Raw genomic sequence first — 115,343 nt, 5'->3', positions numbered from 1 at the left:
CGCATCCCTGTCCCCTCGTTGACCTGTACACGCGGGGTTATTATCGCGGAATCCGGCGCCGGGACATGCGCGAGTGCCATGTTCGCCTTCGTCGACGCGGCAAACGCGGTGCAGAACAACACCAGTCGTGCGGTGATGTTGCCGAAAACCAGGATGCCGAGTATCGGACCGAACGCAACACCCGCAGGCCCCTGGAGAACACTCTCGAGGTAGATCGAGCCGGCCTGTTTGAGGATTTCGAAGCCGATTCCCGCGATCACACCGCCGAGGATCGCGCTGCGGAAGGTGACCGGTTCGCGGGGCAGGCGGGCAATGACCCACGTGAACACCGCACTCGTGGCAGCGACTGCAATGAGGAGAGCGGCGATACGTAGAAGCACACCCACACCGACGAGGTTCTCGATGTTCAGCAACTCCACGATCCACTGCATCACCGGCCCACTGCTGACCGCGGACAATCCCAACGACACGACCATCGCCAAACCCAGGCCGATCAACGCACCGCCGTCCTTGAGCTTGACGACGAGGAAGTTCCCCTTCTCACGCGGATGGTCCCACATGGCGGTGAGGGCATCTCGCAGGTTCGCCATCCAGCCGAGACCTGCGTACGACGCGGTGATCAGACCGATGACCCCCACGGCGCCGCGGGAATCGATCGCGGAATCGATGATTCCCTGGACCGTGCCGCCGAGCTCACCGGGGATGTTCTCGGTGATCGCATCGCTGATCTGCTCGAGCATCTCCGGGCGACCGGCGAGAATGAAACCGGCGATCGAGAACGCCACCATGATGACCGGGACGATCGCGAGGACCGTGAAGTAGGTCAGGCCCGCGGCGTAGTAGTCGCCTTTGTTCTCCTGATATCGCGTTCCGGAGCGAACCAGATGGTCGAGCCACGGACGGGCCGCACGTTGGCGGTCGAGGAAGCCGGGCTTGTCGTCGACGTCGGGGCCACCGACCATCTGGGTCTCCTTACGCAATCACTTTCGCGGTAGGAATCCCACCTTGTCATAGACCTGGGCCAGTGTCCGGGAAGCCACCTCACGTGCCCGATCCGCGCCGTTCGACAGAATCCGGAGTAGCTCTGCCTCGTCAGCGAGGTACTCGTCCACTTTCGCCCGCAACGGTGTGACGAACTCGGTGAGCACCTCTGCCGTGTCGCTCTTGAGGTCGCCGTAGCCCTTGCCCTCGTACCCGGCGACGAGTTCGTCGATCGAGCGGCCCGACAGGGCTGATTGGATGGTGAGCAGGTTGCTCACGCCCGGCTTGTTCTCCGGGTCGAATCGGATCTCGCGGTCGTTGTCGGTCACCGCCGACTTGATCTTCTTCGCCGAGATCTTCGGGTCGTCGAGCAGATTGATCAGGCCGGCATCGGTGGCCGCCGACTTGCTCATCTTCGACGTCGGGTCCTGCAGGTCGTAGATCTTGGCTGTGCCCTTGACGATCTGAGGCTCCGGAACGACGAAGGTCTTTCCGAACCGCTTGTTGAAACGCTGTGCGAGATCGCGGGTGAGCTCGAGATGCTGGCGCTGATCCTCACCGACGGGAACCTTGTGGGCGCGGTAGAGGAGGATGTCCGCGGCCATGAGCACCGGATAGGTGAACAGACCGACGCTCGCATGCTCGGACCCCTGCTTGGCCGACTTGTCCTTGAACTGCGTCATGCGGCTCGCTTCACCGAAACCGGTCAGGCAGTTGAGCACCCAGGACAACTCGGCGTGCTCGGGAACCTGGCTCTGCACGAACAGCACGGAGCGCTCCGGATCGATACCGATCGCAAGCAGCTGCGCTGCGGCAACGAGGACCCGCTGCCGCAGTTCCTTCGGTTTCTGCGGCACCGTGATGGCGTGCAGGTCGGGGATGAAGTAGAAGGCGTCGTTCTCGTCCTGCGCCGGGACCCACTGCTGCAGCGCCCCCAGAAAGTTCCCGAGGTGGAACGAATCCGAGGTGGGCTGGATGCCCGAGAGCACCCGGGGCCTGGCGGCCGGCCGGGTGTCCTGCGCTGTGGTGTTCTGATCTGGCGTCGACATGGCCTCGATACTTTCACGCATCGGATCCGGCCGCCGCAGGAGGTGGGTGCAGTCCGACGGTCCCCGTCAGTGAAATCGGACGGTCCCCGTCAGTGGAACCGGACGGTCACCGGCGCATGGTCGGACCAGCGCTCCGCATACGTCGCGGCCCGTTCGACCCGCGCATCCACGACCCGCTCCGCCAGTGCGGGCGTCACGAGGTGGTAGTCGATGCGCCAGCCGGCGTCGGTGTCGAACGCCTTGCCGCGGTAGGACCACCAGGAATAGGGGCCGGCGACATCGCCGTGCAGGTCGCGTACGACGTCGAGCCACTGACCGGTCGCGAGCAGATCATCCACCCAGGCCCGCTCGTCGGGCAGGAAGCCCGATTTCTTGACGTTGCCCTTCCAGTTCTTGATGTCGCGCTCGGTGTGGGCGATGTTCCAGTCGCCGCACACCACCATGTCGCGGCCTGCCGCGATCACGTCGGCGGCGCGCTCTCCCAGGTACGCGGCGAAGCCCTTCATGAAGCGTTCTTTGTCGTCCTGCTTCGGGGTTCCGGCTTCCCCAGTGGGCAGGTAGAGGCTGCCGACGGTCACGTCCCCGAAATCCGCCTCGATGTAGCGGCCCGAGTCGACGTACTCGTCGACGTCGAAACCGACACGCACGGCGTCCGCCGGCGTGCGCGACAGGATCGCAACTCCCGCGCGTCCCTTCGCAGACGCCTCTGATCCGGTGACATGCCAACCGGCGTCCAGTGCGGGCGCGATCGCGGCGTGGAACTGCTTCTCGGTCGCGCGTACTTCCTGGAGACAGACGATGTCGGCCGCGGAGGTTTCGAGCCAGGCCAGCAGGCCCTTTCCTGCCGCAGCGCGCACGCCGTTGACGTTCACGGTGGTGATGGTGAGGGACACGCCGCACACCGTATCCGACGCCGCCGACGGGCCTCTAATGCGAGGCGCGGGACTTCTGCAGGTTCTCGTCGAGCGTCCCGAGGAACTCCTCGGTGGTCAGCCACGATTGTTCGGGACCGACGAGCAGCGCAAGGTCCTTGGTCATGCTGCCTGCCTCGACGGTCTTGATGACGACGTCCTCCAGCGCCTGCGCGAACTCGATCACCTCGGGGGTGCCGTCGAGTTTGCCGCGGTGCTCGAGACCTCGTGTCCACGCGAAGATCGACGCAATGGGATTGGTCGATGTCGGCTTGCCCTGCTGGTGTTGCCGGTAGTGCCGGGTGACGGTGCCGTGTGCGGCCTCCGCTTCGACGGTCTTGCCGTCCGGAGTCATCAGCACGGAAGTCATGAGTCCGAGCGAGCCGTAGCCCTGCGCAACAGTGTCGGACTGGACGTCGCCGTCGTAGTTCTTGCAGGCCCAGACGTAGCCGCCCTCCCACTTGAGGGACGACGCCACCATGTCGTCGATCAGGCGGTGCTCGTAGGTGAGTCCGGCGGCGTCGAACTCCGCTTTGAATTCTTCCTCGTAGATCCGCTGGAACTCGTCCTTGAACATGCCGTCGTAGGCCTTGAGGATCGTGTTCTTGGTCGACAGGTAGACCGGGTAGTTGCGCTGCAGACCGTAGGACAGGGAGGCGCGCGCGAAGTCCTGGATGGACTTCTTGTAGTTGTACATCCCCATCACGACACCGCCGTCTTCGGGAATCCTGCATATCTCGTGCTCGACAGGCTCGGAGCCGTCGTCCGGTGTGTAGGTGATGGTGACAGTGCCGGCTCCGGGGACCTTGAAGTCCGTGGCACGGTACTGGTCGCCGAAAGCGTGACGGCCCACGATGACCGGCTTCGTCCAACCCGGAACCAGCCTGGGCACGTTGGAGATGATGATGGGCGCACGGAAGATGGTGCCGCCGAGGATGTTACGGATGGTGCCGTTGGGTGACCGCCACATCTTCTTCAGGCCGAACTCTTCGACGCGCGCCTCGTCCGGGGTGATGGTCGCGCACTTGACACCGACGCCGTACTTCTTGATGGCGTTCGCGGAATCGATGGTGACCTGGTCGTCGGTCGCGTCACGGTTCTCGATGCCGAGATCGTAGTACTCGAGATCCACATCCAGGTAGGGATGAATCAGCTTGTCCTTGATGAACTGCCAGATGATGCGAGTCATCTCGTCGCCGTCGAGTTCGACGACCTTACCCTCAACCTTGATCTTGGACATACGCGGTTCGTGTCCTCCTCGGACGGCAGTCGAGTCCCCGAACGACCGCACTTCCGGAATGCGGCCGCGTTCAACTCAGGCGTGTGAGCACGACTCCGCACGCGTCGGGTGCGGCGCCAAACAGAACAAGCGTACTGCTATTCGATGCGCACACAACCCCGGCTGCCACCCCGCAATCACTACTGATCGGTAACTTTCTTTGTTGCTCGAGCACCGGCGAGGGAAGGTCGAGAGCCGCGTGTCGAGCCCGACGATCCAGCCGTTAGACTGCCGACGAGGTCATGAGTGCCAGCGCGAAGCCCCGGCTTGCTGGTCGGCAACCCTCCGGCCAGGGTGGGGTGCTCCGGGTGAGGACACGGTCGTCGGCGCACCGCGGGCGACAAGCCGGCTCTTGGGAGGTTCGAAATGCTGATGGACTGTCGATACCGGCTCTCGTCCCAGTGCCCCGACATGGCAAGCAGGACACATTGACCATCACCACTGGCCTCGAGGCGGTCGCATCTTGACAACAGGTACCAACCGTCGACGAATCGAACTTCCCGCAGAAGACGGAAAGCTCGACACCGTCGACATCGGCAGCATCACCCTCGAAAGCGGTGACATCCTCCCCGATGTCACCGTCGCTCTGCAGCGGTGGGGCGCGCTGTCACCCACCCGCGACAACGTCGTGCTCGTCGAGCACGCGCTGACCGGAGACTCACACATCACGGGACCGGCCGGGCCGGATCACCCGTCGCCGGGCTGGTGGTCCGGCATGGTCGGCCCCGGCGCGCCGATCGACACCGACCGGTGGTGTGTGGTGGCCACGAACGTCCTCGGCGGATGCCAGGGCACCACCGGCCCCGGCAGCACCGCGCCCGACGGCAAACCGTGGGGTTCACGATTCCCACGGATCACCATCCGCGATCAGATCACCGCGGAAGCCGCCCTTCTCGACGTCCTCGGCATCGAGACATTGGCCGCGGTGACGGGTGGATCGATGGGCGGCATGCGTTCGCTCGAATGGGTCGTCACCCACCCGAGCCGAGTGCGTGCGGCACTGGTCCTGGCGGTCGGCGCCCGCGCAACCGCGGATCAGATCGGTGTCCAGAGCACCCAGATCGCTGCCATCATGGCGGATCCGGACTGGCAGGGCGGCGATTACTACGAGACCGGCCGCCGACCCGAGACCGGGCTGGGTGTCGCGCGGCGCATGGCCCATCTCTCGTATCGCAGCGAGGAGGAACTCGACTCGCGGTTCGCCAACCTCCCTCAAGACGACGAGGATCCGTGGCGTGACGGACGCTACGCCGTGCAGAGCTATCTCGACCACCAGGCAACGAAGCTCGTCAAGCGGTTCGACCCCGGGACCTACGTGGTGCTGAGCGACGCGATGAACCGGCACGACGTAGGCCGCGGTCGCGGTGGCGTCGAGGCTGCATTGGCGAGCACGCACGTACCGACGATCGTTGCGGGCGTCGATTCGGATCGTCTCTACCCGATTCGATTGCAGCAGGAGATCGCAGACGGTCTCCCCCATTGCGCCGGGCTGCGCGTGCTCGAATCACGCGACGGACACGACGGCTTCCTCACCGAGGCCGACGCGGTCGCGAAGTTGCTCGTCGAGCTGATGGAACTGGCGAGCGCGTAGCCGCGCTCGCCGGCCTGTTCCACCGAGTGGGCTAACCCGTACCCAAGGGGTCGATCGAGACAGCCAGTCCGACGATCGCCCCGCCCATGGCGAGCATCGCGGCCACGTCGAAGCGTTTGCCTCGCACCGCGAGCACTCCCACCTGATCGGAGTCGAGAGCCCACCGGAGGATCCCCGCGAGGATCATCGCACCACCGAACACGAATGCGCCTCGGCGCCAGCGATCGGCCAGCACGAGGACCACCGCCGCGACGATCACCAGGGCAACCGCCAGCAACGGCAGGTTCAATCGTGTGAGTCGCACCGAACTGGCCATCTGCCGGTTGCTCAGAGACCGGCGTCGTGCTCGGCGCGTTCGACGACATTCGTCAGCAGGAACGCGCGGGTGAGCGGCCCGACACCACCGGGGTTCGGCGAGAGGAATCCGGCAACGTCGCTGACGTCGGCGGCGACGTCGCCGCGCAGGCCGTCGGCAGTGCGCGAGACACCGACGTCGAGCACCGCTGCACCGGGCTTGACCATGTCGGCGGTGATGAGTGCGGGCACGCCTGCGGCGGCGACGATGATGTCGGCGCGCTTCACCTCGGCGGCGAGGTCCTTGGTGCCGGTGTGGCACAGCGTCACGGTCGCGTTCTCGCTGCGACGGGTCAGCAGCAGCCCGATCGGACGGCCGACGGTCACGCCGCGGCCGATGACCACCACGTGGGCGCCGTTGATCGGCACCTCGTAGCGGCGCAGCAGGTGGACGATGCCCCGCGGGGTACACGGCAACGCCGCATCCTTGCCGAGCACCAGGCGTCCGAGATTGACGGGATGCAGTCCGTCGGCATCCTTGGCGGGATCGATGCGCTCGAGGGCGGCGTTCTCGTCGAGGTGCTTCGGCAGCGGCAACTGCACGATGTAGCCCGTGCATGCGGGGTCGGCGTTGAGTTCGTCGATCACCGCTTCGAGCTGCTCCTGGGTGATATCGGCGGGCAGATCCTTACGGATCGAGGTGATGCCGACCTTGGCGCAGTCGTTGTGCTTGCCGCGCACGTACGCTGCCGATCCGGGGTCGTCGCCCACCAGGATCGTGCCGAGGCCGGGCGTGATGCCCTTGTCCTTCAGCGCAGCGACGCGGACCGACAGGTCCTCGAAGATCTCGTCGCGGGTTGCTTTGCCGTCCAGGATAGTCGCAGTCACGTCGCTCATTCTTCCAGGTATCCACTCGCTCGCGGCGGGCGGTGCCACATCGTTCCGGACGGGGAACAACCGCGCGAGTCCACCTGATCGACGTCGGGGGCTCCGGCCCGGTACAGATCTTCGAACGCCGACGCGAGACGGCGTTCGTAGTCCTCGGGGTCCGGCATCGACGAAACACTCACCAGGAACGTCAGATTCAGAGTATTTCCGAGCGATGTCACCGAATGAACGAGGGCGGAGGTCCGGCTGAGCATCGGTGTCCCCAGCGCTTCCACCACCGGACTGTCGCCGAAACGGAGGCCCTCGACCCGGCCGCGGGGCACATTGGTCACCGCGGTGTTCGCCAGCGCGACGACGTCGCCGCTCGACTCGGGCTTCCGGTTGCGGGCACGCCGAATCGACACCTTCAGGTCCACCGCGGGCGAAGCATCGACGGGCGCGGTGGTGGCCGCCGTCACCGGATGCGCGACACGCTGCTTCTCCAGATTCGACGATTCCCGGACGAGGCGGAGTCGCTCGAGCGGGTCTGCATGGTCGGTGTGCAGGTCGACGTACATGAGCGTGACCTCGTTGGCCGCACGGGTCTTCCCTGCCTCGACGCCGGACTTGCCCCGGGTCGATCGGGGGACGATCGCCGCGAGCGACGCCGGCGGGATTTCTCCGTGATGTTCGAGATACGAGTGCAGACCGCCCGAGACCACGGACAGGATCACATCGTTGACGGATGTTCCGGTGGAGCGAGCGACGGCCCGGACGTCGCGCAGATCCATGCGGACCCGGCCGAACTGCCGAGGCCCGCTGCCACCGGTGTCGAAACGCGTTCGTGGACGGCACGGCGCCGGTGGGGTGATGGTTCCCGCTGCGGTCAGCGTGGTCAGCGCCTTCCGCGCTCGGAGTGCAGCGAGCACAGCAGGTACCATCCGCGCGAACTTGAACGGCAGTGCCGATGCCGCGCGGACCACACCGGGAACGGAGGAGAGCGCCTCGGCGCCGACCGGCTTCGCGCCCGGATCGTCGAACAACGCACGGGCGATCTCGGCGGCTCCCAGTCCGTCGGTGAGCGAATGGTGTATTCGCAACGCGACGATGGTCGACGCCGCAGGAAGATCGTCGACCCCGCTGATATCGGTCAGGACATGCACCTCCCAGGGCGGCCTCGTCAGGTCGAGGGGGTCCTCCTTCATCGAGGCCAGGCGCCTGTGCAGTTCGCTGCGGGAGGTGTGGCCGACCCTCGTGAAACGAATGTGGTGCTCGGGGTCGACATCCGCTTCGACCCAGTACGGGTAGTCGAGGTCGGCGGGAACTCGATGCAGGCGGCGGCGAAGCGCCGGCGTCCGCTCCAGCCGATCGAGGAACCAGGCCACTGCCTCGGCGTTGGTGCGGACCGGATTCGCGTCCTGTTCGGTGTCGAACACATAGAAACTCAGCATTACCGCAGGTGGGTCTTCGGGGTTCGCCTCCGAGGTGAACACGTGGAGGGCGTCGCGCGAAGCCAGACGGACTCCGTGGGTGCGTGTCATCGCGATGGTTCGCCTCCGCGGTCTCGCTGTGCGTCTGCCCGTCCGATTGAAACAGCTCGCGGCCGCGGCCGCATCCCCCGCGTGTGTCTTGCCTCGAACCGGCTGGCAAGCTGGAGCGAGTGTTCCGAGTGATGTTCCATGCACCCTGTATCCCACCGAATACGGGTAATGCGATCAGGATGGTCGCCGCGACCGGCGACGAGCTGCACCTCGTGGAGCCCCTCGGGTTCGATCTGTCCGAGCCGAAGCTGCGGCGAGCCGGGCTCGACTATCACGATCTGGCGTCGGTGACGGTGCACGCCGATCTGCAAGCAGCGTGGGAAGCACTGAAGCCTGAGCGTGTCTTCGCGTTCACGGCACACGCCACGACCAGCTACGCCGACATCGAGTACCGCGCGGGCGACGTCCTGTTGTTCGGTCCCGAACCGACCGGGCTGTCCGACGAGGTACTCGCCGATCCGCATGTCACCACGCAGGTCCGCATTCCGATGTTGCCCGGACGCCGCTCGCTGAACCTGTCGAATGCCGCCGCGGTGGTGGCCTACGAGGCGTGGCGCCAGCACGGGTTCGACGGCGCAGTGTGACCGGTCTGCGTCAGCTGCTGACCACGCCGGCGCTCAGGCACCGCTCTCGACGGGGCGGCCCGACTGCTGCCAGCCGTCGGTGCCACCGGCAACGGAGACGGCGTTGATGCCGCGACCGGACAGATAGTCGGCGGCCTGCAGACTGCGTCCACCCACCGCACAGATGATGTACACGGTCTCGGCCGCGGGGATCTCCTCGACCCGTGCCACGAACTCACTGAGCGGAATGTGCGTCACGCCAGGCACCCGCACCTGGATGTACTCGTCGAGTTCCCGCACGTCGATGACGGGTGCCCCCTCGGCGAGTGCGGTTTCCAGTGCAGCCAGATCGACTTCACGCATCGTTGTCGGTCCTCTCGTCGGGGGCCTCGCCGGGATTTCCGGCGGAAGACCGTCCCGATCGGGCGATCCACCGGACCACCAGGTAGATGATTCCGGCGCACACGATCAGGAACGCCAACCACGGTAGCGCGACACCCGCTGCGACCACCGCGGCCCCCAGGGTCGTCCACAGGCTGTTCCACCCCTCGACGATGCCGTCCCAGAAACTGTCACTGTCCGACGGGCGCTGCTGGGTGCTGATGTCGACGGTGAGCGTCGACAGGTCGACCATGTCGGCCAGCTGCCGACGCTGGGCTTCGAGGCTGTCGAGGTCGGCCTGCCGCTCGGCAAGGGCGTTCTCCGCTTCGATGATGTCGGCGGTGTTGTCGGCCGTCTCGATCAGGGTCCGTAACCGATCCACGGAGGCGCGCAGCGCTCCCACTCGGGCTTCGAGGTCGGTGTACTGCAGGGTGACGTCGTCGCGGCTCGTGGTCAGGCTCGTGACGCGTCCGAGCTGCCGCACGTCGTCGATCACGGCGTCGAGCCCGTCGGCGGGGACACGGACGGTGAGCACACTGCTCGACTCGGGTCGCTCGGTGATCGAGTCGATACGGCCGTCGGCGTCTTCCACGATGGTGACCACCTCGCGACCGGTCGCGACGGGATCGTCTGCGGTGAGCATGATGCGTCCGGTCACGACCTCCTTCCGGTCCGGCTCTGCCTCGCCTGCCGGCGTAGAGGAACGGGCACCGTCGCTGAGCGCCGGCCCGGACTCGGACATCGCAGGTGCCGAATCCGCCATGGATCCCGAGCCGCTGCCGCCACCGCCCTCACCGCACGCAGCGGCGACGAACGCGACCAGCGCGAGGAGCGCAACCATCATCAGGCGTCTCATGGGGCGCGATGCTATCGAAAGTCGCGGGATTTCACCGGTGTCCGTAGATCCATCCGCTGCAGTCGGTCGGCCAGCACCGTCACGACACCGTCCGCGTTCTGGACTCGTCCGCGCACCAGCAGTGCGGGGGCGGTGTGCGCGAGGGTCCGGTATCTCGCCCACAACCCCACCGAGCACACCACATTCACCATGCCGGTCTCGTCCTCGAGGTTGAGAAAGGTGACACCGGCTGCGGTCGCCGGACGCTGACGATGGGTGACCGCACCACCGACGAGCACCCGAGTCCCGTCCGGGATCTGCAGCAAGCGCGACGCGGGGATCACCCCCAGCGCGTCGAGCCGGTCGCGCAGGAACTGCGTCGGATAGCTGTCCGGTGAGACGCCGGTGGCCCACACGTCGGCCGCGGCGAGCTCGACATCGCTCATGCCGGGCAGAGTGGGGGCCGGGGCGGACGCGCCGATGCCCGGTAGCCGGCCCGCACGTTGCGTCGATGCCGGACCGGCCGCCCACAGCGCTTCTCGCCTGGTGACGCCGAAACTCGACAATGCACCGGCCGTCGCGAGGGCTTCGGCCGCGGCCGTGGAGAGTTCGACGCGGGCGGTCAGGTCGAGCAGGGAAAGGTACCGGCCGTGTGCCTGTCGCTCCTCGATGATGCGTGCGGCGAGATCATCGCCGATGTGTCGCACCTCCCCCAGCCCGAGGCGCACTTCCCGGCCTCGATTCTCGACGGTGGCGTGGGCGAGACTCGCGTTGACGTCCGGTCCGTGCACCACGACACCGTGTCGCCGGGCGTCGGCTACCAACGATTGCGGCGAGTAGAAACCCATCGGCTGCGCTCGGAGCAGGCCCGCGCAGAATGCCGCAGGGTGATGCAGTTTGAACCAGGACGAATAGAACACCAGCGAAGCGAAGCTCTGCGAATGACTTTCGGGGAATCCGAAATTCGCGAAGGCGTACAGCTTCTCGTAGATTCGATCGGCGACCTCCCCGGTCAGTCCGTGCAGCTCTCGCATACCCTGATAGAACCGCGCGCGCAGACGTTCCATCTTCTCCGGGGATCTCTTCGACCCCATCGCGCGACGCAGCTGGTCGGCTTCCGCAGCGGTGAAACCGGCGACATCGACGGCCATCTGCATCAATTGTTCTTGGAACAGCGGGATCCCGAGAGTGCGTTCGAGCGTTTTCTCGAGGCACGGATGGTCGTAGACGACGGGTTCGAGGCCGTTGCGCCGCCGGATGTACGGGTGCACGGATCCGCCCTGGATGGGTCCGGGGCGGATCAGCGCCACCTCGATCACGAGATCGTAGAAGTGCCGCGGTTTCAACCTTGGCAGTGTCGCCATCTGCGCACGCGACTCCACCTGGAACACGCCGACGGAATCCGCGCGGCGCAACATCTCGTAGACGGCGTCCTCCGACAGATCGAGTTGCGCGAGATCGACGTGGATGACTTCGTGTTCGGCGACGAGGTCGATCATGTAGTGCAGCGCAGAGAGCATGCCGAGGCCGAGCAGATCGAATTTGACCAGTCCGACGGCGGCGCAGTCGTCCTTGTCCCATTGCAGGACGGTGCGACCGGCCATACGTGCCCATTCGACGGGGACGACGTCGGCGACGGGCCGGTCGCAGATCACCATCCCGCCCGAGTGGATGCCGAGGTGCCGCGGCAGACCCTCGATCTGGGCTGCGAGCCGAAGCACCGGCTCGGGGATATCGGTCGCGCTCTCGGTCTCAGATCCGGAACCCACACCGCCCCAACGGCTGACCTGCTTGCTCCACGCGTCCTGCTGACCCTGCGCATAGCCGAGCGCCCGCGCCATGTCGCGCACCGCGGACTTGCCACGGTAGGTGATGACGTTGGCCACCTGCGCGGCATGGGTGCGCCCGTATTTCTCGTAGACGTGCTGGATGGCCTCTTCACGGCGGTCGGATTCGATGTCGAGATCGATATCCGGTGGGCCGTCACGTTCCGGCGACAGGAACCTCTCGAACAGCAGACCGTTGCGGACGGGATCGACATTGGTGATGCCGATCGCATAGCACACGGCAGAATTCGCCGCGGAACCTCTTCCCTGGCAAAGGATGTCGTTACTCTTACAGAACTGCACAATATCGTGGACGACGAGGAAGTATCCCGGGAAACCCAGCTGCTCGATGATGGCGAGTTCGTGTTCGATCTGCCGGTAGGCGTCCCGGTAGTGTTCCGGGGGCCCGTATCGGCGCAGGGCTCCGCCGTAGGTGAGTTCACGAAGCCATGACTGCTCTGTGTGTCCGTCGGGTACGTCGAACGGCGGCAGTTTCGGTGCGATGAGACTCAGGTCGAAGGCGCATTCGCGGCCGAGGTCTGCGGCGGCCTGTACAACACCGGGAAACGCCGCGGACAGACGTGCCATCTCCGCGCCCGATCGCAGGTGGCCGCCACCGACCGGGGGCAGTCTGCCCGCAGCGGCGTCGAGGCTCTGCCGGTCGGAGATCGCCGCCATGGCCATCGCGAGCCGTCGCCGGCGCGGAACGGAGAAGTGCGCAGCGGTACTCGCCACACACGAAAGTCCGTATCGTCCGGCAAGTTCCGCGAGGACGGTGTTGCGTTCGTGGTCGTCGGGCAGACCATGCCAGGTGAGTTCGACGGTGACGCGCTCGGTTCCGAATCGGTCGACGAGTTCGCGCAGCGCACGGTCCGCGCCGTCGGGGCCGTCCGCGTCGAGAGCCTGCCGCACATGCCCTCTACGGCATCCGGTGAGAATCTGCCAATGTCCGCAGGCGGCGTCGGTGAGTGCGTCGTAGTCGTAGCGGGGCTTGTTCTTCTCCCCGCCCGCCAGGTGCGCGGCGGCGATCTGTCGAGACAGGCGCCTGTACCCTTCGCTGCCCCGCGCGAGGACCAGCAGGTGCGCGTCGTCGAGGCCGAGTTCGGCTCCGAACACGGTGCGCATGTCGAGCTCCCGCGCGGCCTCCGCAAACCGCACGACGCCGTAGAGGCCGTCGTGGTCGGTGAGCGCGAGGGCCTCCAGGCCGAGACGAACAGCCTCTTCGACGAGTTCTTCGGGCGTCGAGGCGCCGTCGAGGAAGCTGTATGCCGAGTGCGAGTGCAGTTCGGCGTACGGCACGACGGGACCGGAGGGCAGCTGCACCTTCCCCTCGTAACCGGGACGGGTACGAGACCAGGCGGGGGCGTCGTTGCCGTCGCCCGGGTGCATCGGAGCGGAGCGGCCGGAGAGGACACGCTCCATCTCCGACCAGGTCGGCGGACCGTTGTTCCATCCCATCTTCGCCTCCCGTGACACCAGCACGGTTATCGTACACGTGTTCGATTCATCCTTCCTCCCGTTCCATGGGTTCCCTCAGGTTCTGAGCCTTCGGAAACCCGTGCGACAGGAGGAAAGCTGAGTCAGTACCCGGCGCTCGGCTCGACCCGAGCGAGCAACTCCTCCCCCGCGATGAACCTGCGCACGTTCTCACGCAGCGTCGGCGCGAACGCCGCGGTCAGACCGCTTCGGGTGTTCGCAATGTGCGGGGTGATCACGACATTGTCGAGATCCCACAGCGGGTGTCCGTCGGGCAAGGGCTCGGGTTCGGTCACGTCGAGCACCGCCCCTGCAATCTTCTCCGCGCGCATCGCATCGACGAGTGCATCCGTATCGACCAGGTTGCCGCGCGCAACATTGACGAGCCATGCCGTGTCAGGCATCGCCTCGAGCACAGCGGCGTCGACGAGCCGATCGGTGTCTTCGGTTGCCGGAGCCGCAATCACGAAATGATCGGCCATCGACCACACTTCCGCGGTGCGGCTCGACGGCAGCGTCACCTTCGCTCCGTCGACCGGGCGACCCGAACGGTTGACCGCCACCACTTCCACACCGAAAGCGTGCAACCGCGGGATCATGGCGCGGCCGATCCCGCCGGCTCCCACGATTGCCACGGTCGATCCGTGGAGTGTCCGAACCCGCGGATCGATCTCGTCTTTCCGCCAGCTCGTCGCTCCGAGTGAGGTGTGGAACTGGCGCAACCCTACGAGCAGTCCCCCGACTGCGTACTCGGCGACGTTGTCGGCGTACACACCCGAGGCATTCGCCCAGATGCGCCGGTCGTCGATCAGCCCGGCCCGGAAGAACGGCTCGATACCGGCGTAGGTGAGCTGCACCCAACGGATATGGTCGGGCAGGTTCTTCGGGAAATCGTCGGGACCACCGTCCCACACCAGTGCGTCGGCGTCGTCGAGCTCTGCGAGCGCGGCACCGCCGTCGACGATCGCGGTCGCGAGATGATCGTCGTGATCGGGTCCCAGATGAATTCGCATGCCTGGAACCCTATCGCCGCGCGGCGCCGTCATCGAGACAAGTGCGCACCGGAGGTGTTCCGGACGTCCTATTTGTCGTTCACTCCCATGCTTCGGCTCAGCGCAAGCACCGCGTCGCGGCGGCCCATAGCTCCGAACGGTGAACCGCCGGTGGGGTTGTCGGTACCGCAGATCCACGTGGGTCCATCGGACAGGTGCTCGAGCGCTTCCTCCGCGACATCGTGGGGATCGGCCAGATCGCGGTGCGTTTCACCCGCAGTGCCGAGCGCTCGATGCATCGACGGGGTGGCGGTCGCGCCGAGCACGAGTCCGAGAACGTCGACCCCGCTACTGCGCCACTCGGCCCACAGACTTTCCGCAAGGATGAGATCGAATGCCTTCGTTGCGCCGTAGGTCGCGAGGGTGGGGCCCCCGACCCATGCGGCACCTGATGTCACAAGGACGACGGCACCGCGTCCCCGCGCCACCATCGGGCCACCGAACCTGTAGGTCGTTTCGAGCACACTCGTGCAATTGCGATGGACCAGCGACAGGTGGGTATCGAGATCCTTGTCGAGAAACGCGGTACTGCGATCGTCACTGCCTGCGTTGTAGACGAACAGCCCGATTTCGAGATCGACTGTTGCGGTTTCGAGCCGCTCCGGGGCATCGGCAGCGCTCATGTCGAGCGCGACCGTGCGCACCTCGACACCGTGCCGCGCTCGGATTTCGGTGGCGCATTCCTCCAGCACGGTTGTTCGTCGTGCCACCAGCACAACATTCATGCCCCGGCGTGCCATTCCGTGAGCGAACGCGGCACCGATCCCGTCGGAACCACCGACGACGATGCCCCAGTGCCCGTATTTGTCTACCAAGTCTGTCGTCATTGTTCAGTCGCTTTCGGTGAATGGTGTGAGCATCTCTCGGTGTTCGGTGGTGCCGTCGAGATTGGCGTTGATCCGTTCCTCGATCCGCCAACCTTTCGGTGTCCGCACCCAACGCCAGGTGTTCGCAGAGACCCGCGCCACCCAGAATCGGTCGGCGTCGGCATCCCAGCGGATGTTGAGCGCGTAGCTACGGCCGGTGGCGTGGTCACCGTCGACCACGATGTGCGGCACGGTCAGGACATGACCGCATCCGTCTCGGAGCAGGCTCTGGTGGCCCTCGCCGTGAACCATGCCGACGATCTCCTCGTGCCCGCGCATCCGCCGCTGCGGAACGGCGTCGAAGATGCCGTCGTCGGTCCAGAGTGCAGCCGCCGCCTCCCCTGACCCGCTGTCGACCGCGGGTCCGTACTGGGCGACCAGCTGCATGATCTCGACCTGGTCACTGAGCACACGAACCTCGGCGGCCAGCGCTGCGACCATCTCGCGCAGTTCCTCGACATCGCTCATCGACAGTCGACCCTCCCACCTCGCAACCCAGCACGCATCATCTTCTCCCTCCGAAGGATTCGGTCCCTGCCATGCACGGTAGCGACTCCGACGCAATTACAGAAGATCTTCTCCTGTAATTGCGGCGGACGCGGACCGGGGGTTCTCCCCCAGTCGAAGATCAGGTCCCGAACCTGATGTGTTCCCGGTCTCGGACGACCACGATCGAGCACGTGAAACTATTGGTGCGGATCGTGGCGACCCTGTTCGCCCTCGGCGTGGTGCTGATTCTCGGCGCGGCGGGTGCCGGGCTCTTCTTCTGGAACACGGCCTCGATCGACACGACAGGACAGGTGGCATTCGACCGGCCACTGAATGTTCCTCCACTCGCCGACAGCACGGTGACCGATGACGGCACCCGCGTGTTCGACCTGACCCTGCAGCGCGGCACCAGCGACCTGGGGCACGGGCCCGACACGCAGACCTGGGGTGTGAATGGCGACTATCTCGGCCCGACCCTGCGTGCCGAGCGCGGTGAGAACGTTCGGGTGAACGTGACCAACGAAGTCGGCGAGACGAGCACGCTGCACTGGCACGGAATGCATCTGCCCGCCGCGATGGACGGCGGCCCCCACCAGACGGTCGAACCCGGGGCCACCTGGTCTCCGCATTGGACGATCGACCAACCTGCCGCGACCCTCTGGTACCACCCGCACCTCCACGGCTCCACGGCGTCGCACGTGTATCGAGGTCTCGCGGGCATGTTCCTCCTCGACGAGCAGGGCGGCCCCGGACTCCCCGATGAGTACGGAGTCGACGACATCCCGGTGATCGTGCAGGACAAGAAATTCGACGGCACGCAGCTCGACGAGGACGGCGCGACGTTCGCCAATGTCGGAGTTCTCGGCGACGAGATCCTCGTCAACGGCACTCCCGGCGCATTCCTGGATGTAACAACCGAACGCGTCCGGCTGCGGCTGCTCAACGCGTCGAACGCACGAATCTACAACTTCTCGTTCGACACCGGTCTACCGTTCGATCTGATCGGTACCGACGGCGGGCTGTTGGAATCACCCGTCGCGCTCCGCAGTCTCCAACTCTCGCCCGGCGAGCGAGCGGAGATCGTGGTCGAGGCGCCGGCGGGAACCCGGAACATGCTCCGCAGCACCCCACCCGATCTGCGCGCCGATTTCTGGCAGACCCGATTCTCGGGAGGCGACGACAGCGTCGACGTTCTCGAACTCCGCACCGCCGACATTCTCGAATCGAACGAAGCGGTCCCGGCACGGCTGGCAACGCTGGAGGATCTCGGCGAACCGACCGTCACCCGCACTTTCGACCTCACGAACTCGACCGAGATCAACGACCGCGAGATGGACATGAACCGGATCGACGAGGTCGTCGTCGCCGGCACCACCGAGCTGTGGGAAGTCACCAACATCAGCGGGGTGGTCCACAACTTCCATGTCCACGACGTGCAGTTCCAGGTCGTCGAGGCGACCGGTATGCCTACCGACCATCCGACGCTGATCGGCCGGAAGGACACCGTCTACGTCCCGCCCGGCGCCACAGTGCGACTGCTCATGCGATTCGACGACCACACCGACCCCAACGTTCCGTACATGTACCACTGCCATCTGCTCCGGCACGAGGACGATGGAATGATGGGTCAGTTCGTGGTCGTCGGCGCCGATGAGGTCGACGAGGTCGGTGTCCTTCCCATCCACTCGACCCACGGCGACCACTCGGGCCACAGTGGAGGGGACGCCACGGGGTAGGCAAGTGTGCGCCTCGTCGCACAACAGTTCACTCGGAATAGATCCTCGTGCGACCGCGTTGACCCATTCGGATCGGCGCGCCGGTACGCCCCGGAGCCAATGTGAATTGCCTTCGTGGAATACCGTCCGGCTGGAACCACGTTGCGCCCCGTGCCGTGAGGCACCCGGCGCGTCGGTCCGCCTCTCTCCGGCCCACCGACGATCACCCGCGTCCTGCTCGCGATTACAGTTGCCGTTCGGCAGCACCGAGCAGACCGGGAGTATGTATGAATCGCTGGGCCGAGATCGTCGTAGCAAGAAGCCGGTGGGTGCTCGCCCTCGTCCTACTCGTCGTTCTCGTCGCAGGTGCATGGGGCATCGGTGTCTTCGGCAAGTTGTCCAGCGCCGGGTACTACGTCGCCGACAGCGAAGCCATGCAGGCGCAGCAGATCATCTACGACACGTTCGGGTCGCAGACTGCCGACATCATCGCGATGTACACCGCGCCCGAGGGCAGGACCATCGACGACATCCGGCCCGACATCGAGCAGACGCTCGCCGCGTTCGACGAGCAGTATCCGTCCGAGGCCATCACGACCTACTGGACGGCACCACCACCGACGAATCAGCTCTTGCTCTCGACAGACCAGCAGAGTGTGGCGGCCACCATCACGCTCGGCACGAACTCGGGTGTGACGGCGGCCGACTTCCAATCGGCCCTCGACGAACTCGAGGTGCCCGGCGTCGAGTCCCAGTTCGCGGGCAACACCGTCGTCTCCATCGAGTTCACCCACACTCTCGAGCGAGATCTCGTCAAGGCCGAGGCCATCGCGATTCCGATCACACTCATCCTGCTCGTCCTCATCTTCGGCGGTGTCGTAGCCGCGGCTGTCCCCGTCTTCGTCGGGGTGTTGGCCATCTTCTCCTCCCTCGCGACGCTACGGCTGCTCTCGACGGTCACCGAAGTGTCGTCGTACGCGCTCAACATCACCTCGCTGATCGGCCTGGGGCTTGCGATCGACTACGGATTGTTCATCGTCAGCCGATACCGCGAGGAACTCGCCGCCGGATCAGACCCTGCTGCCGCGACGAAACGGACGATGCTGACGGCGGGCCGCACCGTGATGTTCTCGGCGGCCCTGCTCATCTGCGCATTCGCGGGCATGCTCGTCTTCCCACAGGCCGTGCTCCGGTCGCTCGGTCTCGGAGCGATGGCCTCGGTGTTCAGTGCCGCCGTCCTGTCCCTGACGGCGGTGCCTGCCGTGTTGGCGCTCCTCGGGCATCGCATCAACGCGTGGACCTGGGATCGCGAGGCGTCGACGCGCAGCGAGGCTCGTGCACGCAAGTTCTGGGGCAGCGTCGTACACAAGGTGATGAAGCGACCCGCTCTCATCGCGATCGTCATCACCGCGGGACTGCTGTTCCTCGCCACACCGGTCCTGAAAGCTCAGTTCGGCGAGGTCGAGTACACCGCGTTGCCCGAGGACAGCGCCGCGCGCGCGGCGACCCAGACGCTCCTCGACGAGTTCCCGAGCACGGGCAACGGTCCGACACTCGTCCTGCGCGACGACGGCGGGCAGGCCGTCGACGCCGATGCCCTCCGCACCGTGTCGCGCGAAGTCGCAGGCATCGAGGGGATTTCGCAGGTCGTCACCGTCGGTCAGCAGGACGACGTCGCCGTGGTGCAGGCCGTCTACGCACAAGGCGTGGACGGTACCGACAGGGCCAGTGAGATCACCGACGAGTTGCGGTCGATCCCCGTCCCGGACGGCTCCGAACTGCTCGTCGGCGGCAGTCGGGCGTTGGTCGACGACGCAAATACCGCAGTCTCCGACGCACTGCCGTGGATGGTCCTGATCATGGTGGTCTCGACCCTGATCCTGCTGTTCCTCGCGTTCGGATCGGTGGTACTGCCGATCAAGGCCGTGCTGATGGCAGGTCTGAGTCTCGCCGCGACCTTCGGCGTGCTCACGTGGGTGTTCCAGCTCGGGCACGGCGCATCGCTGATCGATGTGGTGCCCAACGAGTTGGAGCCGACATTCGTCGTGCTGATCCTTGCTGTGGTGTTCGGACTGTCCACCGACTACGAGGTCTTCCTGATGTCGCGCATGGTCGAAGCGCGTGCGGCAGGGGCAACGACCGTCGAGGCCGTCGAGTACGGCATCTCACGCACCGGACGTGTGGTCACGTCCGCGGCCCTGCTGCTGATCGTGGTGACCGGAGCATTCACCGTCTCGGGATTGTCGATCATGCGATTCCTCGGAGTCGGCATGATCATCGCCCTGATCATCGATGCGACCGTCGTGCGCATGCTGCTGGTGCCGTCGCTGATCAAACTGATGGGCGAAGCAAACTGGTGGGCTCCGCAGTGGATGAAGAAGGTCCACGAGAAATTCGGGCTCGGGCACTGAAAAGGTTCGTCGGCCGAGCTACCTACAGTTGCGTGAGCTTCGTGGCGACCACGGGGCGCACAGGCTTGGGCGCGGCACCGCAACTCGCGGGTCGATCCGAGAGCTCCCGAACCTCGACGTCGACCCGCCATTCCCGTCCGTCACGGTGCCGCACGAGTGGTTCGGTTCCGGTCTCGTCGACGGTGAAGGCGTCGATCGACAGGTCACCGACAGCACCCCGTACCGCGAGTTCGGCAACCTGACCTGCTGCTCCCCACGTGCTGCGGCCACGCGCACCGAGCGCGAGGGCTTCACCGCGGACGGCCGCACGCACCACCTCGACGCTCTGCTCGGCGTCGAGACGACCGTACGAGTAACCGCTGGGCAGCAGAATCATCGACGGAGCGAACCGGTGCCCGCCGGTATGCGAACATTCCCAGACCGCGTCCGAGAATTCTTCCTTCAGCGCCGACGCGACGGGGCGGCCGAGCACCGCACAGCACCGGTCTCGTTTGCCGTGCGCGCAGACGAGCACGATCGGGCCGGACACCGCCTCCCCCAACCCCGGAGGGGGCCCGGCCACCACGCGCGGCACGATATCGAGCAGCTCCGCCGGGTCGGTGACCTCGAGTCGTTCGCACCACGCGTCGCCCGGCTCGGTTCGAGCGATGAGCACAGTTTTCACCGGTCGCGGAACATCGCGGCCGGGACGCCTGATGAACATGATCCGTACGCCCGTCGCCGCAGCGCGGGCCGAGAGTTCACTCGACAACTCTGCGCCGAGCGCGGTGCCGTCGAGTACGTCGTGACCCCACGCCGACGGGAACTCCAGGCATACGTAGCCGGGGGCCGTCGCAGTGGTGCCGGGCAAGGGTTCGTCGACGGCGGACAGTGCAGAACAAGTGGGGGCAGCGGTGGTCACGTCGCCATTGTGTCCCGCCCGCACACCCGATGAAAGTCGGGCTGCAACATGTCAGCGAGTGCGCCGCAGACGCCTGAGCCCCGCCTGTGTCCAGATCCTGAGGAAGCCCTGCGAAAGGTAAGCGAGACAACCGGCGGCGAGCATCCACTTGGTGACACTGATCGTGGATGCGAGGCGCACCGAGTCGTCGGCAATCTTGTCGCGGTGGTCGAGGAGGTACAGGCCTGCCACGTTCTCCGCGTAGTCGCCCGCCGCAGCGATCACGGGTGCAGTGAGCAGGATTCTGCGTACCGCAGGCGACAACGGCCGATGGTCGTCGAGTGCGCGCGCACCGGCGCGCAACGCCACCGCGAAGGTCAGCGGGTGGAACATGTCCCAGTAGTAGTGCTCCCGGTAGCGGGAAAGCTCGGCCGGTCCGAGATTGTCGAGTATCTTCCGGTACTTCGACGCCGAGAACGTCGTCTGCACCGTACCGACGGTGAGCGCGGTGGAACCGAGGACACGAGCGATGTTCGCCTGCGAAACGACGAACAGAGCGGAGGTCGCGATCAGCTTCCGGTCGGGTGAAGACAAGGCCATGCCCCGATCGTAGGCCAAGTCCGGCGAGATCAGTCGGTGAGGAAAGGCATCACCGCTGCCACGAAATCCTCTGATCGATCGCGATGAATGCTGTGCCCGCATGGAATCTCCCGCACCGCACCGTTCGGGATCAGCGCCAGGGCCTCGGTGAGCAGTCGCGGGTCGACCATGCTTCCACGGCGCGCACCGCGCAGCAGCATCGTCGGAGACTTCATCGACGGAAGTTGTTCCCACCACATCGGATTCGACGTGTGGAACTGAGATACCACGGAGTCGATCATCGATCGGTCGAACGAGAACACTGCGCGCGGATTGAGCACCATGCTGGTGGCGGCATGCCACAGTTCGGTGGGCGTCGGGCGGTGCGCAGGAACCTCGGGAACGGGATCGCTCGCGCGCAACGGTAGCGGCGCCTCCTCCAGGACGAGCCGTCGCACCAACCCGGGCTGCTGCTGCGCCACCAGCGAACCGGCGTGCCCACCGAGGGAATGCCCCACCAGATCCACGGTGTCGAAACCCAGGTGCTCGCACAGGCCTGCGATATCGGCGGCGAACTCCGAGAACCGGTACGACGTCGCGCGAGCGCTGCGGCCGTGTCCGCGCAGGTCCACAGCGACCACCCGGCGCCCGGCGGCGGTGAGCCGCCGGGTGAACCTGTCCCAGGTGCGCGCGTCGCCGCCCATGCCGTGCACCAGCACGACCGGCACCCCCTCAGCTGTTCTGCGAGGCGCCGAATCCCGGTAGGCGATCGCGACATCGTTCGGCGTCGCGGTGAGGACGGAGGTAGCCACGGTTGTCAGCCTAATCAGCCTGCCCGCTCAGTCGTAGACACCCTCCACACTCCACCCGTCTGCTCCGTGGACGATCAGCAGGGCCCGGCCTCCATCGAGCTGCACCTGCAGTCGCGCGATGTCGCGGGCGGTCTCGGGATCCCACCAGTATTCGTCCACCGGCCAGGGTCCCGCCCATCCGGTCACCTGCCAGCTGCGACTTCCCCATCGCAACTGCGTCGGCCGACCACTGAGCAGACCCCGTTCGGTGATCGTCACCCCCTCACCCACGTCGTCGACCAACGCGATCGGCGGCGGCACGTGCATCACCATGGCCGGGGCCGGGGGTGGTAACCGTCCGGGCCAGGGCGCGTCCGGATCCGACGAGGGCACTGCCTCTTCCCCCACCGGGACGAGAGTGATTCGCTCAACGGGTCCGCGTCCACCGCTGAGCACCCCCACCCGGACCGCATCACCGCCGAGCAGGCCCTGCACTCGGACCAGTGCCCTCCGTGCCCGTTCGTCCTCCTCGCCGATACCGCCCCACAGACCCAACTGCAAAGTGCCGGAATCCACCACTTCCACGGGCTCGAGACGCAACATGGTGATCCCGGTGGTGGCGCGATCGGCGCTGCGTCCGGTAAGCCAACCGTCGAGTTGCCAGCGCACCCGGTCTGCGGTCCCTTCGGGGGTCAACGGCCCGGCGCAGCGCCACGTCCGCGCCAGTTCTTCACCGCTGCCGGCGTGGGCCGACACGAGGAGCCGCGTGCACGCCACACCGGCCGCAGCAAGTCGGGTGTGCAACAGTTCGGCGAGCGTCCGACCGAGGAACGCCGCGGTGTCCACCCGCTCGATCGGGGGATCGCACACGTGCTCCACCGTGAGATCGGGAGGCACCGCACGCCCCGACGGCGGACGCTCGGGTAGTCCACGTGCACACCGGTGCGCCACCACCGCGTCAGCGCCGAACCTCGACGCCACATCGGATACCGGCAGCGCCGCAAACGCCCCGATCGTGCGCACCCCCAGCCGACGTAGCAGATCGACCAGGTCGGCACGCTCCGGCGCAGCCAGCGCCGGCTCCACTGCCAACTGAGAAATCGGCAGCGGAGCAAGGAACGCAGGGCCGTCGCCGCTCGACACCAATGCAGCCCTACGGGCAGCGAGCACTGCGGTGGACAGTTCGTCGGCAATACCGACCTGGCATTCCACTCCCACGGAAGCGACCTCGTCGACGAGACGTTCTGCGGCGGCCTCCTCCGATCCGAACCATCGCACGACGCCGCGCGCCGCGAGTGCAACGAGGCCCGGGCGCAGCACCTCGACACCGGGAGCGGCCGCATCGATCGCCGCGACCACCGGCTCGAAGAGCCGAGCATCCCGGCCCGGATCATTTTGTGCCACATGAAGTTCAGGGCATCTTCCTTGAGCTTCACGACGCACCGAGCCACGGACGACACCGGCCGCTCGGGCCGACGCCGAACATGCGACCACCCGATTCCCGGACACCACGGCAATCGGCGCGGTGGCAGGAATGCCTGCCGCCGCAGCCGCAGCCACCGCGGGCCAGTCCGGGCACCACACCGCCACGACACGCGACGTCGACCGGCCACCTCCGGTCGCCGGACCATCCCTGATCACTGGGCCACCACGAGGTTCGGAACAGAATCGACGGTCGACGCAGTAACGGTCGACACAGCATCTGCTCGCCGCCGCTCACCGGATACCCATCGCACACCATCGGGCTCGGCACAGACATCGATACGCGCAGTTCGGGGACCGGCGGCACGCCCCGAGGCCCGCACCGACAGCCCGATACCGCACAACCGCGCCCGTCCCGGTCCTGTCAGCCCTTCGTAACCACTCACCTGCGCCTCGAGGCGCACCTGCGCGCCGTCCCAACGCCCGTCGGTGACCACCAGGACCGCACCTTTGCTCCGCACACGAGCCGCGACGACGCGGCTTCGCGACGGCGGAATCGACCTTCCTCCCAAACCGAGCACCACCAGGTCCAGCCCATCGAGCAGCACGGCCGCAACCTCCACCGGGTCGGGGCCCGGGTCGGGGATCATCGCCACCCGGCTCAGCCGGGCCCCCATTTCCGCCGCCGCGAGCAATCCGAGTCGCCGCTGACCGATAACGGCTGCGTGCCCACCCGCCGCGGTCACCGCCGCCACCATGCCCAGCAGCAACGATGCCGACCCCGATACGGACACCACGGTGCCGCGAACCAATCCTCCATGCGGGAGCAGTTCGGTGAGAGGTTCGGGCACCGGTAGTACCCGTTCGACCGGACTGTGCACCGGAGCAGGCGCGGAGGTCTCTCCTTTCGCCGGAACTGCGGAGATCCGGCGCCTCAGCGCTTCGATCCGCTCCGCTCTACTCGGCCCTCCACCGTCGCCGACTGTTTCTTCATCGACCGGAAATTCGGCCACTTCACCCACATGCACCCCTGTCATCCGCCAGCCGTATTCGTTCACGACCTGCCGACCACGGGGAAGACGTGGCCCAGCCCGAATTGAATTCGAACGTATTTTCGAACTTGTCCAGTAGACCCGATGCCGGTACCTGCCGTCAAGTGATCGCCCCCACCGCAATCCGTCGAGCCGCCGAGGTATCCGCCGGGATCGATTACCCTCGTGAGGTGGCAGAACGGGAACGAGAGGGAAGGGTCGTCGGTCCGGATCACCTGGTGGCCGGGCGATATCGACTCGATTCCAAACTCGGTGGCGGAGGCATGGGCGCCGTATGGCTCGCCCGCGACAATCGACTCGGGCGGAACGTGGCCGTCAAGCAGGTGATCTCCACCGCAGATCTCGACCCTGCCGCCGCCGAGGAGATCCGCAGACTCGCCCTCCGCGAGGGCCGGGTCGCCGCCCAGCTCACCCATGAGCACGCGATCTCCATGTACGACGTCGCACTCCACTACGGCGAACCGTGGTTGGTCATGGAGCACCTGCCGTCCCGCAGCCTCGCGCAAGTCATGAACGCGATCGACACCTTGCCGCCGTACGTGGTCGCGCAGATCGGTGCCGATGTCGCCGACGCTCTCGCAGCCGCTCACGAGGCAGGCATCGTGCATCGCGATGTCAAGCCGGGCAATATCCTCATCGCCGAACGCGGCAACGACGCAGGCGTCGTGAAGATCAGCGACTTCGGCATCGCCCGCGCCAAGGGCGACAACGATCCGTCCAGTGTGATCATCGGTACCCCCGCCTATTTCGCACCCGAGGTCGCCCGGGGAAGCGATCCCACCGAGGCGAGCGACGTGTTCTCCCTCGGCGCCACCCTCTACACCGCAATCGAGGGGCAGCCACCGTTCGGCTACGAAGCGGACTCGATCGCGCTCCTGCACCGCGTCGCCCGTGCCGAGATCATCCCTCCGACCAGAACCGGGCTCCTCACCGACACCCTGCTCGCCATGCTCGAACCCGACCCGGCACGCAGGCCGACGATGATCGAGGCACGCAATCGCCTCACCGAAGTGGTGCTCGGCCCAGGCGGAAACCCGGCCGTGCTCCGCGGCAGGCCCATCGTGTCCCAGGACGGCACCGTTCCGTCCTGGGCCCAACGTTCGACTCCGGCCGACGACCAGACACGCCCCCGAAGTTCGTTCATGGATCAGCCTTTGACCATGCCCACGACACCGAGGGCCGGAAGCACCGGCTCGCCGTCCTCGTGGCCGGCCTCCGTACTCGACCGTCTGGTTCCCAAGGGCGATCTCCCGGAATCGACGCAGGAGAAGGTCCTCGCGTATGCGCCCATGGCGATGGCGGTGATGGGTGCGATCATCCTCATCGCGCTCGTCATCGCGCTCGTCATCGCGTTCCTCGTGGCCTGATCCCTGCAGCGTGTCGGTGCCGTGTGCCACTGTTCGTCAGCCCGGCGAAACCAACACGAGGAGACCGATGACCACACCTGATCCGACCATGGCCGCCATCACCGAAGCCGTCACCACAGGCCGCTCCGGCGACACCGTCGCCGCGCGTGCCCGTCTCGAAACTCTGTGGGACGAAATCGGACCCGACGGCGACGCGCTGCACCGCTGCACTCTCGCGCACTTCCTTGCCGATCTCTACGACGATGCAGCAATTTCCCTCACGTGGGATGCCCGGGCACTCGAGGCTGCCGATTCTCTCGACGACACCCGAGTGCAGCAGGAGCACGCATCGCTGCAGATCCGCGGGTTCTACCCGTCGCTGCATCTCAACCTTGCCGACGATCACCGCCGCCTGGGCAATTTCGATGCCGCAACCGAGCACCTCACCGCGGCACGGATCTACCTCGACGCCCTCGCCGACGACGGGTACGGCGCCACCGTCCGATCCGGCATCGACAACGTGACACGAGCCCTCTCGGAGAGGAGCACCGAACGCCTCGTCACACATTGACGGGCTTCACCGACACCCCGTCCCCGTATCAGTCGATACGCCGCCGATGCGCCCACCGGGTAAGCGCATTGCGGTTGGACTGCTGGGTCTTGCGCAGCACATTCGACGCGTGCGTCTCGACGGTCTTCACCGAGATCACGAGTTCCTCGGCAATCTCACGGTAGGTGTATCCGCGGGCGAGCAGTCGCAGCACCTCGAGTTCGCGCGGAGTCAGTGAATCGAGTTCGGGATCGAGCGGGGGCTCCGGCGCAGTCGACCTGCCGGTGAACGAATCCAGCACGAACCCGGCCAAGCGTGGGCTGAAGACCGCATCTCCCCCCGCCACCCGCCGTACCGCGTCGGCGAGATCCGGGCCGGAGATCGTCTTGGTGACGTAGCCGCGTGCTCCCGCCCTGATCACCGCGATGACGTCCTCGGCGGCATCGGACACGCTCAATGCCAGGCACACCGACCCCGGATCGATACGGCTGAGCACTGCGACACCGCCACCGTCGGGCATGTGCACGTCGAGCAGCACCACATCGGGTTTCGCGGCGCCGATCCCTGCGACAGCCTCCGCAACACCGCCGGCCTCACCGACGATCTCCATGTCCTGTTCGCGTCCCAGTTCGGCTCGGACGCCGGACCTGAACACCGCGTGGTCGTCGACGAGAAAAACCCGGAAACGCCGGGTCGATTCGGAGATCTCGGACGGTGTCGCCGAAGTCGAACTCACTGGGGCTGCTCCTCGTGGTGGGGCTGGGTCGCCTCCCACTCTAAGGTCGCCTCCTCCGTACCTGCCGTCTGCGGGGTCGTCTCCGGGGCGTGTCCCCCACCGGATCGAGGCATGTGAATGCGGACCTCCGTGCCCTTCCCGAGCGCGGTCTTGACCACGGTGCGTCCACCGCGTCGTTCGATCCGCGCGGTGATCGACCGCGCGAGGCCATGCCGGTCTTCCGGCACAGTGTCCGGGTCGAAACCGACACCCCGATCGCGGACGAACACACTGATCTCGTGGGGTTCGACCTCTGCGAACAGGTCGATGTTGTCCACTTGCGCGTGCTTCGCTGCGTTGACAAGGGCTTCCCGGGTGGCACCGAGCACCGCCGTGAATGCCTCCGCTGATACGTCCTCGTCATCGGGCGCCACGTCGCCGACGATCACGGGAGCCACGGACACACCGCGCTGGTCCTCCACTTCCCCGGCGATGGTGCGCAGCGCTTCGGCCAGGGACGTGCGAGGAGTTTCGTCGCCGCCGAAGAGCCAGCGCCGCAACTCACGTTCCTGGCTGCGCGCGAGTCGCACGACCTCCTGCGGACTGTCCGCCTGTTTCTGGATCAGCGCCAACGTCTGCAACACGGAATCGTGCAGGTGCGAGGCGATCTCGTCGCGCTCCTCGGTGCGGACCCGTGCCGCGCGCTCGGTCTCGAGGGCTCTCCACATGCGAATCCACAACGGCACGGACAGCAGGGCGGCCCCGACCAACGTGACGATGACAGCGAGCAGCGACGATCGCAGTGCCTCGACGTCCACCTGAGCGAGGACGACGACACCGAGGCCGGTGACCACGAGGGTGAGGCCTCCGAGGACGCGCGCCCACGCGAGCACTGTCGGTTTTGCAGGCAGACCGAACACCGAGCGGGGGCCTTCGGCGTCGAACTCCCGCCAGACGAGGGCCGCGCCCACCGACACGACGACGACCGGCGCGATCGCCGAGGCCGCACCTCCGCTGAACAACCACGACAACCCGATGGCGAGCGCAATGCCCATGACTGCGAGTCCCACAGCGCGACGGCGTTCCGTTCCCGACGGCCGATCCGTGTCGGCTCCGGGCGGGACGAACATCCACAGCAGTCCGTAGGCGACGATGCCCAGTCCTCCGAGCGCGGCGAGCACCGTGAATGCGACACGTACCTTGGTGACGTCGATATCGAGATGATCGGCGAGGCCGCCTGCGACCCCACCGACGACTCGACCGCCGACCCTCCGTTGGAGGCGATCGACAGGCACGGGTAATCCGGATACAAGGTCCACTAGTCGATACTGACACGATGTCGCGCCCCGGGGCATCGGGGAACGACCCTGAGGTCGAAGCCTCCTCCAGCGGTCACGAAATCAGGGTTCGCCCCTGATGTGCGGAACGACCCGGACCGACAGGATGGATGCCATGACCACGCGAACCTTCCCAGAACAACTCACAGATATGTGGCGCACCCGCCCTGTGCGGTTGCCCGAGCAGGGACACGTCGCCGGTGTGTGCGCAGGTATCGGTGTGCGGTACGGCATCGACCCCGTGCTGGTGCGGATTGCGTTCGTCGTGTCAGCGCTCTTCGGCGGTGCAGGCATCGTGCTGTACCTGGCGGCATGGGTACTGTTCACCCGGCACGGCGACCAGGTATCGGCGATCGAATCGCTCGTCGGTCGCGGACACAGCTCCGACTCGAGCAGCAAGGTGGTCGTCCTTCTCGTCGCACTCGCGATCGCCGCAAGCGCGGTCGGCCCGGTCGGTGTCGGCTCCGGCGGTTCCGGCTTCATCAGCATGGTGCTGATGCTCGGCGGCTGGTGGTTGCTCTATCAACGTCGGCCCGCACCTCCTACCCTCCCGCCGCCGGCCAACGGGTTCTCGTCCCACCGCAACATGTTCCCGGCGCCGCCGTTCGGTCAACCGTTCCAGACGCCGTTCGCCCAGACACCGTTCACCGACCCGGCGTTCACCCAGCCGTCCCGGTCACCGTTCGCGCCCGAATCCCCGGCCAAGCAGCGTGACGCCACCGGTGGTGCGACCGACGGCCCGGGCAACAACGACCCGGACAACGGTGCGCCGGGGAGCGACAGCACCGTCTCGTTGTCGAAGGACGCGCCCGACTCGAACCACACCGCACAGGTGCAGGACCGGTCACCCGGTACCGGCAGTGCCACACCACCCGCCTGGGATCCGCTCGGTGTCGCGCCGTTTGCGTGGGATCTCCCCGAACCGGCACCGACGCACTCACCTGTCCCCGTCGAGAAGAAGCCGCGATCGCGTCTGACCACGACAATCCTCGGGTTCGCGGTATTGGCAGCGGCAGCTGCCGGGACGGTCGCAGTCTCCACCGATCTCCAATGGCTGACCCCGGCACGGATCGCGGCGATCGCTCTGGCGGTGATCGGTCTGGGTCTCCTGCTCGGTGCGTTCCTGCACCGCGGATACGGTCTCCTGGTGGTGACCGGGCCTCTGATGGGGTTCGTCATCCTCGGATCATTGGTCGGGCCGCTCGACATCCAGTCGTCGGGTGAGCAACGATTCGAGGCGCGTACGGCCGCAGAGTTGAACTCGGAGTACTCCGTGCAGCTCGGAGACCTACAGCTCGATCTGACGAATCTCGATCTGACGCAGGACCACGCGATCTCGATCGACACCCGGCTCGGCGACTCGCAGATCTTCTTGCCCCCGAACCTCGACGTCGACATCACGTGCAGCTCGACCGCCGCGTCCCCGTGCACTATGCAGGGGTTCGACGGTGGAGACGACGGTCCCGGAGGACCGGTCCTGTCCATCGACATCGACACAGTCATGGGAAACACGGAGGTGCGTCGTGGCTGATTTCGACACCACATTCGACACTGGAACCGACGACGCCGGCGCAACCGGCAAGTCACGACGCGGGCCTTCGATCCTGCTTCTGCTCTCTGCGATCGCAGCACTGGTGGTCAGCGGGTGGGCCCTCATCGGTCCCTTCTCCCTCGACTTCCTCGGCACGTTCGACACCGGATGGATTCTCGTCGGTGCTGCGATCGTCATCGGCGCGATCCTCGTGCTGATTCCGGGTCGCCGGAAGAACCACCACTAGGAACACCACCACTAGGGACGACGATGCCTGTGCCCCGGACCGTGACGGTCCGGGGCACAGGCATATCTCACGACACCGACGGTGTCGTCACTCCCACTCGATGGTTCCCGGCGGCTTGCTCGTCACGTCGAGGACCACGCGGTTGACGTCGGCCACCTCGTTGGTGATCCGCGTGGAAATCCGCTCGAGGGTCTCGTAGGGCAGGCGCGTCCAGTCCGCGGTCATCGCGTCCTCGCTGGAGACCGGACGCAGCACGATCGGGTGACCGTAGGTGCGTCCGTCGCCCTGCACACCGACGCTGCGCACGTCGGCGAGCAGCACCACCGGGCACTGCCAGATCTGACCGTCCAGACCGGCGGACGTCAGTTCCTCGCGGGCGATCGAATCGGCATGGCGCAAGATCTCGAGACGCTCGCGGGTGACCTCACCGATGATGCGGATGCCGAGGCCGGGGCCCGGGAACGGCTGACGGCCCACGATCTCCTCGGGCAGACCGAGTTGACGACCGACCGCGCGCACCTCGTCCTTGAACAGCAGACGAAGCGGTTCGACGAGTTCGAACTGCAGGTCTTCGGGGAGCCCGCCGACATTGTGATGGCTCTTGATGTTCGCGGTTCCGGATCCTCCGCCGGATTCGACGACGTCGGGGTACAAGGTGCCCTGTACGAGGAACTCGACCTTCTCGCCCTTCGATGCGCCTTCGCCGAGGACCTCCGACACTGCGCCTTCGAAGCTGCGGATGAACTCGCGACCGATGATCTTGCGCTTCGTCTCGGGATCGGTGACGCCGGACAGTTCACTCAGGAACGTTTCGGACGCGTCGACGGTGATGAGCCGAGCCCCTGTCGCTGCGACGAAGTCGCGCTCGACCTGCTGCCGTTCCCCCTCGCGCATCAGACCGTGGTCGACGAACACACAGGTCAATCGGTCACCGATAGCGCGCTGCACGAGAGCCGCAGCCACTGCGGAATCGACACCACCGGAGAGCCCGCAGATCGCGCGTCCGTCACCGACCTGCTCCCGGACCTGCTCGACGAGTGCATCGGCGATATTGGCGGCGGTCCACTCGCCGGGAATGCCCGCGATCTCGTGCAGGAACCGGCTCAGAACCTGCTGGCCGTGCGGTGAATGCAGCACTTCGGGGTGGTACTGGACGCCGGCGAGGCGACGCGCACGGTCTTCGAATGCGGCGACGGGTGCGCCTGCACTCGTGGCGGTCACCTCGAATCCCTCGGGTGCGACGGTCACGCCGTCACCGTGGCTCATCCACACGGGTTGCGTCGCGGGCAGACCGTCGTGCAACACACCGCCGGACACGGACAGGTCGGTGCGGCCGTACTCACGGGCTCCGGTGTGCGCGACAGTGCCGCCCAGCGCATTCGCCATGGCCTGGAAGCCGTAGCAGATGCCGAACACCGGAATGTCCAGGCCGAACAGTTTCGGGTCGAGTTGCGGAGCACCATCCTCGTACACGCTGGAAGGACCGCCGGACAGGATCACCGCAAGGGGTTCCTTGGCCGCGATCTCCTCGACGCTCGTGGTGTGCGGGACAACTTCCGAATAGACATTGGCCTCGCGCACACGTCGTGCGATCAGCTGTGCGTACTGGGCTCCGAAGTCGACGACGAGTACGGGTCGGGACTGCTGGGTTTGCGACACCCGAACAGTCTAAGCGGCCGCGCCCGGACATCCGGACGCGGCCGCTCAGGTCATGCGTAGATCACATCTGCCGTGGCACTCGGACCGCTCCCGCCCCACCGGTGATCTCGACGATCGGCAGGGACAGCGCGCCGGGCGCACCTTCCGGGACGACGGGATTCTTCGGCTCGTTCGGCTGCAGCCGAACGTACGACTCGTCCTGCGCGGGACGCAGATCCTGCTCACCCTTGTTCGGCCACAGCGAGGCCGCACGTTCCGCCTGCGCCGCGATGGTCAGTGACGGGTTGACGCCGAGGTTCGCCGAGATGGCCGCCCCGTCGACAACACTCAGCGTCGGGTAGCCGTACACCCGGTGGTACGGGTCGATGACACCGCGCTCCCGGTCGGTTCCGATGACCGCGCCGCCGAGGAAGTGCGCGGTGAGGGGAATGTTGACGATCTCACCCCAGGTGCCGCCGGCGATCCCGTCGATCTTCTCCGCCATCCGGCGGGTGGCCTCGTTGCCCGCCGGGATCCACGTCGGGTTCGGCTCCCCGTGGCCCTGCTTGCTGGTCACCTTGCGCCGTCCGAACACATTCTTCTTGGTGTAGGTCGTGATGGAATTGTCGAGGTTCTGCATAACCAGCGCGATGATGGTCCGCTCACTCCAGTCCTTCACCGAGAGCATCCGCAGCATCCTGGTGGGGTTCTTCGCGACCTGGCCGAGGAACTTCACCCAGCGCGGGACCGGGCCGTCGCCGTCGGTCATCAGTGTCTGCAGCAGACCCATGGCGTTGGAACCCTTGCCGTACCGGACGGGTTCGATGTGGGTGTCCGAGGTGGGATGGAACGAGGAAGTGATCGCGACGCCGTCGGTCAGATCCATCTCGGGATCGACCTTCAGCTTGCCCGCTCCGACGATGGACTCGGAGTTGGTGCGGGTGAGCTCCCCGAGGCGGTCGGACAGTTTCGGCAGGGCGCCGGTGTCCTTGAGATGGTGCAGCAGGTGCTGTGTGCCCCAGGTCCCTGCTGCGAGCACGACGTGCGATGCTGTGAAACTCCGTGCGCCCTTGCGCACCCATGCTCCGGTGCGTTCGGTGCGTACTGTCCACGTGCCGTCCGCCCCTTCGCTCAGATCGGTCACGGTGGTCATGGGGAGGATGTCCGCACCCGCACGCTCGGCAAGACCGAGGTAGTTCTTGACGAGGGTGTTCTTCGCTCCGTGGCGGCACCCCGTCATGCATTCGCCGCATTCGATGCAACCGGCACGATCCGGGCCTGCGCCGCCGAAGTACGGGTCCGGGACAGTCCTCCCTGGTTCACCGAAGTACACACCGACCGGCGTCTGAATGAACGTGTCGCCCACGCCCATGTCGTCGGCCACTTCCTTGATCACCTTGTCCGCCGCGGTCATACGGTGGTACTGTACGACGCCGAGCATGCGCCGCGCCTGGTCGTAGAACGGACTCAATTCGTCGTGCCAGTCCGTGATGTCCGCCCATTGCGGGTCCTGGAAGAACGCGGCAGACGGTTTGTACAGGGTGTTGGCGTAGTTGAGCGATCCACCGCCGACACCCGCACCGGCGAGAATCAAGCAGTCGCGGAGAAGATGGACTCGCTGGATGCCGAAGCATCCGAGCTTCGGCGCCCAGAGGAATCGCTTCAGATCCCAGCTGTTCTTGGCGAAGTCGGCGTCGGCAAAACGACGACCGGCCTCGAGAATGCCGACCTTGTAGCCCTTTTCCACCAGCCGCAGCGCGGTGACACTGCCACCGAAACCCGACCCGACGATCAGAACGTCGTAGTCCGTGACCCGCTGTCTACCCATTGGAGCACCTCCGCCGAACCTGCGTTGTTACTGGCCAGTATGCACGCAGCCGATGTGTTCGCGCACACAAGGGCATCCTCACTGTTACGGGCAGTTTCAGAAACTGCAGGTCACTGCATACAGCAGTGGCCGGATGCGACATCTGTGCACTACAACGCACACATTGTCGCATCCGGCCACCTTGGTGGAACGGATTCGGTCAGGCCCGCACCGACAACCCGACCTTTTGGAATTCCTTGAGATCCGAGTATCCCGACTTCGCCATCGCCCGTCGCAGACCACCGACGAAATTCAGCGAACCGTAGGGGTCGTCGGACGGCCCCGACAGCACACGCGCCAGACTCGGCCGCTCGTCGAAGGCTACCTGGAGTGCGGTACCCCGAGGAAGGGACGGATGTGCGGCTGCGGACGGCCAGTACCATCCACTGCCCGGCGCCTCCGCAGCAATGGCGAGCGGGGCTCCCAGCATCGCAGCATCAGCACCGCAGGCGATCGCCTTCGCGAGATCGCCGGAGGTCTCGATGTCGCCGTCGGCGATGACATGGACGTACCGGCCCCCGGTCTCGTCCAGGTAGTCGCGGCGGGCCGCAGCAGCATCCGCGATCGCGGTGGCCATGGGGACACCGATCCCGAGCGATGCACTCGTGGTGGTGGCTCCGTGCGTCGACCCGAAACCGACGATGACGCCCGCGGCGCCGGTGCGCATCAGGTGAAGAGCCGTACGGTGATCGCTCACGCCTCCCGCGACCACCGGCACATCGAGTTCCGAGATGAACGTCTTCAGGTTGAGCGGTTCGCTCTCGCCGTGCGCCACATGCTCTGCCGAGATGATCGTGCCGTGCACTACCAGAAGGTCGACACCGGCCTTGACCAGCTCCGGCGTCAGCGCCCGGGCATTCTGCGGACTCACACGCACGGCGGTGGTGACACCCGAGTCGCGCACCTGCGCGACCGCCGCGGCAAGCAGATCGGCCTGCAACGGCGCTGCGTGCAACTCCTGCAGGTACGCGATCGCTGCGCTCGGATCCGGATCGCTCTCGGCGATGTCGACGAGCCGGGCGATCACGGCATCGACATCAGCGTGCCGCCCCCACAGCCCCTCACCGTTGATCACACCGAGGCCGCCGGCCTTGCCGAGTTCCACCGCGAACTCCGGGGACACGAGCGCGTCGGTCGGATGTGCAAGCACGGGAATGTCGAACCGATAGGCGTCGAGCTGCCACGCCGTCGACACCTCTTTGGACGAGCGGGTACGACGCGACGGCACGATGTCCACATCGTCCAGCTCGTACGTGCGGCGGGCTGTCCGGCCCATGCCGATTTCAACGAGGTCGCGCACGCGCGCCCCTTTCTCGTGAGAATGCGGTTGCCCCGTCCACCGAGACGAGACCTGGTGCGAACGCACCGAACCTAGCGGGCAGCGTAGTTCGGTGCCTCCGCAGTGATGGTGATGTCGTGCGGATGGCTCTCCTTGAGCCCCGCGGCGGTGATCTGTACGAACTGGGCGCGCTGCAGTTCTTCGATGGTCGAGGCCCCGGTGTAGCCCATCGCGGCGCGCAGACCACCGATGAGCTGATGGGTGACCTGCTGCAGCGGCCCCCGGAACGGAACGCGGCCTTCGATGCCTTCCGGAACCAGCTTGTCCTCCGACAGGACGTCGTCCTGGAAGTAACGGTCCTTGGAATACGACTTGGCCTCGCCGCGGCTCTGCATGGCACCGAGCGAACCCATGCCGCGGTAGCTCTTGAACTGTTTGCCGTTGACGAGAATCAGTTCGCCCGGCGATTCGGCGGTACCGGCGAGGAGAGAGCCCAGCATCGCGGTGGAGGCGCCTGCGGCGAGAGCCTTCGCGACGTCACCGGAGAACTGCAGGCCGCCGTCGGCGATCACAGGGACGCCGAGTGCGTTCGCAGCCGCGGTGGCTTCGAGAATCGCCGTGATCTGCGGTGCGCCGACGCCCGCAACGACGCGGGTCGTGCAGATCGAGCCGGGCCCGACGCCGACCTTGACTGCGTCGACGCCTGCTTCGATGAGCGCCGTGGCTCCCTCGCGGGTGGCGACATTGCCGCCGATGATCTGGACTCGGTCGCCTACCTCTGCCTTGAGCTTCGAGATCATGGACAGCACTCCGGCGGAGTGCCCGTGAGCGCTGTCGACCACGAGCACGTCGACGCCCGCGTCGGCGAGCGTCATCGCACGAGACCATGCCTCGTCGCCGACACCGACCGCGGCACCGACGAGAAGTCGCCCGTCGCGGTCCTTCGTGGCGAAGGGATGTTGCTCGGTCTTCACGAAGTCCTTGACCGTGATCAGACCGGTGAGCTTGCCCTGTCCATCGACGATCGGCAGCTTCTCGATCTTGTGGCGGCGCAGGAGTCCGAGTGCGGCCTCCGCGGTCACGCCTTCGCTTGCGGTGACGAGCGGAGCGTGGGTCATCACCTCGGCGACCTGGCGGTTCTGGTCCACCTCGAACCGCATATCGCGGTTGGTGATGATGCCGACGAGCTGACCTGCGTCGTCGGTCACCGGAAGGCCGGAGATCCGGAATCGCGCGCACTTCGCGTCGACCTCGGCGAGGGTGTCGGTGGGCTTGCAGGTGACCGGGTCGGTGACCATGCCCGCCTCCGACCGCTTGACGGTCTCGACCTGCGCGGCCTGTACCTCTGCAGGCATGTTGCGATGTAGTACGCCCATACCCCCGGCGCGGGCCATCGCGATGGCCATACGTGATTCGGTGACCGTGTCCATCGCGGAACTGACCAGCGGGATCCGGAGGCGGATCTCGCGGGTGAGCTGACTCGAGGTGTCGACCTTGCTGGGGACGATGTCCGAGGCCGCAGGCAGCAGCAGCACATCGTCGAAGGTCAGACCGAGCATTGCGACCTTGTTCGGGTCGTCACCGCCGGTGTGCACGTGCCCTCCGGTACTACTCATGCGGTTCGGACCCTCCGTGGTGATCGATGGGGGCGGACGGACGGACCGTCCGACAGTGGGATTGTGTGAACGACAACGTCACAGATGGCGAAGCCGTCGACGACCATGGTATCTGTTTGCAACCGCGTGACTCGCCGCAACCCGTGCAGGCGTGGTCGAGATCTCCCGAATACCCCCGTTCGTCGGCGTGTCCACCCTCGACGGCTGGCGCGGACCCCCTCGCACTGCGTACCGTGGTGGCGTGCGTGATCAGTTGCCCCCCGGTCTGCCACCGGATCCGTTTGCAGGAGATCCCGACGATCCGTCTGCCGCATTGGACGCGATCGAACCGGGCCAACCCTTGGACCCTGCCGAACGCCTCGCGGTCGAAGAGGATCTTGCCGACCTCGCGGTGTACGAAGCATTGTTGGCTCCCCGCGGTGTCCGCGGACTCGTCGTATGTTGTGAGGATTGCCACCAGGAGCACTACCACGACTGGGACATGCTCCGCGCAAACCTGCTCCAACTGCTCGTCGACGGCACAGTTCGCCCGCATGAGCCCGCATTCGACCCGTCTCCCGAAGCTTACGTCACGTGGGATTACTGTCGCGGCTACGCCGACGCATCGATGAACGAGGCCATGCCGGTCGACCCCTACGGGCTCGATTCCTGACGACCCCGATTCCTGAGGAGCAGGGCGACACAACGATGAAAGCCCGGCAGCTCGCGCTGCCGGGCTTTCGTGGTCTGACGTCAGGCGCCGCCGGAGGTCGTCTGGTCGAGGTCCAGGTCGGCCGACGAGGGCTGTGCGGTGCTCGATCCCTGTGTACCGGACGACGTACTCGGGTCCGGTGCGGACACCGTGGTCGTCGGGGCCGGCTCCGTCGTACCGGTCGAACTGTCCGGGCTGGGTGTCCCGGTGCTCGGCGGCACGGACGGGGAGGTTGTCTCCACCGGCGACGTAGGTGCGTTCAGGATCGTCGGATCGACGCTCGGCTCCGGATTCGTCGTGGGTTCGACGGGCGCCGTCGGCTGCGGTGCCCCCGGAACGCTCGGTTGCACGGGCGGCACTGCTGCAGCTTCCGGCCCGGGAGGCAACGGCATTCCCGGGAGCGGTGGCGGCACCGGCAGCGGAGGAATCGCTCGGTTCATCTCTTCGGTGAGCCGCTGCAACCAATCGCCGAGTTCGTTACGTTGGCCCGCATCCCTGACCTCCGAGGACCGCACTTCCGCCGATTTGAGCAGTTCGGTCGCTGCCTCGGTTTCGCCGCCTGCGATCAGTTCTTCGGCCTTCTGCAAGGTCGAACTGGTATCGATCCTCGCCATGGTCGACTCGGCCTGTTCGCTGAACACGACTTCCTTGACGCCCCAGAGTGCGTCTCCCGGTTCCGCGCTGTACGAGACGGTGGCGGCACCGCCGATGGCAGCCGCGATGAGTGCGGCGGCTCCGGCAAGCGGGCGGATCAACCGGAGCTGACCCTTGGAACGCGTCGGCGGTTGCGCCGCCAGGGCCTCACGGGCACCGAGCTCACGGTTGACCGCCGCGACGACCTCGTCGAAATCAGGGCCTGCGGGTAGCGGATCTGCCAGGATCTCGGCTCGCCACCCCGCGAGCATCGTGGCGAGCTCGTACTCTTCGGTCGACTGGGTCTCCACTGGACCATCGCCCGAGATCGCATCGATGAGGGCGTCATCGCGCCGCACTGCCGCGATGTCCACGGGGGTGCCGTCGTCGGGAAAATCGTCGGATATGCCGTGCCCCGCGCCGCGCCTCCTACCCATTCCTCTCACCTGCTCTCGTCACTTCCTTCTTGAGTTTCGCGATGGCCCGGTGCTGGGCCACCCGGATCGCACCTGCAGTACTCCCGAGTGCAGACGCCGTCTCTTCGGCCGACATCCCCATGACCAGACGCATGATGAGGATCTCCCGTTGCTTCTCGGGCAGCGTGCCGAGCAGATCCTTCATCTGCCTGCTCGCTTCGGAGTTCAACGCGTGGTCCTCGGGACTGTCGTCGAGCGACATCACCTCGGGTACATCGGCTACCGGATCCGCACGGTTACGTGCGGAGTTGCGATGCGCATCGGCGACCTTGTGTGCGGCAATGCCGTACACGAACGCCATGAAAGGACGCCCCTGATCCTGGTAACGGGGCAACGCCGTCATCACCGCCAGGCACACCTCCTGCGCCACATCGTCTGCCGAAAGCTGTCCACGCTCGGCAGATCCGACCCGCGCCCGGCAATACCGGACGACGAGAGGCCGAATACTTGCAAGTACTCGAGCGAGAGCAGCCCGATCGCCCTGCGCAGCCGCAGCAACGGCGGAGCCCAACTCCTCACCCATAACAGTCATCGAATGCGCAAGTCCTGGCGTTACAAGTGACACGGTCCCCCAACCGGGCGTGCTTCCACCTGGCAGTGGAACGTCTCCAGAGTAACGACACCCCGTGACGAACCATCGCGGGCGGGCACCGAACTAGGGCCGGATCGTTGCGAACCGGCCTCCACCGCGCGCCACCGCCGTAGCGCATTCGTCACGCATGCGCTCGGCGCCGGCCCCCGCACCCAGACCGACCAGCAACATCGACGCTGCCCACTGCAGCGGAATCAGACTGTGCACAGCAGCCCTGCCACACACTTCGGTCGCAAGCTCGAGGGCTGGAGTCCGGTCCGGCGCATCGGTGAGTGCGGCAGCACGAATGAGGTCCGACTTCACTTGATGGCGTACCGACGCGAAAGCGTCGGAGGCGGTCGCAGCACGATCCGCGAACACACGCGCGGTCTCGAAGTCGCCGGATGCCAGGGCAGTCTCCGCCGTGACCCACGACAACCTGATCCGCTGACGCAACAGTCCGTCTTCGCCATGCAGTTCGTTGTCGCCCCACCGTGGCCTGGCGAGAACCTCGGAGCACCGCTCGAGCAGTCGATGCGCCTGAGCGAGTCGCCCCCGGCCGAGCGCGTCAGCGGCCAGTCCGGTCAACGCGTCGCAACGTGCCTCCACAAGTCGCAATCCCGACTCGACACTGCGAGTGTCGATGGCAATTCCTGCGATTGCGGCCAGTGCGCGACCGTCGTGCACTGCGGCAGCGCGGTGCCATCCGAGTTGCCTCAGGAACGATGCTTCGGTGCTCGCGGCAAGCGACGCCCACACTCCTCGCGGACCCGACCGGTTCACCACTGCCAACTCCGCCCGGGCGGCGCTGTAGCGGCCTTGCGCCCCGAGCGCGACCGCACGCATCCAGCGTTCTTCGATCACGGGAGTAGCCGTTGTGGGCACGTGGGACGGGCTCCCACCGAAGGCCGCCGCACGAAACGAGGTTGCGTCACCCCGAGGCTCCGCGCCGATTTCGGGTTCCGAGTTGCTGAGGATCAACATACGGAGAATCATTGCACCGCGACTGCAAAGTTTCCCATTCCCTCGGGTTCGAGAATTTCGCACTGGGTGCGCAACAATTCTCAAACAATGGATTCAGGCATTTCTCCAGTCCTGAAACCGACATCCAGTTGAACAAAGAATGAATTGCATACATGGTGCATGTAGGTTTCCGGGCGGTGAATCGTGATCTCGCACGTCGATTATCACAGCCCAGCACACCCCGCATCCGGAAGAAACCCCCAGGTCAGAGTCCCTAAACGATCGATATCACGGCACCACTTCGGCCTTGCAGCCCGTCATCGTGCCCGTACCGCGATCATGATCACCGACCAATGTAAATATTTTCGCCGTTAATTCTTTCCATTTTCGTTATGGACTTCACCACTGACCGAAGGCATTGACGAATAATCGTTACCACTTTTACGGTGAAGGAGCCGGACATTACTGGGGTCCGGTTCGGAAGGACGCCTTTCCGAACGATGGTCCGCTCCCCTACTCGGGTGAGCACGCTGCAAAGGAGTGCACATGCCCGCACCTCACACCCTGCCTGGTCCGAACGCCGACCTCTGGGACTGGCAGATGCATGGTAAGTGCCGAGGCGCGGACTCCTCCGTCTTCTTCCACCCGGACGGCGAGCGCGGTCGCGCCCGAAGCCAGCGCGAGAACCGAGCCAAGGAACTGTGCCAGAGCTGCCCCGTCCTCATCCAGTGCCGCGAGCACGCCCTTCGGGTCGCGGAGCCCTATGGCATCTGGGGCGGGATGTCGGAAAGTGAACGCGAGCTCTACACGCGACACCATCGCCGCAAGGTCGCGGTATGAGCGCCGCCTGGGCCGAAGCTCCCCCGCACCCGCTGCGGGGCTGACAGCCGGTTCCTGATGCATACCACCGAGACACGACGAAGCCCCGCACGGAGAAATCCGTGCGGGGCTTCGTACATCGTGACCCCCCGGAGCTCGCCGGAGGACCTGTACCGCCTAGTGGGCGTGTCCGTGCCCGTGGCCGTCGTCCTCGACCGGCTCGGGCTTGTCCACGACAGCACTCTCCGTGGTCAGAACCATCCGAGCCACGGAAGCAGCGTTGACGACCGCCGACCGGGTCACCTTCACGGGGTCGACGACACCGTCGGCGAGCAGATCACCGTAGGTGAGCGTGGCCGCGTTGAAGCCGTGCCCCTTCGTCGCCTCGGCGACCTTGCTCACCACGACCGCACCGTCGAGTCCGGCATTCGAGGCGATCCAGTAGAGCGGTGCCGTCAGGGCGGTCCGCAACACTGCGACACCGGTGGCTTCGTCACCGGACAGCGAGGCCTCGAGCTCGGCGAGCGCCAACGACGCCTGCACCAGCGCGGAGCCACCGCCGGGCACGATGCCCTCCTCGACGGCAGCCTTCGCGGCGTTGACAGCGTCCTCGACGCGAAACTTGCGTTCCTTCAGATCGGTCTCGGTAGCAGCGCCGACCTGGATGACGGCGATTCCACCCGCGAGCTTGGCGAGGCGTTCCTCGAGCTTCTCCCGGTCCCAATCGGAATCGGTGCTCTCGATCTCGCGACGCAGCTGAGCTGCGCGGTTCTCGATGTCCTCGGCCGAGCCTGCACCGTCGACGATCGTGGTGTTGTCCTTCGTCACTACGACACGACGGGCCGAGCCGAGCAGATCGAGTCCGGCCTCCTTCAAGGACAGACCGATGTCGGAGTTGATCACGGTACCTGCGGTCACGACGGCGAGATCGTCGAGGAACGCCTTACGGCGGTCACCGAAGAACGGAGCCTTCACCGCGACAGCCTTGAGCGTCTTGCGGATCGAGTTGATCACCAAGGTCGAGAGCGGCTCGCCCTCGATGTCCTCTGCGATGAGCAGAACCGGCTTACCGGATTCGGCGATCTTCTCGAGCAACGGCAGGAAGTCGGGCAGCGAGCTGATCTTCTCGCGGTACAGCAGCACGAGGGCGTCCTCGAGGACTGCTTCCTGAGCGTCGACGTCGGTGATGAAGTAGGGCGACAGGTAGCCCTTGTCGAACTGGACGCCCTCGGTGACGACGAGGTCGGTGCTCAGGGTCGAGGACTCCTCGACCGTGACCACACCGTTCTCTCCCACGACGGTGAGCGCTTCGCCCACCATCTCGCCGATCTCGGCGTCACGGGAGGACACCGTGGCGACCTGAGCGATGGCCTTCTTTCCCTCGACGGGAGTCGCTGCGGCGACAAGCGCCTCGGAGACCTTCTCGGCCCCCTTGGAGATCCCCACGCCGAGTGCGATGGGGTTGGCACCCGCGGCAACGTTCTTCAGACCGGCCTTGACGAGCGCCTGCGCGAGGACGGTCGCAGTGGTCGTGCCGTCGCCTGCAACGTCGTTGGTCTTGGTGGCGACACTCTTGACGAGCTGGGCGCCGAGATTCTCGAACGGATCCTCCAACTCGATCTCGCGAGCGATGCTCACGCCATCGTTGGTCACCGTGGGACCGCCGAACGCCTTGGCGAGCACCACATGCCGCCCACGGGGGCCGAGGGTGACCTTGACGGCGTCGGCGAGCTGGTCGACACCGCGCTCGAGGGCACGGCGCGCGGTCTCGTTGAACTCGATTTGCTTGGACATGTTCTCCGACTACTCCTGGGTTCGGATGATCCCCAACAGATTCCGCCCCGGGTCCGTTACGGAACTCCGGGGCGGAACAGTTGCGGCCTACTTTGCGACGACAGCCAGAACGTCGCGGGCCGAAAGGATCAGGTACTCCTCGCCGGCGTACTTGATCTCGGTTCCGCCGTACTTGCTGTAGATGACGACGTCACCTTCTTTGACGTCCAGCGGGATGCGCTTGTCGCCATCCTCGTCCCAGCGGCCGGGGCCGACGGCGACGACGGTGCCCTCCTGGGGCTTTTCCTTCGCCGTATCAGGAATGACCAGGCCGGAGGCAGTCGTCGTCTCGGCCTCGTTGGCCTGGACGAGGATCTTGTCCTCGAGCGGCTTGATGTTCACGCTCGCCACGATGAGCCCTCCACTTTCAGGGGTACTTGGGTCCGAGGCTCTCGTCGTCCTCGAACTCGGTTTTGTTCAGTCACCAGAGTGACTCCTCGCGCAGTCCCGTCGTCGCGGGTGCCGGGCCGACGCTCGGTGTCACTAGCACTCTATACATGCGAGTGCCAGCGCTCAAGGGCTGCGGGTGCTGACACGCGGAGAGCGAACGGGACGGCTCGCATGTTACGGTTCAATAACGGAAACCGAGAGCGTGACCATTCGGTAATCATGGCGGAGAGCGAACCTCGCCCCGACGATCGCCAGTCACGCACGAGAGGTGAACAATGCCAACGTCGCTAGGGATCTCCGTCGGCGCCTCCGGCGTCGGCGCGGCCCTGCTCGTCGACACTGCCACCGGGCTCACATCCGAGTACCGCAGGCTGGCGGTCGATTCCGACCACCACCGTGATGTCGGCGATCTCGTCTTCGATGCAATCTCGTTGATGACCACACAGGTCGTGGATCAACCGGTCCCCGACTCCATCACCGTCGCCTATCGCACCGAAGAGCAGGCAGACGCGATCCGTACCGCTGCGGAACGCCGAGGCAAACTCGTACGGCTCGTTCCCGAGACCACCGCCCTCCTGACGTACCTTCGTACCGTCGGAGCGCGCACCGAGCCCGGCTCGATCGCTATCGCCGATCTGGGCGCGTCCGGCACCACCGTCTCGGTCCTCGATCAGGAATCCGGCACCGTACTGCGATCTGCGCGGACAGACGACGTCAGCGGCAATGCAATCGGAACCGTGATCTACGACCACGTCTACCGCGCGACCAAACGCATGAAAATGCGCATGCAGGTCGATCCCGCACTTCTGAAGGCACGCTGTCAGGGCGCCCAGGAAGTACTCACCACAGCCGAACACACCCGGATCGACATTGCCGAAGCAGGGCCCGATGCCTCGGTGACCCTCACCCGCACCGATCTCGCGACACTCACCGCCGACCTGTCCGCTACCGCCGCCACCTTCACCCGTCAGGTCACGACCCAATCGTTGCCACGTCCGCGCACACTCGCCCTCGTCGGCGGTACTGCGGCAGTTCCCGCGTTGACCGACGCCGTCACCGACAGCTTCGACGGCCAGGTCATCACAGTCCCGGAACCCGCTTCCGCAGCAGCTCAGGGCGCTGCGCACCTGTCGAGCTCCGCTCACTTCGGCGGTTACGACGTCGTCGGTTCACCGAACGCTTCATCGACGTCGGCGGGCGCGCGCATGTCCGGTGCTGTGGCAGCCGCACTGGTGCTCGCCGCAGTCGTCGCCGGATTTGCCACCGACAAATTCACCGACCGGTCCGCCAGCACACCGGTGTCCCCTGCCGGGACCAATGGGGTAGTCCTCACGGAAGACCCGTCGCAGCCACCGTATCCGGAGGAGACCGATATCCCGTCGGCCGATCCCGACTCCTCCCTCTCATCGACGCGGAGCACCGAGAGCCGGTTGGAGGGGACGCCGCTCCCCACTCCACCACCGTCCACAATTCCGCAGACGGATATCCCCGTGTCGAACAGCAATCCCACGGCAACTCCGACCCCGATCGACCAGGTCCAGACGCTCGAGGCCGCACCCGACGAGACCACCGACAAGTGGCAGCCGCACAGCCCCGGTGACACGACGACCTCACCGCAGCCGACCCCCACCGATCCGACCGGTCCCACAACCCCTACCGACCCGACGGACCCCACGACACCGACGGACCCGACCGACCCCACGGACCCCACAGAGACGACCGACCCCACGACACCCACGGACCCGACGGACCCCACAGAGACGACCGACCCCACAGAGACAACCGAGCCCGACCCGGTGCCATCCGTCTCCCCCGAGCCGTCATCTCCGGCACTGACCACGCGGCCCGGACTCATCTCCACGACACCGCTCATCGAAGGACAATCGACCACCGAGAGCAACAACACCGGCGGGGACCCGACCCCCTCGGGCACCTCGACGACGACCGGGTAAGACGACCGGGTAAGAGGGAGACAGCGCCGTTCCGGGTCGAGATCAGGCCGAAACCTGTGCCACCGACACCGACAGCCCAGGATCCGTTCCCACGGACAGCGACGACGGAGTCGCTCCCCCCGCGATGAGGTGCGCGCCCAGCGCTGCGATCATCACGCCGTTGTCCGTGCACAACCGCGGCCGGGGTACACGCAGGGTCATGCCGGCTTCCGCGCAACGTTCCTCGGCCAGCGCACGCAATCGAGTGTTCGCAGTCGCGCCTCCACCGAGCACCAAGGTGTCGACACCGAGATCGCGGGCCGCACGCACCGCCTTCATCGTGAGCACATCGGCCACGGCCTCCTGGAAACCGGCTGCGACATCGGCAAGCGGTACCGGCTCACCGGCGCGTTCCTTCGCTTCGACGAACCGTGCGACAGCCGTCTTGAGCCCGGAGAACGAGAAATCGTTGCGGGCATCGCGCGGGCCTGTCATGCCGCGCGGGAACACCACCGCGTTCCGGTCTCCCTCTCGCGCGAGCCGATCGACCTCCGGACCTCCGGGATAGCCGAGTCCGAGCAGACGCGCGACCTTGTCGAACGCTTCCCCCGCCGCGTCGTCGACGGTGGTTCCGAGTTCGACGATCGGCTTGCTGAGGTCCTCGACGTGCAGGAGGTGTGTGTGCCCGCCCGAGACGAGCAGTGCGACGCACGGCGGCATCGGTCCGTGTTCGAGCGTGTCCACGGCGACGTGTCCGGCGAGGTGGTTGATCGCATAGAAGGGAACGTTCCACGCCGCTGCATATGCCTTGGCTGCGGCCACTCCGACGAGGAGCGCCCCCGCCAGGCCGGGGCCGATCGTGACGCATACCGCGTCGGGCTTGGAGATATCGGCCGAGGCGAGCGCTCGCTGCATCGTGGGCACCATCGCCTCCAGGTGTGCGCGGGAGGCGATCTCGGGAACCACACCACCGAATCGGGCATGCTCGTCGACGCTCGAGGCGACCTCGTCGGCGAGAAGTTCGAGCGTGCCGTCACCGACGAAACGGACGATACCGACGCCGGTCTCGTCGCACGAGCTTTCGATCCCCATCACGATCGGTCCGGTCACCGTCGTAGCTCCTCTCGCCGATCCGGGCGGCGCATGGTGTACGCGTCGGCCCCACTCGGCTGGTAGTAACGTTTCCTCGTCCCCACGACCTCGAAACCCTCACCCCGATACAACGCAATCGCGGCGTCGTTGTCGGTGCGGACCTCGAGGAACACCGGCCCACCCCATCGATCCGCGACATGCAGCAGCGCGGTCAGCAGAGCGCTACCGATCCCGCGGCGCCGGGCGCCGGGATCCACACCGATCGTGTGCACCTCGGACTCCGGGTCGACTCCGGTGCCGAGCCGTGCCAGCCCGGCGTAGCCGAGAAGAGTCCCCGACTCGTCCCGCGCAGCTACGTAGTAGTTGTGGGACGAAGCCAGTTCCGAACGAAACGCGTCTGCGCTCCAGGGGTCGTCTCCAGGGAACAATACGGTTTCGAGTTCTGCGCACCGGTCCACGTCGTCGCCGCGGAGTGCATCGATCCGCACACTCATCTGTGACGATCCGCAGTCGCAACAGCATCGGGCCGACGCAGGTACAGCGGTACCAATGGCTCTGGATCCCGTCCCGCACGCAGAGCCGGCGAGATCGCGGCAACCAGACCCGCAGGCGACGGCGAGTACACGGGTACTGCGGGAAGCGGGAACAGCGCAGCATGCTGGGCCGACCCAGCAACCCGGCGCGAGGGCTCAGAGGGCACCTCCGCAGGCTTGCGGACGTCGGGGCCCTCGGTACGGCGGCAGAATCCGTCGTACCGAGCGAAGTACACCTCACGACGTCGCGCGTCGGTGACCACGAGCAGTTCGCCGCCATCGGGTTTTCCACCGTGCGCATCCTGCGCGATTGCGTCGAGGCTGCAGACACCGTGGACCGGAATGCCGAGGGCATCACCGAACGCCGCCGCGGTGACCATGCCGACACGCAGTCCGGTGAACGGACCCGGTCCGACACCCACGACGATCGCGTCGAGATCGGCCGGTGTGTATCCGGCTTCGTCGAAGCACTCCAGGATCTGCGGAGTGAGGATCTCCGCGTGGGCCCGAGGGTTGTCGGTCAGGCGCACGGCAACCGTGGAGATGTGGGGTGCGTCTCCCTCACTGCCGAGTCGGACGAGCCCCGAGGTCACGACGGGTGTTGAGGTATCGACGGCGAGCACGAGCACGATTCACCAGGTTACCCGGTCCGCAGTCTTGCCAGGACTTCAGCGCCGGGTCAGTCGACCCAGGCCCATTCCGCACGGCGCACATCGGACCCGGGATCACGACGCAATCGCACGCGCAGGTGCCGGTCGGTGAGCTTCTCCACGAGCCCGCCGCCCCACTCGACCACCACAACGGCCGCGTCGAGGTCGGTGTCGAGATCCAGTGCATCGAGTTCGTCGAGGGCGTTCGGGCCGTCGCCCAGCCGGTACGCATCGACATGGACCAGGCCCACCGGTGGTGCACCGTCGCGCTGTCCCGGCCGATGCTCGCGGGCGATGACGAATGTCGGCGAGGTCACGCGGCCCTGTACTCCCAGCCCGGCTGCGAGTCCTCTCGTCAGTGCGGTCTTGCCCGCCCCGAGCGGACCGTCGAGCACCACGAGGTCCCCGGCGCGGAGATCTTCTGCCAGTCGGCGGCCGAACGCTTCGGTGTCCTCGACGGTCGGCAGTTCGACGGACTGTGCTGAATCAGACAATTGCGGCTCGTCTGGCAGAAACCTCATGCGCGAAACCTCGCTGGATCAGTCGGTCGATCGCACTGTTGACGATCTCCGGGAACTCGAATTGGACGAGGTGCCCGCCCCCGCGGACCCGCTCGAGTTCGGCTCCGGGAAGCGACTCGGCCAACGCCTCCGAGCTCGAGAACGGGATCACCATGTCAGCGTCGCCACAGAGTACGAGCGACGGCACCGACCCCAGCACGGGGAGCGCAGCGGATTCATCGTGCAGTTCGAGGGTGCGCAGGAAGTTCACGATCGTCAGTACCGACGTCTCGTCCAGCATCCGGTCGGACAACTCGGCGAGTCGCGGGCTGACCACCGTCCCATACGACGCCGCACGCAGGATCGGTGTGACTACCGCGCGCGCCATACCGCGTGCTGCCTGCACGAATCCGGGTGCGGTCCGCGCAGCGTACCGGAACGCGTCGATGACGGGGTTCTCGAGGTTGCGGCCGAGCCCGCTCTTGTTCAGGCCAGCAGCCGTGGTCGCGAGCAAACCCACGCCCACGATCCGGGACTCGAACAGGTCCGGCCGCTGGGACGCAAGAGCGATCGTCGTCATGCCGCCCATCGAGTGACCGATCACAACGACCGGCCCGTCCGGGGTGCATTCGTCGATGACCCGGCCGAGGTCGCGTCCGAGTTGCGCGATGGTGCACGAATTCCGGCCGGGCATACCGGACTCTCCATGGCCTCGCTGGTCGTAGAAGACCATTCGGACATCCTCGCCCCACCGCTCGCGCACGTGCCGATACTGCAGATGCCACGACTGCATACGCAGGCAGTAGCCGTGGACGAAGACGACGGTCAGCGGCGCGCGCGACGATCCGGATTCGCGCACCACGAGGGGGATACCGTCGTCGGTCAGGACGGTCCGCTGGGGCAGCCGCAGCAGAGCGTCGAAGTCCTCACCCCGGTACATCTCGTTGGCGGGCATTCCGGCGCTCCGCACGGCATACAGACCCGCCGATGATGCGAGCGTCACCAGACTGGCACCCAACAGACCCATTCGACCCATCAGCGTCATCGCAACACGCCTCCTTCACCACCTACATAGGTGCGGACGGTTCGGCCCCCGATCCCCGTCACGATCTCGTAGTTGATCGTGTCCAAGAGCTCGGCCCAGTCCTGGGCTCCGGGCTCACCGAGACGTCCGTCACCGAAGAACAACGCTTCGTCGCCCTCCTGTACTCCCCCACCGTCCGGGCCGAGGTCGACGACCACCTGGTCCATACACACGCGGCCCACCTGAGGGCGACGCCGACCGCCGAGCAGAACATCGATTCGGCCACTGAGATTGCGGCGGATCCCGTCGGCATAACCCATCGGCAACAGCGCCACCGTCGTGTCGGCGGGGGCAACCCAGCGGTGCCCGTACGACACACCCGAACCTGCCGAAACCTTCTTCACCAGCGCCACCCTCGTTCGCAACGTCATCACCGGCCGCAACCCGAAATCGCCCTGCTCCGGGATCGGCGTCAGCCCGTATATCGCAATTCCCGGCCGAACCATGTCGAATCGCAGGTCAGGTCGGGTAACGGTGGCAGCAGAGTTGGCCAGATGGACGACCTCGGGCGTCAGCGAGGCGCGCCGGAGGTCGTCAGCGGCCTGGTGGAGCCTGTCGCGTTGCACATCGATCTCGGGATGGCCGAGTTCGTCGCCGTGGGCAAGGTGTGAGAACAGTCCGCGCAACCGGACTGCGCCGGTCGCCTGCGCACGGGCCACATCGCGCACGAACTCGGGCCACTCGTTGCGTGCCACACCGTTGCGGTTGAGCCCCGTGTCGACCTTGGCGGTGATGACTGCGGTTTCGCCGATGCTTCCCGCGGCGGCAACTATGGCCGCGAGGTGGCGCGGCGACGAGACACCGAGTTCGATCCCGGCCGCGATCGCCGGTGCGTAGTCTGCGTCGACCGTGTGCAGCCATGACAGGATGGGCGCGTCGATTCCGGCGGCGCGCAACTCGAGCCCTTCGGCGAGCGTGGTGACGCCCAGTTCGCGTGCGCCGGCGGCGAGCGCCGCGCGGGCGACAGGGACTGCCCCGTGGTTGTAGGCGTCGGCCTTGACGACCGCCATGATCGCTGTGTCGCCGACGTAGTCCCGAAGGCGCCTGACGTTGTGCGCGACCGCGTCCAGATCGATGATCGCTTCTGCTTGAGGAAGCGATCGGCCGGTGGACGGGGTGCGTTGTAGGGCGGTCACATGAATTGATCCTGCCACCGCGACGATCGGTGCCTTCGGGGAGCCCGGGTGTGTCTGATTACGATTCGGATGCGTGGGTCCGCAGAATTCGCACCGCGGCGCGAAGATGTTCGGCGATGGTGCTTGCCGATACCGGTGCGGTTCCGACACTCTCGCCGTCCTCACCACGCGCTGCGAGATTCGCGGCAAGTGAGTGCGCGCGAGCGCCCGCAGCGGCAGCAAGGTCGATCGGCATGCCCGACGACACCAGCGCTCCTACGACTCCGGCCAGCAGATCCCCGGCGCCCGCGGTCGACGCCCACGATCCACCCGCATCGTTGACGAACGTGTGTCCGTCGGGTCGGGCGATGAGCGTGGTGCGTCCCTTGAGCAGCACGTGCACCTGGAGGTCCGCGGCGAGGCTGCGCGCAGAACCGAGCCGGTCCGACTGCGGGTCGTTGCCGGTGAGACGCGCGAACTCCCCCGCATGCGGAGTGAGAAGCGTAGGCGCGGCACGACCCCGCACGAGTGACGGGTTGCGCGCGAGGATCGTCAGGCCGTCGGCGTCGACGACCACCGGTAGATCGGTCGACAGAACGTCGCGCAGCGTGTTCTCCGCACGCGCGTCCGTGCCACCGCCCGGCCCGACCACCCACGCCTGTACGCGACCCGCAGCGTCGAATGTGGGCGCCGCGACGACCTCCGGATAATGCGCGAGTATCTCCGCTCCCGCGCTACCGACGTAACGCACCATTCCGGAAGTTGCAGCCACCGCTGCGCCCGTGCAGAGCACTGCGGCCCCGGGATACCGTGCGCTGCCTGCCACGATGCCGACCACACCCTGGCTGTACTTGTCGTCGTCCGCCCCGGGGACCGGCCAGATCGCGCCCAGCTCGGCGGGGTCCGCCGCTACCAGGTCCGACGGCGGCAGGTCGAGACCGATGTCGATCAGTTCGACGCGCCCGCATCGCGTCGGGGCAAGGACGTGCACGGGTTTGCGTGCACCGAACGTGACTGTGAGGGCGGCGGTAACCGCCGGGCCGTCGATCGCCCCGGTGTCGGGATCGACACCGCTCGGCGTGTCGACCGCGACGATCGGTGCGGTGATCGCATCGACGAGGACTGCCGCTGCCGGGCGCAACGGACCACGGCCGGATATTCCGACGATACCGTCGAGCACGAGGTCGGGATCGCCGAGATGCTCGGGCGTCGCGGTTGCCGTGCGGCCCCCCGCCGCGCGCAATGCGGCGAGTCCTGCAGGATGCGCACGATCCGGAGCGAGCAACAGTGCGGTCACCGCGACCCCGCGTCGACGCAGGAACGCACCGGCCCACAGAGCGTCGCCGCCGTTGTCGCCGGAACCCACGAGCAAGGTCACCGTCCGCCCCGCGACGGCACCTGTGCGCGCGCGAAGTTCCTCGGCCACCAGCCGCGCGAGCCCGAACGCGGCTCGGCGCATCAGCGTGCCCTCTGGCAGGACCGCCAGGTGTTTCGCCTCCGCGGCACGAACCTGCTCACACGGGTGGTAGCTGCGCATCGGGACTCCCGGTCGATCGATCTGCGCTTCTCGCGACTATTCGACGGTGACGGACTTGGCGAGATTACGGGGCTTGTCCACGTCGTACCCACGCGACTGCGCAACTTCCGCCGCGAACACCTGCAACGGCACCGTCGACAACAACGGCTGCAACAACGACGGCGACGCCGGGATCTCCACGAGATGATCCGCGAACGGACGCACCGTCTCGTCACCCTCCTCCGCGATGACCACGGTCACCGCACCACGGGCCTGGATCTCCCGGATGTTGCTGAGCAACTTGCTGTGCAGAACAGCACGCCCCTTGGGTGACGGCATGACGACGATGACGGGCAATCCGTCCTCGATCAACGCGATCGGCCCGTGCTTGAGCTCCCCTGCGGCGAAACCCTCCGCATGCATGTACGCCAGCTCTTTGAGCTTGAGCGCACCCTCGAGCGCCACTGGATACCCCACATGCCGCCCCAGGAACAGCACCGCAGGCGACGCCGCCAACGCACGCGCCAACTCCCGCACCGGCTCCATCCCGAGCAGCAACTGCTCGATCTTCGCGGGCATCGCCTCGAGATCCTGATATTCGCGCGCCACCTCATCGGGATACTTGGTGCCCCGCGCCTGCGCCAACGCCAACCCCACCAACAGGTTCGCCGCCATCTGCGCCAGGAACGCCTTCGTCGAGGCAACCCCGATCTCCGGACCGGTCCGCGTATACAGCACCGCATCGGCCTCACGCGGAATCTGCGCACCATTGGTGTTGCACACCGCAAGCACCCGCGCCTTCTGGTCCTTCGCGTGCCGCACCGCCTCGAGCGTGTCGGCGGTTTCCCCCGACTGCGAGATCGCCACCACCAGCGTCGACCGGTCCAGCACCGGATCCCGGTACCGGAACTCCGATGCCAGCTCCACCTCGACGGGCAACCGCGTCCAATGCTCGATCGCGTACTTCGCCACCAGACCCGAGTGATAGGAGCTGCCACACGCGACGACGAACACCTTGTCGATGTCCCGCAGTTCCTGATCCGACAGCCGCTGCTCGTCGAGCACGATCCGGCCGTCGACGAAATGCCCGCGCAAGGTATCGGCAACCGCGGCGGGCTGCTCCTCGATCTCCTTGAGCATGAAGTAGTCGTGACCGCCCTTCTCCGCAGCCGCGAGATCCCAGTCGATGGTGAACGGCTGCGTCGGCACATCGGTATTGCCGTCGAAGTCGGTGACCTCGTACGAATCCTTCGTGATCACCACGACCTGGTCCTGGCCCAGCTCGACGGCGTCGCGGGTGAACTCGATGAATGCCGCCACATCCGAGGCAATGAACATCTCACCGTCTCCGACGCCGACGACCAGCGGCGTCGAGCGGCGGGCCGCGATGATCGTTCCCGGATGGTCCGCATGCACGAACACGAGCGTGAACGCGCCTTCGAGACGGCGCAGCACACTGCGGGCGCTCTCGACGAAATCACCGGCCGTAGGCCCGTGTGCATACGCGCGGGCGACCAGGTGGACCGCGACCTCGGTGTCGGTATCGGATTCCAGTTCGACGCCTGCCGCTTCGAGTTCGGCACGAAGCGGCGCGAAGTTCTCGATGATGCCGTTGTGGACCACCGCGATCCGGCCGCTCGCATCGCGATGCGGATGCGCGTTGCGGTCGGTGGGACGACCGTGCGTCGCCCACCTCGTGTGTCCCATCCCTGCCGTGCCGTCGAATCGGTCCTCACCGATCTCGGCGAGTTCGGCTTCCAGGTTCGCGAGTCGGCCGGCCTTACGTTCGACGGCGAGCCCACCCGCGCCGTCGAGAACGGCGATGCCGGCCGAGTCGTAGCCTCGGTACTCCATCCGCCGAAGGGCCTCCACCACCACGTCGAGGGCACGGCGGTGCCCGACATACCCCACGATTCCGCACATGGTTAGCAGGGTACTTGGCACGCTCTGCTCATCGACAATGCGCTGGTGACCAGGTTGTGCACGGTACTCGGAGCAGATGCGGCACGCCCAGCCCGATCACCGCACCCGTCTGCCACGACGATCGGCTAACGTTCTCGCCGTGGCGGCGAACCCGAAATCCCTGGCTCGGCAACTCTCGAAGCGCGGCCCGCACACGGTGCTGCGCGGCGACCTCGCGCTCGCCGGTCTCCCCGGCATCGTCTACACCCCTGCGGAAGGCTTCAACCTTCCCGCGGTGGCGTTCGGTCACGGCTGGCTGACCGGCATCGGCAAGTACTCGGGGCTGCTCGAGCATCTCGCCTCGTGGGGGATCGTGGCTGCAGCGCCCGGCACCGAACGCGGCCCTGTCCCTTCCACCGTCGGGTTGGCCACCGATCTGCTGACCACCCTCGACATCTGCACGGGCGTCCGCCTGGGCACCGGCCGCATTAGCGTGCATCCGCACCGGCTTGCTCTCGTCGGGCACGGCATGGGCGCCGGTGCAGCGATTCTGGGTGCGGCGCAGCGCAGGGTGGGCGCTGTCGCGGCGCTCTACCCCGCCCCTACCTCTCCGTCGGCAGCCGAAGCCGCCGCCCGCGTCACAGCACCCGGGTTGGTGCTCGTCGGAGAGAAGAGTTTCGGCACGATGAACAGCGACGCGGTATCGCTGGCCCGGAATTGGGGCGGCGAGGACGTGCAATTGCGCGTCGTCGACAAGGCCGACGACCAGGGGCTCGTGGAAGGCCGTCGCCTGCTCGGCGCCCTCGGGTTCGGTGGGGCCGAGCGGAAGACGCAGGAGCGCACCCGGGCGCTCCTGACCGGGTACCTCCTGAACCTACTCACCGACGACAAGACCTACGCGGCGTTCTCCGATCCCACGACCGAAATTCCCGGTTCCACCGTGATCGCGGATCCCGCTCTGGTCGAGGACGATCTCGGTAGCCGCATCAACAAGTTGCTCAGCAGCTAGATCCGGCGTCGTCACAACGGTCCTGCCTCGGCGAGCACGACTCCGTCGTCCTGGGGCGACTCGGTGTCGGCGGGGTCGGTTGCCGCGGCACCCGCATTCACGCCCGTTCGACCGTTGGCAGCTCGGCTTTCGGTGGGTGCCTGAGCGACCATGGCCCCGGAGGGTGGCGACGCGTCCTGCGACGAAGGCGGCTCTTGCGGTGTGGACGGCGGTTGTGGAGCCGGGCCGGACTCGGCCGCCTTCGGCGCGAGCACGGCCGGGTCTGCCGGCTCTGCCTGCACGGCCGGGTCTGCCGGCTCTGCCTGCACCGCCGGGTCTGCCGGCCCTGCCTGCACGGCCGGGTCCGGTGGGGGCTCGAAGCCCTCGACGCAGGGCCTGGCGATCCCGGACGCGGCAGCGGCGGTGAAGGCGGACGCGGCAGCGTCGGTGACAGCGGCTGCTCCCTCCATCGCGGCCGTCGCGAGGTCTGCTACTGCACCGGTCAGATCCGTAACGGCACCGATCAGTTCTCGACCGGCATCCACGAGGTCTGTCGCCGCTCCGAGGATGTCATCCGGCCCTCCGGTATCGACCGTGCCGAAGGGACCACCGCCGAACTGTCTCGACTGTCTCGCGGGCTCCGACGCCGATACAGGTGTGTCGAGCGGGTCGAAGGCACGGGTGATCGCGACGAGGTGGCGGTCGACGGTGTCGTGGGCGATATCGCACACCTCGATGAACCGATCGATCCTCGACTGCATCGTCGGCGCGAACACCTCGTCCAACCAGTGCTCGCACCACGCCGCGACTCCGGCCGGCTCGGGAGCGGGTGTGCCTGCCTCCGCGCACCACCGTGCCACCTGCTCCATGGTGGGGCCGCCGTCGCCGCCCGTTCCGGCGATGATCGTGCCGACGTGCTCGGGGGTCCGGCCGGCGACCGACATGTCCGCGAACGGTCCGATGACGTTCGCCTTCTCGTCGACCGCACGGGTGATGCCTTCGACGGCAGCCGTGCAGGTTCTGGCCAGCACATCCACCGTGTCGCACAGCATCGCACCGCGCTGCACGGTTCGATGCAGATCGTCGTGGGCGAGGTCGCCGACATCTCCTCGCCACGCCGAACGTAAGGCGCGCACTCCGTCCGACTGCTCCGCGACCAGGCTGACCAGGTCGCCTGCGAGTCGGGTCAGCACGGCTGCGTCGTCGGCGAGTACCGACACGTCGAGTCCGATCTGCTCGTCGTAGCGTGCGCGCAAACCTTCGACGGTGATCCGGTCTGCGATGCCGACGCTGTGAGCGTGCGGAAGGTACGCGGCGAAGAAATCCAGACCGCGTGCACCGGCATCGAGCGACAGGGACGGACCTGTCCTCGATGAGTTCACGGAGCGAGGTCCGTCCGGGTGCCGCGGAGTGCGTCGAAGGTGGCCTGTTCCTGGTCGCGGTATCCGTCCGCGGCTCTCGCCGCGGCATCGGAAGACCGGTTGGTCACCGCGGTCCATTCGTCGAGCGCTCGCCGTAGGCGCCGATACCCCTCTTCGAGGGCAGCCCCTCGCGATCGATACGACTGCCCTGCGTGTCGCGGCCCGAATTCCAGGGCGCCGAGCGCACGGCGACATGTCCGGTCCGCTGACATCGCAGAACTGGTCACCGTCGAAACGACAGCCCGGACGGCTGTGCCGTCGAAATACAGTTCGGCTCGTGGCTCCACGCCCACTCCTTCACGTGTCGGTCGACACCATCACAGAGTTTGACGCAGCGGCAGCTGATCCGGTTCCCCGTTCGACGAAAAGAACCGCCGCGGTACGGCGATCATTTTCCCTCAGACGCCGGCAACGACTTTCGCCAGTCGATCGGCAACAGCCTGTGCGTGCGTGTTCTCCGACGCCTCGACCATGACGCGGACGAGCTGTTCGGTGCCGGATGGTCGCAACAGCACTCGCCCGGTAGTGCCGAGTTCCCGTTCGGCTTCGGCAACGGCATCTGCGACCGCCCGGTTCGCCGCGACCGCGGCTTTGTCCGATACTGGGACATTGACGAGGACCTGCGGGAGCGACTGCATCACCGCGGCCAGATCGGCGAGTGACGTTCCGGTCACTGCCATCCGTTCCATCAACCGCAGTCCGGTCAGAACGCCGTCACCGGTCGTGCCGTGCGCGGGGAAGACGATGTGTCCGGATTGCTCTCCTCCGAGGGAGAATCCGCCACGGCGGAGTTCCTCGAGCACATACCGGTCGCCGACGCCGACTGTCACGACCTCGATTCCGGACTCCCGCATCGCCAGGTGCAGACCGAGATTGCTCATGACGGTTGCGACGAGTGTGTCGTCACGCAGTTCGTCGCGGTCTCGCATGCTCAGTGCGAGCACCGCCATGATGGCGTCGCCGTCGACGACCGCGCCGGACGCATCGACCGCGAGGCAACGATCCGCGTCGCCGTCGTGTCCGAGGCCGAGATCGGCGCCGTGCTCGATCACGGCTTTCTGCAAGGACGCGAGATGCGTCGACCCGCAACCGTCGTTGATGTTGAGGCCGTCCGGTTCGGCGCTGATCGCAATCACCGTGGCGCCGGCCGCGGCATAGGCGGCGGGCCCGACGTGTGACGCCGCGCCGTGTGCGCAGTCGACCACCACTGTGACACCGTCGAGGGACACGCTCGTCGCGCTCGCAAGGTGCGCCAGATAACGATCTGCCGCGTCGTCGGCGGTTCGGATCCTGCCGACACCGGCTCCGGTCGGTCGGGCCGGAGGCGTTTCATCGTGCAGTGCAGCTTCGATCCTGCCCTCGGCGGCATCGTCGAGTTTGTGACCGCCCGCGGCGAAGATCTTGATTCCGTTGTCCGGCATGGGATTGTGTGACGCGGAGATCATCACACCGAGGTCCGCAGCGTACTCACCGGTGAGATATGCGACTGCCGGAGTGGGCAGCACACCGACCGACACGACGTCGACGCCGGCTGCGGCAAGCCCCGCGGTGACGGCGGCCTCGAGCATCTCGCCACTCGCACGCGGATCACGCCCCACCACGGCAACCCGGCGACGACCGTCGCGGGCGGGCGCGAGCACGGTCGCCGCCGCTCCTGCGAGTCGCATCGCCAATTCCACCGTCAATCCGGCGTTCGCCATCCCGCGAACCCCGTCCGTGCCGAACAACCGGGCCATACACACGTCCTCACGTCGAGTCTTCGGAAGACAGGTCACTCGTGGACGCTGTCACCGGAATCAGAATGCACGAAAGCAGGCACCGGTAGTAGTTCTCTACCGGCGCCTGCTCTCGTGGTCGAACAGGTGCCGAAGCTGACGAGGTCAGCGTCGGCGACACATCAGCGCTTGGAGTACTGAGGTGCCTTACGGGCCTTCTTGAGACCGTACTTCTTACGCTCGGTCGCACGCGGGTCACGAGTGAGGAAGCCTGCGCGCTTGAGCGCCGGGCGATCCTCGGGGGTGACCTCGGTCAGCGCACGCGCGATGGCGAGACGCAGAGCGCCGGCCTGGCCGGACGGTCCGCCGCCGTGCAGGCTCGCGTGGATGTCGAACGACTCGACGCGCTCGACGGTCACCAACGGCGACTTCACGAGCTGCTGGTGCACCTTGTTCGGGAAGTAGTCCTCGATGGTGCGTCCGTTGAGCACGAACTTGCCGGAGCCGGGCACGAGGCGGACGCGAGCGACTGCCTCCTTACGGCGACCGACGGTCTGGATCGGACGATCGAACACGATCGGCGCGACGGGTGCCTCGACGAAGTCCTCGGCAACCTCCTCGACGACGTATTCGTCCGCGGCAACCTCGACGTTGTCGGCGTACTCTTCGGGATTCACGTTCTGCTCCTCCGGCGCCGTCACTGGGCCACCTGCTTGATCTCGAACGGCACCGGCTGCTGCGCGGCGTGGGGGTGGTTCGGGCCCGCGTAGACCTTCAGCTTCTTCGCGATGGCGCGGCCGAGCTTGTTCTTGGGGAGCATGCCGGTGACGGCCTTCTCCACGAGGCGGTCGGGGTTCTTCTCGAGAACCTCGCCCACGGAACGAGCGCGGAGACCACCCGGGTGACCGGAGTGGCTGTAGAGGAACTTGCCTTCGCGCTTGTTGCCGGAGATGGCAACCTTGTCGGCGTTGATGATGACGACGAAGTCACCACCGTCGACATGCGGAGCAAAGGTGGGCTTGTGCTTACCGCGGAGCAGGTTTGCCGCCTGCACCGCGAGGCGGCCGAGCACCACGTCGGTGGCGTCGATTACGTGCCACTGATGGGTCACGTCGCCGGCTTTCGGTGTGTACGTAGACACAGATCTTCCTCGTCTATCGTTTCGCTGCTGGCCCGCGTGCCGCGCATAGTCGACCTCGGCGGCCAGTTGAGACCCGAGAGACGACGTTTGCCGCGCACATGGCTACGACAGCGTGCGACACGCCGATCGCACATAATACCCGCCGGAGGGCTGCAGGGTCAAAGCGCGGCAGCTCCCACTTCCCGAGCACGCGATGTCCCGGCGGCCTCTCCACCCCCGGGACATCGCGCAGCGGGGTCTCCCCCATCCCGCATGGCGGGCAGATTTCACCCGGGGAAACGTCCCTTGTTCAGCGCCTCGGTGTCGCGCATCCTGTCGTTGCCGCCGGCAACGGCAGAGTTGATCTCGAACAGGACCTGATTGAGCCCGAGTTGCGCCTGATTCCAGCGTTCCTGTGTGCCTCGGTAGGTTTCCTGGGCGTCGCCGCCCCAGGTTTCGATCAGCGGGGCCACCTGGCGCGCAATGCGGTCGAGCGTGTCGTTCATGTTCTTCTGCAGCGTGGAAAGTCCCGCGTGCAGATCATCTATGCCGCCGAAATTCTGATAGATCTCGCCATCGGGCATGTGGGTTTCCTGTCTGTTCGAAGTGGTCCTGGACTTGCCGTCCAGTGGGCTGCCGACGTACGTCGGTCGATCAGTAAGTTCCGCTCAGGGACGAACCGGATCCCGGATCGACGCGATTCAACGCCGCAGATTGCTCCTGTACGGCTTCCTCGTAGGACCGGCCACTGCTTCGAACGCCCTCTGCCAGTTCGTCGAGTGCCAGGTTCAGCTGCCTGCCATTGCGGTCCCAGCGTTCCATGATTCCCGCGAATTGATTCGCTGCCTTGCTTCGCCACACTTCGTCGACCGCCGCGACTCGCGCACGAAGCGCCTGGATCGTGCCTTCGAGTTCGGTTCGCGAGTCCTGCAGCTGACTCGCGACCACTTCCATGGTCACGACATCAGTAGTGACCTGCCCCCCGCTACCGCTTCCGTCCTCGCTCATCGCGTACCCCTCCTTTGTTCGGCGTTGCGGTTCCCTCGGCCCCCGTTGGTCCGACCGCTCCGCCCCTACACCTGATTCGACGCAGCCCGCGCCGGATCGGTTCCGCTCGATCCGAACTACGTCGAAGATTTCTCACACCGGCTCCACTGTGTGCACAGCCTGTTCGCATTCATTTCTGATTCCGGTCCATTCGTCGGCGAGGAACTGGCAGCCGATCGAAATCTGGATACCGGGCATGACGACGACCGACCACCGCACCGTGGAGAACTCGTCGGGCACCTCGAGGTAGGAGATGACCGGACGATCACCGAAGCGTGTGTCCGACTCGATATCTCGGATCACATCGCTACGCGCCGCCGCGCGCGCTGCAAGACTGATCGCCACCGCATCCGAATCCATCCCGTCCGCCAGATGTGAATACACGACCACAATCCTTCGATCGGGCCCTGAATCCGGCAACAGCTCGGCCCGTCCCGGCTGCTGTGCATCGGAATCGCGTATACGCCAAGACGATGGGAGGTCCAGGCGCACGGGACCCAGATCGATCGTGGCGAACTCGGGGTCGTCCGCATCCGGCGAGGCCGTGGCGGAAGGGCTGTCGGTAGGTTCGGCCACGTCGGTACTGCCGGTGACACCGGTGTCCGCGACGATCTCGCCGGTACCCTCACTACCCGATGTGAGCACCATCGCGGCAACGACGATGACCACGAGCAGCGCCCCCACGAGCACCCAACCCGATATCGGGCCGCGTGACGGCTCGGGCATCGGGGCACGGACGTCCCGCAGCCACTGCGCCGTCGACGTACCGGCATCGCTCTCTGCGGCCCCGGCCCGCCCCTCACTCGACTCGGACACCTGCGTGAGCGGTGCAAGCATCTCCGATGCTGCGACGGGAACAACCCGGATCCCGCGTCCGATCCGCACGCCCAACCGCGTGCACAATTCGACACCCGCTGGCTCACCCGGAACGCCCGTCACCAGCAGGACATCCGGATCGACTCGTCCGGCGACCGCTTCGATCAGAGACCTGAGGCATGTGGTGCCGTCGTCGGAATCCACCTCGTCGACCACCAGGCCCGGATCCCTCGCAACACGGTCGATGACAGCACGCCCACCGCCACCCTGTTCGAGCGAGGTCGCCGTGACCCCGTCCGTCTCGACCTCGAGCGTCACACATCGTTCGTCCGGAGCCACCTCGACTGCGTCGCATGCCGCGACCGCGGCCGGTATCAACTCCGCATTGCGCGCCACGTTCCGAACGGCGGTGTACAGCGCGTCACGCCGCCGCGCACTCCACTTCGTGGGATGCACCGCGACGACAGTTCCCGTGCTCGGGGGCGCACCGACCGCTGCCGCGGCATAGCGCATCAGTCCGGTGAGCATCTCGACGGAGTCATCCGCAAACACGTCGGTCGTCTCGAGTGCCGCCGCGGCGTCTCCGAAAACCCACCCGTCGCCCAGCCTCCCGGCGATGGCGGGCACGTACCGGATTCGTTCGCCACGGCGCGCACACACGCCTGACGCTCCGATGTGGAGTCCCAGCACATCCGTGCTCACGACGGTTGCAGTCGGGCTGTCTGGATGAGTTCGTTACCGTTGCGTCGCACGAGGATTCCTCGTCCGGGCGGCATCGGACCGGGCCGTGCAGTGCCGATGAGCGCGCCCTCGTCGCGACTTCCGCACATGATCAGGCCCGGCGTGGACAGTTCCCGCAACCGGGCGATGACCGGTTCGTACAGCGCTCGACTCGCACCGCCCGCGCGCCGCGCGATGATCAGGTGCAGACCGATATCCTTCGCCTGCGGAAGATACTCGAGAAGCGGCGTCAACGGATTCTGACCGGATGACGCAACCAGGTCGTAGTCGTCGACGATGACGAACACCTCGGGGCCCGTCCACCATGATCGGTCGCGCAGCTGCTGCTGGGTGGTGTCGGCGCCCGGAAGCCGTCGTTCGAAGATCCCGGCGAGTTCGACGGCCATCGTCGACAGCACGGACCCGCTCGGCGCGTAACCGCCGAGATGGTCGCCTTCGACCACCCCGAGCATGGTCCGGCGGTAGTCGCCGATGATGATCCGTGCCTGCGCCCCGGTGTTCGACTCCATCAGACTCCGGCAGATCCCGTGGAGCAGCGTGGTCTTCCCGCACTCGGAATCTCCGAACACCAGCAGATGGGGACTCTCGGCGAAGTCGAGGGCCACCGGAGCGAGCTCCGCCTCGTCGATCCCGATCGGCACGCGTAGCCGTTGCGCGACCGGTGCGTTGGACGAGATCGGCCAGCCGCCCGGAAGCGCAGCGAGCACGGCCGCGCGGTCGACCTCCTCCGGCAGCATCCTGACAGCCGGCGCGTGCCCCCCCGGAGTTGCCGCAGCGATCGCGGCGACAGCCGCGGCCACGCCCTCGCTGAGATCGTCGACACCTGCACTGCCGTCGACCCGCGGCAGTGCAGCCAGTACGTGAAGTCCGTCCCGCTCGATTCCTCGGCCGGGCCTGCCCTCGGGTACCAGCGCCGCCTTCTTGCGCCCGTATTCCGAATCGGCCGGGTCGCCGAGACGGAGTTCGAGGCGCGTTCCGAGGTGGTCACGCAGTGCCGGCCGGACGTCCCACCACCGCGGTGCACTGATGACGACATGGATTCCGTAGGACAACCCGCGCGACGCCAGGACACCGACACTCTGCTCGAGTGGCTCGAAGTCCTCCCGAATGCTGGGCCAGCCGTCGATCACGAGGAAGACATCGCCGAAAGGATCTGCGGAGACATGCGGGGCACCGTCGGCACGCAACCGTCTCATCTGCGACATCGATTCGAGCCCCCAATCGCCGAACTGCTGCTCTCTCCGGCGCAGTAGCCCCATGAGTTCCGCGACGGTGCGCCGAACCCGATCCGCGGCAAGACGATTCGCCACGGAACCGACGTGTGGGAGGCCGGAGAGCCCGGCCAGAGTGCCGCCACCGAAATCGAGGCAGTAGAACTGGACCTGCTCAGCTGTGTGGGTAGCGGCCAACGAGACGATCAGGGTGCGCAGCAACGTCGATTTACCCGATTGCGGACCTCCGACCACGATGGCGTTGCCTGCAGCTCCCGACAGGTCGACGACCAAAGGGTCCCGACGCTGCTCGAAGGGCCGGTCGACGATCCCGATCGTCGTCCGCAAAGTGGACTGGCGCAGCACATCTCCGGTGAGCAACGAGTGCGACAGGATTCTGTCGAGGCTCGGCGACTCGTCCAGCGGCGGAAGCCACACCTCGTGTGCCGGGGTGCCGTGACCACGGACCCTGCCGACCACGACGTCCAGGACGGTGCGGCCGCCGTCGGTCGTGGTCGCCTCCGTGTCCGGGTTCGGATCGCTCACCGGCGGGACCGGCAGGGGGGCTCCCCGATCGGCAGGTACATCGCGGGCCGTGAACACCCGCGGGCCGACAGTTCCCGCGGACGCCGTCCGGCTCCTGCGCGCCGGTCGGCCGGGTTCGTACGGCCCCGAAACGTAGGCTGCATCGAAACGCACGATCTCCGCGGAATCGCATTTGAGGTAGCCGGCACCTGGCGTGGGTGGCAGGCTGTACGCATCCGGAACACCGAGAACGCTGCGGGATTCGTTCGCAGAAAAGGTCTTCAATCCGATCCGGTAGGACAGGTGGCTGTCGAGACCACGCAATTTTCCTTCGTCGAGCCGCTGACTCGCCAGCAGCAAGTGCATGTGCAGCGACCTGCCGAGACGACCGATCGCCGCAAAGAGGTCGGCGAATTCGGGCTGCTGGGCGAGCAGCTCCGAGAACTCGTCGACGACGATGAACAACGCCGGCAACGGTGCGAGCGGAGCACCGGCGCTCCTGGCTCTTTCGTAGTCACCGACATTCGCGAAGTTGCCTGCCGCTCGCAACAGCTCCTGCCTGCGGGTCATCTCGCCCTCGAGTGCGTCTTTCATCCGTTCGACCATCGCGAGCTCGTCGGCCAGGTTGGTGATGACTGCTGCAACGTGCGGACTCCGATCGAGCCCGAGGAAAGTCGCGCCGCCCTTGAAATCGATGAGGACGAGGTTGAGTGCATCCGGTGAGTGCGTTGCGACGAGGCCGAGCACGAGAGTCCGCAGGAACTCGCTCTTTCCCGAACCCGTGGCACCGATGCACAGGCCATGCGGACCCATGCCGTTCTCCGCAGACTCCTTCAGGTCGATCTCGACGGGAGCGCCGTCCACACCGATACCGATCGGGACTCGCAGCCTGTCGCGACCGGATCTCGGTGCCCAGGCCTGCAGCGGATCGAGTCGTGCAATGTCGCCGAGTCCGAGTAGGTCCTGCCAATTCTCGATGCTGCCGGTATCGGCTCCGTCGTCCGTCGCGAACTGAGTAGCGGCCCGATACGGGGCGAGTCGGCGTGCCAGGGCCTGCGATTGCGGGGCACCGATCCCGTCGGCCTCGGCAAAGGTCTCCACGGAACTGCCCGTTCTCGCGCCGAGACGACCGTTCTCCACGACCAGCTGCAGCCCACGATGCGCCGCGAGCCGCGGCGCGAACCCGGAGAGGTCGAGGAGTGTCACCGAGTCGAGCCCCTCGTCGAGGAGGCCGGAACCGGATCCGGAGACCCCGCCGTCGATGACGATCAGCAGTTGCGGGACGGTTTCGACGGCGGGTGCGTTGCGGACGAACCGTCCGCGCGACGACAGGTGAACACCGAGGACCGTCTCGAGTTCGAGTACGGAACCGAACACCATGCGGGTGCTGCCTGCCCCGTCGCGCGCCTCGGGATGCTGCGCGTGAGGGAGCCACTTGACCCACTCCCATTCCGCGGCGGTGTCCGGTCCGCAGACGACCGCGACCTGGAGTACATCGGGTGCATGAAAGGTGCACAGTTGAGCGAGCATCGCCCGGGCCAACTGCTGTGCGGCCTCACGGTCGCCACTGATACCGACCGACGCGAATCCACGCATCGACACGGCCGTCGGGAGCGCAGGCACCACCGAGTGCGCGCGAACGAAGCGGCGCAGCGACACCGCGGCAACCGGTTCGAGATCCTCGACCGGGCCGGTCTCGGGAGCGATCAGCTTCGTCGCGAGTCGCTGTCCCCCCAGGCCCACCCGCACGTGGCAGAAGTCCGCGTCGGAAGTTCGGCGTTCCCACATCCGGACCGTCCCGACGAGGGTCCACAACAGCGCCGGGTCCGGGTGGGTCCATTCGAGGGCCCGCCGCTGCGCCGACCCTGTCTCGGCGACGTCGCCCCGCAGGGTGTCGAGGTAGCGCAGGTAGTCTTTGCGATCCTCGTTTGCCTCGGCAGTTTTCGCGCCACCGCCGCGACCGCTGTTGGCGAGCATACCGATCATCGACACCATCATCATCAGCGGGAAGACCAAAGCCATGGGGCTGCGCGCCATTCCGGAGCCGAACATGAGCGCGACCATGCCTATCATCGCCGCAACCATCACCAGGGGCAGCAGCTTCATGAGCAAGTTGCCCGGTGTTGCTCTCGGAATATCCGGTGGCGCCTGCAGACTCACTTCCCCACCGGGTGCGCGTGGCGCATCCCGACGCACTCGACGCGCGAAACGAATCGTGCTCATTCCCCATCCCCCGTACACACCGGCCGCCGACAACGACCTTCCCCCCACGGTCGTGGAAGAGTAGCGCACCGCAACAAGTACAGCCACGGCGATGTCGTAAGGTCTGCGTCGTCGAAAGGTCCGCGCCACCTTCGGTCTCCGGGTCGGCGCACGAACGACGGGGGGAACAATCGATGACGGCTGCACCGACGAGCCCGAACGTACCCGGTGCGGTAGCGGCACCGGAATTGTGCCGGATCACAGTGCTCACCAAACATTCCGAGGTCGATCTGGCGCTGCCACTCGGCGTGCCGGTCGCCCTCCTGCTGGCCGGAATCGTCGATCTGGTGGCTGCTCACCGTCCCCACAACGACTTCGACCGCACCCCCGAACGGGTCCAGCCGGAAACCTGGACTCTCGCCCGGATAGGCCAGGAACCGCTCGCGGGTGCGTTGAGTCTCGACGAGCTCGGGATCCGCGACGGCGAGGTGCTCGTCCTCGCAGAATCGTCCGCGCCCTCGTCGCCGCCACTGTTCGACGACGTGATGTACAGCGTGGCGGTTGCGGGCCGCGACCGATTGCGTCGTTGGTCCGATCGCACCGCGGCGGTGGTCGGGGCCGCGGTCGCAGCGGCCGCGATCACGCTCGGGTGCGGGTTGCTGCTCCTGTTGCCGTCGTCCGGAAGCGAGCGAATGGTCGCGGGAATCGCCACTGCCGTACTGGCACTCCTGCTCGTGACCGCGGCAGCTGTCATCGCACGTATCTACCTCGACCGGTCTATCGGGTTGCTGCTGGCGGTCTGCGCAGCACCCGCGTCCTTCGTCACCGGGATGCTGCTGGTTCCTGGCGATTTCGGCGCCCCCCACCTGCTGCTGGCCACGATCCTGACCGGCGCGGTCGGCATGATCACGGTCAACGTCACGACGGTCGGACTCTCGACGTTCACTGCGATCTCGACGGTCTCGTCGGTTGCGACGATCGCACTGATCGTCGCGACTGCGACCGACACGCCGGTACCTGCGCTCGGCGCAGGTATCGTCGTGACCGCGCTGCTGCTGGTGACCTTCGCCGCCCGCGCCGCCGCGCTCCTCGCCCGCCTTCCCCTTCCCCCGGTTCCGGCGCCCGGCACCTCCCTCGACCCCGTGGTTCCAGATCCGGACGACGAGAATCCGCCGCCCACGTTCGAGGAGCTCGAAGCGAGAACCGCGCGTGCGCGAGCTCATCTGACCGGGTGGATCTATGCGGTGGTCGTGCTCGCGACGGCCGGTGCGTGGTGCGCAGCGTGGCCGATGCAGGAGTCGGGTGTCTCCTGGCCCGGAGTCGCACTGGCGGTCGCGACGGGGATCATCCTGATGTTCCGAGGTCGCACCTACATCGGGTCGGAGCAGGCGGCGCCGATGATCCTCGGTGGTGCAATCCTCCTCCTCGGCCTGGTGGTCGGTGCCGGGCTTTCCGGAAGCATTGCTCCACAGGTGCTCTTCGGGGTCACTGTCGTCTTGTTCGTCGGCGCCCTGGTCCTCGGGGTCGTTGTTCCGCGCCGCACATTCACACCGGTGCAGCGGCGGATCAGCGAACTCACCGAGTACGCCGTCATCGCCGCGATCGTGCCGCTGGCATGCTGGGTTGCCGGCCTCTACTCCGCGGTCCGTGGGTTGTGAGCGACCTCCCGGCGCTCTCGCGGCGGGCGACACATCGTCGACGGCTCACCGCTGCCTCGCTCGTCACCGCTCTGGTCGTCACGATCGCGGCAGCGGGACCGGCCACCGCAACTCCCCCCGTCCCCGACAGCGGACTGCTGCCCGCCGCGGGCGAACCCGGGGCCCCGGAGGCGACCGAACAGCGCAATATGTGCACCCGGGGCAGGCCTGTCGCCGACAGCCTGCAGCGACCGCTCGCACAACGCATCATGAATTTCGAGCGGGTGTGGCCGCTGACGCGCGGTGCAGGTCAGATCGTGGCTGTGATCGATACGGGAGTGAACCCGCACCCGCGACTCCCCCGACTCACCCCGGGCGGCGACTACGTGGCTACCGACGACGGCACGGTCGACTGTGACGCGCACGGGACCCTCGTCGCCGGTCTCATCGCGGCGCAACCGGTCGCGGGGTCGGGATTCGCCGGCGGCGCCCCCGACGTCGAGGTCATCGCCATCCGTCAATCCAGCCGCAACTATTCCGACCGCTCCGCCGGCGACGAAGCGGCCGCGCAGAACTCTCCCGGTTACGGTGACGTGCGCACCCTGGCGTCTGCGGTGCGGCATGCTGCAGACCTCGGCGCCACCGTCATCAACATCTCGGAGGTCGCGTGCACGCTCGCGGTCGACGGGATCGCCGACGGACCGCTCGGCGCGGCAGTCCAGTACGCCACCGACGTCGAAGACGCGGTGGTGGTCGCGGCGGCGGGGAACAAGGATGTGTGCCGGGCGGGGAATCCTCCTGCAGCGAATCCGCTCGACCCGCAGGCAGATCCGTGGGATTCGATCACGACGATCGCCTCCCCCGCCTGGTATGACGACTATGTGCTCACGGTCGGCTGGGTCGAAGCCGACGGCACACCGTCCGACGAGAGTGTTCCCGGGCCGTGGGTGGATGTCGCAGCGCCCGGAAACGGCATCGTCTCCCTCGACCCGTTCTCCGACGGTCTCATAGACGCACAGGTCGGCGCCCAGGGTCCGGTGCTGCTCTCCGGAACGAGTTTCTCCGCACCACTGGTCTCTGCAACAGTCGCGTTGGTGCGAGCCCGCCATCCCCACCTCGACGCCCGCGCCGTGATGGACCGCATCGAGTCGACCGCCCACGCACCTGCGGAAGGCTGGAACCCGCGGGTCGGGCACGGCGTGATCGATCCGTTGGCCGCGGTCACCGCACCACTACCGGTCGAGCAGGACCACCCTGCGGCCCCTAGAGCGATCGCAGGCCCCGCGCACGTGGAACCTCCCGACCCGACTGCACGACTCGTTGCATGGAGCGGCGGTGCCGCGGTCCTCGTCCTACTCGTCGCCGCGCTGCTCGCCGCACTGCCCTTCCGGGAACGTGCACGTAGGCGGAGACATGCGAGCAACACTCATTCTCCTGCGCCGATCGGTCCAGGTCGCGGGTCCGGGGCGACACCATCGTGAGCGAGTAACGCCTCGGCATGCCCGAGCGAGGGCCCGGGGGCGAGCAAGCCGATGATCTGCCACGGCGCTCGCGCCGGGTCTCCCTCCAACCCGAGTGCCCTGGCCGCCTCTGCATCGGCTACGCCGTAACGGACACCGGTGTCTGCGACGTAGAACAGTGCACCTCGGCGTTCGCTGTCGGGGACGACCGACGTCGTCTGCACGAATGTGCCACGCCCCGGAGGAATATGGACGGCATCCACGTTCGGTCCCGGTCCGTCGGCCTGCGCGGGCTCGACCGGGATCGCGTCCTCGGCAATCGGCAGGGCTTCACCCGCCGACAGCACCAGACCCGATCGTCGCTGATCCTCGGGTCCCGCTTCCGGTTCCCATGTCAGACACCCGACGGGCCTGTCAGCGGGCCCGAGGATCGTGGGTACGACCGTGGGAAACGTGCCGACCTCGAGGTGCTGTACCGTCGGCGCGTCCGCGAGAGTGTCGGGCGGAACGATCGGAATCTCGGCGATGCCCTGTGAATCCGACGTATGAATGATCTGTGCAGTCGCGCTCGACACCTCCTGCACGCCATCGCTCAGTACGACGTAATAGCGCTGACCGTTCGGTTCCGCGAGTCCGACAACAGATCCGACGCGAAGACCACCTATCGGCACTCGCGGGATGCTCCCCGCATCCGGGATGTCCGGCGCGGTGAGCTCCGGTAGTTCCGGGAGTGCCGCGAGCAATCCTGCGCCTACGGGCCTCGCCGACCCGAGGTCGAGTCCCAGGACCCGCGTCAGTGCGCGGTCCTGCGGATCGATCTCGGCTCTGCCGTCTCCGTAGACGAGGTGGAATTCCCCCTCGGAGGTGATGAGGAGCGCTTCGTCGTCGTCGAGCGGGCCACCGACACCGGAATACTCGGGCACGCCTGCCGAGACCGCGGTCGTGACGAACTGCCGTCCGCCTGAATCGACCGTGTCGCACACGGTCCAGGGTGTGTCGTGTCCGACGTACGCCAGGGACGACGGAGCACCGGGAATGCCGACGAGCGGCCCTCTGGGACGGGCCTCCAGTTCCTCGTCGGCTACGACGGTCGGTTCGACGGGATCATCGAGCACAAGCCGCGCGGATGCGAGATTCATCGCGGGATGGAATGTTCCGTCGATCGCAACGTAGAGCGCACCGGAATCCCTGCCGACCACGAGTTCCGCATTGCCGATCTTGTCCTGGGGCCGGAACAGGGCCAACGCGGCGCACCCGGCAAGAACCAGGCAGGCGATCACCGCCCCCACCATCAGCGACCGCGACTGTGAGCGCATGGGGTCATGGACCATGCGCACGTCTCGGCGAACGAGCGCATGCTCCATCCGTCTCATCAGAAATCGGTAACCGCTTACCTGCCATCGAGTGGTGGGTTGCGATGCCATGTGTCCTCCCCCGTGCGGCACACTCACTGCCGCAACACAGTACAGTTGCACATCGGGAAGTTCGGGCGCGCACCCACAGGGCCGCCCGATCGGTGTCGGGGGGAGCGCTGTGGATCGAACTGTGTCCGAGGTCGTGCGGGAAAGATCCGTGTACGAACGGCCCCGCCTCATCTCACGGATCGTCATGGCGCAGTGCGCTGCACTCGTGGTCTGGATCGCAGTGGCCGTGTCGGGTGCGCCCCCATGGGCGGCAGCCGCCGCAGCGGCTGCCACCGCGGTTCTCATGCTTCTCCGGGTCCGCGGCCTCGGTGTGATCGACGCTGCGATGACGCTGTTGCGGTACAGATTTCCGAGAGCACACGCCTGCGCGGAGATCCGCGATGCAGCACAGCCGACCGGCCGGCCGATCGGTTTACGTTGGGACGGAACACAAGTAACTGCGGTCGTCGAGGTGCTCGCACCTGCTGGGGTCATCACACTGCTGGCACGAGATCGTGCCGACTCGTCGCTGACTCTGCCCTTGGGCGCGCTCTCCGGCTGCCTGCGCCGACACGACGTGACCCTCGACGGAATCGATGTCGTCGTCCACGGTCGACGCGTATTGGACGCGACGCCCGCGGGGCAGGTCTATGCGCAGCTGATCGGCCCCCTGCCTGCTGCCGCGATGCGCACGGTGTGGGTTGCACTACGCCTCGATGCGTCGACGTGTCGCGACGCCGTGGACCGGCGCGGCGGTGGCGCCCGAGGCGCGACCCGCACGATCACTGCGTCGGCCCGGCGAGTGGTGCGTGCGCTGAGCGATTCCGGCTGCGAGGCAAGGCTGCTGACCGCACAGGAGATCCGATCTGCTGCCCTCCGGATCACTCACGGCGCCGATCCGCTGACGGCAGAGGAGTCCTGGCGTCATGTCCGCCTTCCCACCGGCTACAGCACGGGTGGGGTACTCGATCCGCGGCGACTCGACGCGCGCACCCTGACCGAGATCTGGACCCACCCGTCACTGTCGTCGACGGTGACGGTGCGCATGCGCCCCGGGTCCTTCGGCACGACACGGGTCGGAGGCCTCGTCCGGTACACCACCCGCACCCACGAGGCACCGCTCGCCTCCGGTGTGCGCACCGTCCACGGGCGCGAGCGTGAAGTGCTGCTCGCATCCCTGCCGTATGCGGCGAACGGACTCGAGGACATCACCGATCTGCGCAGCGTCGGTCGTGGATCTCTCGACGAGTTGGCACTGCCCGTCGCGGGCTGCGGTCAGCTGATCGGCTCGGACGAGTCCGGACGAGCAGTCGCGGTACGCCTCACCGGCCCCGGAGTGGACTCGGTCCATGTGGCGGGCGAGTTGTATCTCGCGCAGCAGATCGTATTCCGCGCGGTGGCGGTCGGTGCGCGCGTGGTGATCCACACCGATCGCGCCGATGCCTGGCGCCCACTGCTGAACGGTGCCGCATCACCGGATCGACTGCGGATCGCCGGCGAGTATCCCGACGACCGCGAGTTCGACACCGTGGTCTTCGACGGAGTACGGCCGACCGGCAGGCGGCACCCCGGCACGATCCACGTGCATGCACACCCGGATCAGTGGCCCCGCGAATCTCCCACCATTGCCATCGAACAGCCGAACGGATTCGGCAATCGGATTGTGCTCACCACACATCGAAAGCGGATGACACTGACGCTCGTCACCATCGCGGCCGAGTCCGCCCACATCGGACGCCCCCGCACCATGGAGTCCGTCTCTTCGCGGTGAGCATCTTCGCGGTGAGCATCTTCGCGGTGAGCATCCGCGCACGGCATGGGTCGTCGATCCATGTGACGACGCTTCGAACACCGTTCCCGACCTCCTCCCGACCGTGAACGGCCGGGCTTGCGCCGACTACGGTGCGGTCAGCCCGGGTACGGGCGTGATCTCCGGCCACACCTGACTGCGTGCACCCACCACTCCAGCTGCCCGAGCATCCGCTCGGCGGCGTCGATGGCCGCACCATCGCGCGTCGTACCGTCTGCGTCGAAGGCGTGCTTGACGCGGTGGAAGCTCACGGACTCCCGCACCGGCACCATATGAACCTCCACGACGACCTGCCGTAACTGCTCGACCGCACGGAGCCCACCGGACAGCCCGCCATAGGACACGAATCCGACCGGCTTCGCGCGCCATTCATGCTTGACACTGTCGATGGCTGTCTTGAGCGCTGCCGGATAACCGTGGTTGTACTCGGAGGTGACCACGACGAATGCTTCCGCCGCATCGATCCGCCGCGTGAACGCCTCGACTTCGGATCCTCCCGAAAGCTCTTGGGGTAACGGCGTCCGAGCGAGATCGATGATGTCGATGTCGAACTCCTGAGCATCTACCGTCGAATAGCGTCTCGCCGCCTCGGCGAACCAGTTCGCGACGACAGGGGCGACCCTGCCCTCACGCACACTCGCCACGATGATCCCGAGCCGGATCGGTACCTGCAGCTTCTGGTCCATGCCCCGATCGTAAGGTGCCTCAGGTCGTCATACCGTGGGTCAGAAGCGCCGCGAGTTCGCGATAGGCCTGCGCGTCGTCGAGACCGGTCTGCTGCGCCACCTGCCGCTGCTGGATACGCACCATCACTGTGGCAATGACGTCGGCGACAAAGGCCGCGTGCACGTCGCGCAACTCGCGGGCATCGACGCCGTCCGAGATCAGTGCCCGGATCCGGCCGGCTGCGAGGCGGGTGTTGCGCTCGTACACCTCCCGCGCGACCGGTGTTGCGGCGATGTCCTCCATGAAGCGGGCCGATGCGGGTTCGAGCTGCCTGCCGACGGATTCGAGGTAGGTGCGGATGCGCGCCTCGGCTCCTGCGGCGTCCGCGATGTCGGCTTCGACACGCTCGGTTGCGCCGCGAAAGAAATGGACGGTGACGGCGTAGACGAGTCGGTCCTTGTTCTCGGCGAGGGCATAGAGCGTCGATTTCGAACACCGCAGACGAGTTGCAATGTCCTCGAGAGTGAAGTGCGCGAATCCTTCGGCCAGGAACAACTCGACAAGCTGGTCGAACAGTTGCGCCTGCCGTGCAGTGGTGCGCCGTACCCCTACTCTTGCCATACTCGATACAGTACTGCAGTATCACTCCTAGTACTATTTTGTGTATCCGTCTTCTGCGAGGAGTTCCGCCGTGCCCGTCGAGCGCCTGTTACCCACCCCCGAGGCCCACGACCTGATCGAGCTCACACGCGACGTCGCCGACAAAGTACTCGCACCCCGCGTCGTCGAACACGAACGCAACGAGACCTTCCCGGAAGGTGTGTTCCCCGCGCTCGGCGCAGCCGGACTGCTCAGCCTCCCCTACGCCGAAGAGTTCGGAGGCGGAAATCAGCCGTACGAGGTGTACCTCCAGGTTCTCGAGGAACTCGGCGAACGGTGGGCAGCCGTCGCCGTCGCTGTGAGCGTGCACGGCCTGTCGTGCTTCGCAGTTGCGACGCACGGCACCGACGAGCAGAAATCCCGGTGGCTACCCGACATGCTCGGTGGCGAGACCATCGGCGCCTACAGCCTGTCCGAACCGCAGGCCGGCTCCGATGCAGCGGCCCTGACCTGCCGGGCTCAGGCGACCCCAGGCGGATATCGAATCAACGGCTCGAAGGCGTGGATCACCAACGGCGGCAAAGCGGACTTCTACACCTTGTTCGCGCGGACGAGCGACACCGGCAGCAAGGGCATCTCCTGTTTTCTGGTGCCCGCCGGAACTGACGGCCTGACTTTCGGGAAGCCCGAGGAGAAGATGGGCCTGCATGCGATCCCGACCACCGCAGCCCATTACGACGATGCTTTCGTTCCCGCCGAGCGTCGCATCGGCGCCGAGGGGCAGGGCCTTCCCATTGCGTTCAGCGCTCTCGATTCAGGACGACTCGGCATCGCTGCCGTCGCGACCGGACTCGCTCAGGCCGCTCTCGACGAAGCAACCGCATACGCGAAGGAGCGGAAGGCCTTCGGCAAGGCGATCATCGACCATCAGGGTCTCGGTTTCGTTCTGGCCGACATGGCTGCCGCCGTCGACTCCGCGCGCGCAACCTACATCGATGCCGCTCGACGTAAGGACGCAGGTCTTCCCTATTCACGTCAGGCCTCGGTCGCAAAGCTGGTAGCCACGGACGCCGCGATGAAGGTTACGACCGACGCCGTACAGGTCCTCGGTGGGTACGGCTACACGCGTGACTTTCCCGTCGAGCGGTTCATGCGCGACGCGAAGATCACCCAGATCTTCGAGGGCACGAACCAGATCCAGCGTCTCGTGATTGCCCGGTCACTGGCCGGCTGACCTGCGCCGTAGCCCCATCGGGCAGGAGTTCACGGAACGAGACAGCCCACCTCCCTCCAGATTTCGACGCAACCGAGGATTGATACCGCCAAGGTGGGGTATGTCTGTGGTGGGCGACCGAGGCCCTCACCCCCCATCGGGGGCCGAGGCCGCCCCCTCAGGTCCGAACCGGGCCGAGGCTCACCGAACGAAGGAGGAAACCATGGTTCTCGGATCACTCGGCGCCACCCTGCTCACTCTGCTCGCCGGCTTGGGCATCCTCCTCTGAGGGCTCACCACAACTCCTACGCGCTCGGGCAAGATAGTGTTCGCACGAGCAGACTTCGTCCTGCCCACCGGACCGTCCGGCGCACGGGCCCGCATTACGGGTGACAGCGGCGTGTCGCCTCGCACCCCGGGGGTGACACGCCGCAGATAGTGCGGTCAGGCGCTCATGGCCTCCGAGAGCAGGGGCCAGGATTCATGCAGCGCGTCTTCCCAATATCCCCACGTGTGGGTTCCCTCGGCGCGGGTCGAGTAGGTCGCCTCGATTCCGAGCCCATCCAGCTCGGTGCGCAGCCTGTCCGTGCACCTACTCACCGCGGTCTCGATCACCCCGAGCAGCGCTATGTCGGGTATGACTGCGGGTCCGTGTTCATCCCACGCGCGGGCTTCGTGCACGCCGGGTAGTCCCCCGCTCGACGACACGAACACTGCGGTTCCCCGCAGCCGCTCGGCATTGCGGATCACATCCCGCTCCACCCAGTACGGACCATCGATCGGTCCCCACATGTTCTCGACGTCACCACCGCCGAGGCCCACCACCATCTCGACATAGCGGCTGCCCTCGACCGTCGCAGTCTCGGCACAACCGCTGTACGATGCGACGGCCGCGTACAGATTCGGCGCATGCTCGGCGAGCGCGAGCGCCGATGTTGCCGACATGGACACACCCGCGATCGCATTTCGACCGCTCGCACCGAGGGCAGCGTCGACTATCGGCGGTGCTTCTTCGGTGAGGAATGTCGTCCACATGTTGCGACCCAGCTCCGGATCGTCTGCAAGCCAATCGGTGTAATAACTGAACGCACCGCCTACCGGCGTGACGACATTGACATCCTTGTCGCCGAAGAAATCCATGACATCGGTCTGTTTGCGCCAGGTGGCGTCGTCGACACCACCGCCGGCGCCGTTGAGCAGATACAGCACCGGACGCGCGGCGCTGGTGTCGGCGGGACGGATCACCTGAAGCTCGATCGTGCGCTCCATCGCTGCGGAGTAGACGAACAGAGACCAGTCACGGTCGGAACGCCGGTCCACACGCTCGAGTGTGGCGACACCGTATTCAGCGGTCCCGGTCTCCGTTGCGGGCGGGGTGTCGGCATGGACGGTGCCGGGCGCGGGGCCACCTGTCATCGCGACGACCGTGACCGCAACAGCCGCTGCGAACGCATACCGTGTTCCAGCCAAGGTCGTTCCCCTCATCCGCAGCAGCCACGGGCGATCGGCCCGCGCGTCTCCCGTGTCTCCGAATTGCGTGCAGCAAGATCCTCATCAGCAGGGTAGTCGACGCGAACGAGCGAGAGACCGTGCGCGGGAGCGACTGCGACAGAGGCAGCGCGTCGACGTTCGTCGAGGAGAGCGGTCATCCATTCGACCGAGCGGCGACCCTCTCCCACCGCCAGCGCCGCGCCGACGAGACTGCGAACCATCGACCAGCAGAACGCGTCGGCGCTCACATGCGCGGTGAGAATGTCGCCGGACCGGATCCAGTCGTAGCGCTGGAGTTCACGAACCGTGGTCGCGCCTTCGCGCCGCTTGCAGAATGCCGCGAAATCGTGAAGTCCCAACAATGACCGGGAGGCGCTCTGCATCGCACCGAGGTCGACGCTCTTCGGCCAGGAAACGGTGTCGCGGGCACGTAGCGGGTCGGCTCCGTACACGGCCGTTGTCACGCGGTATTCGTAATGACGGCGGACCGCGGAGAAACGCGCATCGAAATGTTCCGGCGCAACCGATATCCCCGTGACTCGGACATCGCGTGGGAGGAACCGCGCGAGACGACGGACCCAACGCGACGGGTCGTCGGGCAGCGCCTCGGTGGGCACGTCGACGTGGGCGACCTGCCCCCTCGCATGTACACCGGCATCGGTGCGTCCGGCCACGGTGAGAAGCAGAGGTGCCCGCACGATGGCCGACAGCTTCTCTTCGATCTCACCGCACACGGTGCGGCGGCCGGGCTGACGGGCCCAACCCGAGAAATCGGTTCCGTCGTACGAGATGTCGAGCCGAAGGCGCGTGAGGTGCTCACCGGGGGTGTCCGATGCGACGAGCCCGCCGTCCCTGAACGGGGCGACGGGCTCGTTCGATTCAGCTGGTGCCGAAACCAAGTGGACTAGTCCTTCTTGGCCTCGTCCGCCTCGGTCGCGTCAGCGGCCGTTGCGGTGGTGTCTTCGATCGCCTCGACGACAGCATCGGCGTTCTCGACCTCGGCGTCGGTGGCGTCGGCCGTGGTGGCCTCCACCACGTTCTCCTCGGCAGCCGGTGCGGCCTGCGAAGCCGCCACACGCCGAGCGCGATCGGCTTCGGACGAGACCGTCTTCTCGCGCACGAGCTCGATGATCGCCATGGGCGCATTGTCGCCCTTGCGCGGCATCGTCTTGATGATGCGCGTGTAGCCGCCGTTGCGGTCCTCGAACGAGGGACCGATCTCCGCGAAGAGGGCGTGCACGACGTCCTTGTTGCGGATGACCTTCAGCACCTCACGACGCGAAGCCAGCGTGCCGGCCTTTGCGTGCGTGACGAGCTTCTCGGCGTACGGGCGCAGGGCCTTGGCCTTGGCCTCGGTGGTGGTGATGCGGCCGTGCTCGAAGAGCGCGGTGGCCAGGTTGGCGAAGATCGCCTTCTGGTGCGAGGCCGACCCGCCGAAGCGGGCGCCCTTCTTGGGCTTGGGCATGATTTTCTCCTAGTAACGGACCGTGAGCTGCTACAGCTGCTCGGTCTCGGCGTAGTCCTCGTTGCCGTCGGTGTCGCCGAACCCGGCGTCGGTGTCGCTCCAGGTACCGGTGGCGGCGTCATAGCCGGCAACACTGCTGGGATCGAAGGACGCGGGGCTGTCCTTCAGCGACAGGCCGAGCGAGTGCAGCTTGACCTTGACCTCGTCGATGGACTTCTGACCGAAGTTGCGGATGTCGAGCAGGTCGGATTCCGTGCGTGCCACCAGCTCGCCGACGGTGTGAACACCTTCGCGCTTCAGGCAGTTGTAGGACCGGACCGTCAGGTCCAGATCCTCGATCGGAAGTCCGAAGGAGGCGATGTGGTCGGCCTCGGCGGGCGAGGGACCGATCTCGATGCCTTCTGCTTCGACGTTCAGCTCACGAGCCAGACCGAAGAGCTCGACAAGAGTCTTGCCTGCCGACGCGAGTGCATCGCGTGCAGCGATCGAGTTCTTGGTCTCCACATCGAGGATCAGCCGATCGAAGTCGGTGCGCTGCTCGACGCGGGTGGCCTCCACCTTGTACGTCACCTTGAGCACCGGCGAGTAGATCGAGTCGACCGGGATACGGCCGATCTCGGCGCCGGATGCCTTGTTCTGGACGGCGGGGACGTAGCCGCGACCGCGCTCGACGACGAGCTCGACCTCCAGCTTGCCCTTGTCGTTCAGGGTGGCGATGTGCAGATCGGGATTGTGGATCTCGACACCGGCCGGCGGAACGATGTCCGCTGCGGTGACGACGCCCGGGCCCTGCTTACGGACGTACATGGTGACCGGCTCGTCCTCTTCCGAGCTGACCACGAGGCCCTTGAGATTCAGGATGATGTCGGTGACATCCTCCTTGACACCGGGAACCGTGGTGAACTCGTGGAGCACACCGTCGATGCGAATGCTGGTGACGGCGGCACCGGGGATCGAGGAGAGCAGGGTGCGACGAAGCGAGTTGCCGAGCGTGTAGCCGAAGCCGGGCTCGAGCGGCTCGATGACGAACTTCGACCGATTGTCGGCGAGGACCTCTTCGGTCAGAGTGGGTCGCTGCGAGATGAGCATGAGTTGCCTCCTTGTGGGCGTCCGCTATTTGACGCCCTAGTGGTGGTGTGGTGTCCTCCCGCCCGAGAAGGCAAGGAGGACACCACGGCACGAAGTGCCCGGTGGCCAGAGCACGAAGCTCCGACCACAGAGCACGAAGCGCTCTTACTTCGAGTAGTACTCGACGATGAGCTGTTCCTGCAGCGGGATCTCGATCTGCGCGCGCTCGGGCAGCTGGTGGACCAGCACCCGCAGACGCGGACCGACGACCTGCAGCCACGCGGCGACCGGGCGCTCGCCCTGGGTCTCACGCGCGATCTGGAACGGCAGCGTGCTCAGCGACTTCTCACGGACATCGATGATGTCGTACTGGGAGACGCGGTAGCTCGGGATGTCGACCTTCTTGCCGTTGACCAGGAAGTGTCCGTGGGACACCAGCTGGCGGGCCTGGCGGCGGGTGCGCGCGAGGCCGGCACGGTAGACGACGTTGTCCAGGCGCGACTCGAGGATGGTCAGCAGGACCTCACCGGTCTTACCCGGGCGGCTGGCTGCTTCCTCGTAGTAGCGACGGAACTGCTTCTCCATGATGCCGTAGGAGAAGCGTGCCTTCTGCTTCTCCTGCAGCTGGAGCAGGTACTCGCTCTCCTTGATCCGCGCGCGGCCGTGCTGGCCGGGCGGGTAGGGGCGACGCTCGAAGGCCTGGTCGCCTCCGACCAGGTCGACGCGGAGACGACGCGACTTACGGGTAACGGGACCGGTATAACGTGCCATGACTTAGAACCTTTTCCTTTCCCGTTGTTAGACGCGACGACGCTTGGGAGGGCGGCAGCCGTTGTGCGGCTGGGGCGTGACGTCGGAGATGGTGCCGACCTCGAGGCCTGCGGCCTGGAGGGAGCGGATCGCGGTCTCGCGGCCCGAACCCGGGCCCTTGACGAAGACGTCGACCTTCTTGACACCGTGCTCCTGCGCCTTGCGGGCAGCGTTCTCGGCGGCGAGCTGCGCGGCGAACGGAGTCGACTTGCGCGAGCCCTTGAAGCCGACGTGGCCCGAGGACGCCCAGGAGATCACGTTGCCCTGAGGATCCGTGATCGAGACGATGGTGTTGTTGAAGGTGCTCTTGATGTGAGCAGCGCCGTGCGGGACGTTCTTCTTGTCCCTGCGCCGTGCCTTCTGGGTCTTCTTCGGACCGGTGGTGCGTGACTTGGGAGGCATTACTTCTTCTTTCCTGCGACGGTGCGCTTCGGGCCCTTACGGGTACGAGCGTTGGTCTTGGTGCGCTGTCCACGCACGGGCAGACCACGACGGTGTCGCAGGCCCTGGTAGCAGCCGATCTCGATCTTGCGACGGATATCCGCCTGGACCTCGCGACGAAGGTCACCCTCGACCTTGTAGCTCTCCTCGATGTACTCGCGGAGCTTCGAGAGATCCTCGTCGGACAGATCCTTGCTGCGCAGGTCCGGGCTGACGCCGGTTGCCTCGAGGATCTCCTTGGAGCGGGTACGGCCGATGCCGTAGATGTAGGTCAGTGCGATCTCCATCCGCTTTTCGCGGGGAAGATCAACACCTGCGAGACGTGCCATGTGGCATTCCTATTCGGTGTGCGGAGGTCTGCTCCCAGCCCGTCCCCTGCGTAAGAAACTGTGTAGTGACAAACACAGTGGGGCCCCGGCCTCCGAACCGGGGGTATATCGCACAGCTCCGCGACGAATCGCGGATCGTAACCGTGCGACTGGTACTGGAAGGTCTTCTTGCTTGTTGCCAAGCAGATCTTCGCGAGGAAGGTGGATCTAGCCCTGACGCTGCTTGTGACGCAGGTTCTCGCAGATCACCATGACCCGACCGTTACGACGGATCACCTTGCACTTCTCGCAGATCTTCTTGACGCTAGGCTGAACCTTCACGTGCGTCCGATCTCCTGTATGTGCGCCTCCGGATACGGCGTAGCCCTTCCGGAGACATGTTTTTCCCCGACCGTCCGGCCGGGGAAGCCTGTTACTTGTAGCGGTAGACGATGCGTCCACGCGTGAGGTCGTAGGGCGAAAGCTCCACGACAACCCGGTCCTCGGGAAGGATACGAATGTAGTGCTGCCGCATCTTGCCGCTGATGTGGGCCAGCACCTTGTGGCCGTTCTCCAGCTCGATGCGGAACATCGCATTGGGAAGCGGTTCGATAACCCGACCCTCGACCTCGATTGCGCCGTCCTTCTTAGCCATATCCTCCGCGATCCGTTGTTCGACGTGTGGTTGCATCGGTATCCGATACCGTGACGCTCGGCATCCCCGGATCTCCTTTGCGAAGACCACGTCGACGCAGACCGACCGGAGCGCAGCGCGCACCACCGATCGATATTACGGGAACTTTCTCACCTGGCCAAATGGCAATGATGTAAGGAGGCACACGTGCGTGCGCTGATTCAACGGGTCACCACTGCATCCGTCACGGTCGACGGAGCGGAGGTCGCGCGGATCACGCCCCCGGACGGCGGTCACGGTCTGCTCGTCCTCGTCGGTGTCACCCACGACGACGACGCAGCGAAAGCCGCGACACTCGCACGCAAGGTCTGGTCGATGCGGATTCTCGAAGACGAGAAGTCTGCCTCGGACCTGCATGCTCCGCTGCTGGTCGTGAGCCAGTTCACCCTCATGGCGGATACCCGGAAGAGCAGACGTCCGTCGTGGTCGGCGGCAGCCCCCAGACCCGTGGCCGAACCCTTGATCGACGAGTTCATCTCGGCGCTGCGCACACTCGGTGCACATGTCGAATCCGGAGTGTTCGGTGCCCACATGGAAGTGAGCCTCGTCAACGACGGCCCGGTCACCCTGCTCGTCGAGGTGTGACTACTCCGCGCGAAGAGTCAGGATACGAGGACCGTCCTCGGTGACAGCCACGGTGTGCTCCCAGTGCGCCGCACGACTCCCGTCGGTGGTCACCACGGTCCACTCGTCGTCGAGGACGACGGTCTCGTGGGTGCCGAGGGTGAGCATCGGCTCGATCGCGAGCACCGAACCCACCACGAGCTGCGGACCCTTGCCGGGCTTGCCCTCGTTCGGGAGGAACGGGTCCATATGCATCTCGCGGCCGATGGCGTGCCCACCGTAGCCGTCCACGATGCCGTACGGACGACCGTGCAGACGTTCTGCGGCGTGTGTGCCCTTTTCGATCGCGTGGGATACGTCGGTGAGGCGGTTACCCGCGATCATCGCGGCGATACCCGCTTCCATCGACAGGCGCGTCGCGTCGCTGAGGTCGGAGTCGGCAGCGGACAACTCCCCCACCCCGAAGCTCCAGGCGGAATCGCCGTGCCATCCGTCGAGGATCGCTCCGCAGTCGATCGACACCAGGTCACCCTCGGCCAGGATCTCGTCTGCCGAAGGGATGCCGTGCACCACCCGGTCGTTGACCGACGAACAGATCGAGCCGGTGAAGCCGTGGTATCCCAGGAACGACGGAACGGCACCCGCATCACGGATCACCGCTTCCGCCACCCGGTCGAGTTCCAGGGTGCTCACGCCCGGCTTGGCCGCATCTCGTACCGCTACGAGCGCGGCGCCCACGATGGCACCAGCGGCCGCCATCGCGTCGAGCTCGCCGGAAGTGCGGAACGGAACCACTTTGCGCTTGCGCCCGAAACCCATACCGAAAATTCCTGTGTCTACTTGCCGAGCGCCGCGAGTGCGCGCGCGTTGATCTCGTCGACCTCGCCGACAGCGTCGACCGTGATGAGGACATCTGCATAGTGGTCGAGCAACGGCGCGGTCTCTTCCCGGTAGACCCGGAGACGGTTGCGGATGACGTCTTCGGTGTCATCGGCACGACCGCGAGCGAGCATGCGACCGACGACGACGTCCTCGTCGATGACGAACGACAGCACACCGTCGAGAGAAGTGGACAGGTTCTTCAGGATGTTGCCGAGTTCCTCGGCCTGCTCGACGCTACGAGGGAACCCGTCCAGAAGGAATCCGTTGGCGGCGTCGGGCTCTGCAAGCCGTTCGCGCACCATGTTGTTGGTGATCTCCGCGGGGACGAGATCTCCGGCATCGATGTACTTCTTGGCTTCCAAGCCGAGCGCGGTGCCCTGCCCGATATTGGCGCGGAAGAGATCGCCGGTCGAAATGGCGGGAACGCCGAGCTTCTCGGACAGGATTGCGGCCTGTGTGCCTTTGCCGGCACCGGGAGGACCGAGGAGTACAAGTCTCACTTGAGGAACCCTTCGTAGTTGCGCTGCATCAATTGACTTTCGATCTGCTTGACAGTGTCCAGCGCGACACTGACGAGAATGAGCACCGCTGCGCCGCCGAAGATGCTGCTGGCGGTCTGGCCGCCCGACAAGAAGAAGTTCGGAAGTACTGCGATGAGACCGAGGTAGATCGAGCCGGGAACCGTGATTCGGTTGAGCACGTAGCTGAGGTACTCGGCGGTGGGCCTGCCCGGCCGGATACCGGGGACGAAGCCGCCGTACTTCTTCATCTCGTCGGCGCGTTCTTCCGGATTGAACGTGATGGCGACGTAGAAGAACACGAAGAACACGATCAATCCGAAGTACAACGCGATGTAGACCGGGTTGTTCGGGTTGACGAGATATTCGTTGATGATGCGCTGCCACCAGCTCGGCTCGGGGTTGGTGGTCGCGCCGGTGAGCTGAGCGATCAGGTTGGGCAGATACAGCAACGACGACGCGAAGATCACCGGGATGATGCCGGCCTGGTTGACCTTCAGCGGCAGATAAGTCGACGAACCACCGTACATACGGCGGCCCACCATCCGCTTGGCGTACTGCACCGGGATACGACGTTGTCCCTGCTCGACGAAGACGACGCCGGTGATGAGAAGCAGCGCGACAACCAGCACGATCGCGAAGACGAGACCACCTCGGGATTCGAGGATCGTCCGGCCTTCGCTCGGCAGCGCGGACGCGATACCTGCGAAGATCAGGATCGACATGCCGTTGCCGACACCGCGTTCGGTGATCAGTTCGCCGAACCACATCACCACCGCGGCGCCCGCAGTCATGACGAGGACGATCACGACCATGCCGAAGACGCTGTCGTCGGCCAGGATCGGCTCGGAGCAGCCCTGCAGCAGCTGCCCTCGGGCGGCGAGCGCCACGATGCCGGTTGCCTGCAGGACGGCGAGCGCCACAGCCAGATAACGCGTGTACTGCGTCATCTTGGCCTGACCCGCCTGCCCCTCCTTGCGGAGTTCTTCGAATCTGGGGATCACGACGGTGAGCAGCTGCACGATGATGCTCGCGGTGATGAACGGCATGATACCGATAGCGAACACCGACAGCTGAAGGAGGGCACCACCCGAGAACAGATTGATCAGGGAGTAGATGCCGGCCTGTTCACTGCCGGCGAGCTGGTCGACACACGCCTGGACGTTTCCGTAGTCGACGCCCGGGGACGGCACCGAGGCGCCGAGACGGTACAGAGCCACCAGCCCGAGGGCGATGAGGATCTTCCGCCTCAGGTCCGGTGTCCTGAGGGCCGAGACGAAGGCGGAAAGCAAGAATCCTCCTGGCAGGCCGATCGGGAGCGACAGGCCGGATGGGCCCGTCGGACAGTAGACAACTCTAGAACTCTAACAGTGCGCACCCCGACGGCCACCGGTCAGGATCATCCGCGGGACGACGAGGAGGCGCAACGCGCTGCAAGTACGTCACAAGCGTACGGCAGCACAGAGATACGCGAACGGCCGCGGCGCAGTCATCGACTGCACCGCGGCCGTTCGTCAGCCGTGATTCATACAGAATCGAACCGGTCAGGCCAGTTCGGTTGCAGTACCACCGGCAGCGGCGATCTTCTCCTTGGCGGAGCCGGAGAACTTGTTCGCGGACACCTGAACGGCAACCGCGATCTCGCCCTCGCCGAGGACCTTCACGAGCTGGTTCTTGCGAACCAGGCCCTTGGCAACGAGCTCGTCGACGCCGATCTGGCCACCCTCCGGGAAGACCCGGGCGATGTCGCTGACGTTGACGACCTGGTACTCGGTGCGGAATGCGTTCTTGAATCCCTTGAGCTTCGGCAGACGCATGTGCAGGGGCATCTGGCCACCCTCGAAGGCTGCCGAGACGTTCTTACGCGCCTTGGTGCCCTTCGTACCGCGACCAGCGGTCTTGCCCTTCGAACCCTCACCGCGTCCGACGCGGGTCTTGTCCGTCTTCGCGCCCGGAGCCGGGCGCAGGTGATGCAGCTTGATGGTCATTCTCAGACCTCCTCAACGGTCACGAGGTGACGCACCACGTTGATCAAGCCACGGTTCTGCGCGTTGTCCTCGCGGACCACCGACTGGCGGATCTTCCGCAGGCCGAGGGTGCGCAGGCTGTCACGCTGATTCTGCTTGGTACCGATGGTGCTCTTGATCTGGGTGATCTTCAGCTCTGCCATTACTTCACGCTCCCAGCAGCCAGTGCACGGGCGCGAAGCATGCCTGCGGGAGCGACGTCCTCGAGGGGAAGCCCGCGGCGAGCCGCAACTTCCTCCGGACGCTGCAGGCCCTTGAGAGCTGCAACCGTCGCGTGCACCACGTTGATGGCATTGTCGGAGCCGAGCGACTTCGACAGGATGTCGGAGATGCCCGCGCACTCCAGCACGGCGCGAACCGCGCCACCGGCGATCACACCGGTACCGGGGGAAGCCGGACGCAGCAGGACGACACCTGCAGCAGCCTCACCCTGAACCGGGTGGGTGATGGTTCCGCCGATGAGCGGAACGCGGAAGAAGTTCTTGCGAGCTTCCTCGACACCCTTGGTGATGGCCGCGGGAACTTCCTTGGCCTTGCCGTAACCGACGCCGACCACACCGTTGCCGTCTCCGACGATCACCAGCGCGGTGAAGCTGAAGCGCCGGCCGCCCTTGACGACCTTCGACACACGGTTGATCGAGACGACACGCTCGATGTGGTTCGACCGCTCGGCAGCGTTGCCGCCGCGCGAGTCGCGATCGCGGCGGTCGCGACCACCACGGTTGTCCCCGGTGTTGGGGCCATTCTGTCCGGCGGGGCCGTTTCCGCCGTCACGCCGCTGACGTCCCGGCATCAGACGTTCCTTCCGTTCGAAAAGATGATCATCAGAACTTCAGCCCGCTCTCGCGCGCTGCGTCCGCGAGGGCCGCGATGCGGCCGCTGTAGGTGTGTCCACCGCGGTCGAAGACCACGGATTCCACGCCGGCAGCCTTCGCGCGCTCGGCGATCAGCTGGCCGACCTTGGCGCCACGCGCCTTCTTGTCGCCCTCGAGCGCACGCACGTCGGCCTCGATGGTCGACGCAGCGGCAACGGTCGTGCCGGTGAGGTCGTTGATGACCTGCACGTGCATGTGGCGCGACGAACGGTTGACGACGAGACGCGGACGCTCTGCCGTTCCGGCGATCTTCTTGCGGAGGCGGAAATGACGACGCGTCTTCGACAGCCGACGCGTGGTGGACGCATCCTTGCCGCGCGGGATCCGCTTGGCCTTCTGGTTCTCGGTCTGGCTCATGATCACTTACCCGTCTTTCCGACCTTGCGACGGACCTGCTCACCCTCGTAGCGGATGCCCTTGCCCTTGTACGGGTCGGACTTACGCAAACGGCGAATGTTGGCCGCGATCTGGCCGACCTGCTGCTTGTCGATACCCGCAATCGAGAACTTCGTGGGGGCCTCGACGGCAAAGGTGATGCCTTCGGGGGCCTCGATGAGCACCGGGTGGCTGTAGCCGAGCGAGAACTCGAGGTCCTTGCCCTTGAGCGCCACGCGGTAGCCGACGCCGAAGATCTCCATCTTGATGGTGTAACCCTCGGTCACACCGACGATGAGGTTCTGCACCAGGGTCCGCGACAGACCGTGCAGCGCACGGCTGCGACGCTCGTCGTTGGGGCGGTTGATGTTCAGTGCCCCGTCGTCGCCCTTGGCGATGGAGATGGGCTCAGCGATCGTCAGCGACAGGTTGCCCTTGGGGCCCTTCACTGCGACATTCTGGCCATCGATGTTCACCTCGACACCCGAGGGAACTGCAACGGGGAGTTTTCCGATTCGCGACATTGTGGTGGCCTCCCTTACCAGACGTAGGCGAGGACTTCCCCGCCTACTCCCTGCTTGGCCGCCTGGCGATCGGTGAGCAGACCGGACGACGTGGAGATGATCGCCACGCCGAGTCCGCCCAGGACCTTGGGCAGGTTGGTGGACTTCGCGTACACACGAAGGCCGGGCTTCGACACGCGTCGCACGCCGGCGAGGCTGCGCTCACGGGAAGGCCCGTACTTGAGGTCGACGACGAGGGTCTTGCCCACCTCGGCGTCCTCGGTGCGGTAGTCGGAGATGTAGCCCTCGCGCTTGAGGATCTCGGCGATGTTCACCTTGATCTTCGACGACGGGAGCTTCACCTCGTCGTGGAACGCCGTGTTGGCGTTACGCAGACGCGTCAAGAAGTCTGCGATGGGGTCGGTCATGGTCATGGTCTGACCTGTACACCTTTCTCGGAGCGGTTCCCATGCAACACCGGAAGAATCCGGTCGTGGGCCTGCAGCGAATTTGGTTTCAAATGCGAGCCGGCCCGAAATGAGCCGGCCCCTGACAGCGTGACGGTGGGCGGAGGCACGAGGTCTCCGCCCACCCGCTCACGTCACCAGGAGCTCTTGTGAACTCCCGGAAGCTCGCCTGCGTGTGCCATCTCACGGAGGCAGACGCGGCAGAGACCGAACTTGCGGAACACCGCGTGCGGGCGACCGCAACGCTGGCAGCGCGTGTAAGCGCGAACCGCAAACTTCGGCTTCTTGTTGGCCTTGTTGACCAGTGCCTTCTTAGCCATGGGCTCAGTTCTCCTTGAACGGGAAGCCGAGGTGCTTGAGCAGGGCACGGCCTTCTTCGTTGTTGGTAGCGGTGGTCACGACAGTGATGTCCATGCCGCGCGGGCGGTCGATCTTGTCCACGTCGATCTCGTGGAACATCGACTGCTCGTTCAGGCCGAACGTGTAGTTGCCGTTGCCATCGAACTGGTTGCCGTTCAGGCCACGGAAGTCGCGGATACGGGGAAGCGCGATGGACACGAGACGGTCCAGGAACTCCCACATGCGATCCCCGCGGAGCGTGACACGCGCACCGATGGGCATACCCTCGCGAAGCTTGAACTGCGCGATGGACTTACGGGCCTTGCGGATCTCCGGCTTCTGACCGGTGATCAACGCGAGGTCGTTGACCGCGCCGTTGATGAGCTTCGCGTCGCGGGCTGCGTCGCCGACACCCATGTTGACGACGACCTTCACGACGCCGGGGATCTGCATGACGTTCGCGTAGGCGAACTCCGCGTTCAGCGCGTCACGGATCTCCGCGCGGTAGCGGGTCTTCAGACGCGGCTGGATCTTGTTCTCGGTGGTGGTCATGTCAGATGTCCTTCCCGTTCTTCCGGGAAATCCGAACGCGCTTGCCGGTTTCCTCATCGGTCCGGTAGCCGACGCGAGTGGCGTTTCCGTCCGAGTCGACGACCGCAACGTTGGAAACGTGGATCGGGGCCTCCTGCGTCACGATGCCGCCCGAAGAGGCGCCACGCTCGTTGGCCGAGACCGCGGTGTGCTTCTTGATCCGGTTCACGCCCTCGACGAGGACACGGTTCTCGCGCGGGAAGGCAGCAATGACCTTGCCCTTCGCACCCTTGTCCTTACCCGAGATGACGAGCACGGTGTCGCCCTTGTGCACCTTCATCACAGCACCTCCGGAGCGAGCGAGACGATCTTCATGAACCGCTTGTCGCGAAGCTCGCGACCGACGGGTCCGAAGATGCGGGTGCCGCGCGGATCGTTGTCACCCTTGATGATGACTGCGGCGTTCTCATCGAACTTGATGTACGAGCCGTCCGGCCGGCGGCGCTCCTTGGCGGTGCGCACGATCACGGCCTTGACGACATCGCCACGCTTGACGTTGCCGCCGGGGATGGCGTCCTTGACGGTGGCGACAATGATGTCGCCGATACCGGCGTAGCGACGGGACGAACCACCGAGAACGCGGATGCAGAGAATCTCCTTGGCACCCGTGTTGTCGGCGACGCGCAGTCGCGACTCCTGCTGGATCACTTACGTCTCCTTGACCTGGATTGGTTTGTACGTCAGATTTCCGACCTGGACGTACGCGGTCGTCGGCTACTCACGGCGCACGTGTGCAAGACACACGGGTCCCGCGAAGCAACCCGTCCAGGGTAGGCCATATACCGTACCCCGGGCAAATTAGCGAACTGTGCGATCACTCCCATCCCGGATCCCGGTGGGACGCACGAAACTCCGCGTCTGCTTCCGCACTCCGAACACGACCTCGGCCCGGCGTCCGAAATGGACGCCGGGCCGAGGATTTTCGTCACACGAGGTGTGAGAGGACTACTTGGCCTTCTCGAGCACCTCGACCAGACGCCAGCGCTTCGACGCGGACAGCGGACGGGTCTCCATCAGCTGCACGCGGTCGCCGATGCCGGCGAGACCGTTCTCGTCGTGTGCCTTCACCTTGGTCGTACGGCGGATGATCTTGCCGTACAGCGGGTGCTTCACGCGATCCTCGAGCTCGACCACGATGGTCTTTTCCATCTTGTCCGAGACGACGTAGCCGATGCGGACCTTGCGGCTCGCGCGCTCTTCGTTCTGGGTCACTGCCTTTTCCTCACTCATGCCACGTCACCCGCATCCGGGCCGGTGGCCAGACCGAGCTCACGCTCGCGCAGAACCGTGTAGATACGAGCGATCTCGTTACGCACGGTGCGCAGTCGTCGGTTGTTGTCCAGCTGACCGGTAGCCATCTGGAAGCGGAGGTTGAACAGCTCTTCCTTGGACTCGCGAAGCTTCGAGGTCAACTCTTCCTCGGTGAGCTCGCGGAGTTCTGCGGCGGGGGTTTCGGTAGCCATCAGAACTGCTCCTCCCTCGTCACGATCCGGCACTTGCACGGGAGCTTGTGCATCGCGCGGCGCAGGGCCTCACGAGCAGTCTCCTCGTTCGGGTAGCTCATCTCGAACAGCACGCGACCGGGCTTGACGTTCGCGACCCACCACTCGGGCGAACCCTTACCGGAACCCATGCGGGTTTCGGCCGGCTTCTTGGTGAGCGGGCGATCCGGGAAGATGTTGATCCAGATCTTGCCGCCACGCTTGATGTGCCGGGTCATGGCGATACGAGCGGCTTCGATCTGCCGGTTCGTGATGTAGGCCGGCTCGAGAGCCTGGATGCCGTACTCGCCGAAGGCAACCTGGGTGCCGCCCTTGGCGTTACCCGAACGGCTCGGATGGTGCTGCTTGCGGTGTTTGACCCGCCGGGGGATCAACATTGCGTCAGCCCTCCTTGTTCTCTGCCGAAGCCGGGGCGTCGGCTGCCCGTCCCGCTTCGGTGCTCGTCGCGGTGGTGCCCGAGGCGCCGGAACGACGCGGGCGGCTCGGACGCTCACGACGCGGACGGTCGGCGGGAGCAGCTGCGGCAGCAGCGAGCTCGCGACGGCCACCGACGATGTCGCCCTTGTAGATCCAGACCTTCACGCCGATACGACCGAAGGTGGTCTTCGCCTCGTAGAGGCCGTAGTCGATGTCCGCGCGCAGCGTGTGCAGCGGGACGCGACCTTCGCGGTAGAACTCCGAACGCGACATCTCCGCGCCACCGAGGCGGCCCGAGCACTGCACGCGGATGCCCTTGACGTTGGGCTGACGCATGGCCGACTGAATGGCCTTGCGCATCGCCCGGCGGAACGCCACGCGGTTCGAGAGCTGCTCTGCGACGCCCTGCGCCACCAGCTGAGCCTCGGACTCGGCGTTCTTGACCTCGAGGATGTTGAGCTGAACCTGCTTGCCGGTCAGCTTCTCGAGCTCGGCACGGATGCGATCGGCCTCGGCGCCGCGGCGGCCGATGACGATGCCCGGACGCGCGGTGTGGATATCCACACGCACACGATCGCGGGTGCGCTCGATCTCGACCTTCGCGATGCCCGCACGCTCGAGGCCGGAGGCCAGGAACTTACGGATCGCGACGTCTTCCTTCACGTAGTCCGCGTACTGCTTGTCTGCGTACCAACGCGACTTCCAGTCGGTGGTGATGCCCAGACGGAAGCCGTGCGGGTTGATCTTCTGGCCCACTACTGAGCTCCCTTCCGGCGATTGCGAGACGAGTTCGAGCCGACGCTCTCCACGATCACGGTGATGTGGCTCGACCGCTTGCGGATACGGAACGCGCGACCCTGTGCACGCGGCTGGAACCGCTTGAGGGTTGCGCCCTCGTCCACGTACGCCGTCGCGATGACGAGCGTGCTGGGGTCGAGGTTCAGGTTGTTCTGTGCGTTCGCAGCTGCCGAGGCGATGACCTTGGCGACCGGCTCTGCAGCGGCCTGCGGCGCGAACTTCAGAATTGCGAGGGCTTCCTCGACAGACTTTCCGCGAACGATGTCGACGACGCGGCGCGCCTTCATCGGGGTCACGCGCACGTGGCGCGCAACAGCCCGAGCGCTCGGGTTTGTGGTTTCAGTACTCATCGACGCTTGCTCTTCCGGTCGTCCTTGATGTGGCCCTTGAACGTACGGGTCGGTGCGAATTCACCGAGCTTGTGGCCGACCATCGAATCCGAGACGAACACCGGAACGTGCTTGCGTCCGTCGTGGACTGCAAACGTGTGACCGATGAAATCGGGCAGGATCGTCGAGCGGCGCGACCAGGTCTTGATGACCTGCTTGGTGCCCTTTTCGTTCTGAGCGTCCACCTTGGCCAGGAGGTGGTCGTCGACGAACGGGCCTTTCTTGAGGCTGCGTGGCATTCTCTAACTCCCTCCTTGACTAGCGCTTCTTGCCGGTGCGGCGACGACGAACGATGAGCTTGTCGGACGCCTTGTTCTTGCGGGTGCGGCCCTCGGGCTTGCCCCACGGGCTGACCGGGTGGCGACCACCGGAGGTCTTGCCCTCACCACCGCCGTGCGGGTGGTCGACCGGGTTCATCACGACACCGCGGACGGTAGGACGCTTGCCCTTCCAGCGCATACGGCCGGCCTTGCCCCAGTTGATGTTCGACTGCTCGGCGTTGCCGACCTCGCCGACGGTTGCGCGGCAGCGCACGTCGACGCGACGGATCTCACCGGACGGCATACGCAGCGTGGCGTAGGTGCCTTCCTTACCGAGAAGCTGGATGCTCGCGCCGGCCGAACGGGCCATCTTGGCTCCGCCACCGGGACGCAGTTCCACCGCGTGGATGGTGGTACCGGTCGGGATGTTGCGCAGCGGCAGGTTGTTGCCCGGCTTGATGTCGGCCGTCGGGCCGGACTCGACCGGAGCACCCTGCACCAGGCCCTTGGGGGCGATGATGTAGCGCTTCTCGCCGTCCACGTAGTGGAGCAGCGCGATGCGGGCGGTGCGGTTGGGGTCGTACTCGATGTGAGCGACCTTGGCCGGGATGCCGTCCTTGTCGTTGCGACGGAAATCGATCAAGCGGTATGCGCGCTTGTGTCCGCCACCCTTGTGCCGGGTCGTGATACGACCGTGCGCGTTGCGACCACCGCGACCGTGCAGCGGGCGGATCAGCGACTTCTCGGGCGTCGACCGAGTGATCTCGGCGAAGTCCGACACACTGGCGCCACGACGGCCCGGCGTAGTCGGCTTGTACTTACGGATTGCCATGAGTCTTCTCGTCCTCTATCTCTCGCGAGTTCCGGCGCCTAGGCGACCGGGCCTCCGAAGATCTCGATGGGCTTGCTGTCGGCGGTCAGGGTCACGAGCGCGCGCTTGGTGTCCTTGCGCTTGCCGTAACCGAACCGCGTCCGCTTGCGCTTGCCCTGACGGTTGGCGGTGTTGACGCTGCTCACCTTGACGCCGAAGACCTTCTCGACGGCAATCTTGATCTGCGTCTTGTTCGAGTCCGGGTGGACCAGGAAGGTGTAGGTGCCCTCTTCCATCAGCCCGTAGGACTTCTCGGAGACGACGGGAGCCAGCAGGATGTCGCGCGGATCGGCGATCGTGCTCACTTGCTCTCCTCCTTGACTTCCTGAGCCGACTCGGCCGGCCCGTGAATGAACGCGTTGAGCGCCTCGACGCTGAACACGACATCGTCGCTGTAGAGGACGTCGTAGGTGTTCAGCTGATCGGGTGCGAGCGTGTGGACGTTCGGCAGGTTCTGCACGCTCTTCCACGCGGCGACGTCTGCACGTCCCACCACCAGGAGCACGTTCTTACGCTCGGTGAGCTCACCGAGGAAGGCACGTGCCGACTTCGTCGACGGGGTCTGACCCGCGACGAGCTCGGTGATCACGTGGATGCGCTCGTTGCGCGCCCGGTCGGAGAGGGCACCGCGCAGGGCGGCTGCCTTCATCTTCTTGGGGGTGCGCTGGCTGTAGTCGCGCGGCTGCGGGCCGTGAACGGTGCCGCCACCGACGAACTGCGGTGCGCGGGTCGAGCCCTGACGGGCGCGGCCGGTGCCCTTCTGGCGGTACGGCTTACGACCACCGCCGCGGACCTCTCCGCGCGTCTTGGTCGAGTGCGTGCCCTGGCGTGCAGCAGCGAGCTGCGCGACAACCACCTGGTGCAGCAACGCGATGTTGGCCGGGGCGTCGAAGATCTCCGCGGGGAGATCGACGGTGCCGGTGGACTTGCCACCTGCAGCCTTGACGTCCAGCGTCAGCTTGGTTGCGGTCTCGGTGCTGGTCATGCCCGTGCACCACCCTTCACTGCAGTCTTGACGATCACGAGGCCGCCCTTGCGGCCGGGGATCGCGCCCTTGATAAGCAGCAGACCGTTCTCGGCGTCCACCTTGTGGACGGAGAGGTTCTGCGTCGTGACGCGGTCGCTACCCATACGGCCGGACATGCGCGTGCCCTTGAAGACACGACCCGGGGTGGCGCAGCCACCGATGGAGCCGGGACGACGGTGCACAGCCTGCGCACCGTGCGAAGCGCCCTGACCGGCGAAGCCGTGACGCTTCATGGTGCCGGCGAAGCCCTTGCCCTTGGAAGTGCCCGTGATGTCGACGAATGCGCCGTCTTCGAACACCTCTGCGGTCAGTTCCTGGCCGACCTCGTACTCCGAGGAGTCCTCGACACGAAGCTCGACGAGGTGGCGGCGCGGGGTCACGCCTGCCTTGTCGAACTGGCCGCGGACCGGCTTGTTGACCTTGCGCGGCGCAATCGCACCGAAGGCGAGCTGCACAGCGTTGTAGCCGTCGCGCTCCTCCGTGCGAATCTGCGTGACCACGTTCGGTCCGGCCTTGACGACGGTCACCGGAACGACCCGGTTGTTCTCGTCGAAGACCTGGGTCATGCCGAGCTTGGTGCCCAGGATTCCCTTGATCTGGTTAGTCATCTGTTCTCTCCGCTGCGTCTTCTACAAGCTCGCTGTAAGTCACTGAATGTTGACGTCGACGCTCGCCGGGAGGTCGATGCGCATGAGTGCGTCAACCGTCTTCGGCGTCGGGTCGAGGATGTCGATCAGCCGCTTGTGAGTACGCATCTCGAAGTGCTCGCGCGAGTCCTTGTACTTGTGCGGCGAGCGAATGACGCAGTACACGTTCTTTTCAGTGGGCAACGGCACCGGGCCGACCACACGGGCACCCGTACGGGTGACCGTCTCGACGATCTTGCGCGCAGATGCGTCGATCGCCTCGTGGTCATAGGCCTTGAGCCTGATGCGGATCTTCTGTCCCGCCACGCTTAGTGTCCTTTTCTTGCCGCGTTTCGTAGCACCCGATCTGATCGGGAACCACCTCGTCTGCACAGTTCCGAACGGAACAGGCGACAGAGAACAGCACTCATACACATCGCGAGCCGGGCTCACCCGATCCGCTGCCGCTGTTCATCTGTCATTGTTCTCCGGTCCACGCGGTCGGGCGTGTCGCTCCGTCGCTCATTCCCCGGCGCCGAAATCTGCATTTCGACACCGCACAGAACGGGACCGGATGCGCTCATACGAGCGCACGCTGGTACTGCTTCCGTCTTGCATGTGGCCGCGACCTGGCCGTAAGGCTCGATCCGCGACTGTCACTACTTCACCGTTCCGAGCCGCGAAACATCCATGGCCCGGTCAAGGCAACCCGACCAGTATGCAGCAATCCACCGCCGAGTACAACTCCGGCGAATTCTCACCGGTCGAGCGGACACCTAACCTATCGCGTTCATCGGGGGCGTCCGCAACGGCGCGGCCGCATCCAGGGTGTTGGTCGGGTCCGGCCCGGGACCCGGCGCGACCTGGACCACCTCGGGCGCAACTCCCGGCGCAGGCACCAGAACGGGCAGGTCGCGCCACACCGGAAGCGTTTCCTGCAGCTCGAGGCCGATCTGGATGATCTGTTCGTCCTGCCACGGCCTCGCGCCGAGCTGTACACCGAACGGCATTCCGGTCGCCGCCGACCGCCCCACCGGGAGTGTCACAACCGGCGCACCCGAGTAGTTGGCCCACTTCACGTCACCCGGTACGCCTTCGGTCACACTCACCCCGAGAAACTCCTCGCGCCGGGCAGCGTCCACCTTCGTGCCAGGGATCATCACCGCGTCCAGATCGTTGTCGACGAAGAGTTCGTTGTACTCGTACTGGTATCGCAACCGGTCTCGCTCGAGCATGAGGTAGTCCACGACAGGCACCGCGAGGGACGCCACCGCAGACCCGACACTGGGCACTCGCTCCGGGCGATACAAACCGATCCGGTCGGCGAATTGCCGGTGATACGAACCCATTTCGACGACATCACCCGTCGCGAGCGAGGTCGGAGTCGGGGGCATCACCACGGGGACCACCTCAGCACCGAGCGAACGTGCCAGGTGGACCGCATCGTCGAAAAGAGTCTGCAACGGCGGTGGAAGGTCCGACGGCGGAAGCCCCAGCCGAATCCCCGCCAACGGCGATGCGCCGCCCTTCGCCACGAGAGGATACCCACCGGCAGGGACCGGGGGCCCGAGCGCAGTGATCGGATCGGCGACGTCGACGGTCGCGAGGATCGACAACATCAACGATGCATCGGCGAGACTTCGCCCCATCGGCCCGACGTGGTCGCGGGTCCAGGTCAGCGGAATCATGCCGTGCGAAGTGATTCGGCCGTACGTGGGCTTGATCGACGAGATCCCGCATGCGCTCGCAGGCAACCTCACCGATCCCCCGGTGTCGCTGCCGACCGCGAGCGGAGCGAAGCGGGCCGCGAGTACCGCGGCACTGCCGCCCGACGACCCACCCGGTGACATCTCGGTGTTCCACGGATTTCCCACCTGCGGTGTCGCGATACCGATCGCGAACTCGTCGGTGTGAGCGTGTCCCATGAGGATTGCGCCTGCGTCCCGGAGTTTGCTCCACACACCGGAGTCGCCGGCCGCGATATTCCCTTCGAGCACTCTGCTCGAGGCGGTCAGTGGCAGCCCCGATACGGCGAAAAGGTCCTTGAGCGCGATCGGCAGACCACAGACATCGGGAGCCGCGGTCCCCTCGTTCCGCGCCCGAGTGAGCCTCTCCCCCGCGGCGTCCGCGCCGGCATATGCGAACTCCGGATACAGCCGCACCCACGCGCCGATCGCGCCGTCGAAAGCCCGCGTCCGCGCCAGACATGCATCGAGCAGTTCCTTCGGGTGCAAGCGGCCGGCGTGCAGGAGGCTCGCGGCCTCGACTGCACTCAGAAGTGCAGGGTCCGTTGCGTCGACCGCACCCGGATCCGGAAGTCGCCGCACCGGTGCGGCATGACTACGCTGCGCGGTGGTTGTCCCCAGAAGCAGGGCACCTCCCGCGAGGGAGCCCAACATCCGGCGGCGGGAGAGCGCACTACTCATCTGTCCAGAGAAGCACGAATACCCTGCGAGCGCAGAGTTGACATGCAGCGAGCCGACGAGCGGTCGTCGCCATCGGGAGGTTTCACATCACGTGGCGTTGTCCGTACGCCATAATCGCCCGGATCGACGAGTCCACCGTCGACGAAGCCCCGCACCGATGACGAATACAGGAGAAGCCGATGTCCCCGTTCGAGCGGTCCGGCTCTCCCCGCGGCCTGGGGCGGCGACCCCAACTGTCGGACGATGTGGCGTCGTTCGTCCGCAACCGCATCATGTCGGGCGACGTGCGGCCGGGCGATTTCGTACGGCTCGACGAGACCGCCGCCGAACTCGGGGTCAGCGTGACCCCGGTTCGTGAAGCCCTGCTCACCCTTCGCGGCGAAGGCCTCGTCGAACTCGTTCCGCATCGGGGTTATGTCGTCGCACCGCTGACCCGATCCGACATCGACGACGTGTTCTGGTTGCAGGGGTGCATCGCCGAGAAGCTCGCTGCGCGCGCTGCGGAGACCATCGGTGGCGACACGATCGCCGAGCTCGACGACATCAACGCCAAGTTCACCGACGCGGTGCAGACCGGCGACGGCTCACGAATCGAAGCTCTCGAATTCTCCTTCCATCGGACACTCAATCGGGTCGCCGCCGCACGCAAACTCGCGTGGTTCCTGCACAACGCGACGCGGTACACCCCCGCACGTTTCTATTCGTCCGACCCGGAATGGGGGGTCGAGGCCGTTGCGGCGCATCACCGAATTCTCGATGCCCTCCGTGCGCATGATCCGAGCACGGCCGGGACAGAGACCCGGGATCACTTCACCGATGGAGCACGTCGTCTCGTCCGGCATCTGGACGAGATCGGTATCTGGTCCTGATCTCGCGTCGCACCGGCCGTTCGCAGACACCCGGCCGGGAACACCTCGGAGCGGTAGCATCTCGACGAAGGAGGCGGGGACACCCGCTGGACTGGCCATGACCGAGTCCCGACAGGGACCGAGTTCGACGGTGGGGTGCGGATGCGAGGCAACCACGACCATGCAGTCCTCGTGGAGGATGTCCACAAGTCGTTCGGGGATGTTCATGCACTCGCCGGGGTCGATTTCTCGGCTCCGGAAGGCTCTGTCCTCGCGATCCTCGGCCCCAACGGTGCCGGAAAGACCACCATGGTCAAGATCCTGTCGACACTTATCCACGCCTCGAGCGGACGTGCCGTCGTTGCAGGTCACGATGTCGAGACCAACCCCGCTGCGGTCCGACGCTCGATCATGATGACCGGGCAGTTCGCCGCCTTGGACGACACCCTCACCGGACGCGAGAATCTCGTACTGTTCGGCCGGTTGATGGGGCTCGACAAGACCTCTGCAAAGCTGCGTGCGGACGAGCTTCTCCTCGAGTTCGACCTCGTCGAAGCGGGACGCCGACCGGTCAAGGGTTATTCCGGTGGTATGCGGCGCCGGGTCGACATCGCGTGCGGACTCGTGGTCCGTCCCGAAGTCGTGTTCCTCGACGAGCCGACCACCGGACTGGATCCACGATCCCGCCAAGGTGTGTGGTCACTGGTCGAGTCCCTGAAGCGGCAAGGAATCACGACCCTGTTGACCACTCAGTACCTCGAAGAAGCCGACGTACTGAGCGACAACATCATCGTGATCGACAGAGGAACGGTCATCGCCAGGGGGACGGCGAACGAACTGAAGGCTTCGACCGGGGGCAGCTACTGCGAAATCGTCCCTGTCGACCCTGCGGAGGTGCCCGGGATCGTGCACGCGCTCGGTTCCCTCGTCCCCGATTCCGTACGTGCCGATCTCTCGTCGCCAGGCGACATCGACCGGGTCTCCATCCCAGCGCCCGACGGAGCAGCAACCCTCACCGAAGCACTGCGTCTGCTCTCGCCCCTCGACATCGAACTCGCCGATATCGGCTTGCGGCGGCCGTCCTTGGACGACGTCTTCCTGCAGCTGACCGGTCACAGCGCGTCGACGGCATCCGCCGAACTCGACGCGGCCGCCGTGGGAGAGGGCCCGTGACCGCCCGCACCGAACGTCTTCCGGCCGGTCGGCCCCCGGACAACCCGAGTGTGGGCCTTCCCGACCGGCGGTCCGGCACGCACCGCCGTGTCCATCCGAACTCGGTGTCGCAATGGTCGGCGCTGACCGGACGCACTCTGCGCACGATGGCGCGGTACGGCGAACTGATCGTTGCCGTGATCGCACCCTTCGTCTTCGGTCTCGGGTTCTATCTCCCGCTGAAGTTCGTGATGCAGATGCAGGGCATCGACTACGCGCAGTTCCTGATGCCGATCATCGTCCTCCAATCGATGGCGTTCACCGCTATCTCGGCGGCCCAGATGGCCGCGCAGGAGGCGACAACCGGACTGACGACCCGGTTGAAGACAATGCCCGTCGCCCCGACCGTACCGCTGCTTTCGCGTATGTCGGCGGGGATGACGAGATCGGTGATTTCCCTGTTCGCCGCGATCGGATTCGGTTATCTGATCGGTTTCCGGTTCACCGCCGGACTCGGGCAGGCGGTTCTGTTCGGAGTGACGGCACTCGCCATCAGCCTCGTGCTGTGCCTGGGAGCCGATGCGATCGGCAGCCTCTCCAAGAGCCCCGAAGCGACCTCGCAGGCGCTGACACTCCCCCAGCTGATCCTCGGGATGCTGTCGTGCGGCTTCGTTCCCGAGCAAGGTTTTCCCGAATGGATTCGTCCGTTCGTGCGTAATCAGCCGATCTCGCAGTTCTCGTTCGCTATGCGCGACATGGCGGACGGCGGGGTCACGTGGGAGGTGTTCTACCCGAGTTTGCTTTGGCTGGTCGGGTTGACCATCGTGTGTCTGCCTCTCGCCGTGTGGGCCAATACGAGGCGGAGGTGACCGGATGAGCCAGAGCACTGCGCTGGGCACAGGGTCCGGATCGTTCGGGTATCCGGCGCCGAACGCCGTGGTCGCCGAGAGCTCTCTCGCGGCGTTGTGGCAGCACAGCCGCCTCCAATGCGGGCGGCTCCTACTTCGCTGGGCACGCGATCCGGCGACGATGATCCAAGCGCTGATCTATCCCGCACTGACACTGGTGATGTTCAGGATCGTGCTCGGCGACAGCATCACCGCCGCAACGGGGCAGCCATCGATATTCGGGACAGTACCGATGATCGTGCTGGTGGGTGCGATGTTCGGTTCCGTCGTCAGTGCGGTCGGGTTGCGTGCCGAACGTGAGTCCGGCCTGCTGAGTCGTTTCTATACGCTGCCGATCCATCGATCAGCGGGGCTGGTGGGGCGTCTGATGGCGGAGGCGGTTCGCGTCCTCGTCACCTCGATTGTGATTTTCGCCGCAGGTGTCGTCATGGGTTTCCGGTTCACGCAGGGCATCCCGGCGACATTGTTGATGTTGGTGGTACCCATCGTGTTCGGGATGGGATTCGCCATGATGGTGACCGTCCTGGCCACTCTGTCGACCAAGATCCCACTCGTGGAGATGGTGTCGATCGTGTGCACCCTCCTGATGTTCTTCAATTCGGGATTCGTGCCGGTCATGGCCTATCCGACGTGGCTGCAGCCGATCGTCGCGAACCAGCCGATGTCATGCGCGATCGACAGCATGAGGGCCCTCGCGGTGGGTGGGCCGCTGGCCGAGCCGATGATCAAGACCCTCGGGTGGTCGGTCGGAATGTTCGCCTTGTTCCTGGTGCCTGCCATTCGCGGTTATCGGCGCGCAGCCCAGCAGGGATGACCTCGAACTTTCCGGAGGGAAATGGTTTCCGCTGCTAATCTCACTTGCGTCCAACCAGGTACGGATACGCCACGACCCCGGCGGTCCGCACGAGGAGCCTCCATGAAATTTGCGCGCCGGATCGCTGTGGCCACCGCCACCGCTGCCCTTGCTGCCTCGGCGTCGCTGGTCACCACACCGGCGATGGCGTCTGCCCAGCCAACAACGGATCAGCCGCCGAGTGCCCCCGCGGCGGGCGACGGGCGGCTCGCCGCACTGCTCTCCACGATGGGACCCAGTCCCGCAGGCACCAACGATCTCGACTGCGTCCCTTCCACGGATCATCCGCGCCCGGTGGTACTCGTGCACGGCACCGGATCGGGAATGATGCAGACGTGGCCCATCGTCGCGCCGCAGCTCGCCGACCTCGGCTACTGCGTGTACGCGCTGAACTACGGCGGCGCGCAGGCCGTCTTCGATCCCGACAAGACGATCTGGGGCGTCACCGACATCGAGCAGTCCGCGGTGGAGATACGGGACTTCGTCGATGCCGTCCTCGAGCACACCGGCAGCGACAAGGTCGATCTGGTAGGACATTCGCAGGGCGGAATGCTGTCACGGCAGTACCTGAAGTTCGAAGGTGGAGCCGATCCCCTCGACCCGGCACGTAACAAGGTCGAGAACCTCATCATGCTCGGTGCGACGAATCACGGCACGTCTTTCAATGGGCTCCAGCAGCTGTACGCGATGCTGGCGATCTTCGGCCTGACGAACGGCAACGACATCGTTGCGCAGGCACTGTTCGCCGGCACCAATCTCGGTGTGGCCGGCCAGCAACAGCTCATAGGCTCCCGGGTACTCGCCGCGCTCAACGACGGCCCCGAGACACTGCCGGGAATCAAATACACGTCGATCGCGACGCGCCACGACGAAATCGTGACACCTCCGGAGAGTTCGTTCCTCGAATCCGATGCCGGCGCCACGGTCGAGAACAAGTGGGTCCAGGACCTGTGCCCGACCTCACCCGCAGATCATTCGACGATGTTGATGCTCCCCGAATCGTTGTATCTGGTGAAATCCGCCCTCGATCCCGCTTACGCCGACGTCAACGAAGCGCCCTGCACCGTTCCGGAAGCGCCCGGAACCCCCTAGAGCACCGACCCGACGGGAGTTCCCGCCGAGACACCGAGAAGGTCCCTCCCGAAGGAGGGACCTTCTCGGTCAGGTGCCGGATCGAGGACGTCCGGCAGAGGTCACAATCCGAGCGCGCGCTGGAGCACCGGCCACGAATCCTTCAGATCGTCCTGCCAGTAACCCCATGAATGGCTACCCGAGTCGCGGAAGTTGTAGGTCGCAGGGATACCCAGCTCGTTGAGGCGGTTCTGCAGGTTGTGGGTGCAGTAGTTGGTGGCTGCCTCGATCACGCCACCCACGACCACCTGGTTCGCGAGCACGTCCACTTGACCATCGATCTCCGGTCCATCGAGCGTGTCGTACGGACCTGGAAGGCCGTTGCCGTTAGAGATGTACAGTTCGAGACCCCGCAGCTGCTCCGCGTTCACGTAGGGGTCCTTCTCCCGCCACATCGGGTCGTCGAGCTCGCCCCACATGTTGCGAGTGTCGCCGCCGCCCCAGGTCTCCGTGGTGACCTTCACGAACTGCTGTCCGATCGGATCGGAGGTCTGCGCGCAGCCGCTGTACGCTGCCACACCCTGGTAGAGGTCGCCGCCTTCGATGGCCAGCTGGAGGACTGACGTACCGGACGAGGAGAGGCCCGCGATCGCGTTGACGCCGTTGGTTCCCAACGCAGCATCGATCAGCGGCGGGATTTCCTTGGTGAGGAAGGTCTCCCACTTGTTGACTCCGAGAACGGGGTCCTCGTTCTTCCAGTCGGTGTAGTAGCTCCACTTGCCACCGACCGGCGAGACGACGTTGAGGTTCTTGTCTTTGAAGAAGTCGATGGCGTCGGTGCGGAACCGCCACGTCGCGCTGTCCTCACCACCGCCGGCACCGTTCAACAGGTACAGCGTCGGGCGGGGCTCGCTGGTATCGGCCGGACGCCACACATCCAGGAGCACTTCCTTGTTCATCGACGCCGAGTGGACGTAGACGAGGAGCTGCTGCTCGCCGTACTGCTCGATACGCGTGATGTAGGAGCCGTTCTGGGACTCGGCCACCTCGAGAGGCTGCTCACTGTCCCAGACGGGGTCGGCCGCGGCCGTGGCTCCACCGAAGAACAACGGCAGTGCCACGACAGCTGCCGAGAGCGCGGCGAGTCTCGTCCTTCGAGTGCATGTCCGCGACTCGACAACCTTCATTCGCTTGAACCTCCTCAGACCCGTTTCCCGGGCATGATCTCCAGACCTCGGGTGCGTCCGAGGCGCACCGTCCGGCGCAGCAATACGTATATCTACAGGTCAGGCGTGCACGTTACCGTGGATCGCACATCCGCGATCCGACAGTCCTGCGCGAGCACACCATACCGGCCGGTCACCGTGGATCAAGATCGACACGATCATCGTGCAGAGCAGGCACGATCACGTCGAGCGCGGCCGGTTCCATCATCTCTCCATGCCCCCCCGGTACGAACCGGGTGCGAACGACTCCCGTGACGAACGGCACCCACAGGTCCGCGGCGTCTGCTTCGGTCGGATGTTCCTCCACCGCACTGAAGAATTCCACGTCACCGGTGAACACTCCGGGTTCATGTCGGTTGATCAGATCCGGTGACGTCATTGCCGCAGCGAAGATGCGCTGGACTCTCTCGATATCGAGCTCGATCAGTTCCGCCGGAACCGCACGCACGAGCGCTTCGGCGGCCTCTTGTGGAAGCCGGCCGTCGAGCGTCCCCGGGTCCACCTCGACGCCGAGGGCGCGCAGGTTCTCCGAGATCTCCGACTCGAAACGATCGGTGTCGATCCGCGGGATACTGTCGATCAGGGCAAGTTTCTCCACATTCAGACCACGGGACCGGAGTTCGACCGCCACCGCGTGCGCGAGCACACCGCCGAGGGACCAGCCGAGCAATCGGTACGGTCCGTCCGGCACGGTTGCAACGATCTCGTCGGCGTACCTGCGCGCCAGATCGTTCAGTGACGCTCCTGCGAAATCGGGTTCGGTCAACACCGGCGTCTGCACCCCGTACACGGCACCCGGTCCGTCCAGGCGCGCCGCGAGCGGCGCGTAGGTCCAGGCGAGCCCGATCATCGGGTGCAGGCAGAACACCGCTTGCGTGGGGTCCCCGGAGCGCAACGGCAGGATCACTGCAAGCGCGGTATCCGGTTCCACGCCCCCTGCGCCGCCGGCCTCCCGACCGAGTCGGGCCGCGAGCGTCGCCACCATGGGTGCCTCGAGCAGCCATGAGACTCGCACGCCGACACCGATCTCGTCGCGCAGCCTCGCGACGACGCGAGTGGCCACGAGCGAATTTCCGCCGAGGTCGAAGAAATCGTCGTCGAGACCGACCTGCTCCACCCCGAGAATCTCGGCGAAGACGCGCGCAACAAGAGCTTCGAGGTCCGTGCGTGGCGCACGGTAGGGACGGATCACAGCCTCGGGTTCAGGGAGGGCGTCCCGGTCGATCTTGCCGACCGGCGTCAACGGCACCGCGTCGAGAACGACGATTGCGTCCGGCACCATCTGCGGTGCCAGCGACTGTGCGGCGAAGGCAAGCAGCTCCCGGGGCTCCGCCACAGCACCGGCAGCCGGCGTCACGTACGAGACGAGTCTCGCCGTGCCGCCGTCGGCCGCGCGAGCGACCGTGACGGCGAATTCGACCGTCTCGTGCGTGCGTAGGACGGCGTCGATCTCGCCCGGTTCGATGCGGAACCCTCGGATCTTGACCTGGAAGTCGGAGCGTCCGACGTACGCGAGCTCTCCGCTCTCGGTCCAGCGCACCACGTCCCCCGTGCGGTAGAGACGGGCACCGGAGCCGTACGGATCCGCGACGAATCGCGCGGCCGTGAGGTCGGGTCGCCGGTGATAGCCACGCGTGAGCTGGATCCCCGACATGTACAGCTCGCCCGCGACACCCACCGGGACCGGGCGCAACCTGGAGTCGAGGACCAGAGCACGCATACCGCGGATCGGCCCACCGATGGTGAGTTCGTCATCGACGGACAAGGGTCGGCTGATGGTGGTGACGATCGTCGTTTCGGTGGGGCCGTAGACATTGTGGAAGATGCGTCCCGGCGACCAGCGCGTCACGAGTTCCGGCGCGACCGCCTCCCCGCCGACTGCAAGCACCCGGAGATCATCGAGACCTTCCGGATCCAGCGACTCCACCGCCGCAGGGGTGATGAACGCGTGGGTGACACGTTCGCGTCGGAGGAGCTCTGTGAGGTCGCGGCCGCCGTAGACACTCGTCGGCGCGATCACGAGCGTCCCGCTCCCTCCTACAGCAAGCAGTATCTCGAGCACTGAGGCGTCGAAGCTCGGCGAGGCGAAATGCAGGGCCCTGGTGTCGGGCCCCAGTCCGTAGCGGTCACGCTGTGCCGCGGAGAAGTTCGCCAGGCCGGAGTTGGCGACGACGACTCCCTTGGGGAGACCGGTCGATCCGGACGTGTAGATGATGTACGCAGTGCTGTCCGCGTACACAGGACGCACCCGTTCGGTCGCCGAGACCGGCCGGACCGAGTGTTCCGACATCTCCGTGACGACGGTGTCGGCGGTCAGATCGATCCATTCGATACCGTCCGGGAGTACGTGCCGATGCTGTGTCACGGTGAGGCCGAGTGCCGCTCCGGAGTCGGAGACCATGTGCGCGACACGGTCGGCCGGGTAGTTCGGGTCGACGGGCACGTACGCGGCACCGGTCTTCGCTACCGCCCACACCGCCGCAACCGATTCGATCGACCGAGTGATCCCCACGGCCACAACGTCTTCCGTGCCGAGTCCACGCCCGATGAGCAGTCGCGCCAACCGCGACGAGAACGCATCGAGTTCGGAGTACGTCCATGCACGCCCGTCGTGGACGAGCGCGACGCCGTCGGGGTTGCGTGCTGCTGCGGTCGACAGCAACTCTCCCAACGGCTCCGCTGGGAGTGCTGGTCCGCCGTCGCGGCGGACGAGGTCCTGGAACTCGTCGGGGTCGAGATACGGCAGGGCGGCCACCGGTACTGCCGGGTCGGCGAGGATGCCGTCGATGATCCGGAGGTACCGGTTGGCAAGCGCCGCCACTGCATCCACCTCGAGAATGTCGCTGCGGTACTTGAATCCGAGCGTGACGGTGTCTTCCGCGGTGACGGCAACGGTCAGCGGATAGTGCGTGGCGTCGCGGGTGTTGACCCCCGCGACGACCAGTCCGTCGATCGATCCCGCCTCTGCGATGCCACTGCGGTCCACCGGATACGACTCGTACACGAGCAGGGTGTCGAACAGCGCTCCGAGGCCCGTCCGCTGCTGGATCTCGGCGAGCCCCACATGATGGTGGTCGAGAAGCGACGCTTGATCGACCTGGATGCGCTGGAGCAGTTCCTCGGTGGTCGCGGAGTCACCGAGTCGCACGCGGACGGGCAACGTGTTGATGAAGAGCCCGACCATCGATTCGACACCCGGAAGGTCCGCGGGCCGGCCCGACACCGTGGTACCGAACACGACGTCGTCACGACCGGTCGAGCGGGCGATGAGTGTCGCCCACGCACCCTGCAGGACGGTGTTGACCGTGACTCCGAGCCTCGCGGCGACCTCCCCGAGGGTGTCGCTGCGGTCGCGGCCGAGATCGATGTGGTGCTCGGCCGAGGTCGCTCCGGCGCCGTCGGCCTCGGAGCCGACCAGCAGCGTCGGTTCGTCGACCCCTTCGAGTGCGTGGGCCCACGCGTCGACCGATTCGCGGTGATCACGGCGCCCCAGCCACTCGAGATAGCCGCGGTAGGACGGCACCCGACCGAGGACCGCAGCATCACCCGACGTCGCATACAGCACCAGCAGGTCCTTCATCAGCAACGGCATCGACCAGCCGTCGAGGAGGATGTGGTGGCTCGTGACCGCGAGCGTCCAGGATTCGGGCCCGGTCCGCACCATCGTGAAGCGGATCAGCGGCGGCGCTGCCAGGTCGAAGGCCACGTCCTGGTCGGCGCGCAGCACCGCGTCGAGCTCTGCGGTGTCGGCCGCCCGGTTTCCCGGCCCGGTGAGGTCGAGTTCTCGCCACGGCAGCACGACGTCGTCGACGACGACCTGGACCGGTTCACCGGATTCACCCGAGACGAAGGCGGTTCGCAGGTTGGGATACCGGTCGAGAAGTGCGGAGGCAGCACCTCGTAGACGCGCAGGGTCGACGAGTCCGGCGAGGTGGATCAGCACTTGGGTGCTGTAGACGTCGGACTGTCCTGCGGCGAGCAACGCGTGGTAGAGCAATCCGGACTGCAACGGTGCGAGCGGCCAGACGTCGGACACGTTGGGGTATTCCGCTTCCCACGTGTCGATGTCGCGCTGGGTGACCTCGACCAAGGGGAGATCGGCCGGTGTCCGCCCTCCTGCCTCCGGGCGTGCCGCGTGGGTGGCGAGCGCTTCGAGTGCGCGCACCCACCACTGACCGAGTTCTTCGACGTCGTCGCGGTCGAGCAGACCGGAGGGAAATCCGAGGTTCGCGCCGAGCTCTCCTCCGATGACCACCGCGTTGATATCCACCGACGCGAGCGCCGGGGCGTCGCTGTCGTCGCGACCGGACAGGTCACCGAGGTCGCCGGCGGGAAGCCAGCCCAATTCTGCGGCCTGACCCTGGGGCACCTCACCGGCGTCGAGGCGTCCGAGGTAGTTGAAGCTGACCTGACCGGACGGCAGATGTACGAGTTGCCCGGCAGTGTCGGCATTGCAGTACCGGAGAAGTCCGTAGCCGAGTCCCTTGTCGGGGATGGCGCGTAGCTGCTCCTTGACGAGCTTGAGCGCAGTGCCCGCAGCTGCTCCGCCCTCGACGGCGTCGTCCAGGTCGATGCCGGACAGGTCCAGCCGCACGGGGAACATCGCGGTGAACCAGCCGACGGTTCGTGACAGGTCGGCCCCGGGGACGAGGTCTTCCTCGCGTCCGTGACCTTCGAGTCCGATCAACGCCGACAGTTCATCCGTGCCCCGGTCGCGACGCCACCCGGCGAGAGCCAACGCCAGGCCCGTGAGCAACACGTCGTTGACGGTGCCGTGGTAGAGCTCCGGCACTGTGGTGAGCAGCGTCTCGGTGACCTCGGCTGCGACCCTGACCCGGACCTTCTCGACGGTCGACGCAAGATCGATCGCGGGGTCGAAGGCACGCGTACCCAGAAGGGGGTCGGCGCCGGTCAGGATGGACGTCCACATCGGCAGCTCGGCCGTGCGAGCGCTGGCACTGCGGACCAGGGCATCGGCCCATGTCCGGAACGACGTTCCGACCGGTTGCAGCGCCACGGGCTGTCCGTGATCGATCTGCGCCCATGCAGTCACGAAGTCGGGCACCAGGATTCGCCACGACACACCGTCGATCACGAGGTGATGGGCGACCACGACCATCCGTCCGGTGCGGTCTGCCCCGGGCGCGGGGTCGAGCCAGACGAACTGCAGCACGGAGCCGCGCGACGGATCGAGCCGCGCCTCGGCGCTGTCGAGTTCGCGGGCCGCGATGCTCCGCCACCGCTCGTCGTCCGCGTCGGCGGGCACCTCGACGTGGGTGACCAGGGAATCGACGTCGATCGAGCCCGGTGCGGTCGTCGCCAGCACCCATTCCCCGGTCTCGTTGCGACGCAGGGACGCCCGCAGCACATCGTGCCGGTCGATGACGGCACGAAGGGTCGCGACCACGCCCGGACGCGTGATGCCCTCGGGAAGTTCGAGCGCAATCGTCTGGGTGTAGCGGTCGAAGTTGCCGCCGCGCTCGACCATGTATCGCACGATCGGGGTGAGCGGGATCTCGCCGATTCCTCCCCCCTCGAGTTCGACGAGCGAGGGCGCAGTCCCGGTACCGATCCGCGCGACTTCGGCGAGTCCGGCCACGGTGCGCTGTTCGAAAACCTCCCGGGGCGTGAACACGATGCCGAGCGCCTTGGCGCGCGACACCAGCTGGATCGAGACGATGCTGTCGCCCCCGAGCGCGAAGAACGAGTCGTCGGCACCGACCTTGTCGATGCCGAGCACGTCGGCGAAGACCTCGGCGATCGCCACCTCTGTCGGCGTTGCGGGAGCTCGGAATTTCTTGTCCCCCGCAAACACCGGCGCGGGAAGTGCCTTCTTGTCGAGCTTTCCGTTCGGAGTCAGGGGCAGAGCATCGAGGATCACGATCGCGTCGGGGACCATGTATCCGGTCAGGAACTGCCCGACCTCGCCGAGCACCTCGGCGGGCGCAACAGTGGCACCTGCGCGAGGGACGATGTATCCGACGAGCTTGTCTCCGGTGTGCGCCTCCGTCCGCACCACAGCCACTGCATGCGCGACACCCTCGACAGACATGAGCGCGGCTTCGATCTCCCCGAGTTCGACACGGAATCCACGCAGCTGCACCTGGGAGTCACTGCGTCCGACGTACTCGAGTTGCCCGGAGGAGGACCAGCGCGCGATGTCGCCGGTGCGGTACATGCGGGTGCCCGGCGAGCCGATCGGGTCCGCGACGAATCGGCCGGCGGTCAACGCACCGCGGCCGAGGTAGCCGCGGGTGAGCTGATCACCGGACACGTACATCTCGCCGGGGACCCCGACGGGGACCGGCTGCAACCGCGGGTCGAGGACATAGACGCCGAGCCCCGGGATCGCACGCCCCACGAGGCTGGCCGCGGTCTCGCTGTCGTCCGAGTTCAGTTCGAGGCGGGAGACGTGCACCGTGGTCTCGGTGATGCCGTACATGTTGACCAGGCGAGGCGCATCGTCGGTGTGTCTGCGGTACCAATCGGCGAGACGGCGCAGGTCGAGGGCCTCACCTCCGAAGACGATGTAACGCAGCGCGAGCCGATCCGAGTCTCGTTCTTTCGCAACACGATCGGCTTCAGCAAGCTGGTAGAACGCCGACGGCGTCTGATTGAGGACCGTTACCTGCTCTCGCACGAGGAGCGCATGGAAGTCCTCCGGCGAGCGGGACGTGAAGTGGTCGACGACGACGAGCCGGCCGCCGTGGAGGAGCGGACCCCACAGTTCCCAGACCGAGAAGTCGAAGGCATACGAATGGAACAGGGTCCACACGTCGGCGCCGTCGAATTCGAATGCTGCTCGGGTGTTCTCGAACAATTCGAGGACCGTCCGGTGCGGAACCTGCACCCCCTTGGGGCGGCCTGTGGATCCGGACGTGTAGATGACATACGCGAGATTGTCGCTGCGCAGCGGTGCTGCGCGATCCTCGTCCGTCACGGGTGCATCGCTACGGGTCGACAGATCGATCAGTGCGAGGTCGATCACGGGAATGCCGGTGCTCGGTAGCCCGTCGCGGTCGCCCGAGACGAGCACGACGACAGGTGACGCATCTGCGAGCATGAACTCGAGGCGGTCGGCCGGATAGGTGAGGTCGAGCGGCAGATAGCCGCCGCCGGCCTGCTGCACCGCGAGCAGCGCGACGACGAGGTCGTCGGTGCGAGCCATCGCCACGGCCACCAGAGTGTCGGGCCCCACACCGTGATCGACGAGTTCACGTGCGAGCCGGTTCACACGGGCAGCGAGTTCGCGGTACGTCAGGTGTCGGTCGTCGAACGTCACGGCGATCGCGTCGGGTGTGCGCGCCGCCTGATCGACGAAACGCTGGACGAGAGTGCCGTCGCTCGCCCGGGTGCCCGGTTCGTTCCACGCTTCGAGCAGCGTTGCACGCTGCTCCTCGGACAGCAGCGGCACGTCGCCGATCACGGTGTCGGTGTCGGCGGCAGCCGCGCTGAGCATCCGGCCGAGTCGATCGCCGAATGTGCTCATCGTCGCCTCGTCGAACAGGTCGGTGGCGTAGTTGAGCGACACCGCAATTCCGCCGGGCGCCCCATCCGGTCCGAAGGCTTCGACGACGGTGACCTGCAGATCGAACTTGGCGTCGGTGATCGGGAAATCGACGGGTTCGACGGTCAGCCCCGGAAGGTCGAAGTGGGACTGCCCGAGATTCTGGAACGTCAGAGCGACCTGGAACAGCGGGTGCCGGGCCTGGGAACGTTCAGGGTCGAGGGCCTCGACGAGGCGTTCGAACGGCAGGTCGGCGTGTCCGAATGCGCCGAGGTCGGTTTCGCGCACCCTCGCCAGCAGATCTCCGAAGGTGTCGGACGGGTTCACCTCGGTGCGCAATACCAGGGTATTGACGAACATCCCGATCACGTCGTCGAGAAGCTGCTCGCCGCGGCCCGCGATGGGCGAGCCGACAACGATGTCGCCCGTGCCGGACAGCCGGGCGAGCAACGCCGCAAGTGCACTGTGCACGACCATGAACAGCGACGCGCCCCTCGCACGGGCGAGTTGTTCGAGTGCGGCGTGTGTCGGTGCGTCGATCTCGAATGCAGTGATCGCACCCCGATACGAGGCGACCGCGGGGCGCGGCCGATCCGCAGGCAGGTCCAGCTGCTCGGGAATACCCTTCAGCGTCTCGCGCCAGTAGGTGAGCTGCCGGGCGATCGGTGACTCCGGGTCGGTCTCGGATCCGAGGACCTCGCGCTGCCACAGCGTGTAGTCCGCATACTGCACGGGCAGCGGCGCCCAATCGGGTTCGTGGCCTTCCGCGCGCGAGGTGTACGCGAGTATCACGTCCCGTGCGAGTGGGCCCATCGAGAAACCGTCGCCGCTGATGTGGTGCAACACCACGACGAGCACGTGCTCGTCGCGGCCGAGGCGCAACAGGGAGATCCGCAAGGGCACCTGTTCGGCAACGTCGAACCCGCCCGTCACTGTGGCCTCGACGTGTCGCGCCACGTCGGCATCGTCGGTGTCGAGCACGACGATGTCGGGTACGGCCGACGCCGCGGGGAGGATCACCTGCTGCGCTGTACCGTCCGATTCGGGATAGACGGTGCGCAGCGACTCGTGTCGTCGGATGACATCGGCGACCGCGGCGCGCAGGGCCTCGACGTCGAGTGGTCCACGCAGCCGGATCGCGAGCGGCAGGTTGTTCACGGACGAGTCGGGCTCGAACCGGTTGAGGAACCACATCCGCTGCTGTGCAAGCGACAGTGGAATCCGCTCGGGTCGGGTCTGCGCGGTCAACGGCGCCACGGACTCCTCGCTCGATGCGGATTCGACATGCGCGGCAAGAAATTCGACGACGGGGTACTCGAAGAGCGCGCGCACCGCCACCTTGGTGCCGAGGGCGGAGCCGAGGCGCGCCACGACCTGTGTTGCCACAAGCGAATTGCCGCCGAGCTCGAAGAAGTCGTCGTCCCGGCCCACCCGATCGACATCGAGGACATCACCGAAGACACCGGCGACGATCTCTTCGACGGGGGTTCGTGCCACGCGGAACTCTCGCGACTCGAAGACGGGCGCAGGCAGCGCCTTCCGGTCCAGCTTGCCGCTCGTGTTGAGCGGGAACTCATCGAGCGCGACGATCGCCGACGGCACCATGTACGACGGCAATATCTCCCGCACGGTAGCGAGCAGCGCCTGCCGGTCCACGGATTCACCGACCACATAGGCCACGAGCTGTTCGCCCGTCGGAGTGGGCACGACGAGCGCGGTCGCCTGGGTGACCCCCGGGTGTGCGAGGACCGCGGTTTCGATCTCGCCGAGTTCGATCCGCTGCCCGCGGAACTTGACCTGGAAGTCGGTACGGCCCAGATAGTCGAGAGCGACTGCGCCGCCATCGGTGCGGATCCACCGAACGAGATCGCCGGTGCGGTACATCCGTTCGCCGGCGGGCCCGAGAGGGCTCGCAACGAACCGGTCGGAGGTCAGGTCGGGCCTGCGGACGTACCCGCGCGCGAGCTGGACTCCTGCGAGGTACAGCTCCCCCGGTGTGCCGAGGGGAACCGGCTGCAGACGCGCGTCGAGGACGTAGACCCGGACGTTCCATTCGGGTAGCCCGATGGGCACGACCCCGGTGGCATCTGCGGCCTGGTAGGTGACCGAAACCGCGGCTTCGGTGGGTCCGTAGAGGTTCTGTACCGCGGCAGTCGTTCCGAGGCGATGGAAGGCGGCGACCGTTTCCGGGGGAAGTGCCTCACCGATGACGAACACGAGACGCAGGCCGGAGCAGCTCCCCGCCGGGGCGTGCGCAGCAAACACGGTGAGCATCGACGGGACGAAGTCCGTGAGCGTCACCCCGTGACGGTCGATCATGTCGGCCACGTACGCCGGGTCGCGATGGCCGTCGTGGTCCGCGACGACCAGGCACCCACCGCTGCGCAGCGGCAGGAACCATCCCCACAGCGACACATCGAAGGTGGTGGCAGTCTTCTGCAGGTACACATCGTCCGCGCCGATGGTGTATTCGTGCACCATCCAGGCGACCTGATTGACGATCGCCTCGTGCGACACGGCGACGCCCTTCGGGCGTCCCGTCGACCCGGAGGTGAAGATCACGTAGGCGGGGGTGGCAGGCAGGATCGGCCCGCTCAGTTCGTGGTCCTGAACTGGTTGCGCCGAATAGTGATCCAGGACGAGAGCGTCGACATCGACCGCATTCGCGTCGGAGGGCAGATCGGAACCGTCGGCGACGGTGGTGAGCACGCACACCGGCTGGGCGGTGTCGAGGATGTGCCCGATCCGCTCCGACGGATGGTCCGGATCGAGTGGAACATAGGCGCCGCCCGCGGTGATCACGGCGTAGATCGCCACCACGAGATCCACGGAACGACGGATACCGATCGCGACGAGCGCCTCGGGGCCGACGCCCATATCGATGAGGTGGCGCGCGAGCCGGTTGACACGTGCGTCGAACTGCGCGTAGGTCAGCGTCTCGTCCCCGAAGACGACTGCGGAAGCATCCGGGGTACGGAGAACCTGGGCGCGGTACTCGGACAGCAGTGTTCCGCTGTCCACGCCATGGTCGGTGGCGTTGACGGTGTGGACGAGTTCGCGGCGAACCTCGGGCGCCAGCAGGTCGACATCACCCACGACGGTGTCGAGGTCGGAGACCAGTGCATCGAGGGTCGCGACCAGACCGTCGGCGAGGCCGCGCACCGTGCTCTCATCGAAGAGATCCGTGGCGTAGGTGAACTGCGCGGACATTCCGCACGGTTTCCCGGCGTCGAGTCGCGGGGTGACGGTCAGCTGAAGATCGAACTTGGCGACGGCACCGCCGAGATCGACTGCGTCGATGTCGAGGTCCGGCAACGACAGGTCGGGACGATCCATGTTCTGGAAGAACAACGCGACCTGGAAGAGGGGATGGTGCCCGGTCGAGCGCACGGGGTCGAGAACCTCGACCAGCCGCTCGAACGGTAGTTCTGCGTGCGCGAACGCATCGATGTCGCCGGTGCGGACTCGGTCGAGCAGCGCCGCGAAGGTGTCGCCCGGCGTGACGGCCGTGCGTAGGACGAGGGTGTTGACGAACATCCCGATGAGGTCGTCGAGGGCCTGTTCGCCTCGCCCCGCGACAGGGGTGCCGATGGCGATGTCCGTCGTGGACGACAACCTTGCAAGCAGCGTTGCGAGCGCAGCGTGCACGATCATGAAAGGTGAACAGCCCGTCGCCTGCCCGGTCTCCGCGACAGCGGCGTGCAGGGAGGCGTCGATCTCGAAGAGTACGGTGCCTCCGCGCCCGGACGCCTCGACGGGCCGAGGGCGGTCGGTCGGCAGGTCGAGGCGGTCGGGTAGTCCGTCGAGCGTTCTCGTCCAGAACTCGATCTCTCGTGCCGCGACCGAACCGCGGTCCGACTCGTGGCCGAGCACCGCTCGCTGCCACACCGTGTAGTCGGCGTACTGCACGTCGAGCGGCGACCATCCTGGGGCCTCGCCCACAGTGCGAGCGAAGTATGCGGTGGCGAGGTCTCGTACGAACGGGCCGGTGGATGCTCCGTCGGCCGCGATGTGATGCACGACGAGCACGAGGACATGCTCGTCGTCGGCCACCTGCAGCAGTTCGACACGCAGCGGCACTTCTTCGGCGACGTCGAATCCAGTGGTGACAGCGCGGATGACACGGCCGGCCAGATCGGCGGGAGGCACGATCTCGACCTCGACGGGAGGCGCGACCTCGGACGCATCGAGGACCACTTGACAGCCCACACCGTCGCGGTCGGGGTAGAAGGTGCGCAACGATTCGTGCCGTTCGATCACGTCGTGGACGGCTGCGCGGAGCGCCGCGATGTCGAGTCTGCCGCGCAACCGCAGGGCCACTGGGATGTTGTCGGCAGCGGACGCCGTGTCGAACCGGTTGAGGAACCAGATTCGCTGTTGTGCAGGTGACAGCGGGATCGGATCGGGCCGTGGTCCGGCTACGAGGGGTGTCCGGGCAGTATCGCCGGTGTGCAGGTCGGCGAGCGCGGCGAGTTCCGCGACGGTCGACCCTTCGAAGACCAGGCGGGCAGGCACGCGCGTGTCGAGGCGTTCCCCGAGCCGGGCGACGACCCGGGTCGCGACGAGGGAGTTACCCCCGAGATCGAAGAAATCATCATCCAGACCCACCCGCTCGACACCGAGCACATCCGCGAACACCGTCGCCACCGCGATCTCCGTCGCGGACTCCGGCGCCCGGAACTCGGTGACCACTGGGCTGGGATCGGGGAGTGCGTCGCGGTCGAGTTTCCCAGTGGGCGACAGCGGAATGGTGTCGAGTTCGAGAACGACGGACGGAACCATATGCGAAGGAAGACGTTCGGATACCTCGCGGGAGATCGCCCCGACATCCAGGCCCACGCCCGCGGCACCATGCACGTACGACACCAACTGCGTCTCACCCGCAGGTGTCGTACGACCCACCGTCACCGCGAAATCCACACCGGCACACGACGACAACACCGCATCGATTTCACCGAGCTCGATGCGGAAACCACGCACCTTCACCTGAAAGTCGTTACGCCCCACATACACGATCCCCGACCCGGCATCACGCGGACCCCGCACCACGTCACCGGTCCGATACATACGCGCACCACCCGGAGCCGCCACGAACCGCAACGCCGTCAACCCCGCACGACCGTGATACCCCCGAGCCACACCCGGACCCGACAGATACAACTCACCCGTCACACCCACCGGGACCGGATGCAGGCGCGAATCCATCACTTGTGCAACAGTATTCCGAATCGGAGCACCGATCGTGACCTGCTCACCCGGCACCAGGGGATCCGAAATGTTCGTCATGATCGTAGTCTCGGTCGGACCATAACCGTTGAAGAACCGACGACCCGGTGCCCACCTCGCCACCAGATCCGGCGGGCACGCCTCACCACCGACCACCACACAATTCAGCACATCCAGACCGGCCGGATCCACCGACGCCAACGCAGCCGGAGTCACGAATGCATGCGTCACACCCTCACGTACGACCAACTCCGCAAGCTCGACCCCGCCATACACCGAAGTCGGAGCGATCACCATCGTCGACGAGGCCCCCACCGCCAACAGAAGCTCCAACACCGAGGCATCGAAACTCGGGGACGCGAAGTGCAACGTCCTCGACTCCGGAACCAATCCGTACCGCTCCACCTGCTCGACACAGAAGTTCGCCAGACCCGAATGCGTGACCACCACACCCTTCGGGCGCCCCGTCGACCCCGACGTGTAGATCACATACGCCGCATGCCCGAGCCGCAACGTCCGAACCCGCTCGTCGAACGTCACCGGACCCGACGGCAACACCGCAAGCTC

Annotated in this window: 107 protein-coding genes and 1 riboswitch (1 of these 108 running past the window's edge); of the genes, 22 read left to right on the top strand and 85 right to left on the bottom strand. The window is 66.1% G+C overall.

Translation table 11 applies throughout. The features are described 5' to 3' along the window. The 4 genes from yhjD to MWU77_RS21435 form a co-directional block, all read right to left on the bottom strand. Nucleotides 1–962: the 5' portion of an inner membrane protein YhjD gene (gene yhjD / locus MWU77_RS21450; RefSeq protein ID WP_169685674.1), read on the bottom strand. Its footprint begins 85 nt before the window's first position; 962 of the gene's 1,047 nt are visible here — the first part of the coding sequence; it begins with the start codon at nucleotides 960–962; its stop codon lies off the left edge, out of view. 18 nt (nucleotides 963–980) lie between these two features. Next, the gene (gene trpS, locus MWU77_RS21445; RefSeq protein ID WP_169685672.1) at nucleotides 981–2,030 is read right to left on the bottom strand and encodes a tryptophan--tRNA ligase; all 1,050 of its coding nucleotides are present in this window, start codon (nucleotides 2,028–2,030) and stop codon (nucleotides 981–983) included. A gap of 89 nt (nucleotides 2,031–2,119) precedes the next feature. Beyond that, entirely contained in the window at nucleotides 2,120–2,923 is an 804-nt protein-coding gene (locus MWU77_RS21440) for an exodeoxyribonuclease III (protein ID WP_247274712.1), read from the bottom strand. Between the two features lie 34 nt (nucleotides 2,924–2,957). Then, nucleotides 2,958–4,181, bottom strand: coding sequence for an NADP-dependent isocitrate dehydrogenase (locus MWU77_RS21435; protein WP_247274711.1), 1,224 nt, complete (start codon nucleotides 4,179–4,181; stop codon nucleotides 2,958–2,960). 277 nt (nucleotides 4,182–4,458) lie between these two features. Then, a riboswitch (SAM riboswitch) is annotated at nucleotides 4,459–4,573 on the top strand. 110 nt (nucleotides 4,574–4,683) lie between these two features. Between MWU77_RS21435 and MWU77_RS21430 the strand changes: the two genes are divergently transcribed. Then, nucleotides 4,684–5,811, top strand: a complete 1,128-nt coding sequence (locus MWU77_RS21430; protein WP_169685666.1) for a homoserine O-acetyltransferase — start codon at nucleotides 4,684–4,686, stop codon at nucleotides 5,809–5,811. Between the two features lie 31 nt (nucleotides 5,812–5,842). Here the strand turns inward: MWU77_RS21430 and MWU77_RS21425 are convergent, their stop codons facing one another. The 3 genes from MWU77_RS21425 to MWU77_RS21415 are packed head-to-tail and all read right to left on the bottom strand — an operon-like array spanning nucleotide 5,843 to nucleotide 8,513. Next, on the bottom strand, nucleotides 5,843–6,127 hold the full coding sequence (locus tag MWU77_RS21425) for a DUF3017 domain-containing protein (RefSeq protein ID WP_169685664.1): 285 nt from the start codon (nucleotides 6,125–6,127) through the stop codon (nucleotides 5,843–5,845). Between the two features lie 11 nt (nucleotides 6,128–6,138). After that, the gene (locus MWU77_RS21420; protein WP_247274710.1) at nucleotides 6,139–6,993 is read right to left on the bottom strand and encodes a bifunctional methylenetetrahydrofolate dehydrogenase/methenyltetrahydrofolate cyclohydrolase; all 855 of its coding nucleotides are present in this window, start codon (nucleotides 6,991–6,993) and stop codon (nucleotides 6,139–6,141) included. Between the two features lie 5 nt (nucleotides 6,994–6,998). Further along, complete coding sequence (locus tag MWU77_RS21415; protein ID WP_247274709.1) at nucleotides 6,999–8,513, bottom strand: wax ester/triacylglycerol synthase domain-containing protein; 1,515 nt, start codon at nucleotides 8,511–8,513, stop codon at nucleotides 6,999–7,001. Between the two features lie 119 nt (nucleotides 8,514–8,632). Between MWU77_RS21415 and MWU77_RS21410 the strand changes: the two genes are divergently transcribed. After that, nucleotides 8,633–9,097 (top strand): tRNA (cytidine(34)-2'-O)-methyltransferase, encoded by a 465-nt coding sequence (locus MWU77_RS21410; protein WP_169685658.1) that lies wholly within the window; start codon nucleotides 8,633–8,635, stop codon nucleotides 9,095–9,097. A 33-nt stretch (nucleotides 9,098–9,130) separates the two neighbouring features. On the opposite strand, the gene MWU77_RS21405 is transcribed toward MWU77_RS21410, so the two are convergent. The 6 genes from MWU77_RS21405 to MWU77_RS21380 all read right to left on the bottom strand — a co-directional run bounded on the left by MWU77_RS21405 (nucleotide 9,131) and on the right by MWU77_RS21380 (nucleotide 15,980). Further along, entirely contained in the window at nucleotides 9,131–9,439 is a 309-nt protein-coding gene (locus tag MWU77_RS21405) for a rhodanese-like domain-containing protein (RefSeq protein WP_169685656.1), read from the bottom strand. Next, on the bottom strand, nucleotides 9,432–10,313 hold the full coding sequence (locus MWU77_RS21400) for a DUF4349 domain-containing protein (protein WP_247274708.1): 882 nt from the start codon (nucleotides 10,311–10,313) through the stop codon (nucleotides 9,432–9,434). Before MWU77_RS21400 ends, MWU77_RS21405 begins: the two co-directional genes overlap by 8 nt. Nucleotides 10,314–10,324: 11 nt before the next feature. Further along, the gene (locus MWU77_RS21395) at nucleotides 10,325–13,576 is read right to left on the bottom strand and encodes an error-prone DNA polymerase (RefSeq protein ID WP_247274707.1); all 3,252 of its coding nucleotides are present in this window, start codon (nucleotides 13,574–13,576) and stop codon (nucleotides 10,325–10,327) included. Nucleotides 13,577–13,698: 122 nt separating this feature from the next. Next, the gene (locus MWU77_RS21390) at nucleotides 13,699–14,607 is read right to left on the bottom strand and encodes a D-isomer specific 2-hydroxyacid dehydrogenase family protein (protein ID WP_169685649.1); all 909 of its coding nucleotides are present in this window, start codon (nucleotides 14,605–14,607) and stop codon (nucleotides 13,699–13,701) included. A 68-nt stretch (nucleotides 14,608–14,675) separates the two neighbouring features. After that, nucleotides 14,676–15,473, bottom strand: a complete 798-nt coding sequence (locus tag MWU77_RS21385; RefSeq protein WP_169685647.1) for an SDR family NAD(P)-dependent oxidoreductase — start codon at nucleotides 15,471–15,473, stop codon at nucleotides 14,676–14,678. 3 nt (nucleotides 15,474–15,476) lie between these two features. Next, nucleotides 15,477–15,980 carry a nuclear transport factor 2 family protein gene (locus tag MWU77_RS21380; RefSeq protein ID WP_169685644.1) on the bottom strand — a complete coding sequence of 168 codons (504 nt, stop codon included), beginning with the start codon at nucleotides 15,978–15,980 and terminating at the stop codon, nucleotides 15,477–15,479. A gap of 176 nt (nucleotides 15,981–16,156) precedes the next feature. Between MWU77_RS21380 and MWU77_RS21375 the strand changes: the two genes are divergently transcribed. Together MWU77_RS21375 and MWU77_RS21370 are read left to right on the top strand one after the other, a co-directional pair. Then, nucleotides 16,157–17,737 carry a multicopper oxidase family protein gene (locus MWU77_RS21375; RefSeq protein WP_247274706.1) on the top strand — a complete coding sequence of 527 codons (1,581 nt, stop codon included), beginning with the start codon at nucleotides 16,157–16,159 and terminating at the stop codon, nucleotides 17,735–17,737. Between the two features lie 266 nt (nucleotides 17,738–18,003). Beyond that, on the top strand, nucleotides 18,004–20,127 hold the full coding sequence (locus tag MWU77_RS21370; protein WP_169685640.1) for an MMPL family transporter: 2,124 nt from the start codon (nucleotides 18,004–18,006) through the stop codon (nucleotides 20,125–20,127). Nucleotides 20,128–20,149: 22 nt separating this feature from the next. Here the strand turns inward: MWU77_RS21370 and MWU77_RS21365 are convergent, their stop codons facing one another. The 5 genes from MWU77_RS21365 to MWU77_RS21345 are packed head-to-tail and all read right to left on the bottom strand — an operon-like array spanning nucleotide 20,150 to nucleotide 24,821. Continuing rightward, nucleotides 20,150–21,028: a sucrase ferredoxin gene (locus MWU77_RS21365; protein WP_247274705.1), complete on the bottom strand. Its 879-nt coding sequence runs from the start codon at nucleotides 21,026–21,028 to the stop codon at nucleotides 20,150–20,152. A gap of 51 nt (nucleotides 21,029–21,079) precedes the next feature. Beyond that, nucleotides 21,080–21,607 carry a hypothetical protein gene (locus MWU77_RS21360; protein WP_169685638.1) on the bottom strand — a complete coding sequence of 176 codons (528 nt, stop codon included), beginning with the start codon at nucleotides 21,605–21,607 and terminating at the stop codon, nucleotides 21,080–21,082. Between the two features lie 29 nt (nucleotides 21,608–21,636). Next, a complete protein-coding gene (locus tag MWU77_RS21355) occupies nucleotides 21,637–22,398 on the bottom strand; it encodes an alpha/beta fold hydrolase (protein ID WP_169685636.1) in 762 nt (253 codons plus the stop codon). Between the two features lie 27 nt (nucleotides 22,399–22,425). Then, nucleotides 22,426–24,018 carry a DNA polymerase Y family protein gene (locus MWU77_RS21350; protein WP_247274704.1) on the bottom strand — a complete coding sequence of 531 codons (1,593 nt, stop codon included), beginning with the start codon at nucleotides 24,016–24,018 and terminating at the stop codon, nucleotides 22,426–22,428. Then, nucleotides 24,015–24,821 (bottom strand): hypothetical protein, encoded by an 807-nt coding sequence (locus MWU77_RS21345; protein WP_247274730.1) that lies wholly within the window; start codon nucleotides 24,819–24,821, stop codon nucleotides 24,015–24,017. The genes MWU77_RS21350 and MWU77_RS21345 overlap by 4 nt, the downstream gene beginning before the upstream one ends. Nucleotides 24,822–25,021: 200 nt before the next feature. On the opposite strand from MWU77_RS21345, the gene MWU77_RS21340 reads away from it, so the two are divergent. Together MWU77_RS21340 and MWU77_RS21335 are read left to right on the top strand one after the other, a co-directional pair. Further along, the gene (locus tag MWU77_RS21340; RefSeq protein WP_247274703.1) at nucleotides 25,022–26,218 is read left to right on the top strand and encodes a serine/threonine-protein kinase; all 1,197 of its coding nucleotides are present in this window, start codon (nucleotides 25,022–25,024) and stop codon (nucleotides 26,216–26,218) included. A gap of 67 nt (nucleotides 26,219–26,285) precedes the next feature. Next, nucleotides 26,286–26,768: a hypothetical protein gene (locus tag MWU77_RS21335; RefSeq protein WP_169685634.1), complete on the top strand. Its 483-nt coding sequence runs from the start codon at nucleotides 26,286–26,288 to the stop codon at nucleotides 26,766–26,768. Between the two features lie 28 nt (nucleotides 26,769–26,796). Here the strand turns inward: MWU77_RS21335 and MWU77_RS21330 are convergent, their stop codons facing one another. Then, the gene (locus MWU77_RS21330; RefSeq protein WP_247274702.1) at nucleotides 26,797–27,483 is read right to left on the bottom strand and encodes a response regulator transcription factor; all 687 of its coding nucleotides are present in this window, start codon (nucleotides 27,481–27,483) and stop codon (nucleotides 26,797–26,799) included. Beyond that, nucleotides 27,480–28,817 (bottom strand): ATP-binding protein, encoded by a 1,338-nt coding sequence (locus MWU77_RS21325; RefSeq protein ID WP_169685631.1) that lies wholly within the window; start codon nucleotides 28,815–28,817, stop codon nucleotides 27,480–27,482. Before MWU77_RS21325 ends, MWU77_RS21330 begins: the two co-directional genes overlap by 4 nt. 97 nt (nucleotides 28,818–28,914) lie before the next feature. Between MWU77_RS21325 and MWU77_RS21320 the strand changes: the two genes are divergently transcribed. Continuing rightward, nucleotides 28,915–30,330: a PspC domain-containing protein gene (locus MWU77_RS21320; protein WP_247274701.1), complete on the top strand. Its 1,416-nt coding sequence runs from the start codon at nucleotides 28,915–28,917 to the stop codon at nucleotides 30,328–30,330. Next, nucleotides 30,323–30,577, top strand: coding sequence for a hypothetical protein (locus MWU77_RS21315; protein ID WP_169685627.1), 255 nt, complete (start codon nucleotides 30,323–30,325; stop codon nucleotides 30,575–30,577). Before MWU77_RS21320 ends, MWU77_RS21315 begins: the two co-directional genes overlap by 8 nt. A gap of 87 nt (nucleotides 30,578–30,664) precedes the next feature. Here the strand turns inward: MWU77_RS21315 and guaA are convergent, their stop codons facing one another. The 4 genes from guaA to guaB all read right to left on the bottom strand — a co-directional run bounded on the left by guaA (nucleotide 30,665) and on the right by guaB (nucleotide 36,977). Next, entirely contained in the window at nucleotides 30,665–32,236 is a 1,572-nt protein-coding gene (guaA, locus tag MWU77_RS21310; RefSeq protein ID WP_169685625.1) for a glutamine-hydrolyzing GMP synthase, read from the bottom strand. 61 nt (nucleotides 32,237–32,297) lie between these two features. Then, nucleotides 32,298–34,043, bottom strand: coding sequence for a GMC family oxidoreductase N-terminal domain-containing protein (locus MWU77_RS21305; protein ID WP_247274700.1), 1,746 nt, complete (start codon nucleotides 34,041–34,043; stop codon nucleotides 32,298–32,300). A gap of 199 nt (nucleotides 34,044–34,242) precedes the next feature. Then, nucleotides 34,243–35,382: a GuaB3 family IMP dehydrogenase-related protein gene (locus MWU77_RS21300; RefSeq protein ID WP_247274699.1), complete on the bottom strand. Its 1,140-nt coding sequence runs from the start codon at nucleotides 35,380–35,382 to the stop codon at nucleotides 34,243–34,245. Between the two features lie 71 nt (nucleotides 35,383–35,453). After that, nucleotides 35,454–36,977, bottom strand: coding sequence for an IMP dehydrogenase (gene guaB / locus MWU77_RS21295; protein ID WP_169685619.1), 1,524 nt, complete (start codon nucleotides 36,975–36,977; stop codon nucleotides 35,454–35,456). 241 nt (nucleotides 36,978–37,218) lie between these two features. On the opposite strand from guaB, the gene MWU77_RS21290 reads away from it, so the two are divergent. Further along, nucleotides 37,219–37,629 carry a DUF5319 domain-containing protein gene (locus MWU77_RS21290; protein WP_169685617.1) on the top strand — a complete coding sequence of 137 codons (411 nt, stop codon included), beginning with the start codon at nucleotides 37,219–37,221 and terminating at the stop codon, nucleotides 37,627–37,629. An 80-nt stretch (nucleotides 37,630–37,709) separates the two neighbouring features. Here the strand turns inward: MWU77_RS21290 and MWU77_RS21285 are convergent, their stop codons facing one another. The 3 genes from MWU77_RS21285 to MWU77_RS21275 form a co-directional block, all read right to left on the bottom strand. Then, a complete protein-coding gene (locus tag MWU77_RS21285) occupies nucleotides 37,710–38,738 on the bottom strand; it encodes an anti-sigma-D factor RsdA (protein WP_169685615.1) in 1,029 nt (342 codons plus the stop codon). Then, the gene (locus MWU77_RS21280) at nucleotides 38,731–39,309 is read right to left on the bottom strand and encodes a sigma-70 family RNA polymerase sigma factor (protein WP_169685613.1); all 579 of its coding nucleotides are present in this window, start codon (nucleotides 39,307–39,309) and stop codon (nucleotides 38,731–38,733) included. Before MWU77_RS21280 ends, MWU77_RS21285 begins: the two co-directional genes overlap by 8 nt. Before the next feature lie 123 nt (nucleotides 39,310–39,432). After that, nucleotides 39,433–40,332, bottom strand: a complete 900-nt coding sequence (locus MWU77_RS21275) for a hypothetical protein (RefSeq protein ID WP_169685611.1) — start codon at nucleotides 40,330–40,332, stop codon at nucleotides 39,433–39,435. Between the two features lie 525 nt (nucleotides 40,333–40,857). Here MWU77_RS21275 and MWU77_RS21270 point away from each other — a divergent pair. Next, a complete protein-coding gene (locus tag MWU77_RS21270; protein WP_054719026.1) occupies nucleotides 40,858–41,151 on the top strand; it encodes a WhiB family transcriptional regulator in 294 nt (97 codons plus the stop codon). A 156-nt stretch (nucleotides 41,152–41,307) separates the two neighbouring features. Here MWU77_RS21270 and groL read toward each other — a convergent pair whose 3' ends face one another. Further along, on the bottom strand, nucleotides 41,308–42,924 hold the full coding sequence (gene groL, locus MWU77_RS21265) for a chaperonin GroEL (protein ID WP_169685609.1): 1,617 nt from the start codon (nucleotides 42,922–42,924) through the stop codon (nucleotides 41,308–41,310). Nucleotides 42,925–43,011: 87 nt separating this feature from the next. Beyond that, nucleotides 43,012–43,314, bottom strand: coding sequence for a co-chaperone GroES (gene groES / locus MWU77_RS21260; RefSeq protein WP_006550071.1), 303 nt, complete (start codon nucleotides 43,312–43,314; stop codon nucleotides 43,012–43,014). Between the two features lie 314 nt (nucleotides 43,315–43,628). Here groES and MWU77_RS21255 point away from each other — a divergent pair, with 314 nt between their 5' ends. Further along, nucleotides 43,629–45,305 (top strand): Hsp70 family protein, encoded by a 1,677-nt coding sequence (locus MWU77_RS21255; protein ID WP_247274697.1) that lies wholly within the window; start codon nucleotides 43,629–43,631, stop codon nucleotides 45,303–45,305. 42 nt (nucleotides 45,306–45,347) lie between these two features. On the opposite strand, the gene tsaD is transcribed toward MWU77_RS21255, so the two are convergent. The 8 genes from tsaD to glmS are packed head-to-tail and all read right to left on the bottom strand — an operon-like array spanning nucleotide 45,348 to nucleotide 53,697. After that, the gene (gene tsaD, locus MWU77_RS21250) at nucleotides 45,348–46,376 is read right to left on the bottom strand and encodes a tRNA (adenosine(37)-N6)-threonylcarbamoyltransferase complex transferase subunit TsaD (protein WP_247274729.1); all 1,029 of its coding nucleotides are present in this window, start codon (nucleotides 46,374–46,376) and stop codon (nucleotides 45,348–45,350) included. Nucleotides 46,377–46,390: 14 nt separating this feature from the next. Next, entirely contained in the window at nucleotides 46,391–46,870 is a 480-nt protein-coding gene (gene rimI / locus MWU77_RS21245) for a ribosomal protein S18-alanine N-acetyltransferase (RefSeq protein ID WP_247274696.1), read from the bottom strand. Continuing rightward, complete coding sequence (gene tsaB, locus MWU77_RS21240; protein ID WP_247274695.1) at nucleotides 46,867–47,538, bottom strand: tRNA (adenosine(37)-N6)-threonylcarbamoyltransferase complex dimerization subunit type 1 TsaB; 672 nt, start codon at nucleotides 47,536–47,538, stop codon at nucleotides 46,867–46,869. Before tsaB ends, rimI begins: the two co-directional genes overlap by 4 nt. A gap of 50 nt (nucleotides 47,539–47,588) precedes the next feature. Further along, on the bottom strand, nucleotides 47,589–48,053 hold the full coding sequence (gene tsaE / locus MWU77_RS21235; protein WP_240958877.1) for a tRNA (adenosine(37)-N6)-threonylcarbamoyltransferase complex ATPase subunit type 1 TsaE: 465 nt from the start codon (nucleotides 48,051–48,053) through the stop codon (nucleotides 47,589–47,591). Further along, nucleotides 48,046–49,104 (bottom strand): alpha/beta fold hydrolase, encoded by a 1,059-nt coding sequence (locus MWU77_RS21230; protein ID WP_247274694.1) that lies wholly within the window; start codon nucleotides 49,102–49,104, stop codon nucleotides 48,046–48,048. The genes tsaE and MWU77_RS21230 overlap by 8 nt, the downstream gene beginning before the upstream one ends. Beyond that, nucleotides 49,101–50,279, bottom strand: coding sequence for an alanine racemase (gene alr, locus MWU77_RS21225; protein WP_169685597.1), 1,179 nt, complete (start codon nucleotides 50,277–50,279; stop codon nucleotides 49,101–49,103). Before alr ends, MWU77_RS21230 begins: the two co-directional genes overlap by 4 nt. A gap of 58 nt (nucleotides 50,280–50,337) precedes the next feature. Beyond that, nucleotides 50,338–51,795 carry an NAD(P)H-hydrate dehydratase gene (locus MWU77_RS21220; protein ID WP_169685595.1) on the bottom strand — a complete coding sequence of 486 codons (1,458 nt, stop codon included), beginning with the start codon at nucleotides 51,793–51,795 and terminating at the stop codon, nucleotides 50,338–50,340. Between the two features lie 36 nt (nucleotides 51,796–51,831). Then, nucleotides 51,832–53,697 carry a glutamine--fructose-6-phosphate transaminase (isomerizing) gene (gene glmS / locus MWU77_RS21215; RefSeq protein WP_169685593.1) on the bottom strand — a complete coding sequence of 622 codons (1,866 nt, stop codon included), beginning with the start codon at nucleotides 53,695–53,697 and terminating at the stop codon, nucleotides 51,832–51,834. 139 nt (nucleotides 53,698–53,836) lie between these two features. Here glmS and MWU77_RS21210 point away from each other — a divergent pair, with 139 nt between their 5' ends. Beyond that, nucleotides 53,837–54,685, top strand: coding sequence for a dienelactone hydrolase family protein (locus MWU77_RS21210; RefSeq protein ID WP_169685591.1), 849 nt, complete (start codon nucleotides 53,837–53,839; stop codon nucleotides 54,683–54,685). Between the two features lie 11 nt (nucleotides 54,686–54,696). Here MWU77_RS21210 and MWU77_RS21205 read toward each other — a convergent pair whose 3' ends face one another. From MWU77_RS21205 to eccCa, 9 genes are all read right to left on the bottom strand, one after another. After that, the gene (locus MWU77_RS21205) at nucleotides 54,697–56,046 is read right to left on the bottom strand and encodes a hypothetical protein (RefSeq protein WP_247274693.1); all 1,350 of its coding nucleotides are present in this window, start codon (nucleotides 56,044–56,046) and stop codon (nucleotides 54,697–54,699) included. After that, entirely contained in the window at nucleotides 56,043–56,372 is a 330-nt protein-coding gene (locus MWU77_RS21200) for a hypothetical protein (protein ID WP_169685587.1), read from the bottom strand. The genes MWU77_RS21205 and MWU77_RS21200 overlap by 4 nt, the downstream gene beginning before the upstream one ends. A 111-nt stretch (nucleotides 56,373–56,483) precedes the next feature. Further along, on the bottom strand, nucleotides 56,484–57,821 hold the full coding sequence (gene glmM / locus MWU77_RS21195) for a phosphoglucosamine mutase (protein WP_247274692.1): 1,338 nt from the start codon (nucleotides 57,819–57,821) through the stop codon (nucleotides 56,484–56,486). A gap of 161 nt (nucleotides 57,822–57,982) precedes the next feature. Beyond that, nucleotides 57,983–58,501 (bottom strand): 30S ribosomal protein S9, encoded by a 519-nt coding sequence (gene rpsI, locus MWU77_RS21190; RefSeq protein WP_169685583.1) that lies wholly within the window; start codon nucleotides 58,499–58,501, stop codon nucleotides 57,983–57,985. Further along, on the bottom strand, nucleotides 58,498–58,941 hold the full coding sequence (rplM, locus tag MWU77_RS21185) for a 50S ribosomal protein L13 (protein ID WP_054714919.1): 444 nt from the start codon (nucleotides 58,939–58,941) through the stop codon (nucleotides 58,498–58,500). Before rplM ends, rpsI begins: the two co-directional genes overlap by 4 nt. 266 nt (nucleotides 58,942–59,207) lie before the next feature. Then, nucleotides 59,208–59,504: a WXG100 family type VII secretion target gene (locus tag MWU77_RS21180; protein WP_169685581.1), complete on the bottom strand. Its 297-nt coding sequence runs from the start codon at nucleotides 59,502–59,504 to the stop codon at nucleotides 59,208–59,210. Between the two features lie 70 nt (nucleotides 59,505–59,574). Beyond that, nucleotides 59,575–59,928 (bottom strand): WXG100 family type VII secretion target, encoded by a 354-nt coding sequence (locus MWU77_RS21175; protein ID WP_169685579.1) that lies wholly within the window; start codon nucleotides 59,926–59,928, stop codon nucleotides 59,575–59,577. 132 nt (nucleotides 59,929–60,060) lie between these two features. Next, nucleotides 60,061–61,485 (bottom strand): type VII secretion-associated protein, encoded by a 1,425-nt coding sequence (locus MWU77_RS25035; RefSeq protein WP_247274691.1) that lies wholly within the window; start codon nucleotides 61,483–61,485, stop codon nucleotides 60,061–60,063. Beyond that, a complete protein-coding gene (gene eccCa, locus MWU77_RS21165; protein WP_247274690.1) occupies nucleotides 61,482–65,483 on the bottom strand; it encodes a type VII secretion protein EccCa in 4,002 nt (1,333 codons plus the stop codon). The genes MWU77_RS25035 and eccCa overlap by 4 nt, the downstream gene beginning before the upstream one ends. A 173-nt stretch (nucleotides 65,484–65,656) precedes the next feature. Between eccCa and eccD the strand changes: the two genes are divergently transcribed. Next, entirely contained in the window at nucleotides 65,657–67,120 is a 1,464-nt protein-coding gene (eccD, locus tag MWU77_RS21160) for a type VII secretion integral membrane protein EccD (protein WP_169685573.1), read from the top strand. Further along, nucleotides 67,117–68,580, top strand: coding sequence for a type VII secretion-associated serine protease mycosin (gene mycP, locus MWU77_RS21155; protein ID WP_247274689.1), 1,464 nt, complete (start codon nucleotides 67,117–67,119; stop codon nucleotides 68,578–68,580). Before eccD ends, mycP begins: the two co-directional genes overlap by 4 nt. On the opposite strand, the gene eccB is transcribed toward mycP, so the two are convergent. After that, the gene (gene eccB / locus MWU77_RS21150) at nucleotides 68,526–69,983 is read right to left on the bottom strand and encodes a type VII secretion protein EccB (protein WP_247274688.1); all 1,458 of its coding nucleotides are present in this window, start codon (nucleotides 69,981–69,983) and stop codon (nucleotides 68,526–68,528) included. The two genes, mycP and eccB, sit on opposite strands and share 55 nt — an antisense overlap. A gap of 148 nt (nucleotides 69,984–70,131) precedes the next feature. On the opposite strand from eccB, the gene eccE reads away from it, so the two are divergent. After that, nucleotides 70,132–71,733 carry a type VII secretion protein EccE gene (gene eccE, locus MWU77_RS21145; protein ID WP_247274687.1) on the top strand — a complete coding sequence of 534 codons (1,602 nt, stop codon included), beginning with the start codon at nucleotides 70,132–70,134 and terminating at the stop codon, nucleotides 71,731–71,733. Nucleotides 71,734–71,870: 137 nt separating this feature from the next. Here eccE and MWU77_RS21140 read toward each other — a convergent pair whose 3' ends face one another. Then, nucleotides 71,871–72,458, bottom strand: coding sequence for an NADPH-dependent FMN reductase (locus MWU77_RS21140; RefSeq protein WP_169685567.1), 588 nt, complete (start codon nucleotides 72,456–72,458; stop codon nucleotides 71,871–71,873). Between the two features lie 19 nt (nucleotides 72,459–72,477). Next, entirely contained in the window at nucleotides 72,478–73,059 is a 582-nt protein-coding gene (locus MWU77_RS21135) for a TetR/AcrR family transcriptional regulator (protein ID WP_247274686.1), read from the bottom strand. Between the two features lie 70 nt (nucleotides 73,060–73,129). Here MWU77_RS21135 and MWU77_RS21130 point away from each other — a divergent pair, with 70 nt between their 5' ends. Next, complete coding sequence (locus tag MWU77_RS21130; protein ID WP_247274685.1) at nucleotides 73,130–74,272, top strand: acyl-CoA dehydrogenase family protein; 1,143 nt, start codon at nucleotides 73,130–73,132, stop codon at nucleotides 74,270–74,272. A gap of 423 nt (nucleotides 74,273–74,695) precedes the next feature. Here the strand turns inward: MWU77_RS21130 and MWU77_RS21125 are convergent, their stop codons facing one another. The 9 genes from MWU77_RS21125 to infA all read right to left on the bottom strand — a co-directional run bounded on the left by MWU77_RS21125 (nucleotide 74,696) and on the right by infA (nucleotide 80,489). Beyond that, complete coding sequence (locus MWU77_RS21125) at nucleotides 74,696–75,736, bottom strand: alpha/beta hydrolase (protein ID WP_374229944.1); 1,041 nt, start codon at nucleotides 75,734–75,736, stop codon at nucleotides 74,696–74,698. Beyond that, complete coding sequence (truA, locus tag MWU77_RS21120; protein ID WP_247274683.1) at nucleotides 75,733–76,641, bottom strand: tRNA pseudouridine(38-40) synthase TruA; 909 nt, start codon at nucleotides 76,639–76,641, stop codon at nucleotides 75,733–75,735. The genes MWU77_RS21125 and truA overlap by 4 nt, the downstream gene beginning before the upstream one ends. Nucleotides 76,642–76,646: 5 nt before the next feature. Further along, nucleotides 76,647–77,207: a 50S ribosomal protein L17 gene (gene rplQ / locus MWU77_RS21115; RefSeq protein ID WP_169685556.1), complete on the bottom strand. Its 561-nt coding sequence runs from the start codon at nucleotides 77,205–77,207 to the stop codon at nucleotides 76,647–76,649. A 30-nt stretch (nucleotides 77,208–77,237) separates the two neighbouring features. Beyond that, the gene (locus MWU77_RS21110) at nucleotides 77,238–78,296 is read right to left on the bottom strand and encodes a DNA-directed RNA polymerase subunit alpha (RefSeq protein ID WP_054715400.1); all 1,059 of its coding nucleotides are present in this window, start codon (nucleotides 78,294–78,296) and stop codon (nucleotides 77,238–77,240) included. Nucleotides 78,297–78,440: 144 nt separating this feature from the next. Further along, entirely contained in the window at nucleotides 78,441–79,046 is a 606-nt protein-coding gene (gene rpsD, locus MWU77_RS21105) for a 30S ribosomal protein S4 (protein ID WP_054715397.1), read from the bottom strand. 27 nt (nucleotides 79,047–79,073) lie between these two features. Further along, nucleotides 79,074–79,487, bottom strand: coding sequence for a 30S ribosomal protein S11 (gene rpsK / locus MWU77_RS21100; protein ID WP_169685554.1), 414 nt, complete (start codon nucleotides 79,485–79,487; stop codon nucleotides 79,074–79,076). Further along, nucleotides 79,487–79,855 carry a 30S ribosomal protein S13 gene (gene rpsM / locus MWU77_RS21095; RefSeq protein WP_169685552.1) on the bottom strand — a complete coding sequence of 123 codons (369 nt, stop codon included), beginning with the start codon at nucleotides 79,853–79,855 and terminating at the stop codon, nucleotides 79,487–79,489. Before rpsM ends, rpsK begins: the two co-directional genes overlap by 1 nt. A 207-nt stretch (nucleotides 79,856–80,062) precedes the next feature. After that, nucleotides 80,063–80,176, bottom strand: coding sequence for a 50S ribosomal protein L36 (gene rpmJ / locus MWU77_RS21090; RefSeq protein ID WP_003938068.1), 114 nt, complete (start codon nucleotides 80,174–80,176; stop codon nucleotides 80,063–80,065). A 91-nt stretch (nucleotides 80,177–80,267) separates the two neighbouring features. Next, nucleotides 80,268–80,489: a translation initiation factor IF-1 gene (gene infA / locus MWU77_RS21085; RefSeq protein WP_006554587.1), complete on the bottom strand. Its 222-nt coding sequence runs from the start codon at nucleotides 80,487–80,489 to the stop codon at nucleotides 80,268–80,270. 186 nt (nucleotides 80,490–80,675) lie between these two features. On the opposite strand from infA, the gene dtd reads away from it, so the two are divergent. Next, nucleotides 80,676–81,113, top strand: a complete 438-nt coding sequence (gene dtd / locus MWU77_RS21080; RefSeq protein WP_169685550.1) for a D-aminoacyl-tRNA deacylase — start codon at nucleotides 80,676–80,678, stop codon at nucleotides 81,111–81,113. On the opposite strand, the gene map is transcribed toward dtd, so the two are convergent. The 25 genes from map to MWU77_RS20955 form a co-directional block, all read right to left on the bottom strand. Further along, nucleotides 81,114–81,911 carry a type I methionyl aminopeptidase gene (gene map / locus MWU77_RS21075; protein WP_169685548.1) on the bottom strand — a complete coding sequence of 266 codons (798 nt, stop codon included), beginning with the start codon at nucleotides 81,909–81,911 and terminating at the stop codon, nucleotides 81,114–81,116. A gap of 17 nt (nucleotides 81,912–81,928) precedes the next feature. After that, nucleotides 81,929–82,474 carry an adenylate kinase gene (locus tag MWU77_RS21070; RefSeq protein ID WP_169685546.1) on the bottom strand — a complete coding sequence of 182 codons (546 nt, stop codon included), beginning with the start codon at nucleotides 82,472–82,474 and terminating at the stop codon, nucleotides 81,929–81,931. Further along, a complete protein-coding gene (gene secY / locus MWU77_RS21065; protein ID WP_169685544.1) occupies nucleotides 82,471–83,784 on the bottom strand; it encodes a preprotein translocase subunit SecY in 1,314 nt (437 codons plus the stop codon). The genes MWU77_RS21070 and secY overlap by 4 nt, the downstream gene beginning before the upstream one ends. A 252-nt stretch (nucleotides 83,785–84,036) precedes the next feature. Next, a complete protein-coding gene (rplO, locus tag MWU77_RS21060) occupies nucleotides 84,037–84,480 on the bottom strand; it encodes a 50S ribosomal protein L15 (RefSeq protein WP_169685542.1) in 444 nt (147 codons plus the stop codon). Nucleotides 84,481–84,482: 2 nt separating this feature from the next. Continuing rightward, nucleotides 84,483–84,662 (bottom strand): 50S ribosomal protein L30, encoded by a 180-nt coding sequence (gene rpmD / locus MWU77_RS21055; RefSeq protein ID WP_054805962.1) that lies wholly within the window; start codon nucleotides 84,660–84,662, stop codon nucleotides 84,483–84,485. Beyond that, on the bottom strand, nucleotides 84,662–85,312 hold the full coding sequence (gene rpsE / locus MWU77_RS21050) for a 30S ribosomal protein S5 (protein ID WP_169685540.1): 651 nt from the start codon (nucleotides 85,310–85,312) through the stop codon (nucleotides 84,662–84,664). The genes rpmD and rpsE overlap by 1 nt, the downstream gene beginning before the upstream one ends. A gap of 31 nt (nucleotides 85,313–85,343) precedes the next feature. Further along, nucleotides 85,344–85,751, bottom strand: a complete 408-nt coding sequence (rplR, locus tag MWU77_RS21045) for a 50S ribosomal protein L18 (RefSeq protein ID WP_054716703.1) — start codon at nucleotides 85,749–85,751, stop codon at nucleotides 85,344–85,346. 2 nt (nucleotides 85,752–85,753) lie between these two features. Then, the gene (gene rplF / locus MWU77_RS21040; protein ID WP_169685538.1) at nucleotides 85,754–86,293 is read right to left on the bottom strand and encodes a 50S ribosomal protein L6; all 540 of its coding nucleotides are present in this window, start codon (nucleotides 86,291–86,293) and stop codon (nucleotides 85,754–85,756) included. Nucleotides 86,294–86,307: 14 nt separating this feature from the next. Beyond that, nucleotides 86,308–86,706 carry a 30S ribosomal protein S8 gene (gene rpsH / locus MWU77_RS21035; RefSeq protein ID WP_054716682.1) on the bottom strand — a complete coding sequence of 133 codons (399 nt, stop codon included), beginning with the start codon at nucleotides 86,704–86,706 and terminating at the stop codon, nucleotides 86,308–86,310. 167 nt (nucleotides 86,707–86,873) lie between these two features. Then, nucleotides 86,874–87,059, bottom strand: a complete 186-nt coding sequence (locus MWU77_RS21030) for a type Z 30S ribosomal protein S14 (RefSeq protein WP_169685536.1) — start codon at nucleotides 87,057–87,059, stop codon at nucleotides 86,874–86,876. Between the two features lie 4 nt (nucleotides 87,060–87,063). Further along, entirely contained in the window at nucleotides 87,064–87,630 is a 567-nt protein-coding gene (gene rplE, locus MWU77_RS21025; protein ID WP_054716688.1) for a 50S ribosomal protein L5, read from the bottom strand. A gap of 1 nt (nucleotide 87,631) precedes the next feature. Beyond that, on the bottom strand, nucleotides 87,632–87,949 hold the full coding sequence (gene rplX / locus MWU77_RS21020) for a 50S ribosomal protein L24 (RefSeq protein ID WP_169685534.1): 318 nt from the start codon (nucleotides 87,947–87,949) through the stop codon (nucleotides 87,632–87,634). Then, nucleotides 87,949–88,317 carry a 50S ribosomal protein L14 gene (rplN, locus tag MWU77_RS21015; protein ID WP_003938082.1) on the bottom strand — a complete coding sequence of 123 codons (369 nt, stop codon included), beginning with the start codon at nucleotides 88,315–88,317 and terminating at the stop codon, nucleotides 87,949–87,951. Before rplN ends, rplX begins: the two co-directional genes overlap by 1 nt. 297 nt (nucleotides 88,318–88,614) lie before the next feature. Further along, entirely contained in the window at nucleotides 88,615–88,899 is a 285-nt protein-coding gene (gene rpsQ, locus MWU77_RS21010; protein WP_054805954.1) for a 30S ribosomal protein S17, read from the bottom strand. Next, on the bottom strand, nucleotides 88,896–89,132 hold the full coding sequence (gene rpmC, locus MWU77_RS21005) for a 50S ribosomal protein L29 (protein ID WP_054716697.1): 237 nt from the start codon (nucleotides 89,130–89,132) through the stop codon (nucleotides 88,896–88,898). Before rpmC ends, rpsQ begins: the two co-directional genes overlap by 4 nt. Continuing rightward, nucleotides 89,132–89,548 carry a 50S ribosomal protein L16 gene (rplP, locus tag MWU77_RS21000; protein WP_169685532.1) on the bottom strand — a complete coding sequence of 139 codons (417 nt, stop codon included), beginning with the start codon at nucleotides 89,546–89,548 and terminating at the stop codon, nucleotides 89,132–89,134. The genes rpmC and rplP overlap by 1 nt, the downstream gene beginning before the upstream one ends. A gap of 4 nt (nucleotides 89,549–89,552) precedes the next feature. Further along, a complete protein-coding gene (rpsC, locus tag MWU77_RS20995; RefSeq protein ID WP_132471069.1) occupies nucleotides 89,553–90,344 on the bottom strand; it encodes a 30S ribosomal protein S3 in 792 nt (263 codons plus the stop codon). After that, nucleotides 90,344–90,736 (bottom strand): 50S ribosomal protein L22, encoded by a 393-nt coding sequence (gene rplV, locus MWU77_RS20990; RefSeq protein ID WP_169685529.1) that lies wholly within the window; start codon nucleotides 90,734–90,736, stop codon nucleotides 90,344–90,346. The genes rpsC and rplV overlap by 1 nt, the downstream gene beginning before the upstream one ends. After that, nucleotides 90,733–91,014 carry a 30S ribosomal protein S19 gene (rpsS, locus tag MWU77_RS20985; RefSeq protein ID WP_169685527.1) on the bottom strand — a complete coding sequence of 94 codons (282 nt, stop codon included), beginning with the start codon at nucleotides 91,012–91,014 and terminating at the stop codon, nucleotides 90,733–90,735. Before rpsS ends, rplV begins: the two co-directional genes overlap by 4 nt. Before the next feature lie 19 nt (nucleotides 91,015–91,033). Further along, the gene (gene rplB, locus MWU77_RS20980) at nucleotides 91,034–91,867 is read right to left on the bottom strand and encodes a 50S ribosomal protein L2 (RefSeq protein ID WP_169685525.1); all 834 of its coding nucleotides are present in this window, start codon (nucleotides 91,865–91,867) and stop codon (nucleotides 91,034–91,036) included. A 38-nt stretch (nucleotides 91,868–91,905) separates the two neighbouring features. Further along, nucleotides 91,906–92,211 carry a 50S ribosomal protein L23 gene (gene rplW, locus MWU77_RS20975; protein ID WP_169685523.1) on the bottom strand — a complete coding sequence of 102 codons (306 nt, stop codon included), beginning with the start codon at nucleotides 92,209–92,211 and terminating at the stop codon, nucleotides 91,906–91,908. Continuing rightward, nucleotides 92,208–92,891 (bottom strand): 50S ribosomal protein L4, encoded by a 684-nt coding sequence (gene rplD, locus MWU77_RS20970; RefSeq protein ID WP_169685521.1) that lies wholly within the window; start codon nucleotides 92,889–92,891, stop codon nucleotides 92,208–92,210. Before rplD ends, rplW begins: the two co-directional genes overlap by 4 nt. Continuing rightward, nucleotides 92,888–93,541, bottom strand: a complete 654-nt coding sequence (gene rplC, locus MWU77_RS20965) for a 50S ribosomal protein L3 (RefSeq protein WP_169685519.1) — start codon at nucleotides 93,539–93,541, stop codon at nucleotides 92,888–92,890. Before rplC ends, rplD begins: the two co-directional genes overlap by 4 nt. A 39-nt stretch (nucleotides 93,542–93,580) precedes the next feature. Further along, nucleotides 93,581–93,886: a 30S ribosomal protein S10 gene (gene rpsJ / locus MWU77_RS20960; protein WP_003938093.1), complete on the bottom strand. Its 306-nt coding sequence runs from the start codon at nucleotides 93,884–93,886 to the stop codon at nucleotides 93,581–93,583. A 449-nt stretch (nucleotides 93,887–94,335) separates the two neighbouring features. Beyond that, a complete protein-coding gene (locus tag MWU77_RS20955; protein ID WP_169685517.1) occupies nucleotides 94,336–95,985 on the bottom strand; it encodes an amidase in 1,650 nt (549 codons plus the stop codon). A gap of 179 nt (nucleotides 95,986–96,164) precedes the next feature. Here MWU77_RS20955 and MWU77_RS20950 point away from each other — a divergent pair, with 179 nt between their 5' ends. The 5 genes from MWU77_RS20950 to MWU77_RS20930 all read left to right on the top strand — a co-directional run bounded on the left by MWU77_RS20950 (nucleotide 96,165) and on the right by MWU77_RS20930 (nucleotide 100,838). After that, nucleotides 96,165–96,854 (top strand): GntR family transcriptional regulator, encoded by a 690-nt coding sequence (locus MWU77_RS20950; RefSeq protein ID WP_169685515.1) that lies wholly within the window; start codon nucleotides 96,165–96,167, stop codon nucleotides 96,852–96,854. Between the two features lie 141 nt (nucleotides 96,855–96,995). Then, entirely contained in the window at nucleotides 96,996–98,006 is a 1,011-nt protein-coding gene (locus MWU77_RS20945; protein WP_169685513.1) for an ATP-binding cassette domain-containing protein, read from the top strand. 50 nt (nucleotides 98,007–98,056) lie between these two features. Beyond that, entirely contained in the window at nucleotides 98,057–98,854 is a 798-nt protein-coding gene (locus MWU77_RS20940) for an ABC transporter permease (RefSeq protein WP_247274728.1), read from the top strand. Nucleotides 98,855–98,858: 4 nt separating this feature from the next. After that, nucleotides 98,859–99,707 carry an ABC transporter permease gene (locus MWU77_RS20935; RefSeq protein ID WP_169685509.1) on the top strand — a complete coding sequence of 283 codons (849 nt, stop codon included), beginning with the start codon at nucleotides 98,859–98,861 and terminating at the stop codon, nucleotides 99,705–99,707. A gap of 102 nt (nucleotides 99,708–99,809) precedes the next feature. Further along, nucleotides 99,810–100,838 (top strand): alpha/beta fold hydrolase, encoded by a 1,029-nt coding sequence (locus MWU77_RS20930; protein WP_247274682.1) that lies wholly within the window; start codon nucleotides 99,810–99,812, stop codon nucleotides 100,836–100,838. Between the two features lie 101 nt (nucleotides 100,839–100,939). Here MWU77_RS20930 and MWU77_RS20925 read toward each other — a convergent pair whose 3' ends face one another. Then, nucleotides 100,940–102,004, bottom strand: a complete 1,065-nt coding sequence (locus MWU77_RS20925; protein ID WP_247274681.1) for an alpha/beta hydrolase family protein — start codon at nucleotides 102,002–102,004, stop codon at nucleotides 100,940–100,942. A 172-nt stretch (nucleotides 102,005–102,176) separates the two neighbouring features. Then, a partial coding sequence (locus MWU77_RS20920) for an amino acid adenylation domain-containing protein (protein WP_374229942.1) occupies nucleotides 102,177–115,343 on the bottom strand: 13,167 nt, incomplete at its 5' end.

Origin of the sequence: Rhodococcus sp. F64268 (genome assembly GCF_023015605.1) — a bacterium.
GTDB lineage: Bacteria > Actinomycetota > Actinomycetes > Mycobacteriales > Mycobacteriaceae > Rhodococcus.
This window is presented reverse-complemented; position numbering and strand designations above follow the sequence as displayed.

Excerpts from the sequence above, each read along its gene's own strand:
- trpS (WP_169685672.1), bottom strand. The coding sequence starts at position 2,030 with ATGTCGACGCCAGATCAGAACACCACAGCGCAGGACACCCGGCCGGCC.
- MWU77_RS21435 (WP_247274711.1), bottom strand. The coding sequence starts at position 4,181 with ATGTCCAAGATCAAGGTTGAGGGTAAGGTCGTCGAACTCGACGGCGAC.
- MWU77_RS21425 (WP_169685664.1), bottom strand. The coding sequence starts at position 6,127 with ATGGCCAGTTCGGTGCGACTCACACGATTGAACCTGCCGTTGCTGGCG.
- MWU77_RS21415 (WP_247274709.1), bottom strand. The coding sequence starts at position 8,513 with ATGACACGCACCCACGGAGTCCGTCTGGCTTCGCGCGACGCCCTCCAC.
- MWU77_RS21405 (WP_169685656.1), bottom strand. The coding sequence starts at position 9,439 with ATGCGTGAAGTCGATCTGGCTGCACTGGAAACCGCACTCGCCGAGGGG.
- MWU77_RS21400 (WP_247274708.1), bottom strand. The coding sequence starts at position 10,313 with ATGAGACGCCTGATGATGGTTGCGCTCCTCGCGCTGGTCGCGTTCGTC.
- MWU77_RS21395 (WP_247274707.1), bottom strand. The coding sequence starts at position 13,576 with ATGGGATGGAACAACGGTCCGCCGACCTGGTCGGAGATGGAGCGTGTC.
- MWU77_RS21390 (WP_169685649.1), bottom strand. The coding sequence starts at position 14,607 with ATGCGAATTCATCTGGGACCCGATCACGACGATCATCTCGCGACCGCG.
- MWU77_RS21385 (WP_169685647.1), bottom strand. The coding sequence starts at position 15,473 with ATGACGACAGACTTGGTAGACAAATACGGGCACTGGGGCATCGTCGTC.
- MWU77_RS21380 (WP_169685644.1), bottom strand. The coding sequence starts at position 15,980 with ATGAGCGATGTCGAGGAACTGCGCGAGATGGTCGCAGCGCTGGCCGCC.
- MWU77_RS21375 (WP_247274706.1), top strand. The coding sequence starts at position 16,157 with ATGTGTTCCCGGTCTCGGACGACCACGATCGAGCACGTGAAACTATTG.
- MWU77_RS21370 (WP_169685640.1), top strand. The coding sequence starts at position 18,004 with ATGAATCGCTGGGCCGAGATCGTCGTAGCAAGAAGCCGGTGGGTGCTC.
- MWU77_RS21360 (WP_169685638.1), bottom strand. The coding sequence starts at position 21,607 with ATGGCCTTGTCTTCACCCGACCGGAAGCTGATCGCGACCTCCGCTCTG.
- MWU77_RS21335 (WP_169685634.1), top strand. The coding sequence starts at position 26,286 with ATGACCACACCTGATCCGACCATGGCCGCCATCACCGAAGCCGTCACC.
- MWU77_RS21325 (WP_169685631.1), bottom strand. The coding sequence starts at position 28,817 with ATGCCCCGGGGCGCGACATCGTGTCAGTATCGACTAGTGGACCTTGTA.
- MWU77_RS21320 (WP_247274701.1), top strand. The coding sequence starts at position 28,915 with ATGACCACGCGAACCTTCCCAGAACAACTCACAGATATGTGGCGCACC.
- MWU77_RS21305 (WP_247274700.1), bottom strand. The coding sequence starts at position 34,043 with ATGGGTAGACAGCGGGTCACGGACTACGACGTTCTGATCGTCGGGTCG.
- guaB (WP_169685619.1), bottom strand. The coding sequence starts at position 36,977 with ATGAGTAGTACCGGAGGGCACGTGCACACCGGCGGTGACGACCCGAAC.
- MWU77_RS21285 (WP_169685615.1), bottom strand. The coding sequence starts at position 38,738 with ATGGGTAGGAGGCGCGGCGCGGGGCACGGCATATCCGACGATTTTCCC.
- MWU77_RS21280 (WP_169685613.1), bottom strand. The coding sequence starts at position 39,309 with ATGACTGTTATGGGTGAGGAGTTGGGCTCCGCCGTTGCTGCGGCTGCG.
- MWU77_RS21275 (WP_169685611.1), bottom strand. The coding sequence starts at position 40,332 with ATGTTGATCCTCAGCAACTCGGAACCCGAAATCGGCGCGGAGCCTCGG.
- MWU77_RS21270 (WP_054719026.1), top strand. The coding sequence starts at position 40,858 with ATGCCCGCACCTCACACCCTGCCTGGTCCGAACGCCGACCTCTGGGAC.
- groL (WP_169685609.1), bottom strand. The coding sequence starts at position 42,924 with ATGTCCAAGCAAATCGAGTTCAACGAGACCGCGCGCCGTGCCCTCGAG.
- MWU77_RS21255 (WP_247274697.1), top strand. The coding sequence starts at position 43,629 with ATGCCAACGTCGCTAGGGATCTCCGTCGGCGCCTCCGGCGTCGGCGCG.
- tsaD (WP_247274729.1), bottom strand. The coding sequence starts at position 46,376 with ATGGGGATCGAAAGCTCGTGCGACGAGACCGGCGTCGGTATCGTCCGT.
- rimI (WP_247274696.1), bottom strand. The coding sequence starts at position 46,870 with ATGAGTGTGCGGATCGATGCACTCCGCGGCGACGACGTGGACCGGTGC.
- MWU77_RS21230 (WP_247274694.1), bottom strand. The coding sequence starts at position 49,104 with ATGACGCTGATGGGTCGAATGGGTCTGTTGGGTGCCAGTCTGGTGACG.
- MWU77_RS21220 (WP_169685595.1), bottom strand. The coding sequence starts at position 51,795 with ATGCGCAGCTACCACCCGTGTGAGCAGGTTCGTGCCGCGGAGGCGAAA.
- glmS (WP_169685593.1), bottom strand. The coding sequence starts at position 53,697 with ATGTGCGGAATCGTGGGGTATGTCGGGCACCGCCGTGCCCTCGACGTG.
- glmM (WP_247274692.1), bottom strand. The coding sequence starts at position 57,821 with ATGGCCCGGTTGTTCGGCACGGACGGGGTTCGCGGGATGGCGAACGCC.
- MWU77_RS21180 (WP_169685581.1), bottom strand. The coding sequence starts at position 59,504 with ATGCCCGATGGCGAGATCTATCAGAATTTCGGCGGCATAGATGATCTG.
- MWU77_RS21175 (WP_169685579.1), bottom strand. The coding sequence starts at position 59,928 with ATGAGCGAGGACGGAAGCGGTAGCGGGGGGCAGGTCACTACTGATGTC.
- eccCa (WP_247274690.1), bottom strand. The coding sequence starts at position 65,483 with ATGAGCACGATTCGTTTCGCGCGTCGAGTGCGTCGGGATGCGCCACGC.
- eccD (WP_169685573.1), top strand. The coding sequence starts at position 65,657 with ATGACGGCTGCACCGACGAGCCCGAACGTACCCGGTGCGGTAGCGGCA.
- eccB (WP_247274688.1), bottom strand. The coding sequence starts at position 69,983 with ATGGCATCGCAACCCACCACTCGATGGCAGGTAAGCGGTTACCGATTT.
- MWU77_RS21140 (WP_169685567.1), bottom strand. The coding sequence starts at position 72,458 with ATGGACCAGAAGCTGCAGGTACCGATCCGGCTCGGGATCATCGTGGCG.
- MWU77_RS21135 (WP_247274686.1), bottom strand. The coding sequence starts at position 73,059 with ATGGCAAGAGTAGGGGTACGGCGCACCACTGCACGGCAGGCGCAACTG.
- MWU77_RS21125 (WP_374229944.1), bottom strand. The coding sequence starts at position 75,736 with ATGAGGGGAACGACCTTGGCTGGAACACGGTATGCGTTCGCAGCGGCT.
- rplQ (WP_169685556.1), bottom strand. The coding sequence starts at position 77,207 with ATGCCCAAGCCCAAGAAGGGCGCCCGCTTCGGCGGGTCGGCCTCGCAC.
- MWU77_RS21110 (WP_054715400.1), bottom strand. The coding sequence starts at position 78,296 with ATGCTCATCTCGCAGCGACCCACTCTGACCGAAGAGGTCCTCGCCGAC.
- rpsD (WP_054715397.1), bottom strand. The coding sequence starts at position 79,046 with ATGGCACGTTATACCGGTCCCGTTACCCGTAAGTCGCGTCGTCTCCGC.
- rpsK (WP_169685554.1), bottom strand. The coding sequence starts at position 79,487 with ATGCCTCCCAAGTCACGCACCACCGGTCCGAAGAAGACCCAGAAGGCA.
- rpsM (WP_169685552.1), bottom strand. The coding sequence starts at position 79,855 with ATGGCACGTCTCGCAGGTGTTGATCTTCCCCGCGAAAAGCGGATGGAG.
- infA (WP_006554587.1), bottom strand. The coding sequence starts at position 80,489 with ATGGCTAAGAAGGACGGCGCAATCGAGGTCGAGGGTCGGGTTATCGAA.
- map (WP_169685548.1), bottom strand. The coding sequence starts at position 81,911 with ATGGGTTTCGGGCGCAAGCGCAAAGTGGTTCCGTTCCGCACTTCCGGC.
- rplO (WP_169685542.1), bottom strand. The coding sequence starts at position 84,480 with ATGACCATCAAGCTGCATCACCTGCGCCCGGCTCCGGGCGCGAAGACG.
- rpmD (WP_054805962.1), bottom strand. The coding sequence starts at position 84,662 with ATGGCAGAGCTGAAGATCACCCAGATCAAGAGCACCATCGGTACCAAG.
- rpsE (WP_169685540.1), bottom strand. The coding sequence starts at position 85,312 with ATGCCGGGACGTCAGCGGCGTGACGGCGGAAACGGCCCCGCCGGACAG.
- rplR (WP_054716703.1), bottom strand. The coding sequence starts at position 85,751 with ATGAGCCAGACCGAGAACCAGAAGGCCAAGCGGATCCCGCGCGGCAAG.
- rplF (WP_169685538.1), bottom strand. The coding sequence starts at position 86,293 with ATGTCGCGAATCGGAAAACTCCCCGTTGCAGTTCCCTCGGGTGTCGAG.
- rpsH (WP_054716682.1), bottom strand. The coding sequence starts at position 86,706 with ATGACCATGACCGACCCCATCGCAGACTTCTTGACGCGTCTGCGTAAC.
- MWU77_RS21030 (WP_169685536.1), bottom strand. The coding sequence starts at position 87,059 with ATGGCTAAGAAGGCACTGGTCAACAAGGCCAACAAGAAGCCGAAGTTT.
- rplE (WP_054716688.1), bottom strand. The coding sequence starts at position 87,630 with ATGACCACCACCGAGAACAAGATCCAGCCGCGTCTGAAGACCCGCTAC.
- rplX (WP_169685534.1), bottom strand. The coding sequence starts at position 87,949 with ATGAAGGTGCACAAGGGCGACACCGTGCTCGTCATCTCGGGTAAGGAC.
- rpsQ (WP_054805954.1), bottom strand. The coding sequence starts at position 88,899 with ATGAGTGAGGAAAAGGCAGTGACCCAGAACGAAGAGCGCGCGAGCCGC.
- rpmC (WP_054716697.1), bottom strand. The coding sequence starts at position 89,132 with ATGGCTACCGAAACCCCCGCCGCAGAACTCCGCGAGCTCACCGAGGAA.
- rplP (WP_169685532.1), bottom strand. The coding sequence starts at position 89,548 with ATGTTGATCCCCCGGCGGGTCAAACACCGCAAGCAGCACCATCCGAGC.
- rplV (WP_169685529.1), bottom strand. The coding sequence starts at position 90,736 with ATGAGTACTGAAACCACAAACCCGAGCGCTCGGGCTGTTGCGCGCCAC.
- rpsS (WP_169685527.1), bottom strand. The coding sequence starts at position 91,014 with ATGCCACGCAGCCTCAAGAAAGGCCCGTTCGTCGACGACCACCTCCTG.
- rplB (WP_169685525.1), bottom strand. The coding sequence starts at position 91,867 with ATGGCAATCCGTAAGTACAAGCCGACTACGCCGGGCCGTCGTGGCGCC.
- rplD (WP_169685521.1), bottom strand. The coding sequence starts at position 92,891 with ATGACCAGCACCGAGACCGCAACCAAGCTGACGCTGGACGTCAAGGCT.
- rplC (WP_169685519.1), bottom strand. The coding sequence starts at position 93,541 with ATGACTAACCAGATCAAGGGAATCCTGGGCACCAAGCTCGGCATGACC.
- MWU77_RS20955 (WP_169685517.1), bottom strand. The coding sequence starts at position 95,985 with ATGAGTAGTGCGCTCTCCCGCCGCCGGATGTTGGGCTCCCTCGCGGGA.
- MWU77_RS20950 (WP_169685515.1), top strand. The coding sequence starts at position 96,165 with ATGTCCCCGTTCGAGCGGTCCGGCTCTCCCCGCGGCCTGGGGCGGCGA.
- MWU77_RS20945 (WP_169685513.1), top strand. The coding sequence starts at position 96,996 with ATGCGAGGCAACCACGACCATGCAGTCCTCGTGGAGGATGTCCACAAG.
- MWU77_RS20935 (WP_169685509.1), top strand. The coding sequence starts at position 98,859 with ATGAGCCAGAGCACTGCGCTGGGCACAGGGTCCGGATCGTTCGGGTAT.
- MWU77_RS20930 (WP_247274682.1), top strand. The coding sequence starts at position 99,810 with ATGAAATTTGCGCGCCGGATCGCTGTGGCCACCGCCACCGCTGCCCTT.
- MWU77_RS20925 (WP_247274681.1), bottom strand. The coding sequence starts at position 102,004 with ATGAAGGTTGTCGAGTCGCGGACATGCACTCGAAGGACGAGACTCGCC.